The organism is Streptomyces sp. SID5643 (assembly GCF_009872555.1).
Classification (GTDB): domain Bacteria; phylum Actinomycetota; class Actinomycetes; order Streptomycetales; family Streptomycetaceae; genus Streptomyces; species Streptomyces iakyrus.
In genome coordinates this window covers 1-113,826 of the sequence record NZ_WWIC01000249.1, presented here as the reverse complement: position 1 = coordinate 113,826, position 113,826 = coordinate 1, and the positions used below count along the sequence as shown (strand labels likewise).

At 71.1% G+C, this 113,826-nt stretch carries 106 protein-coding genes and 3 pseudogenes; 67 read left to right on the top strand and 42 right to left on the bottom strand.

The window, feature by feature from the left end; translation table 11 throughout:
* From GTY56_RS27620 to GTY56_RS27610, 3 genes and pseudogenes are all read left to right on the top strand, one after another.
* Positions 1-279, top strand: a pseudogene (locus GTY56_RS27620) (MEDS domain-containing protein); the annotation flags it as partial.
* A 90-nt stretch (positions 280-369) separates the two neighbouring features.
* A complete protein-coding gene (locus tag GTY56_RS27615) occupies positions 370-855 on the top strand; it encodes an ATP-binding protein (RefSeq protein ID WP_161368013.1) in 486 nt (161 codons plus the stop codon).
* 103 nt (positions 856-958) lie between these two features.
* Complete coding sequence (locus GTY56_RS27610; protein WP_161368012.1) at positions 959-2,275, top strand: Nramp family divalent metal transporter; 1,317 nt, start codon at positions 959-961, stop codon at positions 2,273-2,275.
* A 16-nt stretch (positions 2,276-2,291) separates the two neighbouring features.
* Here the strand turns inward: GTY56_RS27610 and GTY56_RS27605 are convergent, their stop codons facing one another.
* A complete protein-coding gene (locus GTY56_RS27605; protein WP_161368011.1) occupies positions 2,292-3,980 on the bottom strand; it encodes a chitinase in 1,689 nt (562 codons plus the stop codon).
* A 378-nt stretch (positions 3,981-4,358) separates the two neighbouring features.
* Between GTY56_RS27605 and GTY56_RS27600 the strand changes: the two genes are divergently transcribed.
* The 17 genes and pseudogenes from GTY56_RS27600 to GTY56_RS40835 all read left to right on the top strand — a co-directional run.
* Positions 4,359-5,192, top strand: coding sequence for a hypothetical protein (locus GTY56_RS27600; RefSeq protein ID WP_161368023.1), 834 nt, complete (start codon positions 4,359-4,361; stop codon positions 5,190-5,192).
* A 74-nt stretch (positions 5,193-5,266) separates the two neighbouring features.
* Positions 5,267-5,974 carry a Flp pilus assembly protein CpaB gene (gene cpaB, locus GTY56_RS27595; RefSeq protein ID WP_161368010.1) on the top strand — a complete coding sequence of 236 codons (708 nt, stop codon included), beginning with the start codon at positions 5,267-5,269 and terminating at the stop codon, positions 5,972-5,974.
* 9 nt (positions 5,975-5,983) lie between these two features.
* Complete coding sequence (locus GTY56_RS27590; protein WP_161368009.1) at positions 5,984-7,216, top strand: CpaE/TadZ family protein; 1,233 nt, start codon at positions 5,984-5,986, stop codon at positions 7,214-7,216.
* A 2-nt stretch (positions 7,217-7,218) separates the two neighbouring features.
* Positions 7,219-7,608, top strand: a complete 390-nt coding sequence (locus tag GTY56_RS27585) for a pilus assembly protein (RefSeq protein WP_161368022.1) — start codon at positions 7,219-7,221, stop codon at positions 7,606-7,608.
* A gap of 1 nt (position 7,609) precedes the next feature.
* The gene (locus tag GTY56_RS27580; RefSeq protein WP_161368008.1) at positions 7,610-7,966 is read left to right on the top strand and encodes a TadE/TadG family type IV pilus assembly protein; all 357 of its coding nucleotides are present in this window, start codon (positions 7,610-7,612) and stop codon (positions 7,964-7,966) included.
* Positions 7,967-7,991: 25 nt separating this feature from the next.
* Positions 7,992-9,329: a TadA family conjugal transfer-associated ATPase gene (locus GTY56_RS27575; RefSeq protein WP_033311235.1), complete on the top strand. Its 1,338-nt coding sequence runs from the start codon at positions 7,992-7,994 to the stop codon at positions 9,327-9,329.
* A 9-nt stretch (positions 9,330-9,338) separates the two neighbouring features.
* Positions 9,339-10,283 carry a type II secretion system F family protein gene (locus tag GTY56_RS27570; protein WP_161368007.1) on the top strand — a complete coding sequence of 315 codons (945 nt, stop codon included), beginning with the start codon at positions 9,339-9,341 and terminating at the stop codon, positions 10,281-10,283.
* Positions 10,284-10,298: 15 nt separating this feature from the next.
* Complete coding sequence (locus GTY56_RS27565) at positions 10,299-11,186, top strand: DUF5936 domain-containing protein (RefSeq protein WP_161368006.1); 888 nt, start codon at positions 10,299-10,301, stop codon at positions 11,184-11,186.
* A gap of 17 nt (positions 11,187-11,203) precedes the next feature.
* Entirely contained in the window at positions 11,204-12,874 is a 1,671-nt protein-coding gene (locus GTY56_RS27555) for a sensor histidine kinase (RefSeq protein ID WP_237525058.1), read from the top strand.
* Between the two features lie 26 nt (positions 12,875-12,900).
* A complete protein-coding gene (locus GTY56_RS27550; RefSeq protein WP_161368005.1) occupies positions 12,901-13,869 on the top strand; it encodes a response regulator transcription factor in 969 nt (322 codons plus the stop codon).
* 148 nt (positions 13,870-14,017) lie between these two features.
* Positions 14,018-14,251, top strand: coding sequence for a Flp family type IVb pilin (locus GTY56_RS27545; protein ID WP_161368004.1), 234 nt, complete (start codon positions 14,018-14,020; stop codon positions 14,249-14,251).
* Complete coding sequence (locus GTY56_RS27540) at positions 14,248-14,850, top strand: pilus assembly protein TadG-related protein (RefSeq protein WP_161368003.1); 603 nt, start codon at positions 14,248-14,250, stop codon at positions 14,848-14,850. The genes GTY56_RS27545 and GTY56_RS27540 overlap by 4 nt, the downstream gene beginning before the upstream one ends.
* A 34-nt stretch (positions 14,851-14,884) precedes the next feature.
* On the top strand, positions 14,885-15,466 hold the full coding sequence (locus GTY56_RS27535) for a hypothetical protein (protein WP_161368002.1): 582 nt from the start codon (positions 14,885-14,887) through the stop codon (positions 15,464-15,466).
* Positions 15,467-15,474: 8 nt separating this feature from the next.
* Entirely contained in the window at positions 15,475-16,125 is a 651-nt protein-coding gene (locus tag GTY56_RS27530) for an OmpA family protein (RefSeq protein WP_161368001.1), read from the top strand.
* Between the two features lie 201 nt (positions 16,126-16,326).
* A complete protein-coding gene (locus tag GTY56_RS27525) occupies positions 16,327-18,750 on the top strand; it encodes a hypothetical protein (protein WP_161368000.1) in 2,424 nt (807 codons plus the stop codon).
* A gap of 46 nt (positions 18,751-18,796) precedes the next feature.
* The gene (locus GTY56_RS27520) at positions 18,797-19,522 is read left to right on the top strand and encodes a hypothetical protein (RefSeq protein ID WP_161367999.1); all 726 of its coding nucleotides are present in this window, start codon (positions 18,797-18,799) and stop codon (positions 19,520-19,522) included.
* 147 nt (positions 19,523-19,669) lie between these two features.
* Positions 19,670-19,891 (top strand): annotated as a pseudogene (locus GTY56_RS40835) (ATP-binding protein); the annotation flags it as partial.
* A gap of 136 nt (positions 19,892-20,027) precedes the next feature.
* Here GTY56_RS40835 and GTY56_RS27515 read toward each other — a convergent pair.
* On the bottom strand, positions 20,028-20,402 hold the full coding sequence (locus GTY56_RS27515) for a DUF192 domain-containing protein (protein ID WP_161367998.1): 375 nt from the start codon (positions 20,400-20,402) through the stop codon (positions 20,028-20,030).
* A gap of 310 nt (positions 20,403-20,712) precedes the next feature.
* On the opposite strand from GTY56_RS27515, the gene GTY56_RS27510 reads away from it, so the two are divergent.
* The 5 genes from GTY56_RS27510 to GTY56_RS27490 all read left to right on the top strand — a co-directional run bounded on the left by GTY56_RS27510 (position 20,713) and on the right by GTY56_RS27490 (position 24,763).
* Positions 20,713-21,372 carry a hypothetical protein gene (locus GTY56_RS27510; RefSeq protein ID WP_346345600.1) on the top strand — a complete coding sequence of 220 codons (660 nt, stop codon included), beginning with the start codon at positions 20,713-20,715 and terminating at the stop codon, positions 21,370-21,372.
* A gap of 71 nt (positions 21,373-21,443) precedes the next feature.
* Positions 21,444-22,397, top strand: a complete 954-nt coding sequence (locus GTY56_RS27505) for a hypothetical protein (protein WP_161368020.1) — start codon at positions 21,444-21,446, stop codon at positions 22,395-22,397.
* 109 nt (positions 22,398-22,506) lie between these two features.
* On the top strand, positions 22,507-23,385 hold the full coding sequence (locus GTY56_RS27500) for an LLM class flavin-dependent oxidoreductase (protein ID WP_161367997.1): 879 nt from the start codon (positions 22,507-22,509) through the stop codon (positions 23,383-23,385).
* A gap of 36 nt (positions 23,386-23,421) precedes the next feature.
* A complete protein-coding gene (locus tag GTY56_RS27495; protein WP_161367996.1) occupies positions 23,422-23,883 on the top strand; it encodes a GNAT family N-acetyltransferase in 462 nt (153 codons plus the stop codon).
* Between the two features lie 10 nt (positions 23,884-23,893).
* Complete coding sequence (locus tag GTY56_RS27490) at positions 23,894-24,763, top strand: methyltransferase domain-containing protein (RefSeq protein ID WP_161367995.1); 870 nt, start codon at positions 23,894-23,896, stop codon at positions 24,761-24,763.
* A gap of 18 nt (positions 24,764-24,781) precedes the next feature.
* Here the strand turns inward: GTY56_RS27490 and GTY56_RS27485 are convergent, their stop codons facing one another.
* Positions 24,782-25,948: a winged helix DNA-binding domain-containing protein gene (locus tag GTY56_RS27485; protein ID WP_161367994.1), complete on the bottom strand. Its 1,167-nt coding sequence runs from the start codon at positions 25,946-25,948 to the stop codon at positions 24,782-24,784.
* 808 nt (positions 25,949-26,756) lie between these two features.
* Here GTY56_RS27485 and GTY56_RS27480 point away from each other — a divergent pair.
* The 4 genes from GTY56_RS27480 to GTY56_RS27465 all read left to right on the top strand — a co-directional run bounded on the left by GTY56_RS27480 (position 26,757) and on the right by GTY56_RS27465 (position 31,774).
* Positions 26,757-27,530, top strand: a complete 774-nt coding sequence (locus GTY56_RS27480; protein ID WP_107455663.1) for an isoprenyl transferase — start codon at positions 26,757-26,759, stop codon at positions 27,528-27,530.
* Between the two features lie 354 nt (positions 27,531-27,884).
* On the top strand, positions 27,885-29,210 hold the full coding sequence (phoH2, locus tag GTY56_RS27475) for an RNA 5'-3' helicase PhoH2 (protein ID WP_062928844.1): 1,326 nt from the start codon (positions 27,885-27,887) through the stop codon (positions 29,208-29,210).
* 419 nt (positions 29,211-29,629) lie between these two features.
* Complete coding sequence (locus tag GTY56_RS27470; protein WP_452837872.1) at positions 29,630-30,322, top strand: aggregation-promoting factor C-terminal-like domain-containing protein; 693 nt, start codon at positions 29,630-29,632, stop codon at positions 30,320-30,322.
* Between the two features lie 138 nt (positions 30,323-30,460).
* Positions 30,461-31,774: an AI-2E family transporter gene (locus tag GTY56_RS27465; RefSeq protein WP_161367993.1), complete on the top strand. Its 1,314-nt coding sequence runs from the start codon at positions 30,461-30,463 to the stop codon at positions 31,772-31,774.
* Between the two features lie 80 nt (positions 31,775-31,854).
* Here the strand turns inward: GTY56_RS27465 and GTY56_RS27460 are convergent, their stop codons facing one another.
* Both GTY56_RS27460 and GTY56_RS27455 read right to left on the bottom strand, forming a co-directional pair.
* Positions 31,855-32,388, bottom strand: coding sequence for an alkyl hydroperoxide reductase (locus tag GTY56_RS27460; RefSeq protein ID WP_031103031.1), 534 nt, complete (start codon positions 32,386-32,388; stop codon positions 31,855-31,857).
* Between the two features lie 6 nt (positions 32,389-32,394).
* On the bottom strand, positions 32,395-32,949 hold the full coding sequence (locus tag GTY56_RS27455) for a peroxiredoxin (RefSeq protein WP_031132607.1): 555 nt from the start codon (positions 32,947-32,949) through the stop codon (positions 32,395-32,397).
* Between the two features lie 133 nt (positions 32,950-33,082).
* Here GTY56_RS27455 and GTY56_RS27450 point away from each other — a divergent pair, with 133 nt between their 5' ends.
* Entirely contained in the window at positions 33,083-34,033 is a 951-nt protein-coding gene (locus GTY56_RS27450; RefSeq protein WP_161367992.1) for a LysR substrate-binding domain-containing protein, read from the top strand.
* Between the two features lie 14 nt (positions 34,034-34,047).
* Here the strand turns inward: GTY56_RS27450 and GTY56_RS27445 are convergent, their stop codons facing one another.
* The 5 genes from GTY56_RS27445 to GTY56_RS27425 all read right to left on the bottom strand — a co-directional run bounded on the left by GTY56_RS27445 (position 34,048) and on the right by GTY56_RS27425 (position 38,911).
* Positions 34,048-36,384, bottom strand: a complete 2,337-nt coding sequence (locus GTY56_RS27445) for an ABC transporter permease (protein ID WP_161367991.1) — start codon at positions 36,382-36,384, stop codon at positions 34,048-34,050.
* On the bottom strand, positions 36,381-37,070 hold the full coding sequence (locus GTY56_RS27440) for an ATP-binding cassette domain-containing protein (protein WP_161367990.1): 690 nt from the start codon (positions 37,068-37,070) through the stop codon (positions 36,381-36,383). The genes GTY56_RS27445 and GTY56_RS27440 overlap by 4 nt, the downstream gene beginning before the upstream one ends.
* Positions 37,067-37,591, bottom strand: a complete 525-nt coding sequence (locus GTY56_RS27435) for a PadR family transcriptional regulator (protein WP_033311201.1) — start codon at positions 37,589-37,591, stop codon at positions 37,067-37,069. The genes GTY56_RS27440 and GTY56_RS27435 overlap by 4 nt, the downstream gene beginning before the upstream one ends.
* Before the next feature lie 127 nt (positions 37,592-37,718).
* Positions 37,719-37,979: a hypothetical protein gene (locus tag GTY56_RS27430; protein ID WP_161367989.1), complete on the bottom strand. Its 261-nt coding sequence runs from the start codon at positions 37,977-37,979 to the stop codon at positions 37,719-37,721.
* Positions 37,976-38,911 carry an SPFH domain-containing protein gene (locus tag GTY56_RS27425; RefSeq protein WP_161367988.1) on the bottom strand — a complete coding sequence of 312 codons (936 nt, stop codon included), beginning with the start codon at positions 38,909-38,911 and terminating at the stop codon, positions 37,976-37,978. The genes GTY56_RS27430 and GTY56_RS27425 overlap by 4 nt, the downstream gene beginning before the upstream one ends.
* A gap of 261 nt (positions 38,912-39,172) precedes the next feature.
* Here GTY56_RS27425 and GTY56_RS27420 point away from each other — a divergent pair, with 261 nt between their 5' ends.
* Positions 39,173-41,461, top strand: coding sequence for a transglycosylase domain-containing protein (locus GTY56_RS27420; protein WP_161367987.1), 2,289 nt, complete (start codon positions 39,173-39,175; stop codon positions 41,459-41,461).
* 67 nt (positions 41,462-41,528) lie between these two features.
* On the opposite strand, the gene GTY56_RS27415 is transcribed toward GTY56_RS27420, so the two are convergent.
* Entirely contained in the window at positions 41,529-41,909 is a 381-nt protein-coding gene (locus tag GTY56_RS27415; protein ID WP_161367986.1) for a hypothetical protein, read from the bottom strand.
* A gap of 291 nt (positions 41,910-42,200) precedes the next feature.
* Here GTY56_RS27415 and GTY56_RS27410 point away from each other — a divergent pair, with 291 nt between their 5' ends.
* Entirely contained in the window at positions 42,201-42,638 is a 438-nt protein-coding gene (locus GTY56_RS27410; protein WP_161367985.1) for a hypothetical protein, read from the top strand.
* 82 nt (positions 42,639-42,720) lie between these two features.
* On the opposite strand, the gene GTY56_RS27405 is transcribed toward GTY56_RS27410, so the two are convergent.
* Complete coding sequence (locus GTY56_RS27405; RefSeq protein WP_161367984.1) at positions 42,721-43,263, bottom strand: hypothetical protein; 543 nt, start codon at positions 43,261-43,263, stop codon at positions 42,721-42,723.
* A gap of 822 nt (positions 43,264-44,085) precedes the next feature.
* On the opposite strand from GTY56_RS27405, the gene GTY56_RS27400 reads away from it, so the two are divergent.
* From GTY56_RS27400 to GTY56_RS27390, 3 genes are read left to right on the top strand one after another with little or no spacing between them, the layout of a single operon-like run.
* Complete coding sequence (locus GTY56_RS27400; RefSeq protein WP_161367983.1) at positions 44,086-46,308, top strand: glycoside hydrolase domain-containing protein; 2,223 nt, start codon at positions 44,086-44,088, stop codon at positions 46,306-46,308.
* Positions 46,309-46,320: 12 nt separating this feature from the next.
* Positions 46,321-46,800: a hypothetical protein gene (locus GTY56_RS27395; protein ID WP_161367982.1), complete on the top strand. Its 480-nt coding sequence runs from the start codon at positions 46,321-46,323 to the stop codon at positions 46,798-46,800.
* On the top strand, positions 46,797-47,540 hold the full coding sequence (locus GTY56_RS27390) for a hypothetical protein (protein WP_161367981.1): 744 nt from the start codon (positions 46,797-46,799) through the stop codon (positions 47,538-47,540). The genes GTY56_RS27395 and GTY56_RS27390 overlap by 4 nt, the downstream gene beginning before the upstream one ends.
* Before the next feature lie 88 nt (positions 47,541-47,628).
* Here GTY56_RS27390 and GTY56_RS27385 read toward each other — a convergent pair whose 3' ends face one another.
* The 4 genes from GTY56_RS27385 to GTY56_RS27370 form a co-directional block, all read right to left on the bottom strand.
* The gene (locus tag GTY56_RS27385) at positions 47,629-49,773 is read right to left on the bottom strand and encodes a SpoIIE family protein phosphatase (RefSeq protein ID WP_161367980.1); all 2,145 of its coding nucleotides are present in this window, start codon (positions 49,771-49,773) and stop codon (positions 47,629-47,631) included.
* 322 nt (positions 49,774-50,095) lie between these two features.
* A complete protein-coding gene (gene fomD / locus GTY56_RS27380; RefSeq protein ID WP_161367979.1) occupies positions 50,096-50,788 on the bottom strand; it encodes a cytidylyl-2-hydroxypropylphosphonate hydrolase in 693 nt (230 codons plus the stop codon).
* Between the two features lie 83 nt (positions 50,789-50,871).
* Positions 50,872-52,275, bottom strand: coding sequence for a class II fumarate hydratase (locus tag GTY56_RS27375; protein ID WP_161367978.1), 1,404 nt, complete (start codon positions 52,273-52,275; stop codon positions 50,872-50,874).
* A 77-nt stretch (positions 52,276-52,352) separates the two neighbouring features.
* A complete protein-coding gene (locus GTY56_RS27370) occupies positions 52,353-54,023 on the bottom strand; it encodes a fumarate hydratase (protein WP_161367977.1) in 1,671 nt (556 codons plus the stop codon).
* Between the two features lie 180 nt (positions 54,024-54,203).
* Here GTY56_RS27370 and GTY56_RS27365 point away from each other — a divergent pair, with 180 nt between their 5' ends.
* Positions 54,204-54,905: a DUF1707 domain-containing protein gene (locus GTY56_RS27365; protein ID WP_161367976.1), complete on the top strand. Its 702-nt coding sequence runs from the start codon at positions 54,204-54,206 to the stop codon at positions 54,903-54,905.
* 114 nt (positions 54,906-55,019) lie between these two features.
* Positions 55,020-55,397, top strand: coding sequence for a WhiB family transcriptional regulator (locus tag GTY56_RS27360; RefSeq protein ID WP_078625439.1), 378 nt, complete (start codon positions 55,020-55,022; stop codon positions 55,395-55,397).
* Positions 55,398-55,499: 102 nt separating this feature from the next.
* Here the strand turns inward: GTY56_RS27360 and glpX are convergent, their stop codons facing one another.
* Positions 55,500-56,534: a class II fructose-bisphosphatase gene (glpX, locus tag GTY56_RS27355; RefSeq protein WP_161367975.1), complete on the bottom strand. Its 1,035-nt coding sequence runs from the start codon at positions 56,532-56,534 to the stop codon at positions 55,500-55,502.
* A 127-nt stretch (positions 56,535-56,661) separates the two neighbouring features.
* On the opposite strand from glpX, the gene GTY56_RS27350 reads away from it, so the two are divergent.
* Positions 56,662-57,186, top strand: a complete 525-nt coding sequence (locus tag GTY56_RS27350) for a DUF4245 family protein (protein WP_161367974.1) — start codon at positions 56,662-56,664, stop codon at positions 57,184-57,186.
* 64 nt (positions 57,187-57,250) lie between these two features.
* On the opposite strand, the gene GTY56_RS27345 is transcribed toward GTY56_RS27350, so the two are convergent.
* The 3 genes from GTY56_RS27345 to xseA form a co-directional block, all read right to left on the bottom strand.
* Positions 57,251-57,841 carry a malonic semialdehyde reductase gene (locus GTY56_RS27345; protein WP_033311178.1) on the bottom strand — a complete coding sequence of 197 codons (591 nt, stop codon included), beginning with the start codon at positions 57,839-57,841 and terminating at the stop codon, positions 57,251-57,253.
* Between the two features lie 131 nt (positions 57,842-57,972).
* On the bottom strand, positions 57,973-58,218 hold the full coding sequence (locus GTY56_RS27340; protein WP_161367973.1) for an exodeoxyribonuclease VII small subunit: 246 nt from the start codon (positions 58,216-58,218) through the stop codon (positions 57,973-57,975).
* A 9-nt stretch (positions 58,219-58,227) separates the two neighbouring features.
* A complete protein-coding gene (gene xseA / locus GTY56_RS27335) occupies positions 58,228-59,436 on the bottom strand; it encodes an exodeoxyribonuclease VII large subunit (RefSeq protein WP_161367972.1) in 1,209 nt (402 codons plus the stop codon).
* A gap of 121 nt (positions 59,437-59,557) precedes the next feature.
* On the opposite strand from xseA, the gene GTY56_RS27330 reads away from it, so the two are divergent.
* Entirely contained in the window at positions 59,558-60,583 is a 1,026-nt protein-coding gene (locus GTY56_RS27330; RefSeq protein WP_202510800.1) for a 4-hydroxy-3-methylbut-2-enyl diphosphate reductase, read from the top strand.
* 69 nt (positions 60,584-60,652) lie between these two features.
* Entirely contained in the window at positions 60,653-61,399 is a 747-nt protein-coding gene (gene ppgK, locus GTY56_RS27325) for a polyphosphate--glucose phosphotransferase (RefSeq protein WP_161367970.1), read from the top strand.
* Positions 61,400-61,441: 42 nt separating this feature from the next.
* Here ppgK and GTY56_RS27320 read toward each other — a convergent pair whose 3' ends face one another.
* The gene (locus GTY56_RS27320) at positions 61,442-62,059 is read right to left on the bottom strand and encodes a DUF6542 domain-containing protein (protein WP_161367969.1); all 618 of its coding nucleotides are present in this window, start codon (positions 62,057-62,059) and stop codon (positions 61,442-61,444) included.
* Positions 62,060-62,227: 168 nt separating this feature from the next.
* On the opposite strand from GTY56_RS27320, the gene ychF reads away from it, so the two are divergent.
* The gene (gene ychF / locus GTY56_RS27315; RefSeq protein WP_161367968.1) at positions 62,228-63,316 is read left to right on the top strand and encodes a redox-regulated ATPase YchF; all 1,089 of its coding nucleotides are present in this window, start codon (positions 62,228-62,230) and stop codon (positions 63,314-63,316) included.
* Positions 63,317-63,413: 97 nt separating this feature from the next.
* Here ychF and GTY56_RS27310 read toward each other — a convergent pair whose 3' ends face one another.
* From GTY56_RS27310 to GTY56_RS27285, 6 genes are all read right to left on the bottom strand, one after another.
* Entirely contained in the window at positions 63,414-63,677 is a 264-nt protein-coding gene (locus tag GTY56_RS27310) for a type II toxin-antitoxin system mRNA interferase toxin, RelE/StbE family (protein WP_161367967.1), read from the bottom strand.
* Positions 63,670-63,939 (bottom strand): type II toxin-antitoxin system Phd/YefM family antitoxin, encoded by a 270-nt coding sequence (locus GTY56_RS27305; RefSeq protein WP_161367966.1) that lies wholly within the window; start codon positions 63,937-63,939, stop codon positions 63,670-63,672. Before GTY56_RS27305 ends, GTY56_RS27310 begins: the two co-directional genes overlap by 8 nt.
* 40 nt (positions 63,940-63,979) lie before the next feature.
* Positions 63,980-64,387: a hypothetical protein gene (locus tag GTY56_RS27300; protein ID WP_161367965.1), complete on the bottom strand. Its 408-nt coding sequence runs from the start codon at positions 64,385-64,387 to the stop codon at positions 63,980-63,982.
* On the bottom strand, positions 64,375-65,067 hold the full coding sequence (locus tag GTY56_RS27295) for a class F sortase (protein WP_346345598.1): 693 nt from the start codon (positions 65,065-65,067) through the stop codon (positions 64,375-64,377). The genes GTY56_RS27300 and GTY56_RS27295 overlap by 13 nt, the downstream gene beginning before the upstream one ends.
* Positions 65,060-65,890 carry a DUF4397 domain-containing protein gene (locus GTY56_RS27290; RefSeq protein WP_161367964.1) on the bottom strand — a complete coding sequence of 277 codons (831 nt, stop codon included), beginning with the start codon at positions 65,888-65,890 and terminating at the stop codon, positions 65,060-65,062. Before GTY56_RS27290 ends, GTY56_RS27295 begins: the two co-directional genes overlap by 8 nt.
* A gap of 95 nt (positions 65,891-65,985) precedes the next feature.
* Positions 65,986-66,591 (bottom strand): RNA polymerase sigma factor, encoded by a 606-nt coding sequence (locus tag GTY56_RS27285; RefSeq protein ID WP_161367963.1) that lies wholly within the window; start codon positions 66,589-66,591, stop codon positions 65,986-65,988.
* A gap of 162 nt (positions 66,592-66,753) precedes the next feature.
* Between GTY56_RS27285 and GTY56_RS27280 the strand changes: the two genes are divergently transcribed.
* The 4 genes from GTY56_RS27280 (at position 66,754) to GTY56_RS27265 (ending at position 71,498) form a co-directional block, all read left to right on the top strand.
* Positions 66,754-67,893 (top strand): MerR family transcriptional regulator, encoded by a 1,140-nt coding sequence (locus GTY56_RS27280; protein ID WP_161367962.1) that lies wholly within the window; start codon positions 66,754-66,756, stop codon positions 67,891-67,893.
* Between the two features lie 82 nt (positions 67,894-67,975).
* On the top strand, positions 67,976-69,190 hold the full coding sequence (locus GTY56_RS27275; RefSeq protein ID WP_161367961.1) for a lycopene cyclase family protein: 1,215 nt from the start codon (positions 67,976-67,978) through the stop codon (positions 69,188-69,190).
* Complete coding sequence (locus GTY56_RS27270) at positions 69,187-69,903, top strand: class I SAM-dependent methyltransferase (protein WP_161367960.1); 717 nt, start codon at positions 69,187-69,189, stop codon at positions 69,901-69,903. Before GTY56_RS27275 ends, GTY56_RS27270 begins: the two co-directional genes overlap by 4 nt.
* Positions 69,904-69,911: 8 nt before the next feature.
* Positions 69,912-71,498, top strand: coding sequence for an FAD-dependent oxidoreductase (locus tag GTY56_RS27265; protein WP_161367959.1), 1,587 nt, complete (start codon positions 69,912-69,914; stop codon positions 71,496-71,498).
* Positions 71,499-71,556: 58 nt separating this feature from the next.
* Here GTY56_RS27265 and GTY56_RS27260 read toward each other — a convergent pair whose 3' ends face one another.
* The 7 genes from GTY56_RS27260 to GTY56_RS27230 all read right to left on the bottom strand — a co-directional run bounded on the left by GTY56_RS27260 (position 71,557) and on the right by GTY56_RS27230 (position 81,531).
* Entirely contained in the window at positions 71,557-72,573 is a 1,017-nt protein-coding gene (locus GTY56_RS27260) for a Rieske (2Fe-2S) protein (protein WP_346345597.1), read from the bottom strand.
* Entirely contained in the window at positions 72,566-73,549 is a 984-nt protein-coding gene (locus tag GTY56_RS27255) for a phytoene/squalene synthase family protein (RefSeq protein WP_161367958.1), read from the bottom strand. The genes GTY56_RS27260 and GTY56_RS27255 overlap by 8 nt, the downstream gene beginning before the upstream one ends.
* Positions 73,536-75,098, bottom strand: coding sequence for a phytoene desaturase family protein (crtI, locus tag GTY56_RS27250; RefSeq protein ID WP_161367957.1), 1,563 nt, complete (start codon positions 75,096-75,098; stop codon positions 73,536-73,538). The genes GTY56_RS27255 and crtI overlap by 14 nt, the downstream gene beginning before the upstream one ends.
* Entirely contained in the window at positions 75,095-76,237 is a 1,143-nt protein-coding gene (locus GTY56_RS27245; protein WP_161367956.1) for a polyprenyl synthetase family protein, read from the bottom strand. The genes crtI and GTY56_RS27245 overlap by 4 nt, the downstream gene beginning before the upstream one ends.
* Positions 76,238-76,341: 104 nt before the next feature.
* On the bottom strand, positions 76,342-77,715 hold the full coding sequence (locus tag GTY56_RS27240) for a cryptochrome/photolyase family protein (RefSeq protein ID WP_161367955.1): 1,374 nt from the start codon (positions 77,713-77,715) through the stop codon (positions 76,342-76,344).
* 4 nt (positions 77,716-77,719) lie between these two features.
* Positions 77,720-79,303 carry an SDR family oxidoreductase gene (locus GTY56_RS27235; protein WP_161367954.1) on the bottom strand — a complete coding sequence of 528 codons (1,584 nt, stop codon included), beginning with the start codon at positions 79,301-79,303 and terminating at the stop codon, positions 77,720-77,722.
* Positions 79,304-79,419: 116 nt separating this feature from the next.
* Positions 79,420-81,531, bottom strand: a complete 2,112-nt coding sequence (locus GTY56_RS27230; RefSeq protein ID WP_161367953.1) for an MMPL family transporter — start codon at positions 81,529-81,531, stop codon at positions 79,420-79,422.
* 88 nt (positions 81,532-81,619) lie between these two features.
* Between GTY56_RS27230 and GTY56_RS27225 the strand changes: the two genes are divergently transcribed.
* Positions 81,620-82,129, top strand: coding sequence for a MarR family winged helix-turn-helix transcriptional regulator (locus GTY56_RS27225; RefSeq protein ID WP_202510799.1), 510 nt, complete (start codon positions 81,620-81,622; stop codon positions 82,127-82,129).
* Between the two features lie 79 nt (positions 82,130-82,208).
* Here the strand turns inward: GTY56_RS27225 and GTY56_RS27220 are convergent, their stop codons facing one another.
* From GTY56_RS27220 to GTY56_RS27210, 3 genes are all read right to left on the bottom strand, one after another.
* A complete protein-coding gene (locus GTY56_RS27220) occupies positions 82,209-83,789 on the bottom strand; it encodes a S8 family peptidase (RefSeq protein WP_161367952.1) in 1,581 nt (526 codons plus the stop codon).
* Positions 83,790-84,161: 372 nt separating this feature from the next.
* Positions 84,162-84,383: a DUF2283 domain-containing protein gene (locus GTY56_RS27215; protein WP_161367951.1), complete on the bottom strand. Its 222-nt coding sequence runs from the start codon at positions 84,381-84,383 to the stop codon at positions 84,162-84,164.
* Between the two features lie 21 nt (positions 84,384-84,404).
* Positions 84,405-84,608 carry a hypothetical protein gene (locus GTY56_RS27210; RefSeq protein WP_524540150.1) on the bottom strand — a complete coding sequence of 68 codons (204 nt, stop codon included), beginning with the start codon at positions 84,606-84,608 and terminating at the stop codon, positions 84,405-84,407.
* Between the two features lie 122 nt (positions 84,609-84,730).
* Here GTY56_RS27210 and GTY56_RS27205 point away from each other — a divergent pair, with 122 nt between their 5' ends.
* The 8 genes from GTY56_RS27205 (at position 84,731) to GTY56_RS27170 (ending at position 92,575) form a co-directional block, all read left to right on the top strand.
* The gene (locus GTY56_RS27205; RefSeq protein ID WP_161367950.1) at positions 84,731-85,855 is read left to right on the top strand and encodes a DUF4190 domain-containing protein; all 1,125 of its coding nucleotides are present in this window, start codon (positions 84,731-84,733) and stop codon (positions 85,853-85,855) included.
* Between the two features lie 147 nt (positions 85,856-86,002).
* Positions 86,003-86,755: a GntR family transcriptional regulator gene (locus GTY56_RS27200; RefSeq protein ID WP_161367949.1), complete on the top strand. Its 753-nt coding sequence runs from the start codon at positions 86,003-86,005 to the stop codon at positions 86,753-86,755.
* A 341-nt stretch (positions 86,756-87,096) separates the two neighbouring features.
* Positions 87,097-87,291: an SPOR domain-containing protein gene (locus GTY56_RS27195; RefSeq protein ID WP_033311135.1), complete on the top strand. Its 195-nt coding sequence runs from the start codon at positions 87,097-87,099 to the stop codon at positions 87,289-87,291.
* Positions 87,292-87,352: 61 nt separating this feature from the next.
* The gene (locus GTY56_RS27190) at positions 87,353-87,799 is read left to right on the top strand and encodes a (deoxy)nucleoside triphosphate pyrophosphohydrolase (protein WP_161367948.1); all 447 of its coding nucleotides are present in this window, start codon (positions 87,353-87,355) and stop codon (positions 87,797-87,799) included.
* A 124-nt stretch (positions 87,800-87,923) separates the two neighbouring features.
* On the top strand, positions 87,924-88,367 hold the full coding sequence (locus GTY56_RS27185; protein ID WP_161367947.1) for an ATP-binding protein: 444 nt from the start codon (positions 87,924-87,926) through the stop codon (positions 88,365-88,367).
* 252 nt (positions 88,368-88,619) lie between these two features.
* Positions 88,620-91,256 carry a SpoIIE family protein phosphatase gene (locus GTY56_RS27180; protein ID WP_161367946.1) on the top strand — a complete coding sequence of 879 codons (2,637 nt, stop codon included), beginning with the start codon at positions 88,620-88,622 and terminating at the stop codon, positions 91,254-91,256.
* Positions 91,257-91,322: 66 nt separating this feature from the next.
* On the top strand, positions 91,323-92,414 hold the full coding sequence (locus tag GTY56_RS27175; protein ID WP_161367945.1) for a glycoside hydrolase family 18 protein: 1,092 nt from the start codon (positions 91,323-91,325) through the stop codon (positions 92,412-92,414).
* Positions 92,411-92,575 (top strand): hypothetical protein, encoded by a 165-nt coding sequence (locus GTY56_RS27170; protein WP_161367944.1) that lies wholly within the window; start codon positions 92,411-92,413, stop codon positions 92,573-92,575. The genes GTY56_RS27175 and GTY56_RS27170 overlap by 4 nt, the downstream gene beginning before the upstream one ends.
* Here GTY56_RS27170 and GTY56_RS27165 read toward each other — a convergent pair.
* From GTY56_RS27165 to GTY56_RS27150, 4 genes are read right to left on the bottom strand one after another with little or no spacing between them, the layout of a single operon-like run.
* Positions 92,550-93,326, bottom strand: coding sequence for a succinate dehydrogenase/fumarate reductase iron-sulfur subunit (locus GTY56_RS27165; RefSeq protein ID WP_161367943.1), 777 nt, complete (start codon positions 93,324-93,326; stop codon positions 92,550-92,552). The two genes, GTY56_RS27170 and GTY56_RS27165, sit on opposite strands and share 26 nt — an antisense overlap.
* The gene (locus GTY56_RS27160) at positions 93,323-95,263 is read right to left on the bottom strand and encodes a fumarate reductase/succinate dehydrogenase flavoprotein subunit (RefSeq protein ID WP_161367942.1); all 1,941 of its coding nucleotides are present in this window, start codon (positions 95,261-95,263) and stop codon (positions 93,323-93,325) included. The genes GTY56_RS27165 and GTY56_RS27160 overlap by 4 nt, the downstream gene beginning before the upstream one ends.
* An 18-nt stretch (positions 95,264-95,281) precedes the next feature.
* Positions 95,282-96,118 carry a succinate dehydrogenase subunit SdhC gene (gene sdhC, locus GTY56_RS27155; RefSeq protein ID WP_161367941.1) on the bottom strand — a complete coding sequence of 279 codons (837 nt, stop codon included), beginning with the start codon at positions 96,116-96,118 and terminating at the stop codon, positions 95,282-95,284.
* 57 nt (positions 96,119-96,175) lie between these two features.
* Positions 96,176-96,466, bottom strand: a complete 291-nt coding sequence (locus GTY56_RS27150; RefSeq protein WP_161367940.1) for an Rv0250c family protein — start codon at positions 96,464-96,466, stop codon at positions 96,176-96,178.
* A 288-nt stretch (positions 96,467-96,754) separates the two neighbouring features.
* Here GTY56_RS27150 and GTY56_RS27145 point away from each other — a divergent pair, with 288 nt between their 5' ends.
* From GTY56_RS27145 to GTY56_RS27105, 9 genes are all read left to right on the top strand, one after another.
* On the top strand, positions 96,755-98,896 hold the full coding sequence (locus tag GTY56_RS27145) for an ABC transporter family substrate-binding protein (RefSeq protein ID WP_161367939.1): 2,142 nt from the start codon (positions 96,755-96,757) through the stop codon (positions 98,894-98,896).
* Positions 98,897-99,007: 111 nt separating this feature from the next.
* Positions 99,008-99,631, top strand: coding sequence for a hypothetical protein (locus GTY56_RS27140; RefSeq protein WP_161367938.1), 624 nt, complete (start codon positions 99,008-99,010; stop codon positions 99,629-99,631).
* Positions 99,632-99,915: 284 nt separating this feature from the next.
* Positions 99,916-100,551: a hypothetical protein gene (locus tag GTY56_RS27135; protein ID WP_161367937.1), complete on the top strand. Its 636-nt coding sequence runs from the start codon at positions 99,916-99,918 to the stop codon at positions 100,549-100,551.
* A 166-nt stretch (positions 100,552-100,717) separates the two neighbouring features.
* A complete protein-coding gene (typA, locus tag GTY56_RS27130; protein ID WP_033311120.1) occupies positions 100,718-102,625 on the top strand; it encodes a translational GTPase TypA in 1,908 nt (635 codons plus the stop codon).
* A gap of 611 nt (positions 102,626-103,236) precedes the next feature.
* On the top strand, positions 103,237-104,850 hold the full coding sequence (locus tag GTY56_RS27125; RefSeq protein WP_161367936.1) for a peptide ABC transporter substrate-binding protein: 1,614 nt from the start codon (positions 103,237-103,239) through the stop codon (positions 104,848-104,850).
* A gap of 132 nt (positions 104,851-104,982) precedes the next feature.
* Positions 104,983-105,912 carry an ABC transporter permease gene (locus GTY56_RS27120; protein WP_161367935.1) on the top strand — a complete coding sequence of 310 codons (930 nt, stop codon included), beginning with the start codon at positions 104,983-104,985 and terminating at the stop codon, positions 105,910-105,912.
* A complete protein-coding gene (locus GTY56_RS27115) occupies positions 105,905-106,864 on the top strand; it encodes an ABC transporter permease (RefSeq protein ID WP_161367934.1) in 960 nt (319 codons plus the stop codon). The genes GTY56_RS27120 and GTY56_RS27115 overlap by 8 nt, the downstream gene beginning before the upstream one ends.
* Positions 106,865-106,875: 11 nt before the next feature.
* Positions 106,876-107,934, top strand: a complete 1,059-nt coding sequence (locus tag GTY56_RS27110) for an ABC transporter ATP-binding protein (protein WP_161367933.1) — start codon at positions 106,876-106,878, stop codon at positions 107,932-107,934.
* A complete protein-coding gene (locus tag GTY56_RS27105) occupies positions 107,927-109,075 on the top strand; it encodes an ABC transporter ATP-binding protein (protein ID WP_161367932.1) in 1,149 nt (382 codons plus the stop codon). The genes GTY56_RS27110 and GTY56_RS27105 overlap by 8 nt, the downstream gene beginning before the upstream one ends.
* A gap of 229 nt (positions 109,076-109,304) precedes the next feature.
* Here GTY56_RS27105 and GTY56_RS27100 read toward each other — a convergent pair whose 3' ends face one another.
* Positions 109,305-111,431, bottom strand: coding sequence for a S9 family peptidase (locus tag GTY56_RS27100; protein ID WP_161367931.1), 2,127 nt, complete (start codon positions 111,429-111,431; stop codon positions 109,305-109,307).
* Positions 111,432-111,608: 177 nt separating this feature from the next.
* On the opposite strand from GTY56_RS27100, the gene GTY56_RS27095 reads away from it, so the two are divergent.
* The 4 genes and pseudogenes from GTY56_RS27095 to GTY56_RS40085 all read left to right on the top strand — a co-directional run.
* Positions 111,609-111,803, top strand: a complete 195-nt coding sequence (locus GTY56_RS27095) for a hypothetical protein (RefSeq protein ID WP_030842840.1) — start codon at positions 111,609-111,611, stop codon at positions 111,801-111,803.
* A 28-nt stretch (positions 111,804-111,831) separates the two neighbouring features.
* Positions 111,832-112,734, top strand: coding sequence for an N-acetyl-1-D-myo-inositol-2-amino-2-deoxy-alpha-D-glucopyranoside deacetylase (gene mshB / locus GTY56_RS27090; protein WP_161367930.1), 903 nt, complete (start codon positions 111,832-111,834; stop codon positions 112,732-112,734).
* Entirely contained in the window at positions 112,731-113,141 is a 411-nt protein-coding gene (locus tag GTY56_RS27085; protein WP_161367929.1) for a DUF6113 family protein, read from the top strand. Before mshB ends, GTY56_RS27085 begins: the two co-directional genes overlap by 4 nt.
* A gap of 156 nt (positions 113,142-113,297) precedes the next feature.
* A pseudogene (locus GTY56_RS40085) lies at positions 113,298-113,826 on the top strand (hypothetical protein); the annotation flags it as partial.

Below are 113,826 nucleotides of genomic sequence, written 5' to 3'. Positions count from 1 at the left end.
CTGCCCGCCGCCGACGCCGAGCTGTTCGCCGCCGCCGTGGCGGAGACCGCGGCGGCCCTCGCGCCCCTCGGCGGTGCCGCCCTGCTGTGGGGCGAGGCCCCCGCCTGCGTCTGCGAACTGCGCTCGGCCCGGCGCCTCGACGACCCGCTCGCCGGCTTCGTCCCGCCGGCCGCCGGCCCCGAACCGGGGCCGGGGCTGTGGTACGCGCGTCAGGTCTGCGCCTATGTCGACATCCGCGACGACGCCGGGGGAGCCACCGTCCGCCTCCAGTACGCATAGCCTCCGGGGGGCTTCCACCTGCACAAGCAGGTAGGGGATCGGGTAGTCCTCCCCCTGCGCAGGACCGCCCCCGGGGACCACCCTGGACCCATGCTGCAACTCTCCGGGCGGCACCTCCCCGACCCCGACGCCCGCTACGGCCCGTTTCCGCAACCACCGCTGGGAGCAGGCCACCTGCGGGTCGAGTACGCACCCCGGCCCGCCGCCGTGCGCGAGGCACGCGCGGAGGTCCGCAGGCAGTTGGAGGGGTGGGGGCTCGCCGAGCGCGGTGAGGTCGCGGACGTGGCCGAACTGCTCGTCGGGGAACTGGCCACGAACGCCCTGGTGCACGCCGGGAGCCGCTTCCGGCTCACGCTCTTCGCCGCGCACGGCGTGCTGCGCTGCGAGGTCGCCGACGGCGAGCGCCGCGTGCCGCGGGTGCTGGACGCGGGCGCCGCCGGGGAGAGCGGCCGTGGAATGTTCCTGGTGGACGCACTCGCCCAGCGCTGGGGCTGCCACCGGGACGGGCCGGGCAAGACCGTGTGGTTCGAGCTCGGCACGTGCGGGGCGGACGGCTGTGGTCGGCGACAGCCGTGACGCCGCCGCTGGGCCTGACCGGGCAGGGTGTCCTACGGGCATCGGGTGAAGATCCGGTCAGGCCCTCTTGTCCCGCGGGCGCCTTTGGGCTTACTTGACCTGCATGGCGGACACCACGGGAAACACCACGGACCATGAGGCTCCCCAGCCACCCCCCATGCGCAAGGCGAGCTGGAAGTACATCGGCCCGGGCATCGTCGTCGCGGCGACCGGTGTCGGCGCCGGTGACCTGGTCGCGACGCTGATCGCGGGCAGCAACTTCGGCTACACCCTCCTGTGGGCAGCGGTCATCGGCTGCCTGGTGAAGATCTCCCTGGCCGAGGCTGCGGGCCGCTGGCATCTGTCCACGGGCCGCACCCTGTTCGACGGCTGGGCCAGCCTCGGCCGCTGGACGACGTGGTTCTTCGCGGTCTACGTCGTCGTCTGGGGCTTCGTCTACGGCGCGGCGGCGATGTCGTCGAGCGCGCTGCCGCTTCAGGCGCTGTTCCCCGACGTGATGGACCTCAAATGGTGGGGCATCGCCTGCGGTCTGGTCGGGCTGGTCTTCGTCTGGTTCAACAAGTACGCGGTGTTCGAGAAGGTCATGACGGTCCTGGTGGGCATCATGTTCGTGGTGACGGTCTACCTGGCGATCCGGGTCACGCCGAACATCCCCGACGCCTTCGCCGGACTGCTGCCGGTCCTGCCGGACGAGAAGGACTCGATCCTCAACACGCTGGGCCTGATCGGCGGCGTGGGCGGCACGATCACGCTCGCGGCGTACGGCTACTGGGTCAACGCCAAGGGCTGGACCGACACCGGCTGGATGAAGGTCATGCGGCTGGACAACCGCGTCGCCTACGCCACGACCGGCATCTTCGTCATCGCCATGCTGTTCGTCGGCGCGGAGCTGCTCCACTCGGCGAACATCGCCATCGCGAGCGGCGACAAGGGCCTCATCCAGCTGGGCGACATCCTGGAGGAGGAGTACGGCTCGGCCACGGCGAAGTTCTTCCTCATCGGCTTCTTCGCCACGTCCTTCACCTCGCTGATCGGTGTCTGGCACGGCGTGAGCCTGATGTTCGCCGACTTCGTGGCCCGCCTGACGGGCCGGGGCCAGGCCAAGGGCGAGGAGGTTGCCTCGGGGACGCGCGAGCGCTCCTGGCCGTTCCGCGCCTACCTGCTCTGGCTGACCTTCCCGCCGATGATCCTGCTCTTCGAGGGCCAGCCCTTCCGCCTGATCATCATCTACGGCGTCCTCGGCGCGGCCTTCCTGCCCTTCCTCGCCGGCACGCTGATCTGGCTCCTGAACTCCCCCCGCACGCCCCGCGAGTGGCGCAACGGCCCGGTGAGCAACGTGATGCTCGCCGTCGCGGGGCTGCTGTTCCTGATCCTGTGCGTCAAGCAGATCTGGGACCAGCCGTGGGGGGAGTTCCTCTAGGGCGACGGGACGCCGGCTACGGCAGCGCGTCCACGTGCGGTCCCACGGCGTCGGACCACGCGTTACCGGAGGTGGCGTCCCAGTTGGTCGACCAGGTCATCGCGCCCCGCAGGGCCGGGTACGTCCGCGGCGGCTTGAAGCTGCCGCAGTTGGTGGCCCTGGTCAGACAGTCCAGGGCGTTGTTGACCACGGCCGGCGACACGTAGCCGCCGCCCGCCGCCCGGGTGGAGGCGGGCAGGCCGAGCCCGACCTGGGAGGGGGCCAGGCCGTTCTCCAGCTGGATGCAGGCCAGGGCCGTCAGGAAGTCGACCGTGCCCTGGCTGTAGACCTTGCCGTCGCAGCCGAGCATGGAACCGCTGTTGTAGTACTGCATGTTGACGACGGTGAGGATGTCCTTGATGTTCAGCGCGGTCTGGAAGTAGGAGTTCGACGTCGACTGCATGTCGATGGTCTGCGGCGCCATCGTGATGATCAGCGACGGGCCCGCCTTCGCGGACAGGGCGCGCAGCGCCTGCGTCATGTACGTCGCGTTCAGGCCGTTCTCCAGGTCGATGTCGACGCCGTCGAAGCCGTACTCCTGCATCACGGACCAGACGCTGTCGGCGAAGTTGGCCGCCGAGGCGGCGTCGTTCACGCTCACCGTGCCGCGCTCGCCGCCGACCGAGATGATGACCTTCTTGCCGGCCGCCTGCTTGGCCTTCACGTCGGCCTTGAACCGGTCGACGGTGTAGCCGTTCAGCCCGGCCGAGTCGAGGGTGAACGACACCGCGCCCGGCGTGCTCGTGGCGTCCGCGAAGGACACCGCGATGATGTCGTAGTGGGCGGGCACGTCCGAGATCCGCTGCACGGCCGCGCCGTTGTTGAAGTTCTGCCAGTAGCCGGTCACCGCGTGCTTGGGGAGGGCGGGGCCGGGGCCGGAGGTGTTGTTCGTGGTCCCCGTGACGGCCGCCGACTTCGGCGACTCACCGGCCGCGTTCGTCGCCGTGACCTGGAAGGAGTACGAGGTGGAGGCGGTCAGCCCGGTCACCGTCGCCGAGGTGCCGGAGACCGCCGTGATCTTGGTGCCGTCGCGGTGGACGGTGTAGCCCGTGGCACCGGCGACGGTGTTCCAGGCGAGCGACACCGACGAGGACGTCGTGCCGGAGACGCGCAGTCCGCCCGGTGCGGCCGGGACCGTGGGACCCGGGTCGGTGCCGCCGCCCCCGTCGGGGCCGAAGACCGACACGTCGTCGGCGTAGTAGGCGGCCTGCCCGTACCAGCCGTGCGTGTAGACGGTCACCGAGGTCGTCGAGGCGCCCGTGGTGAAGCTCGTCGACAGCTGCTTCCAGGAGGCGGAGTCCGGGGTCCAGGTGGACACGTCCGTCGTGCCGGTGCCCGTGACGCCCAGGTAGGCGTAACCGCCCCGCACCCAGGCGCCCAGGCTGTACGTCGAGTCGGGCTTCACCCGCACGGTCTGGCTGCACCGGGCGTTGTCCTGACCGGCGGGGGTCGCCCGCAGCGCGGCCGTGCCGGTGCGCACCGGCGAGGAGACCGTCGAGCCGCTGCCCGCCGAGCAGGTCCAGTCGCTCAGGCCCGCCTCGAAGCCGGCGTTCCTGGCGTTGTTGACGTCGGCGGCGTTCGCCTGGCCGACGGTCGTGAGAGTGAGGGCCAGGGCAGCCGTGACGGCACCCGACCAGAACCGCAGGGATCGTTTGTGTGGGGACATGACAAGAAAATGGTCCAGACCAAAGGGGCTGTCAAGAGGTCCAGACCAACCGGTCGGGCATCCGGCCGGTCGAGCGGGAGTCCGCCGTCAACACAGGGCCCGCCGGGTCCACCGCCCGGGACGGCCCAGAGCTCCCCTGGGCCGCCCTTGCGACCGGCAAGATGCTCAACCTGCCCCGTTTTGACGCATCTTGTGCAACGGCAGTTGCTCCCCAGCTACACAAACGCTGTTCTCCGGTCACAGAGCCGTGGTTACAGTGCTGAGGTAGTCACGCAGTGAAGTCGACACGGTGCGCCGGAGTGACACGCGGCGTTCCGACGGGCATGGGGAAACGGGGAGCTGCGCGTGCCAACTGCCATTGCCGTGACCAGCGCCGACATGGCGCTGCCACCACAGGACGAACGCACCCTGCCCGCCGTCGTGCTGCGGGACGTCGAACGACGCCCCCTGGAGCAGGTCCTGGCCGAGATGCAGGCCCTCGTCGAGCACCACGGCCATGTGATCGTGGTCTGCTCGCAGGCCGCGCCCACCGCGGTGCAGCGACGGCTGCACACCCTGCGCTCCCTCATGGAGAGCGACCGGATCGCCCTGTTCCGGCCGGACCTGCCGCCCCTCGGACTGGCCGTCCTGGCCCGCCAGTTACGGCAGCTCGCCTCCTGCGACATCAGCCCCGGCGTGCTCGCCTCCGCCGGCCGGCTGCTCGTCCACTACATCCACGCCGGCGCGCTGCTGGGCTCCGTGGCCCGCCTCGACCGCGTTCCCGTCGGCCTGAAGTCGCACGCCAAGTCCTGGATGCCCGGCAGCCAGTTCGGCGTCCTGGCCCATCCCGAACCGCACCTCGTCCGGATCACCCCCGAAGCCGCGCTCCCCGGCCCCGAGTTCGGTACCTGGATGCTTGTCGCCAAAGGCCAGCTCCCGTCCGACTGGGTCACCACCACCCTCGCCCCCTCCTGGAAGGTGCAGGGGCTGCGCGAGACCCGGTTGCCTGCCGAGTCACCCGGCTGGTGGGGCACCGGCAAGCTCGTCGAGTTCTGCAGCTACCTGCCGGACCTGTCCGTCCTCTACCAGCTGGTCACCTCCGTCCGGCGCAGCCAGTGCCACTGGTGCGGCATCGACGTCATCGGCGACCGGTGCGTGTTCTGCTCGGCCACGCCACCCGTCCACGACAGCCCGCCTCCCAAGCAGCTGGAGAACCGGACGGCCGTCGGGTGAGGCCTGACACCGCTCGTCAGCACTGTTCCGATCCCGCCCGACCGACCGATATTCCCAACGAGGTTGTCCGGTTCATGAACTCCCGTCAGCGCCGCGGCGTGATTCTCCTGCTCCTGTCGGTCGTCTGCGCCCTCGGCGCCTTCGCCGGCGTGCTCTCCGTCATCAGTGACGTGAAGTCGAAGGTCGGCCCCGAGGTCACCGCCTACCGGCTGAAATCCGACGTCCCGCCCTACACCACCCTCAGGACGGGGCAGTTCGAGAAGATCAAGATGCCCGAACGGTGGCTGTCCGGCAACGCGGTCACGGATCTGCGGGAGATCCAGGGCAAGATCGCCGTGACCACGCTGGAAGCGGGCTCCCTGCTCCAGTCGGACATGATCGTCCGCCGGCCGGCGCTCCAGCCCGGTCAGCAGGAGGTCGCCATCATGATCGACTCGGCGACCGGCGTCGCCGGCAAGATCACGCCCGGCGCCGCGGTCAACGTCTACGCCACCTTCGAGGGCGCGCGTGAGGGCGACCCCGATCAGTCGAAGATCATCGTCACCAACGCCAAGGTCCTCGACGTCGGCGAACTGACCGCGCTCAAGCCCGACGAGGGCAACCGTACCCAGCAGCCCACCGACGCCGTCCCGATCACTTTCGCGCTGTCCGCCCTCGACGCCCAGCGCATCACCTACGCCGAGTCGTTCGCCAAGCGGGTCCGGCTCGCCCTCGTCGCGCCCGGCAGCGACACCACCGTCCCCGAGCGGGACCGGACGTACGAACTCGCGAAGGACAAGTGAGAGGCTGCCATGCCCACGAGGATCCTCCCGGCAGTCGGTGACACGGACGCGGTCCGGTCCGTCACGACGCTGCTCAGCCAGCTCCCGGACGCCGAGCCCGTCGCCCCCGTGGTCGACTCCACCCAGCTCATCGACACCCTCGCGCGGCTGGCCGCCGAATCGGTCGACGAGCTGCCGGAGGTCGTGATCGTCCACGAGAGGATCGGCCCGGTCCCCGCGCTGGAACTGATCCGCGAAGTGGCCCTGCGCTTCCCGGCCGTCGGCGTCATCCTCGTCACCTCCGACGCGAGCCCCGGCCTCTTCCAGGCCGCCATGGACTACGGAGCCCGCGGTCTGGTCGCCCTGCCGCTCAGCTACGAGGAACTCGCCAGCCGCGTCCAGGCGGTCGCCCAGTGGTCCGTCGGCGTACGACGGCACCTGGGCGCCGGCGGCGACGTCTTCACCGGCGTCGGCGGCACCGTCGTCACGGTCAGCGGCGCCAAGGGCGGCGCCGGGACCACCCTGACCGCCATCCAGCTGGCCCTGGCCGCCCAGGCCTCCGGCCGCAGCACCGCCCTGGTCGACATGGACCTCCAGACCGGCGACATCGCCTCCTACCTGGACGTCCAGTTCCGCCGCTCGGTCGTCGACCTGGCCGCCATCACCGACATCTCCCCGCGCGTCCTGGCCGACGCCGTCTTCCGCCACGACTCCGGCCTCGCCCTGCTGCTCGCCCCCGCCGAAGGGGAACGCGGCGAGGACGTCACCGACCGCGCCGCCCGGCAGATCGTCAGCGCCCTGCGCTCGCGCTACGAGGTCGTCGTCATCGACTGCGGCGCCCAGCTCGGCGGCGCCGGGGCGGCGGCCGTGGAGATGGCCGACCGGGCCCTGCTGATCACCACGCCGGACGTGGTCGCCGTACGGGGCGCCAAACGGGCCTTGCGGATGTGGGACCGGCTCCAGATCCGCAAGGCCGAGGAGACGACCGTCGTCGTCAACCGGCACAGCCGCGCCACGGAGATCCAGCCGCCCCTCATCCAGAAGATCACCGGCACGGCCGTCGCGGCCACCGTCGTCCCCGCCAACTTCAAGGAGCTCCAGAGCGTCGTGGACGCGGGGCGGATCCACGAACTGGAGAACAAGAGCTCGGTCAAGCAGGCCCTGTGGGGCCTGGCGGGGGAGCTGGGGCTGGTCAAGGCCGTGGACGGCGGCCACAAGGGGGGCCGCGGGCCGGTAAGCTTCCGGCGCAGGAGGGAGTCGTGACCATGCGCTCGGTTCTCGCACCCCCGGCCTTACGGGACCGGGGCCAGGTCACCATCGAGTTCCTCGGCATGACCCCGACCATCATCGTGACGCTGATCGCGCTGTGGCAGGTCGTCCTCGTCGGCTACACCTTCACGCTCGCCGGCAACGCCGCGGACGAGGCGGTGCGGCAGGCGACGGCGGCGGAGCCGGGCGCGCGGCAGGGCGCGTGCGAGGCGGCGGGGCTCAAGCACCTGTCGGAGGCGTGGCGCTCGGGCGCCGAGGTGACCTGCGGCGGCTCCGGCTACGTCACGGCCGACGTGAACCTCCAGGTCCCGATTCTCTTCCCGGGCACGCTGTCCTTCCCGTTCACGGTCCACGGCCACGCCGGCGCGGTCGAGGAGGCGGACTGAGATGCCGTACGCACGCAAGGCCCGCGACCGCGGCCAGGTCGCCATCGAGTACATCGGCTTCCTGCCGATCCTGCTGATCGTCGCCCTGGGGGCCGTGCAGCTCGGCCTGATCGCCTACACGGCCCAGCAGGCGGGCACGGCGGCCAGGACGGGGGCGCGCAGTGCGTCGCTGGAGGGGCCGCACGAGGCGGACTGCCGGGCGGCTGTGAGCAGTTGGCTGGCCGACCGGACCAGCTGCCCCGCCTCCTTCGGCGCGGACGAGGTGACCGTGACGGCCACCGTGCAGATCCCGTCCCTCGTGCCGGGCTGGGACTTCGACCCGGCCGTCAAGACCGCGACGATGCCGCTCGACCACTGAGCACCGAGCTAGGAGCACCGCACTCATGAGCCTGCGAGCACGCATCAACACCCCCGAGGAGAACGGCAACCGGGGCGAGGACGGCCACATGGTCGCCTCCTACCGGGCCAAGCTCCTGGAGGAGATCGACCTCGCGGAGATGAGTTCCCTGGCCGCCGCCGAGCGCAGGGCACGGCTGGAGCGCGTGCTCGGGCACATCATCAGCCGTGAGGGCCCGGTCCTGTCAACGGTGGAGCGCTCGCAGCTGATCCGCAGGGTGGTCGACGAGGCGCTCGGCCTCGGCATCCTGGAGCCGCTCCTGGAGGACGCGTCCATCACCGAGATCATGGTCAACGGCCCGGACGCGATCTTCGTGGAGCGCGGCGGCCGGGTCGAGCAGCTGCCGTTGCGCTTCGCCTCCAACGACCAGCTGATGCAGACCATCGAGCGGATCGTCTCGACGGTCAACCGCCGCGTGGACGAGTCGAACCCGATGGTCGACGCCCGCCTGCCCTCCGGTGAGCGCGTCAACGTCATCATCCCGCCCCTGTCCCTGACGGGCGCCACCCTCACCATCCGGCGCTTCCCGCGCTCCTTCACGCTCCAGGAGCTGATCGGCCTCGGCTCGCTCGACGAGCCCATGCTGTACCTGCTGGCGGGCCTGGTGCAGGCGAAGTTCAACATCATCGTCTCGGGCGCGACCGGCACCGGGAAGACGACCCTGCTGAACGCCCTGTCGGGCCTCATCCCGCAGGGCGAGCGCATCATCACCATCGAGGACTCCGCCGAACTCCAGCTCCAGCAGCCCCACGTGATCCGCCTGGAGTCGAGGCCTCCGAACGTCGAGGGCAAGGGCCAGGTCACGATCCGCGACCTCGTCCGCAACTCCCTGCGCATGCGCCCCGACCGGATCGTCGTCGGTGAGGTCCGCGGCGGCGAGTCCCTCGACATGCTCCAGGCGATGTCCACCGGCCACGACGGCTCCCTCGCCACGGTCCACGCCAACAGCGCCGAGGACGCGCTGATGCGGCTTCAGACCCTGGCGTCGATGTCGGACGTGGAGATCCCGTTCGTGGCGCTGCACGACCAGATCAACAGCGCGGTCGACGTCATCGTGCAGCTGACCAGGTTCGCCGACGGGGCCCGCCGCATCACCGAGATCGCCCTGATGGACAGCCACGGCAGCGACCCCTACCGGCTGGTCAGCGTCGCCCGCTTCAACGCCCGGCCGATGACCTCCGACGGCCGTATCCACGGGGCCTTCGAGTACTACCCCCTCCCGCGCCGCACCGCAGACCGCCTCTACATGGCGAGCCAGCCCCTCCCGCAGGCGTTCGGCATCGCCCGGTCGGCGGACCAGCTAGCCACCCGAGAAGCCAGGTAGGACCGACCGATGGAACTGCAACAGCTCATCACGCTCACCACCGGCATCACCCTGCTGACCTGCGTCCTCGCGGTCGTCGGCCTGCACTCCTACGCCATGGGCAAGGCACAGCGGCAGGCGCTGGTCGACCGCCTGTCCGCCACCGGCCAGATCCCGGCGGGTGGCAGGCGCCGCAACTTCCGCGGGATCGACCGCCGTCTGCGGCGCACCAAGCTCGGCAAGAAGCTGGAACTGCGCCTGGCGGCGACCGGCCTGGACATCACCCCCGGCGAGTTCTTCGTCTACATGCTCGCCACGGTCGCGGGCCTGTGGCTGATCGGCCAGGCGGCCCTGGCCCCGTTCTTCGGCCCCCTGGCGGGCCTCCTGGGCATCGGGGTGGCGGTCCAGTTCCTCAACTGGCAGCGGCAGAAGCGCATCGAGAAGTTCATCAACCAGCTTCCCGAGATGGCCCGCATCCTCGCCAACGCCACCCAGGCCGGCCTCGCCCTGCGCACGGCCATCGGCATGGCCGCGGAGGAGATGGAGGCTCCGGCGGGCGAGGAACTCGGCAAGGTCTCCGCCCAGCTGGCGGTCGGCGCCTCGATGGACGACGCGCTGGGCGAACTGGCCGACCGTCTGCCCTCCCGCGAACTGGTCGTCCTCGTCACCACACTGGTCCTGTCCAACCGGGCCGGCGGACAGGTGGTCAGTGCCCTGCGCAACCTGACGGAGACGCTGGAGGAACGCAAGGAGACCCGGCGTGAGGTCCGCACCCAGCTCTCCCAGGTCAGCATGACCTCCTACGCCGTGCCGGTGCTGGGCGTCGGCTCCCTGTTCCTCATGAACGGGGTCAAGGACGGCGCCCTGGACCGCATGACCGGCTCCGCCTTCGGGCAAGGGGCGGTCGTCATCGCCTTCTCGCTCTACGCCGTCGGCTTCGTCCTCATCCGCCGCCTGTCCCGCATCGACGTCTGAAGTCCGGAGGCAACCATGGGACTGCTCCTCGCCCTGCTGATGGGCCTCAGCGTCTGGGGCGTCTTCGCCGGCATCCGCATGTACCGGGCGGAGGCCAAACTGCCCGGCGACCTCGCCCTGGCCCTGGAGGTCGGCTCCACCCGCACCGGCGCGGTCGACTCGGTCATCGACCGCCTGGGCATGCGCTACGCGCCCGCGGTCCTGCGGCTGATGGGCCCCAAACAGGTGGCCAGGTACCGCCGCAAGATCGACCTCGCGGGCAACCCCGGCGGCCTGACGATCGACCGGTACGCGGCGCGGCGGGCGGTCTACGGCTTCCTGGGCGCCGTGGGGTTCCTGGTCTTCCTCATGCGGGGCCAGCTGCTGGTCGCCCTGCTCCTGCTGGCCTTCGGAGCGTTCTGGACGGAGGTCGGCATCTGGTCGGCGATCCGCATCCGCAAGGACGTCATCGAACGGACCCTGCCGGACTTCCTGGACGTCCTGGCGGTCGTGGTGAGCGCCGGCCTCGGATTCCGCCAGGCGCTGGACCGGGTCGCCTCCCGCTACGAGGGTCCCTGGGCCGACGAACTGCGCATCACCCTGCGCCAGATGGACCTCGGCATGAGCCGCCGTCAGGCCTTCGCGGAACTGCGCCGGCGCAACGACTCCGAGCAGGTGGCGATGTTCGTGACGGCGTTGCAACAGGGCGAGGAACTGGGCGCGCCGATCGTCGACACGCTGGTGTCCCTCGCCAAGGACATGCGCCGCACGGACGCGCAGAACGCCCGCCGCAAGGCGGCCCGGGCCGTCCCCAAGGCCACGATGATGATCACGACCTTCATGGTCCCGGCCACGATGCTGCTGCTCGGCGCGGGCCTGATCCTCGGCTCGGGCACGGACTTCGGCTCCGTGACGGGCAAGTAGGGGGAGGAGGCGACGTCATGCCGATGACAGGGGAGCGGACGGGGGAGCGGACCGCGCTGCTGGGGCGTCGCCGTCGCCGTGCCGAGCGGACACCGGAGATCACGACGCCTCCGGCGGGGACGGTGCTGCCGGCGCATGTCCGCACGGGCGCGCCGGACGTACCGGTGACGTCCGTGACGCCCGCGCTGCCACCGGGATGGGAGGCGGCCGGAGGGCCGACGGCGCAGATGAACGGGGGCGGGCGTCGAGAGGCGGAGGCGGACCGGGGCTCTGCGGCGGAGGCCCCTGTGCGGGGGCCGATGCCGACGGCTGACGGCCCACGGCAGCATGCTCACGGTCGCTCTGCCCCCGATGCCGCCGCGCCCCCGCAGGAGCCGCCCGCGCCCGGCGACGACGGCCGCGCGAGCGGCCCGGCCGAAGGCCCGATCCCTGCCACCGGCCCGGCCGGTGCCACGAGCCCCGCGATCGACATCCAGGTCAACGCCCTGCAAGCCATGTGCCGCCAGGTCTTCGGCTTCCGCCTTGCGATGATCGCTCTCGCCACCCCCACCGCCCTCGTCAACGCGAACGACGGCCTCCCCACCCGCCTCGTCGGCGCGGCCGTGGTCGTCACGTTCATGACCTCCTACGTCCTCTTCAGGGACTGGGAACGCTTCGGCCCGCTCCTGTTGCGCCATCCCTCCCTCCTCGCCGCGGACACCCTCTTCGGCGCCCTGCTCCTCATCGCGGCCGGCCCCGACAGCACCCTCGCCTACGTCAGCGTCTGCACCCCCCTCCTGGCGGGCCTGGTCTACGACTGGCGCGGGGCGGCCGTCTTCGCCTCGCTCCAGGCGCTCCTGCTGCTCCTCATCCACGCGGCACAGGAGGACCCGGCCCCCGGCATCACCGAGTCCGCCCTCCTGCCCGGCCTCTGCGTCATCGCCGGAGCCGTCGGTTCCAGCCTGCGCAACCTCATGCTCCGCTTCGGTGCGGCCACCCAGGCCCTCACCACCGTCCAGGCCCGGCTCGCCGTGACGGAGGCCGTCAGCGCCGAACGCGCCCGACTGGCCCGTGAGATGCACGACTCGGTCGCCAAGACCCTGCACGGCGTGGCCCTGGCAGCGGACGGCCTGACCACCTCGGCGAACGCCGACCGCATGGACCCGGCCCTGGTGCGACAGCAGGCGGCTCTGGTCGCCCGCTCGGCCCGCCGGGCCGCCGCCGAATCCCGGGAACTCCTGGCCGACCTGCGCCGCGAATCGGACCCGTCCCAGGCCACGGACGTCCTGGTCGAACTGGCGGCCCGCACCCGTGACTTCAGCACCCGCACCGGCCTGACGGCGGTCTACCGCCCCACCGGCGCCCACACCGTGCCGCCCGTCCCCCCGGCGGTGGCCCGCCAACTCCTCACGATCGCCTCGGAAGCCATGGAGAACGCCCACCGCCACGCCCGCCCCACCCGAGTCGACGTCAGCGCGGGCGTCCACGGCGACCTGCTCCGCATCAGCGTCTACGACGACGGCCGCGGCCTCCCGCCGGGCACCACCCTCGAACAACTGCGCAGAGCGGGCCACTTCGGCCTGGTCGGCATGGTCGAACGCGCGGCCTCCGTGGGCGCCCGCATCCGCATAGGCCGCGGCGGCCACCCCCAGGGCACGGAGGTCCGCGTAGAACTCCCCCTGGCCGCCCTGACCACCCCCACCGCATGACCCCACGACCCGAGAGGAGGCCCCCGATGCCGGACCGGACGCCCCACCCCACCGGCGCCCCGCAGCCGCCACCGCACCATCCGTTCGCCGACCTCCCGCTACCGCCGCCGGCCCAGCCGGCCCGCCGCCTGAGGGTCGTCGTGGCGGACGACAACCCGGTGGTCCGTGCCGGTCTCACCGCCCTGCTCTCCGGCCGCCCGGACATCGAGGTCGTGGCGGAGGCCGCCGACGGCCGTCAGGCCTACGAGGCCGCCCGCCGGCACCGCCCGGACGTCGTCCTGCTCGACGTCCGCATGCCCGGCGTGGACGGCATCTCGGCGCTGCCGTACCTGGTGCAGATCGCTCCCGTGCTGATGCTGACCTACAGCAGGGAGTCGGAGATCGTCCAGGAGGCCCTGCGCCGGGGGGCGGGCGGCTACCTCGTCCACGGCGAGTTCACGGCCGATCAGCTGGTCGATGCCGTACGGGACATCAAGGAGGGCCGGGCCCACTTCACCCCCACGGCGGCGGGCGCCCTGCTGGCCCGACTCCGCCAGGACCGGGCACCGGCTCCGCCTCTGCCGGAGGGTCTTGGCCAGTCGTCGAGTGCGACTGCATACGGAATTTCCACCTCCGCGCAGGCGTATGGGCAGTCTCAAGAAGCCGTACGAACAGGGGGTTTCGATTCCCCTGCCCGCTCGGCCTCGCCCACTTCTTCAGAAAACCTTTCGCAAGTGCAACCGCATGTGGGACAGTCTTCGTCTGGGTGGACGAGTGGCCGCCCGGCCGCTCCCGACAGGGCGCGGTTCCAACTGAGCACGAGGGAGGCGGAGATCATGGACCTCATCGCGTCCGGCATGAACAACCAGCAGATCGCCGCCACGTGCTTCATCAGCGAGAAGACCGTCAAGAACCACATCAACCGCATCTTCGCCAAGCTCCACAGCACCAGCCGCTCCGAAGCCGCCGCGAAGTGGATCGGCACGGCGCCCGACGCACACCGGGGACGGGGGTGACCTCCGGTGACGCGATGGGGGGAGAACCGACGGCTGGGCCCCGGCGATTGGGCCCGGAATTGGGCCCACGGGCCCTCTGGCGGACGGGGCGTTCCGCCGTACGTTCCTCATGTCGAAGGCGACACAGCCGCAACCGGAGGGGAACACCATGAGCGACCTGATGCTGAAGACCGCCGTCGCGACCAAGGTCCGCGTGAACGGCTGGAAGAACACGACGGCCGAGGCGATGCGCCGCCGCGCGGGCGACAGGGGGCAGACGGCGGTCGAGTACCTGGGCATCATCGCGGTGGTGGTGGCGATCGTGTTGGCGATCACGGGTACCAGCATCGGCACGACGATCCTCGACAAGATCACGAATCTGATCAATCGGGTCGGGAATTGACGCGACCTCGCCGGTACGGCGACGCAGGGCAGGCCTTCCCCATCTACATCACGGTGGTGGGGGGCCTGCTCTTTCTTGCGCTCGCCTACTTCGCGGTCGGCCAGGCCACGGTGAATCGAGGAGGCGCTCAGACGGCGGCTGACGCCGCGGCGCTCGCTGCCGCACAGGAAGCCCGGGATCAGCTTGCAGGCGAGTGGATCGAGGCCGTTCTCGACCCCGATCAGTGGCAGGACATCTTCGACGGCGACGTACAACTGGTGGGCGACCCGTGCTCGCGTGCGTATCAGCTCGCCGGACAGAACGACGCAGATGTCCAGGGGTGTTCGGGTACCGGGGTGCCGCTGGGCTACGAGGTCGTCGTGCAGACGCGGAAGACCATGGGAGAGTCCATAGTCCCCGTAACAGCACAGAAGAAGTCGAGCGCCACTGCGACGGCCGTCATCGAGCCTCTCTGCGAGTTCAAGCCGCTTCCCGAGGATGCGGGGGACGACGTGCTCCCTCGCCTCACCTGCGACGGTAAGAACTGGGACCTTAAACCGGACGATCTCACCGAGCTTCCGGAACCCGAGGATCTTTTCGGCGTCCACCTGGCTGACTGAGAAGCGAACGACGAGTGATGAAGGAAGCGGAGAGATGAGCATGCGGTTCACTGAGAGGGCCCGCAGGAGGGTGGTCGCCTTGACCATGGCGGGCGGACTGGCCCTGGGCGCGGTCGGCTGCGGCGGTGGCGGTGGCGACGACAAGAAGCCGGAGACCTCGGCCTCCGCTTCGAAGGGCCGTGGGTCCGCACCGAGCGCTCAGGAGGGCAAGTCCGAGGCGCCGATGACCGAACTCAAGGGCAAAGACGGCTTGCTCCTTCAGATCACGTCCGCACAGCGGGATGCGGGCGGATTCCTCACCGTGGACGGCCAGTTCAAGAACGACGGATCCGGTTCACTGGTGATCCCCTCAGCACTTCGCGGTGACGAGACGGAGATCCTCAAGCACGGCACGTCACTCGGTGGCGCTACGCTCGTGGACTCGAAGGGTAAGAAGCGCTACTACGTGCTGCGCGACACCGACGGACGACCGCTGACCACCACGGGTCTCACCACGATCGAGTCCGGGCAGACCATCCCCGTTTTCATCCAGTTCCCCGCACCGCCCGCGAGCGCAACCGACGTCACCCTCCAGGTGCCGACATTCTCCAGCGGCACCATCAAGATCTCCGGGTGAGGCCGGCCATGAAGACCCCCACGCGCAACCGAACGGCGACTCCACGCCTCGCCCTCGTCCTCACCGCCGCCGGCCTCATGGTCGCTACGAACATCTACGGCGCCGTGTCGGCCCACGCCGACGAAACCCCCGGCGTCCCGCCCGGCACCGAGGCCTCCGCCTCCGCCCCCGTCGAGGTCGACGCCAACGACCCCGACCTCAAGCTGCCCGAGGGCGGCACCCTCGCCGAACCCAAAGTCCTCGACATCAAGCAGGTCGTCGAGGACCAGAGCGGCGACGAACGCCGAGAAGACACCAACGCCGACGTCAAGTTCGCCCTCCAGGCCGAGGTCCTCTTCGGCAAGGACAGCGCGAAACTCGGCGCCGAGGCGAAGGCCCGGATCTCCGCGATCGCCGAGGAGATCAAGACGCAGAACGCGACGAAGATCCGCGTCTTCGGCTTCACCGACAACCTCGGTTCGTCCGCCCACGGCGACGTCCTGTCCCGCAAACGCGCCGACGCCGTACAGAACGTCCTCGACCAGGAACTGACCGACTCCAACGTCACCTACGAGGTCCGCGGCTACGGCGAGCAGTACCCCATCGCCGACAACTCCACGGAGACCGGCCGCAAGAAGAACCGCCGGGTCGAGGTCTCCTTCCCGCGCTCAGAGAGTTGAGTCACCGAAAGTGGGCCCGGGATTGGGACCACGGGCCCACGCGTGAGTGATCGACCTTCCTTACCCTCGGCTCGGTATCCGTCTTGAACAGCCGTTGATCGAGCTGAGCCGAGGTCGCGCATGTCCCCTGCCGGTGACCGGATACCCCCGTTCGGAACAGGGGGTGCACAGAACGGCCCGTCCTGGGAGCGGCGTTCGCCGTTGCCGGAAGAACTGGGCTGGGCGCAGGTACTGCTCTGGGTGCAGTTCGCGCTGACGGCGCTGTACGTGATCACCGTGCTGTCGGTGGTGACGTACTACTCCGGGGAGATCTTCGGGATCCTGGTGTACGACTCGCTGCCCAGCGTGGCCGGGATCTACCTGGCCCGGCGCCTGTGGCGGGGCGGGGTGTGGACGAGTCGAGCACTGATCGCCGTCCAGGCGTGGATCGTGTGGCTGTCGTTCGGCACCCTGATGCACGGTGATCTGCGAGGCATCACGCAGGCGGCGATGCCGGTGGCCGTCATCGTGCTGTTGCGCCGGGCCCGCTCGCGTGAGTGGTTCGACAGCGCTCCCCAGGACAGGGAGGAACGGCGGCCGTTCAGCCTGCCGAGAATGATCCGCTGGCGGCGGGACGAGGGCCAGACCGCGGTGGAGTACGCGGGGCTCATCGCGGTGGTCGCGGCGATCATCGTCGCGCTGTCGGTGGGCGGCCTCGGCGGGCGTATCGCCGACGGCATCCAGTCGGCGGTCTGCTCGGTGACGGGCACGGCCTGCCCCGCACCGCAGGGCGACGGTACGGAGACGGGTGCGGCCGGGGACGACGACGGTGCGCGGCACGACGGTTCGGATACCGGCGCCGGCGGCGACGGCGCGAACGGCGAGACAGGCGCGGGAGGCGACTCGGGCACCCAGGCTGGGGCCGGCGGCCAGGAAGGCACGGGCGCCGACGGTGGTACCGGCGGCAACAACAGCGATGGTGGTCCGGCGTGGTCGACTCGAATCATCACCTATGACGGCGCGGGGACGAACGACACGGTTCCTCTCGCTCCGGGCCCGTTCGACGAGAGGTCGCTCTGGGACGACGTACATGACCAGGAACGCCACGACAGGACCTTCATGGATCATGTCCGGGGCTTCTTCGTGGCCCCGGCCAAGAGCTTTCTGGCCGGCACCATGGACGTCGTCAGCGACCCGGTCGGCTCGATCAAGGACACCTGGAACGGCCTGAAGGGCTACACCACGGACTGGTGGGGTGAAAAGGCCGACGAGCTGGGCGAGGAGTGGGACAAGGGGAACTACGTCTCCTCCGTATGGGGCTGGGTCAACTCGCCCGAGGACTTCGTGTCCGACCTGGCGGTCGATGTGTTCGTCGACAAGGAGAACTGGGAGAAGGGCAACTACGGCGCCTCCATCGGCAACACCGTGTTCGGCGTCATCGGCATCTTCAGCCCGAAGACCATCACGAAGTTCACCAAGCTCAAGAAGCCGGCCGAGGTCGGTGAGTCCCTCGACAAGGCGGCCGACGCAGCCGTCGAGGCGCGCAAGGCAGCCAGGGCGGGCGACTTCGACGGCGCGAAGAAGGCCGCGGACGAGGCGCAGAAGCACGCAGACGAGGCGAAGAAGAAGGCCGAGAAGAACGGCAGCTGCACCATCGCGATCGGGCGCGTCCCCTACCCCTTCGGCGGTGGCGCCAGCCTGCGCGGAGCCCCCGGCACCGGCACAGGCGTTCTGGCGGGCCCGCAGGCCGACCGGATCGTCGTCGCTGCAGGAGGCGGCAAGGAATGCACGGGCGACGACGCCGACGACGCGCGCCAGGCCCAGCAGGAGGCGCTCGACGCCAGGGCCGAAGCAGCGAAGGCCGCGCTGCGGGAGCGGGGCTCTTCGGTGCCTGACGACCAGATCGACGGCCTCGTCAACCGCGCAAAGGACCCTCCGGCACCCGGGGAGATCAGCACGAACGACGCGGCCGACTCGCTCGACGAGATCACCGACCTCGCACGCCGCGGAAACGTCAACGGCGATGCCGCCGCGGCGCTGGAAGGCAAGGTCGCCAATGCCTCCGACGCCAACAAGCTCGCCGAGGCACGCGCGGAGGTGAACGCCGTGCGCCGTGCTGCCGACGACGCGGCACCCGGAACCCACGTGGACGCCGGAGTCGGCGGCAAGATGAACCGCAAGGAGGCTGACCTGGGCAACGGGGAGAAGGTGAGTCTCGACGAGATCCCGGACGCGGACGTGGTCTACAAGGACAGAAACGGCACCGTGCACGTCAAGGAGGTCAAGAACGCCGGTTCGGCCACACGCAAGGCGGACTTCGCCAATCAGGTCGAGAGGCTCAAGAAGTGGGCGAGCAAGGAGCCGGGCCGCAAGGCCACCGTGGAGATCGAGACGGCGGACCGCTGGACGTCGGTCTTCAGCGAGTTCAAGCCCGCCCGGAATGGCAAGCCGGCGAAGGACACCAGAACGGCCGCTGGTGAGATGGCCAAGAACGGAGTGGACGTGAAGGTGGCGGGCCAGGGACTGTCCGCCGACCAGCTCGGCAGGATGCAGCGCGCCATCGACGAGCGGACGGCGGACGGCACGATGGACTGGTCGAAGATGAAGGACCCGGACAGCGCAAAGGCGTACCTGGGCATCGAATGAGACGAACGAGTGGACGACAGCCACGGGACGTGACAGGACGGCGAAGATGAGCGAGTCGGACACGGAGCTGAGTGCCGAGGAGATGTGGGATCCGCAGGTCGCGCGATGGCGGGATCCAGAGGGCGACTACGTCCTGCCCCGCGCCCTTCGCTCCTTGCCACAGCCTTGGGACGAGGGCGACTGGGACCGGATCGGGGACCTGCCGCGCACCGGTGAGCGCGTGGCGGAGGCTCGGCAGGTGGTCACCGAGCTACTGGAGGACCCCGAGTTGGCGCCGGATGTGCCTCAGCCGCCGTCTCCGGGCCTGTTGCGGCACGTGTGGGAGGAGTTCCACCAGGCGGTGGGAGAGAGGATGCCCCGCATGAGCCAGGTGACGTGGGCCGGTGTGGACGAGCTGGTGCGCGAGTGGCGGGGACGGGAGAGGCTGTACCCGCTTCAGCGGCATGTCGCTGATCACGTCGAAGTGGCGATACTCGCCATGATCCCGCGGCTGCGGGACGACACCGCCGACTCAGTGTTCCGCTGGCTGACCCTGGACTCCGACCCCGGCCGTTTCGCCGACTGGGCGGTGGATACGGCCGAGCGCTGCGTGATCGAGGACATCGGCGCGGACGCCGCCATCGAGCTGCTGGGCGCGCTGGGGAGTCCGGAGGCCAGGGCGGCTCTGGAACGCCTGTCGGTGAAGCCGGGCGGTCCGGCGAGTTGGGACAACGCTGAGGCGGCACAGGGGAGGCTCTTCGATCTGGGGAACGGAGAGGCGGAGCGGTCGTAGGCGCGGAAGCTGAAGGAGAAGCTGAAGGAAAGGGCGAGTAGCCTGCTGCTCCAGTTGTTCCGCGTTGCCTCGGAGTCTCCGTTTGGGATGCGCAGCGCGGCCTCGTGGAGGTAGGCGACATAAGGAAGCGGTTCGGCGCCATCGAACGACGGCCACCCTCGCCACACCGGCCCCCGCCTCGCCGCAGCCTGCGAAACCCGCCGCCGCGCGGCCCTGCGGGTCCTGTCCTGCGTGGTGAAGTCCTGCAACGGCGACTGGGGCTTCGGAGACGCCCGCGAACCGGGCGGCGGCACGCGCATGTGGGCGGTGTTGCCCGGGCACGGCGCTCGCGCGTACGCACCCGCATGTGAACCGCACACCACCGAGTGACCGGAAACGGGGGATACCGAGCACCCGCCTCCACCCTCGGCCTGCCCGGCACCCACTCGCCTCCAGCGCCCGCCGGAACCTCCTCCGTGGTGACATGTCACCAAAGGTCGGCGACGCGCCGCGTGCACCGACGCCCTTACACCGGCCCGACTACCTCCACCCGGGCTCCGTTCCGCACCCCCCACTCACTCATCGCCCCGGCCCCGGCCTCCAGCACGTGCCGGGCCCGCAGCCGAGGCATCCCCAGCCGGCCCGGTTGCATGGTCCGCACGGCGACGACCCGCAGGTGACGGTCCAGATAGGCGACATCGATCGGGATACGCATACGGAAGGTGTGCACGCTGTTGGCGGGGGAGAGCAGGATCGCCCCGTCGACGGAGTCCCGCCCCAACAGCCCCTTCGTACGGGCCCGATAGGAGGTGGCGATCTCCAGCCGTACCCGGACGGACGGCCCTTCGCCGTCCCCCCGCACGACCAACTCCCCCCGCCCGTCCCGCCAACGCCGCCCCATCCGGACCCCCTCCGACCGCTCCACTGCCTCTGCCGGCTCTCGGCCCGAACGTATCCGCAGAGCGCAGGCCCCGCATGGGCCCACGACCCATGCCCTTTGCTCGTTCCTGACTGAAACGCCTCCGGCGGCAGGGACGTTGATGCCCGGCCTTGACGCGTTATGCAACCGTTACGACCCGAAGGTGACGGCGAATCGCCGATTTCTCCCCATACACCCCGCGAGTTGACAACCTTCGCCCTGGTGCCGCCGCACCCCGCTGTATAGCTTTGGTTCGCTCAAGAGAAGCCTCGTCACCTCCCGGGAGCCGACCGTGAACCGCCGCCCCACCCTCCTCGCAGCGCTCACGCTGACCGCCGCTGCGGCCCTGACGCTGTCCGCGTGCGGGAGCGACGACCCTTCCAAGGGCAAGGACAACGACAAGATCGCGGGCGCGGACACAGGAAGCGAGGCGTCGGCATCGCCGACCGCTTCCGCCCCGGCGTCAGCGGGCCGACCGAAGATCGAACTGCCGTCGGACCTCTCCTACACCTTCGACTGGCCCAAGACAGGGGACAAGGAGAAGGACGCGATCCTGGCTGACAGTGAGCAGTCCATCAAGGCGGTGGACCTGGCGATCGTCAACCAGAACGCGCTCGACAAGCCGTACCTCTACTACTACGAGGGCGAGGCGGCCGCCGGCACGCAGAAGTTCGTTCAGAACTACGTCGATCACAAAGCGGCCATCACCGGCGCATACCGCTTCTACGCTCCGCAGGTGGCTGTCGGCAAAGACGGCTCGGGGTCCCTCAGCTACTGCGAGGACCAGGGCAAGGCATATGTGAAGGACCTCAAGACCAACAAGGCCAAGAAGACCGCGGTCACGGCCAAGAGCTACGTCATCTACCACACGTCGCTCAAGAAGAACGACAAGGGCGTCTGGGTGATCCAGAAGATCGTCTCGCAGAGTGGGAGCCCCAAGTGCCAGCCGTGAAACACCCGTTGAGGACGATCTCCGCGGTGGTCGTAGCCGGTACGTGCTGGTCGCTCCTCGCCCTTCCTGGAGTGGCGACCGCTGACGACACCCTGGGCGGCGACACACAGGGCACCAACCAGGATGCCAACGCTGGCAAAGACGGCACCGTCTCCGTAACCGTAGGCGGCGTCGTCTTCGACCGTTCGAAGAACGGCAGAGGAAACGCCGCCGGCGCGCTCACCTCGTCCACGTCCTGGACCCCGCCCCCCTGCTGGTACGCCCCGAAGTACACGCCCGAGCAGCTCCAGAAGGCCATGGAGCCGGTCTGGGAGGCCGGTTCCACGGGTTACGAGTGGGACGCGAAGCAGCGTGACCGCTACGTCAACGGGAAGCCGTACAAGGACTTCAACAAGGACAAGACCGGCAAGGGCTACTTCTGGGACTCGTTCGTCGACGAGGACTTCCCCCCGGGGTGGGACGCCTGCACGGAGCAGCCGTTCTGGGTGGACGAGGGCGACCCGCCGCCGGCCGACATCCAGAACGCCGTCACGCCCGAGATCCTCGCCGAACTCGCCTACGCCGAGATCCGGGTTCCCAGCACCAAGGTCACCCTGGCGCCCGCCGCACAGACCAAGGTCAACCTGCCGACCTGGGCCTGGCTGGACGCCGCCGACTTCAAGCCGGTGTCGGTCACCGCCTCCGTACCCGTCATCGGCATCACGGCGACGGCGACCGCGCGACCGAAGTCGCTCAGGATCGAACCGGGCACCAAGGATGCCGTGACCTACCCCGCGTCCGGTGTCTGCGAACTCGACGGCGACCGCATCGGCGAGCCCTACGCGAAGGGCAAGGCCGACCGGACGCCGCCCTGCGGAGTGAGGTACCTGCGCTCCTCGGGCGACGGCACCTACCCCCTTCAGGCCACCGTCACCTGGGAGATCGACTGGACCGGCTCCGGCGGCGCGGGCGGCGACCTCCCCGACGGCACGTTCGGCGCCACCCAGGACGTGGTCGTGCAGGAGATCCAGGCCGTCAACCGCTGAGCGAGGACAGGGCCCGGCCGGGCGGGACGACCACCCTGCGGGGGATCGCCCGCCCGGCCGACGAGAATTGCGTTGTCCGTCGCGGCCCGGCCCGGGTAAGAACAGCACCATGACTTCCCTAGGCGCAGTCTTCCGCCCCCAACTGGCCCCCGAGCGACTCCGATCCGTGGCCCGGCTGGCCGATGACGCCGGGCTCGAAGAGCTGTGGCTCTGGGAGGACTGTTTCAGGGAGGGCGGGATCTCGACCGCCGCAGCCGCCCTCGCGTGGACGGAGCGCGTGCGGGTCGGGGTCGGGCTGTTGCCCGTGCCGCTGCGGAACGTCGCCATCACGGCCATGGAGGCCGCCTCGCTGCACCGGATGTTCCCGGGGCGGGCGGTGCTCGGCGTCGGACACGGCGTTCAGGACTGGATGGGGCAGGTCGGTGCCCGGGTCGAGTCGCCGGTCACCCTGCTGCGGGAACACCTCCTCGCGCTCAGGGCTCTGCTGGGCGGCGAGCGGGTCACCGTCGACGGGCGGTACGTCAAACTCGACGACGTCGCCCTGGACTGGCCGCCCGAGGGTCCGCACGGCGGGGTGCTGGCCGGGGCCACCGGGCCGCGGTCCCTGCGGCTCACGGGAGAGGCCGCCGACGGGACCATCCTCACCGCCTCCACGAACGCCGAGGGCGTGCGCACGGCGCGGCGGCTCGTCGAGGAGGGGCGCGCGGCGGCCGGCCGTGAGGCAGGGCCCCATCGTCTGGTCGTGTACCTCCTCACCGCCACCGGGCCCGACGCCGCCGCCCGGCTGCGCGCGGAGCTCACGGCCGAGGGGGACGAAGCCGTTCCGGACCTCGGGGTCGCCGGGGATGCCGGGGCCGTCGCCGAGGCCGTCGAGCGACTGGTCGAGGCCGGGGCCGACAGCGTCGTACTGCAACCGACGGCGGACGAGCCCGACCCGGAGGGCTTCGTGCGGTTCGCCGCCGAGGAAGTGCGGCCCCTGGTTCCCTGAGGACCCGGTGTCAGCGGCGGCTGCCACACTCCGGGCATGAGCGATGACAGCGAGGACGTGCGTCTGCGGGACGTGGTGGAAGACGACCTGGAGTGCCTCCTGGCGTACGAGCACGACCCGGAAGCCGTGCGGCGGTCGAGGTTCACCCCCCGGCCGCGCGACGCGTTCCTGCGGCACTGGAAGAGCAGGGTCCTCGGTGACGACACCGTCTTCGTGCAGGCCGTGACCGTCGGCGGCGAGGTCGCCGGCAGCGTCGTCGCCTGGTGGGAGGGGGACCGCCGCTTCCTCGGCTACTGGCTGGGACGCCCGTACTGGGGCCGCGGCATCGGCAGCCGCGCCCTGACCCTGTTCCTGGAGCGGGAGCACAACCGTCCGCTGTACGCCGACCCCGCCGACGGAAACACCGGCTCCGTACGCCTGCTGGAGAAGCACGGCTTCCGACGGACCGGCACCGTACGCCACGGTGAGAACGAGCACGTCGTATTCGTACTGTCGTAAGGAGCCCCACATGACGTCCCTGCCCGACCCCGGGCCCCCGCGCCCCACCGCCTTCGAAGACCTCGTCGCCGAAGGCGCCTCCGTCCCCACGGACGGCTGGGACTTCTCGTGGTTCGAGGGGCGGGCGACGGAGGCACGCCCCTCCTGGGGGTACGCCGTCTCGCTGGCCGGGCGGCTGGGCAGGGCGAGTGCCGTGCTCGATGCGCAGACCGGGGGCGGCGAGGTGCTGGACTTCGCCCTCTCCCGGGTCGCCGACGCGACGACGGGCCGGTCCACCACCCAGTCCACCACCGGGGCCACCGCCCCTGCCCCCGCCCCGAAGCCGCCCCTCCTCACCGTCGCCACCGAAGGCTGGCCGCCCAACGTCGCCAAGGCGACCGCCCTGCTCCGTCCACGCGGCGTCGCGGTGATCGCCGCTGCCGAGGACGACCCGCTGCCCTTCGCCGACGGCGCCTTCGACCTGGTCGTCAGCCGTCATCCCGTCCGCCCGCACTGGGGGGAGATCGCCCGCGTCCTCCAGCCCGGCGGGACGTACTTCGCCCAGCACGTCGGCCCGAACAGCGTCTTCGAACTCGTCGAGTACTTCCTCGGGCCCCAGCCGGAGGGGGTGCGCAGTGCCCGCCACCCCGACCGTGAACGGGCCGACGCCGAGGCCGCCGGGCTGGAGATCGTCGATCTGCGGGCGGAGCGGCTGCGCGTGGAGTTCCACGACATCGGCGCGGTCGTGCACTTCCTGCGCAAGGTGGTCTGGATGGTCCCCGGCTTCACCGTCGAGGCGTACGAGCCGAAGCTGCGGGAGCTGCACGAGCGCATCCGGGCCGAGGGCCCCTTCGTCGCCCACAGCACCCGCCACCTCTTCGACGCGCGCAAGCCGGGCTGACGCACGCCGGGTCCGTGCTCACGCGTGCGGACCCACCGTCACCTCTCCCACCACCAGCTCGGGTGTCGCCTCCAGCACTTCACCCACCCGCTCCACCTGCTCGCCCAGCTCCCGTTCCTGCCGGGCCGTCAGCGGGACGAGCGGCTCGACCGTGACGGTCGTACGACGGCCCCGGCGCCGCTGGTGCCACACCCCCGCCACCACACCGTCGACGAGCAGCACCGGGTAGTTGCCCGCCTGGCCGCCCCCGAGGGCGCGCTGGTACGCCGCCCCGGGGAACAGCCGCTCGCGGGGCCGGCCGGCGACGACGGAGGCGTCGAAGTAGGTGAGCAGGCGGACACCCCGCGCCGGGCCGTCCGGGAAGCCGGTGTCGCCCGCCACCACCCATGCCGGCGTCCCCTCGAAGCGGACCTCCTCGATATGGCCGGCCGCAGCCAGTTCGCCGAACAGGGCCGTGGCCCAGCCGGGCGGGGCCGCCAGCCACCGCGCGAAGTGCGCCGGGGTCGCCGGGCCGTACGCGTGCAGATAGCGGCGGACGAAAGCGGACAACGCGCCGCCCTCCCCGTCGCCCACGGTCCGGTCCCCCGGGGCGGGGCGCGTGTACGTGGCCTTGCGGCCGCGGTTGGGGCCGAAGCACAGCGTGCCCGCCCAGCCGGCCCGGTGCATCACCTGGCGCCAGCGGGGCCACAGGTCCTGGAACGCCGGCATCACCCGGTCACCGGCCCAGGCCCCCGTGCGGGCGACGACCTCCTCGGACAGCTCGTCGAGGGTCAGGAACCTGCCGTCGAGCGCTTCGCCGATCGCCGTCACGACCTGTGCGGCCTGCTCCTCGGTGAGCCGCACGTCGGGCGGGAACGGGCTCGGGCCGGTCGGCACCGCCGTCAATGCGGCGGAGAAGAGGGGGAGTTCACGGGCCGGGAGGAGATGGACCGTGCCGCGCGGACCGTACGTCTTGACCAGGGACCGGTCGTCCCAGAGCGCGGCCCGCACGTCCGCCCGTGTCACGCCGTCCGCCCGCATCCCCAGCGACAGCTCTGCCGCGGAGAGCACCTGGGCGTGCACGCCCAGCATCGCACCGGCCACCTCGGCGAGCGGCGTGCCGGTCCCGGCCGCCCCGGCCAGGAACTGCCGTTCCGCCCGGCGCGCGCTCGCCGCGTCCCAGGTGATGCTCACGATCGTCGTCATGGGAACGACGCTAGACGGCAATGAGGTCAGTTCCTGTCCTCTACGCCGTCCGAGGTGGGCCGGTCGTGGGTCACCCCCGTCGCTCACTGCACTTGCGCATCTTCCGCCGAGAGTTTTCACATCGTTATCGCCTGCGGCTCGCCTCCGCGCGTCCACTCGCGTAGATTCGAGGCCAGGCAATTCGCGTGAGCAAAGCTGCGCGGGCGGTACCGCGCAGTGGAGGGGGCTGCGCGGTACCAGGCCTCCCGCCGGGCTTGTGCAGCGGCGATGTCGGAACGGCAAAGCGGCGAATCGCGACGAGCCGGGGGCGGTTCCGGGTCAAGCGGCCGTTCGTGGTCGGGTCACCCGTCGGGGGGATGCCGGGATATTTCACCCGAGCGGGCCCCAAGGTCCGGCAGATCCTCCGGATCCTGCCCCGCGGCGCCCGATTCCCCTGCGTATGCGGCCCGTTTCGGCCGCGAGCGGGCCCTGAACGAGTGCCTCCGCGGTCATCGCCGCGTCGCCGGGCGGCTCCGGAGAGTAGTTGTGGCACGCCGATGCACGCAGCATCACTTACGAAGGGTTATGGTGGAAACCCCCCCTCGGGCCGGTCCGTCTCCCCCCCACGGACCGGCCCGTTTTTCTTGGGTCCGCCGGGCGGCTGGAACCACCGGCCGGAACCTGTCGTTCCGCCCCGGTTGGCGGCCCACCGCCGCAGCGGGGGTAGGCTTCGCCCCCGGGGACTGCCACACGGGCAGGGACCGCCCGCGGCCACGACCGGGCCGCACACCGCGGCCTGTCCGATCCTTACGGAGGGGCTGACGATCACGTGAACCTGCGCGACAAGCTGCGCGGCCTGCTGGTCAGGCTGTACGCACGCCGGGTGGAAGGTCACCTGGACCACGCTCAGGTGCCCAAGCACATCGGCGTCATCATGGACGGCAACCGGCGCTGGGCGAAGGCCGCCGGATCCAGCACCGTCGACGGCCACCGGGCCGGTGCCGGGAAGATCGAGGAGTTCCTCGGCTGGTGCACCGAGACCGATGTCGAGGTCGTCACGCTCTGGCTGCTGTCCACGGACAACTTCGACCGGCCGCAGGAGGAACTCGTCCCCCTGCTCGGCATCATCGAGGACGTCGTGCGCACCCTGGCTGCCGACGGCCGCTGGCGCGTGCACCACGTGGGCACGCCCGACCTGCTGCCCTCGGGGATGCAGACGGTCCTCAAGGAGGCCGAGGAGACCACCGCGCACGTCGACGGCATAGTGGTCAACGTCGCCATCGGTTACGGCGGGCGGCAGGAGATCGCCGACGCCGTCCGCTCGATGCTGCTCGACGCCAAGGACCGGGGCACCTCCATGGAGGAGCTCGCCGACGCCGTCGACACCGACATGATCGGGCGTCACCTCTACACCAGCGACCAGCCCGACCCCGACCTGGTGATCCGCACCAGCGGCGAGCAGCGGCTGTCCGGATTCATGCTCTGGCAGACCGCCCATTCCGAGTACTACTTCTGTGACGTGTTCTGGCCGGCGTTCCGCAAGGTCGACTTCCTGCGGGCCATGCGCGACTACGCCGTCCGTCACCGGCGCTACGGCGGCTGACGTACCGCCGCCGGGCATCGCCGACGCAGGACGTCCCACGTCACGGCCCCTCCCGGTGCCCCCTTGAGGACACACGTAACACGGAGTTCACCGGCTCGCCGTCATATGCCGTGGCATGGCGACGCTCGTTCGAGGGCATAACCCAGACAGGTCGACGCCCGAACCACGGGTGTCGGATCTCAGCGGACGGCACGGGGCCGTCCGCCCGGGAGGCCCTTTGCACCAGCCCGATCGTGCGGTCACAGCACGGACGAAGAGGCGGAGGGCCGGTTCTCGGCCCGCGCAGGGCGGCCGACGACCGGTCCAGCTCCATACCGTCGCTCCCCGACCTCATCCGAGGGGGTACGTCCTTCCGTGGTGACCAGCACAAAGCGCCACAAGCCCGACCGGCGCACCTATGTTCTCGACACCAGCGTCCTGCTGGCCGACCCGAACGCCCTGAACCGCTTCGACGAGCACGAGGTCGTGCTCCCCATCGTCGTGGTCACGGAGCTGGAGGCCAAGCGGCACCATCCCGAACTCGGCTACTTCGCCCGGCAGGCCCTGCGCCTGCTCGACGAGTTCCGGGTGAGGCACGGCCGCCTCGACGCCCCCATCCCGATCGGGGATCTGGGCGGGACCGTCCGTGTCGAGCTCAACCACTCGGACCCCAGCGTGCTGCCCAGCGGCTACCGCCTGGGGGACAACGACTCCCGCATCCTCGCGGTCGCCCGCAACCTGCAGGCCGAGGGTTTCGACGTCACCGTCGTCTCCAAGGACCTCCCGCTCAGGATCAAGGCGTCCTCGGTCGGGCTCCTCGCCGAGGAGTACCGCGCGGAGCTCGCCATCACGGACTCCTCCGGCTGGACCGGAATGTCCGAACTGACCCTGCCCGGCGAGCAGGTGGACATCCTCTTCGAGGAGGGGCACGTCTACGTCCCCGAGGCCGCCGAACTGCCGGTCCACACGGGCCTGATGATCCAGTCGGAGCGCGGCAAGGCCCTCGGGCGGGTCACCCCCGAGGGCAACATCCGTGTCGTGCGCGGGGATCGCGAGGCATTCGGCATCAAGGGCCGCAGCGCCGAGCAGCGCATCGCGCTCGACCTGCTGCTCGACCCGGACGTGGGCATCGTGTCGATGGGCGGCCGGGCCGGCACCGGCAAGTCGGCGCTGGCGCTGTGCGCCGGGCTGGAGGCGGTCCTGGAGCGCCGGCAGCACCAGAAGGTGATGGTCTTCCGTCCGCTGTACGCGGTGGGCGGGCAGGAACTGGGCTATCTGCCGGGTTCCGAGGCCGAGAAGATGAGCCCCTGGGCGCAGGCGGTGTTCGACACGCTGTCGGCGGTCACCTCCCGCGAGGTCATCGAGGAGGTCACCGCGCGCGGGATGCTGGAGGTCCTGCCGCTCACCCACATCCGCGGACGCTCGCTGCACGACGCGTTCGTGATCGTGGACGAGGCCCAGTCGCTGGAACGGAACGTGCTTCTCACCGTTCTGTCCCGGATCGGGGCCAATTCACGGGTGGTTCTCACCCATGACGTGGCCCAGCGGGACAACCTCAGGGTCGGCCGGTACGACGGTGTCGTCGCCGTCGTGGAGAAGCTGAAGGGGCATCCGCTCTTCGCGCACGTGACCCTGACGCGGTCCGAGAGGTCCCAGATCGCGGCCCTTGTGACCGAAATGCTCGAAGACGGGCACATCTGACCGCTCCGAGCCAAGTAATGTCACTTATGCGATAGTTGGCGCCGCCCGGAAAAGGCCAAGAGCCTAGCCGGGCGGCGCCTTCGCGTGTGGCCGTTCCGTGGAATTTCCTGCGTCAAACGGGATGTGAGCTTTCACACGCAACTCGGAATTGCCTTGCCCCGTCCGGTTACGGCAGAGTCTCACTCCTGTCAGGCCCCGCATACGACACACCTGTACCCCCAGCGGTACGGCACCACAAAGCATCAGCACCAACTGCATAGCGATGTCGTATGCCGCCCGAGCTACACGCGGCGCTCCCCTCCGGGGAGTTGCCCACCGGGCCCGCGCCTCCCGTGACCCCGCAGTTGGGGAGGCCAGTGCCAGGGGCACGATTGCGTCCGCGAGGGTCACCGAAGCGGGCGATGCTGGAAGGAAACCGTGTGAGCCGGATCTCGGTCCGGGGATTCGCAGTGGCTTCGGCCACGGCGGTCACCGCTGTCGGAAGCGTCGTCGGCGTTGCCTCGGGCAGCACCGCGCAGAACAACGACGCCGAAGCGACGGCAAGCGGCGCGACGCTGCTCGCGGACATCCCCGCGGGCCAGCAGGCCCAGGTACAGACCGCGTCGCTGACGCAGCAGGCCGACGCACAGGCCATCCAGGCGGACGCGAGCGCGAAGAAGGACGCCGAGGAGGCCGCCCGCAAGGCCGCCGCCGAGACGGCCATCGCGAAGAAGGAAGCCGCCGAGAAGGCGGCCAAGGAGGCCAAGGAGCGCGCGGAGGCCAAGGAAGCCGCCGCCAGCCGCTCCAAGGACATCTCCGACTTCCCCGTCGCGACCTCCTACAGCATCGCGCAGCTCCAGGCGATGGCACGGCAGATGGTGCCGGCCGGTCAGTTCCAGTGCTTCAGCAACATCGTGGACCACGAGTCCGACTGGAACTACAAGGCGGTCAACCCCTCCTCCGGGGCCTACGGCATGTTCCAGGCGCTGCCCGGTTCCAAGATGTCGTCCGTGGGCGCCGACTGGCGGACCAACCCGGCCACCCAGATCAAGTGGGGCCTGAACTACATGAACGACCGCTACGGCAGCCCCTGTGAGGCCTGGTCGTTCTGGCAGGCCAACAACTGGTACTGAGCCGGCCGGCCCGCAGGCCGATCCCGTTCTCCGCGCGAGCCCCGCACCGTCGACCGGTGCGGGGCTCGCGGCATGTACGGTCGGACGGACGGCTCCCCGGGGGGAGTGGTGCGCCGAGACGGGGGAAAAGGACGGATCATGTCGCGAGTGCCAGGGTGGCTCGGCCGGCTCGGTGCCGGGCTGACCGAGATCAGCGAGCGGTACAACGAACGGCGCGCCGCGGCCGAACGGGAGCAGGACGACCCCGAGCCCGGGACGCTCGCCGGTGACCAGGTGCCGCCACCCCCGGACTACGCCCCCGACGTCCCCGCCCGCCCCGACCCCGCGCTGGCCGTGCCCTGGGGAATGCGGGTCGCGGCCGAGGCCGGCTGGCGGCTCCTCGTCCTCGCGGGCACCCTCTGGGTGCTGATGCGGGTCATCAGCGCCGTCCAGCTCGTGGTGCTCTCGTTCGTCATCGCGCTGCTCATCACCGCGATCCTGCAACCGACGGTGGCCCGGCTGCGGCGCCACGGCGTGCCGCGCGGGCCGGCGACCGCGCTGACGGCGATGTTCGGCTTCGTCGTCATCGGCCTCATCGGCTGGTTCGTGACCTGGCAGGTCATGGAGAACATCGACGACCTCTCGGGCCAGATCCAGGACGGTATCGACGAGTTGCGGAACTGGCTGCTGAACAGCCCCTTCCACGTCACGGACAAGCAGATCAACGAGATCGCCAAGAACCTGCGCGAGGCGGTCGGGGCGAACACCGACCAGATCACCTCCGCGGGTCTGGAGGGCGTGACGGTCGTCGTCGAGGCGCTCACCGGAATCCTGCTGGCGGTCTTCTCGACGCTGTTCCTGCTCTACGACGGCAAGCGGATCTGGGAGTGGACGCTGAAGCTGGTGCCGGCGGCGGCGCGGCCCGGGGTGGCCGGGGCCGGACCGGCGGCGTGGCGGACGCTGACGGCGTACGTGCGGGGCACGGTGATCGTCGCGCTGATCGACGCGATCTTCATCGGTCTCGGCATCTACTTCCTCGATGTGCCGATGGCCGTCCCGCTGGCGGTGTTCATCTTCCTGTTCGCCTTCATCCCGCTGGTGGGCGCGGTGGTGTCCGGGGCGCTGGCGGTGGTCGTCGCGCTGGTCACCCAGGGGGTGTTCACGGCCGTCATGACGCTGGTGGTGGTGCTCGCGGTGCAGCAGATCGAGGGCCACATCCTGCAACCGTTCATCCTGGGGCGGGCCGTGCGGGTGCATCCGCTGGCGGTGGTGCTGGCGGTGGCGTGCGGGGGAATGGTGGCCGGGATCGGCGGTGCGGTGGTCGCCGTGCCGCTGGTGGCGGTGACGAACACGGTCGCCGGGTATCTGCGGTCGTACTCGCAGAAGGCGGCGCTCCGGCACTCGGTGCGGCCGCGCGGGGCCACGGCGGTGAGCGCGGAGCCGGCCCCGCAGACACCCTCCGCCTCGGAGTAGTCCAGGAGCCCGGGACACCGGAAGGGCCCCGTCCACCGGTCAGGTGGACGGGGCCCTTCCGTGAGGCGTGCGGCCGCGGGTTACTCGGCCAGGACCGCCTCGGCGTCCAGCGTGACGCCGACCGCCTGGATCACGGAGGCGATCTTGAACGCCTCCTGGACGACCTCGCGGTCCAGGCCCGCCTTGCGCAGGACCTGCTCGTGCGAGTCCAGGCACATGCCGCAGCCGTTGATGGCCGAGACGGCGAAGGACCACAGCTCGAAGTCGACCTTGTCGACGCCCGGGTTGCCGATGACGTTCATCCGCAGGCCGGCGCGCAGGGTGCCGTACTCGTGGTCCGACAGCAGGTGACGGGTGCGGTAGAAGACGTTGTTCATCGCCATCACCGCGGCCGCGGCCTTGGCGGCCGTGTAGGCCTCCGGCGACAGGTTCGCCTTCGCCTCCGGCTCCAGCTCGCGCAGCACGATCGGGGAGCGCGAGGCGATCGCCGTCGACAGCACCGTGCCCCAGAGCTGCTGGGCCGGCAGGTCGGAGTTGCCGATGACCGAGCCCAGGTTGAGCTTCAGGTCCTTGGCGTAGTCCGGTATGGCGGACTTCAGGGCATCCAGCGACATGTCAGATCACTCCCCGGAGAGCAGTGCGACCGGGTCGAGGGTCTCGTCGCCCTTCGACCAGTTGCAGGGGCACAGTTCGTCCGTCTGGAGCGCGTCCAGGACCCGGAGGACCTCCTTCGGGTTACGGCCGACCGAGCCGGCGGTCACCATCGAGAACTGGATCTCGTTGTTCTGGTCCACGATGAACACCGCGCGCTTGGCGAAGCCGTCCTCGCCCTCGATGCCGAGGTCACGCATCAGCTCGTGCTTGGAGTCGGCCATCATCGGGAACGGCAGGTCGCGCAGGTCGTCGTGGTCCTTGCGCCAGGCGTGGTGGACGAACTCGGAGTCGCCGGAGAAGCCGAGGACCTGCGCGTCGCGGTCCGCGAACTCCTCGTTCAGCTTGCCGAAGGCGGCGATCTCGGTCGGGCACACGAAGGTGAAGTCCTTGGGCCACGCGAAGATGACCTTCCACTGACCCTCGTAGGTCTTGTGGTTGATCTGCTGGAACTCCTTGCCCTTCTCCAGCGAGACGCAGGCGGTCAGGTCGAACTCGGGGAACTTGTCACCGACGGTGAGCACACACACTCCTTGCAGCGAAGAAACCCCCGGATTGCGAGGGTTTCCCATGGGTTGGACTGTGTTGATGTTGGCACAGGCTCGATTGATTACGGAAATAGCTACACTCGGTCGAGTTGATCGGAGGTAGTTATCAGTGACAGTCGGTAATAAGCGCAGGCAGCCCAGCCTCGCCCAGCTCCGGGCCTTCGCGGCGGTCGCCGAGCACCTTCATTTCCGGGACGCGGCCGCCGCGATCGGCATGAGCCAGCCCGCCCTCTCCGGCGCCGTGTCGGCCCTGGAGGAGACACTCGGAGTGACGCTCCTGGAGCGTACGACGCGCAAGGTGCTGCTCTCACCCGAGGGCGAGCGGATCGCCGTACGCGCCAAGGCGGTGCTGGGGGAGGTGGGAACGCTCATGGAGGAGGCCGAGGCGGTCCGGGCGCCGTTCACCGGGGTGCTGCGGCTCGGGGTGATCCCGACGGTGGCGCCCTATCTGCTGCCGACGGTCCTGCGGCTCGTCCACGAGCGGTACCCGCACCTCGACCTCCAGGTGCACGAGGAGCAGACCGCCAACCTCCTCGACGGCCTGGCCGGCGGCCGGCTCGATCTCCTGCTGCTCGCCGTGCCCCTGGGCGTGCCTGGTGTGACCGAACTTCCGCTGTTCGACGAGGACTTCGTGCTGGTCACCCCGCTCGACCACTGGCTCGGTGGCCGGGAGGGCATCCCGCGTCGGGCTCTGCGCGAGCTGAACCTGCTCCTGCTGGACGAGGGCCACTGCCTGCGCGACCAGGCCCTCGACATCTGCCGGGAGGCCGGCCGCGACGACGTGCCGGTCACCACGACCGCCGCGGGGCTGTCCACGCTGGTGCAGCTCGTCGCGGGCGGGCTCGGCGTCACCCTGCTGCCGCGCACCGCCCTCAAGGTCGAGACCTCCCGCAGCAACCAGCTCCTCACCGGGTACTTCGCCGACCCGGCCCCCACCCGCAGGATCGCGCTGGCGATGCGGGCGGGGGCCGCACGCGGCGGGGAGTACGAGGAGCTGGCGGCCGCCCTGCGCCAGGCGCTGCGGCCGCTGCCCGTACGGGTCGTCGACCGCGACGCCTGACGCCCGTACGCGTCCTACTCCGTCCGCAGTCCGTCCGGCCGCACCAGCTTCAGCAGCGGCGGCAGGCTCAGCAGCGTCACCACGAGAACGACGCCCGCGCCGATGCCGGTCATCGACAGCACGCTCGGCCAGTCCACCCGGACCGACGTGTTGGTCATCCGCAGCAGGACCGCGCCCAGGGCCATGCCCACCGTCGCGGCGAGCAGCAGACCCAGCCCGATCGGGATCGCCGTCTGCCACAGCACCGACAGGCCGAGCGTGCGGCGCCGGGTGCCGAAAGCGACCAGGGACGACAGCAGTTTGCGGCGCTCGCGCAACTGCTCCAGCTGTGAGACCAGCAGGCTCGCCCCGATCAGGGCCAGTACACACGCGGCTCCGACGGACAGGCCGGTGCGGATGGCGGCGTAGCGGTCGTTGCTCTCGATGCTGTGCCAGGTCATCGGCTGGGACGTCGGGTCGAGCCGCACGGCCGTGTTGCGCACGTGGTCGTAGGCGTCCGGCACCGAGGGGTCCACGGTCAGGAAGAGCCGCGTGGAGATGAACGGCTTGAGCTTCCCGGGCAGCGCGCCGGGGGTGATCAGGATGCCGCCGCGTTCGTACCCGGTGGGGTCCTCGCGGGACTCGGCCTGCCGGATGTCCCGCGGCACGGTCCAGGTGACCGCGCGGGCGCCGTCCCGGCCTGCGTCGTCGGACACGGTCCTCAGGTTCGTGCCGGGCTCCGCCAGGCGCTCGCTGTCGCTGTCGAACTCCGAGCCCCTGGCCACGAAGACGTCACCGTCGCGGCAGCCGGGGAGCGTGGCCACCTCGCGCAGCGACGCGCAGTCGGCCACGGTGATCTGGATGAGGGAGTCCTCCTCACCGCGCGCGGCGAGATGGGCGTCCGACAGGGCGGTGACCTTGCGCATGCCCTCGGTGTCGCGGTACTGCGCGATGGTGGCCGCGGTGCCGGCGCCGGCCGGCAGGTCCACGCTCATCTGGGCCCGGGAGACGTCGTACTCCGACGCCCTGGTGTAGTTGCCCTCCACCCCGGCGAACAGCATCTGCAGCGCGATCGCCCCGGCCACCGCCACCGCGATGCCGTTGACCATGCGGGCCGCCACACCGCTGCTCAACTGGAGCCGTCGCACGGCCAGTTGCCAGGCGACCCCGCCCGAGCCGAGCCGGGCGACGACCGTCTCCACGACCCAGGGCAGCAGCGCCGTGACACCGATCAGGAGCAGCATCACGCCGCCGACGACCAGGTACTGGTTGAAGTTCCCGCTGTCGTCGCCCTGCCCGATCATCGGGAAGAGCAGTGCCAGCCCGCCCAGGGGCAGCAGCAGCCGCCACCACAGCCGGCGTCGCGCGGGCCTGGCGGTGCGCACCACGCCGAGGGGCTCGATGACCACGCCCCGCAGCGCGAGGATCGTCACCAGGACCGCGGCCGCCGGTACCGCCAGCGCGACCAGCACGGCCAGCACGGGAGAGGGGTTCAGATGGCTCGGGAACACGCTGACCCGGAACACCTCTACGGAAGCTGCCAGTTGGCGGCCGAGCAGGAAGAACACGGTGCCGAGCACGAGTCCGAGCACGGAACCGGCGAGCGCCTCTCCGGCGGCGATCCGCCGGGTCATCCGGCTGTCGGAGCCGACCAGCCGCAGCGCCGCGAGCCTGCGGTCGCGCCGCTCGCCGCCGAACCGCACGGCCGCGGCGATGAACACGGCCACCGGCATGAGCAGCACCACGAAGACGACCAGGACCAGCAGGAGCAGCACCGGGTCCCACGGGTCGGGCGACCTGAGGTCCGGGTTGCCGAAGCTGTTGATCCGGGCCCCGCTGGCGGGGCCCTCCAGCCGTTCCGCGAGCCCCTTGCCGCCCGCGTAGTAGGCGAGTTCCTGCGAGCCGACCAGCCCCTGCTCGCCGATGGTGCCCGTGATCCGGTAAGGCAGCCGCTCGCGCAGGAGCTTGCCGTCGCCGGTGGCGAGCAGCTCCTTCAGCGCGGGGGAGACGACCATCTCGCCGTCCGCGGGGAACGCCGGCACCCCCGGGGGCAGCGGAGCCTTCGGGCCTTCGGCCTCCAGCATGCGCCCGCGCACGTCCCGGTCCCGGAAAACGGTGTCCGAGTCCACGACGATCAGGGTGTTGTCGGCCTTCGGTATCTCCTGCTGGCCGAAGGTGTGGTCGCTGCGCGCCTCCTCGCGCCGGTCCCGTTCCGCCAGGGCGCCCGGGATGGCGGTGGTGAGCAGCAGCAGCGCCACACCGAGCCCGACGCCGACGGCCGTGAGCAGCGCCCGGGTCCACCCCTCGCGTCCGCCGGCGAGGGCGAACCGGGCCCCCATGCCCAGGTCCCGGCTCCACTGCCTGACGCTCATACGACGCGCTCCATGTCGCGGGACTTGCCGTCCCGCACGACGATCTCGCGGTCGGAGTACGCGGCCACCCGGGCCTCATGGGTGACGAGCACCACGGCCGTGTTGGCCGACCGGGCGGCGTCCGTGAGCAGCTCCATCACGCGCTCGCCGTTGAACGAGTCGAGCGCGCCGGTCGGTTCGTCGGCGAAGACCACCCGCGGGTTCGTCACCAGCGAGCGGGCCACGGCGACCCGCTGCCCCTGACCGCCGGAGACCTCGCCGGGCCGCTTCTTGCGGAGGTCGTCGACCTCCAGCCGTTCCATCCACGCCAGCGCGGTCCGCTCGGCCTCCTTGCGGGACGAGCCGTTCAGCCGCAGCGGCAGCGCGACGTTCTCCACGCAGGTCAGTTCCGGTACGAGCTGCCCGAACTGGAACACGAACCCGAACTCGGAGCGCCGCAGCGCACTGCGCTCGGTGTCGCTCATCGCGGTCACCTCGCGCCCGTTGTACGTGATCGAGCCCGAGTCGGGCATGACGATCCCGGCCAGGCAGTGCAGCAGGGTCGACTTGCCCGACCCGGACGGGCCCATCACGGCGACGACCTCGCCCGGGTGGATGGAGAACCCGGCGCCGTCGAGGGCGGTCGTCGGGCCGTACACCTTGCGCAAATCCTGTGCGGTGAGGAGCGAACCAGCGGGAATCGTCACCGGGTCACCGCCTCACGGAGCTTGTCCAGACGGGCCGCGGCCAGCTCCAGCCAGCGCAGGTCCGCCTCCAGGTGGAACAGGGCGTGGTCGCAGATGAGCTGGTCGGCCAGATCACCCTTGCGTTTGCGGTCGGTGAGGATGCGCATGCTGCGCAGGTGCTCCGAGCGCTGCGTGTCGAGGATGTCCCCGGCGTCGCGGTGGGTGAGCAGTGCGAGGACGACCTTCGTGTAGAGGGTCGACTGGAGGTACGGCTCCGGCTTCTCGGGCGTGGCGAGCCAGCGCGCGACGTCCGTGACGCCGGCCTCGGTGATCGCGTACCGCTTGCGCTCGGGCCCGTCGCCCGCCTCGATGCCGTCGACCTCGACGAGCCCGTTCTTCAGCAGGCGGGACATCGTCGAGTAGACCTGGCCGTAGTGCAGCGGCCGGTCGTGACCGAACTTCTCGTCGAAGGCCCGCTTCAGGTCGTAACCGTGACGCGGGCCGGACTCCAGGAGTCCCAGGAGAGTGTGACCGATGGACATGGCCAGGACTGTACACGGTGTGTATACGCGGCATGTATACGCCGCGTGTGCAGCTCCTGGCGCGGGGTGCGGCCGTGCAGGTCGGAGCGCGTTGTCACGGTTGCGCAACAGCCGCCCGCCCGGGCGTTCAGGCGGGCGGGGACCCGGGAGCGGACCCCCCGGGCGGCCGCCCCCGCCGGGGCAGCGGCCCGGTCTCCCGCGGCAGCCGTCCCGCCTCGGCCAGCGCCTTCCGCAACAGGAACTCGATCTGCGCGTTGGCCGACCGCAGCTCGTCCCCGGCCCACCGGGCGAGCGCCTCGTACACCGCAGGGTCCAGCCGCAGCAGCACCTGCTTGCGCTGCTGCTGCGGCCGGCGCTGCGGGCCCTGGCCTTCGGGAGGGACCGTCACTGGTAGAGGGATCCGGTGTTGAGGACCGGCTGCGCGGCCCGGTCACCGCACAGCACCACCATCAGGTTGGAGACCATCGCCGCCTTCCGTTCGGAGTCCAGCTCCACGATGTCGCGCTCGGTGATCCGGGCGATCGCCGCCTCCACCATGCCCACCGCGCCGTCCACGATCTGCCGCCGCGCCGCGACCACCGCTCCGGCCTGCTGTCGCTGGAGCATCGCCGAGGCGATCTCGGGGGCGTACGCGAGGTGGGTGAAGCGGGACTCGATGATCTGCACCCCGGCCGCCTCGACGCGCGCGTGGAGCTCGACCGCGAGCTTCTCGGTGATCTCCTCGGCGTTACCGCGCAGCGAGAGGCCGTCCTCCTCGTGGGCGTCGTAGGGGTACTCGATGGCGATGTGCCGCACGGCCGCCTCGGTCTGGGTGGAGACGAACTCGATGTAGTCGTCGACCTCGAAGGTGGCCTGGGCGGTGTCCTCGACGCGCCACACCACGACCGCGGCGAGTTCGATGGGGTTGCCGTAGGCGTCGTTGACCTTCAGGACGGCGGTCTCGTGGTTGCGCACGCGCGTCGAGATCTTCGTGCGGGAGGTGAAGGGGTTCACCCAGCGCAGACCGTCCTGACGGATCGTGCCGCGGTAGCGGCCGAAGAGCTGGACGACCCGGGCCTCGCCCGGCGCCACCATGTTCAGCCCGCACATGGCGAGGAACGCCGCGAGCGCGACCAGGATGCCGCCGATGATCAGCCCGGCCTTCGCGCCGCCCGCCGCCACCGAGGGGGCGAGCGCGATCAGTCCCGCGCCGGCCAGCAGCCCGAGCAGGCCGAGCAGCAGGGCCAGTCCGCCGCCGATGCTGTGCGCGGCGAACTCCCGCACGCGTGGCGCGGGCATCTCGGGCACGTCGGCCGTGACCTGCGTGTCGTGTGTGGACATGGGTGGTCCCCCGTTCTTCCGTCGAAGCCACTCCTGCATAGCTTCTGTCTAGCTAAGTGATATCACTTTATCGCATCCTGGCAACCCTTCGCGTGTCTCGTACGTCGGTTCCGTTGGGATGGGTGCTGATTGTCACGTCCGCAAAGGGCCGGATCGGCAGCCCTATCTCTTATCTCCCGGTGTTAGCTTTCTGAGCTGACCTGAGCGGCGAACCTGTGTGACGCGTGAGCACACATGAACGAAGCGGAGCGGATCGGACCCATGGGGCGAGCGGAAGAGAGACGCGCCAGACAGCGCGGTGGGCGCCGGGCGGCACCCAAGAGCCGCCGTTCATCGGCCACGGCCGGGAAGAGCGGCATACGCAGGCTCTTCACCTGGAAGAAGATCCTCGGCACCTTCCTCGGCCTGTGCCTGCTGGGCATGGGCGCCTTCATCGTGCTGTACATGGTGATCGACATCCCGAAGGGGAACGCCGACGCCCGGTTGCAGAGCAACGTCTACAAGTACAGTGACGGCTCGCTGCTGGCCCGCGCGGGTGACCGCAACCGCGAGATCGTGGGCCTGGCCGAGGTGCCCAAGCCCGTCCAGAAGACCTTCGTCGCCGCCGAGAACAAGACCTTCTACAAGGACGCCGGTGTCGACCTGAAGGGCACGGCCCGCGGTCTGCTCAACACCGTCGCCGGCAAGGGCGCGCAGGGCGGCTCCACGATCACCCAGCAGTACGTCAAGAACTACTACCTGACGCAGGAACAGACCGTCTCGCGCAAGCTGAAGGAACTGGTCATCTCGCTCAAGCTGGACCGGGAGAAGTCGAAGGACTACATCCTCGCCGGCTACATCAACACCAGTTTCTACGGCCGTGGCGCCTACGGCATCCAAGCCGCCGCGCAGGCCTACTACCGCGTGGACGCCAAGGACCTGACAGTCGAGCAGGGGGCCTACCTCGCCGCGCTCCTCCAGGCGCCGAACCAGTACGACTGGGCCATAGCCTCCGACACCGGTAAGAAGCTGGTGAAGGCCCGCTGGAACTACGTCCTGGACAACATGGTCAAGCAAGGCTGGCTCGGCAAGTCCGAGCGGGAGGCCATGACGTTCCCGACCCCCGAGAAGCCGAAGGCCGACCCGAGTCTGGGGGGCCAGACCGGCTACCTGGTGAAGGCCGCCAACGCCGTCCTGGAGAAGCAGCTGGTCGCCCAGGGCACCGCCGAGGACGCGAAGCAGGCGGAAGCACTGGTGGACCGGGGCGGCTGGACCGTCACGCTCAACATCGACAAGAAGAAGCAGGCGGCGCTGGAGAAGTCCGTCAAGCAGCAGCTGACCAGCAGGCTCGACCCCGGCAAGCGCAAGGTCGACGGGGACGTCCAGGCCGGTGCCGCGTCCGTGAACCCGAAGACGGGCGCCGTGGTCGCGATGTACGGCGGAGTGGACTACTTCAAGCACTACATGAACAACGCCACCCGCACCGACTACCAGCCGGCCTCCACCTTCAAGCCGGTCATCCTGGCCGCGGCCCTGGAGGAGCAGGCGAAGACGCAGGACGGCAAGCCGATCACCGCGAGCACCGTCTACGACGGCACGAGCAAGCGCCCGGTCGTGGAGGACGGCCGCAAGGTCGGCTTCGCCCCCGAGAACGAGGACGACAAGAACTACGGCCCCATCTCCGTCCAGACGGCGATGAACAGGTCCGTCAACTCCGTCTTCGCGCAGATGGGCGTCGACGTCGGCATGTCCGACGTGGTGGACGTCGCCGGCAAGCTCGGGATGGACACCAAGGACATGGAGGCCGTGCCCGCCCAGACGCTGGGCAGCATGGGCGCGAGCCCTCTGCAGATGGCCGGGGTCTACGCGACCCTCGACAACCACGGCAAGAAGGTCACCCCGGCCCTGGTGAAGTCGGCCGAGCACCTGAACCGGACGGTCACCCTGCCCGACCCGATCGGCGACCAGGTCATCAGCCGCGAGGCCGCCGACTCCGTGACCTCGGTGCTGACCGGCGTGGTCGACGACGGCACCGCCCAGAAGTCCGTGGCCAACAACCCCGGCCGCGACGGCCAGCCGGTCGCGGGCAAGACGGGTACCTCCGACAACAACAAGTCGGCCTGGTTCACCGGCTACACGCCGAACCTGGTCACCTCGGTGGGCCTGTTCGGCGAGGACGCCAAGACCCACGCCCAGGTCCCGATGTACAAGGCGGGCGGCGAGCCCCGCGTCAACGGTGGTGGCTTCCCCGCGGCGATCTGGGCGGCGTACACCTTCGGCGTGATGGGCGACGTCAGCAAGTTCGACCTGGAGACCCGGCAGGGCGCGGCCGTCGAGCCGACCTGGACGCCGACGCCCACGCAGGAGCCGACCAAGGAGCCCACGCAGGAGCCGACGACCGAGGAGCCGTCGTCGTCCCCGCCGCCGACGACCGAGAAGCCCTCGTCGTCCCCGCCGCCGAGTCCGTCGACGACACCGCCGGTCATCAGCCCGCCCGCGTCCCCGACGACGACACCGCCGGGCGACGGCCGTGACCCGTTCGATCCCGTCAGGCCGGGCGAGGACGAGTAGCAGACGCCGAAGGGCGCCCGGTGACCACCGGGCGCCCTTCTGGTCCGCGAGCGGAACCGCCTGCTGACTACGAGGTCGAGATGGTCTTCGTGCTGAGGGTGGACCAGATGATCCCGCCGGTGGGCGTCCCCGACCAGTCGCCGATGACGGCGCCGAGCGCAATGGCGCGGTTCTCCTCCAGGTCGAGGTTCACGTGCCGGGTGGTGCCCACTCCATCTCGGTTCCAGTAGTAGTACTGGGTGCCTCTCTCGATGATGCCGATCGCTGAATGCCCGTCCTTTCGCAGGTCCTTGATGTAAAGGTGGTCCCCGTTCGCCACGAACTCTGCTCTGGCGTCGAGACCGACGCTGCTGACGGTCGCGTTCTCGGCGAAGGCAGACGTGGACGTGGCGGCGGCGACGACCGCGGCGGCGGCGCCGACAACGGCTATACGGGCGAGTGACCTCACGTGATGATCCCCCTTGTTTATGTTGGGTGTTGAGACAGTAACAGAAGTGATCATGGAATCGAATATTCCATTTCTCGCCGGTGGGCCGAGGGTTGTTTTTCCCGCCTCTCGAATGTTTAGGTGAAAGGCATGATGAGAGTGCGGGGTGCGGTCTTGGCTGCCTTGGTTGCAGCGTCAACGATGCTGGTCACTGCCTGTGGAGGCAACGGTGGTCCTCACAGGGCCGACAGCACCCGGAAAGCGGAGCCGGTGACCGGGAGTGCGAATCCGGTGCCGGGGAGGGCGGATCTGATGGCTTTCATGAAAGAGACGGCCGATTCCGGAAAGGGTTTCTCCCTCAAGGACGCGACGACCCTCGGTCGGTACATTTACCCGGGTGCGGCCGACGGGTATGTCGTGTGTTTCGAAAAAGAGGTTCCCGACCTGGAGGCAGTGGACCTCTATGCCGTCCCGGACAAGGAGAACTGTCCAGCTCGACTGGGTGGCAAAGCCCCCGCCCCCCGTGTTCCTGACCTGAATGGGAAGCAGGTGGAGCAATCCCTGGTCGAGGTGCTGGTGACCGGATACAACCCGAAACGCGTCAAGGTGGTCGAGGCCGGCGATCCCAACCGGGTGATCGAGCCCAAGCCGGCCGCGAAGTGGCGGGTGTGTGCGCAGAAACCGCGGGCGGGAACGGTTTTCGACGCCTCCGATGAGCTGCGTTTGCAGGCGGCGAAGAAATGTCCGTGACCGGGGGCGCTGATCCAACCCCCCCGAAACCGCCTTCCGGAGGCCGGCCTGGCGCTTGGGAGGCGGTCGTCGTGATCCGCCGTCAGTCGCAGAGCGTGGCCGACCGGACCCGGTCGATGATCGCCTTGCCGTTGGAGTCCCACATGAGCGCCGTGACCTCGGAACACATGACGTGCGGGCCGTTGCTGCTCTCGTACTTCAGGGGACCCGCGTACTGACTGTAGGTGCCCTTGTCGACCTTGCAGGTCGCCCCCGTCAGGTTGGGGCAGAGCTTCAGCTTCATCTTCTTCGCGCTGCTCGTGTTGTTGTCGAACACGACACAGACTCCGTGCTTGTCCACAGTGGACTTGACGTAGGAGAAGAGGGTTCCGTGGCGCCTGGAGTCGGGAAGCCGCTCCGCGAACTCCAGCTCGTAGCCGCTGCCGCAGAGGGGCGCCGACGCGCTGACGGCAGCGGGGGCCGCAGCGGCGATCGCGCGCGTCTGCGCGTTCTGGGCGCCGGCGGCCGACAGCTGGACGCTGGTTCCGGCGCCTTCCTGCCCCGTGACGGCGGCGTCCCGGGCGACTGCCTGCGGGGCGACCAGCGCGGAGGCGACGAGCGTGGTGCCGAGGGCCAGGGTGCGCATGAGTTACGCATGGGGAGCGCTTCCTTTCGGAAAGGGTGGTCGGCGTCGAACGTCAGGCCCTACGGACGGTGCGTGAGGCGGGTCGCGCGGCAACAGGGCGAGCGAGCCGTGGCGAGCGGTGACGCGCTGCTGTGGAAAGGAGGCCCAGCGCACAAAGCGGTCCATACCTGTCGAGCGCGGCGATCACCATAGGCACGGAACGGCGAGGTGTGACAGCGGGGATGTGCGATCTGGCTGAAAGGTGATCCCCCGGGTTCGTCCGTCGGCAGGGCTGTTTGTGTGGTCGCAGCAGGGGTGATCTGCGCATATGGCGTGAACATTGCGTGGTGAGTTCGGCCCGGCAGGAGAAGGGCTGGCTCAAAAGCGCCGGGCGGGCTGTCCGGGCGGCCAGTTTCGGACGCCTATTCCTGCCCGGAATGTCCCTCCCGCCTGCCATTCCGCTTCACGGCTTCTTCGCTCGTGCGGTGCCGTCGAGGCGGCTCAACGACCGTTCCGGAACCGGGTACGGGATGGGTCGCAATCACGCCACAGCGCCGACTGCCCCAGGAGTTAAGCCCTTGCTCCTCCTGCTCACGCTGTGCCTATGGTGATCACTGAATCCGGCGCACTGACCATGCCGCCGGAACGGGGGAGGTTCCTGATGTCGCCGCGCCGTCTGTCATGCGCACATCTTCTTCGTGGTCGTGCCGTCGTGCCGCGCCTCTGAGCTGTCTCGCCTCCCGGTGAGGCCGCCCCTCGTCAACCCCTCCCGGTCCCGTGCCGGACGGGGGTGCCGTCACGCCCGGTCCGCGGACACGACCTTTGTGAAGGAGAGCCACGCCCATGGCCGATGCGATGGTGCTCAAAGCCCAGCAGTTCATCAACAGTACCTATGACAAGGGTGCGAAGCTGGGCATATCGCGGCTCGTCGAGGACGGCGAGACCGGATGGACCGTCATGTTCGCCCTCACCCGGGCGCTCCAGTACGAGCTGGGCATCGCCGGCCTGTCGGACAACTTCGGCCCCGGCACGCTCTCCACGCTCCAGTCGAAGTACCCGCGCATCGGTGCCTCGGGTGTCCCGGCGAACATCATCCGGATCGTCCAGGCCGGCCTGTACTGCAAGGGGTACGACGGCGGCGGCGAGATCGACGGCAAGTACAACGACCGTGTCCGCGACGCGGTGATCCAGCTCAAGAAGGACATGGGCGTCGACTTCGCCTACCCCGGCGGTGATGTGGTCCCGAAGGTGTTCAAGGGCCTTCTGAACATGGACCCGTACATCACCGTCAACAACGGCTCCGCCCAGATCCGCGCCGTGCAGCAGTGGATGAACGGCGCATTCGTCCACCGCCGGGACTTCTACATCATCTCCTGCGACGGCCATCACTCCCGTACCGTCGCCCAGGCGATGCTCTACGCGGTCCAGTACACCATCGGCATGGCCGACGGCGTCGCCAACGGGGTGTTCGGCCCGGGCACCCAGGCGGGTCTGAAGGAACACACCCTGTCGGTCGGATCGTCCGGGACCTGGGTGCAGTTGTTCACCGCCGGCATGCTGCTCAACCAGCGCTCCGTCTCCTTCGGCGGCACCTTCACCGCCGCCCACGCGGAAGCGGTCCGCTCGTTCCAGTCGTTCGTCAAGCTCCCGGTGACGGGGAAGGGCGACTTCTCCACCTGGGCCTCCCTCCTCGTCTCCTACGGTGACCAGAACCGCAAGGGCGCGGCCTGCGACGGCGTCACCAAAATCACGCCGGATCGCGCCAAGGCGCTCAAGGCCGAAGGCATCACCTACGTCGGACGCTATCTGACCAACCCGATCCCCGGTGGCGGCAAGGTCCCCGAGAAGGAGATCCAGCCCGGCGAGCTCCAGACGATCGCCGAGCAGGGACTGCGCTGTTTCCCGATCTACCAGACCTTCGGGCGAGGCGCGGACGACTTCAGCTACCCCCTGGGCCGTGCCGCGGGGCAGGCCGCGATCAACGCGGCACTCGACCACGGCTTCAAGGCGGGCACGAGAATCTTCTTCGCCGTCGACTTCGACGCGTACGACTACGAGGTCACCGACAACGTCCTGCCCCACTTCAAGGGCATCCAGGACGCCATGAGCGACGACGGCAACCGCTACGGCGTCGGCGTCTACGGTCCGCGCAACGTGTGCACGCGCGTGTCGGACGCGGGCCACGCATCGGCCTCGTTCGTCTCCGACATGTCCTCAGGATTCTCGGGGAACTTCGGCTACCCGCTCCCCGAGAACTGGGCCTACGACCAGATCGTCACCAAGACCGTCGGCTCCGGCAGCGGATCGATCAACATCGACGTGAACATCGCGTCCGGCCGTGACACCGGTCAGGGATCCTTCAACAAGCCCAGGGGCATCCTCGCCGACACCAGCCTGGACTCCGGTCTCGTCCAGGCCATGATGACGGACGTCGGCAAGTACATGGAGTCGATCGGCTTCCCCAACGACGGCGGCGTGCGGAAGTGGCAGCACTGGAAGTGCTTCACGACGACCGTGGTCGACTACGACTCCGACATCACCCTGTACGCCTACCGCTACAAGATGCGAAAGGCCCTCATCCAGACCTCCGCCTACTGGGAGATGCGACACGTCGACGCGGTCGACGAGAGCGCGGACCTGGCCGTCATCACGGCCTACGAGACCACCGGAAAATTCAAGGACACCTCCACCGGCATCTGCCAGATCTTCGGCATCACGGCGACACGGGCATGGAACCACGCCGTCAGCAAGGGCTACGTCACCGGCGCCGCCAAGGGCACCAACGACGACGCCCTCTACAGCATGTGGCGCAAGTGCCGGGACGACGACCAGTTCGCCCTGTCGATCGTCCCCCTGATCCACCTCTGGAACGCCGACGGAGCACCGGGCAGCGGGAACGACGAGACCACGCTGCGCCCCATGCGCCTGGACTACACGGAGAACGAGGTCTACGAGGTTCTGCGGCGGTACCAGGGCACGAACGACGAGGCGAAGGCGCACGCGAAGAAGCGTCTGGCGCTGTATCAGGTCATGGAGAAGTACAACGCCATCGCCCGTAACCCGTGACAGGCTGCACGCATGTCGGGAGACGAACCATACGCAGGCCACAACCCCGTCGTCGTGCTCCTGCTGTCGCTGGCCGGACTCCTCGCCACCCCGGGGCTCGCGATCTACGCGGTCGTGACGCTGATCCGGGCCGGCAGGAGACGGACGCGGGCAGGGCTGCTCAGGGGAGTGGCGATCCTCGCCTGGGTGACGACGGTCGGCATGTACACCTGGGGTGTCCTGCACCTGCTGTTGCTGGACGAACACGCGCAGGCCGCGGCCTGCACGAAGGTGCTGGGAGGCCCTGGCAAGAGGTCCGAGGTCGTCGTCGACCGCTATGAGACCTCGTTCGTCCCCCTGCGCTTCGGGTGCCACGTCAAGGGCGGGAAGACCTACGAAGCCGCCGTTCCGGGCTACCTGAACCCCGTGGCGGGGGTGTCGGCGGTGGGCGCTGTCGCTCTCACCGCATGCGCTGCGCGTTCCCGCACCCACCACAAGGAGAGAACTGCGTGACTGTGAACATCTCGCGTCGTACGGCCCTGCGCCGTGCCGTCTTCCTGGCCGCCGGCACCGCCGTCGCCGCGGGGACGCTGGCGTCTCCCGTCCACGCGGCGACGACGCAGCCCGAACCGGACAAGATCCGGGAAGCGATACGGAAGGCGCGGGAACGCAACAAGCGAGTCCTCAGCGGCACCCCGTCGACGAACGGGTGGGAGATGGAGAAAGTCGCGGACGACCACGGGCACGTCTACACCAGACCCGTCCCCGGCACTCCCGTCGACGGCGTCCAGATCCGCATGGGCGACGTCGAGACCGTCCTCGTCCATGTGATCCGCCGCTTCCACTACGAGATCGACGAACTGCGCCGGGGCGACGTCACCGGCTGGCGTCACCCCTCGACCGTCCGCAAGGGCCTGGCCGAGTCGAACCAGGCCTCCGGCACGGCGGTCCGGATCCGGCCGGGTCATTACCCCTCCGGCGTGCAGGGCGGTCTCTTCCCGCAGCAGACGGTGGTGATCCGGGACATCCTCGCCGAGTGCGACGGCGTGGTCCGGTGGGGTGGGGACGACAAGCACCCGGACGAGGCGCTGTTCTACCTCGACGTCCAGCCCGATGACGGCAGGCTGGCGGCGACCGCGGCGAAGATCCGGGGCTGGGAATGGGTTCCCGGCAAGGGGGCCGGATCGGGCGCAGACCCGCTCCAGCCGTCGCGGAAGCGGTCCGCCGAACGCCTCGCCCGACAGCAGTCCTGAACCGGACGGCAGCCCGCGGGAAGTGACGGGCTTTCGACGACGGGCCGGTCCCCGCACCGCGGGGACCGGCCCTTTGCCGTATGCGCGCTCAGCCCCGGTTCAGCTCGAACCAGACCACCTTGCCCGTGCTGAGCCGGGTCGCGCCCCAGCGCCGGGCCATCCGGTTCACCAGGTACAGCCCCCGGCCGCCCTCGTCGGTGGCCCGGGCCTGGCGCAGGCGCGGCAGTTGCGGCACGTCGTCGCCGACCTCGCAGCGCAGCACGTCCGTGCGCAGCAGGCGCAGTGTCACCGGCCGCGAGGCGTACCGCACCGCGTTGGTGACGACCTCGCTCACCAGCAGCTCCACGGAGTCGCTGAGCTCCTCCAGACCCCAGCGCGACAGCGCGCGCCGGGCCAGCCGGCGGGCGCGGCCCGGGGCGGCGTCCTCCGGCTCCAGGAACCAGTACGCCACGTCGCTGGGCGCGATCCCGTCGAAACGGGCGGCGAGCAGTGCGATGTCGTCGTCCCGGTCGCCCGGGCCGAGCATGTCGAGCACCTCGTCGCACAGGGCTTCCAGGGGCGGCGGGTGGTCCGGCCCGGTGAGCTGCGCGACCGCGGCGAGCTTCTCCCGCAGCTGCTCGATGCCCGTCCACACGTCGCGCAGGCGCGACTCGACCAGGCCGTCGGTGTAGAGCAGCAGGGTGGCCCCGGCGGGCGCGTCCAGCTCCACGGCCTCGAAGTCCACGCCGCCGACGCCGATCGGGGCACCGGCCGGCACGCGCAGCACCTCGGCACGGCCGCCCAGGTGGAGCAGGACGGGCGGCGGGTGACCGGCGTTGGCGATGGTGATGCGGTGCGATACCGGGTCGTACACGGCGTAGAGGCAGGTCGCCATGCGGTCCACGCCGAGGCGCTGGGCCTGTTCGTCGAGGTGGTGCAGGACCTCCTGCGGCGGCAGGTCCAGGCCGGCGAGGGTCTGGGCCGTGGTGCGCAGCTGGCCCATGATGGCGGCCGAGGTCATGGAGTGGCCCATGACGTCGCCGACGACCAGGGCGACCCGGCTGCCGGGCAGCGGGATCGCGTCGTACCAGTCGCCGCCGACCCGGGCCGTCTCCGCGGCCGGCAGGTAGCGGGAGGCCAGCCGCACACCCGTCGGGCGGGGCAGCGTCTCGGGCAGCATGGTGCGCTGCAACTCGTCCGCGATGTAGGCCTCGCGGCCGTACAGCACCGCCTTGTCGATGCCGAGGGCGCTGTGCGTGGCGAGCTGGGCGGCCACCAGGAGGTCGTCCGGCTCGAACGCCATGCGCTCGGGCCGGCGCAGGAACAGCGCCGCACCGATGACCCGGCGCCGGCCGCGCAGCGGGGCGAGGATCGCCCGCTGTCCGTCCGGGACACCGAACTCGCCGCCCTCGCCGAGCAGTTCCGGCAGGGCGGCCCGGGCGGCCGGAGCGTCCGTGAACACCGGGCGCACCCCCCGCAGGACCTCGGCGAGCGCGCTGCCGGGCCGCACCTCGCACAGCTCGGCGCCGACCGTGTCCAGCTCGTTCGGCTCGGGCTGCGCGGCCGGCAGGAAGCCGTTCTCCGTGTCGCGCTCCGCCGGTATCCGGTCGGTGCGGCGCAGCCGCAGCACCAGCGGGCCGGTGGGCCGCTCGTCGCCGACGGGCAGCGGGTCGCGCAGATAGACCAGGATCGCGTCGGAGAAGGTGGGCACGGTCGCCCGGCACAGCCCCATCACGATCTCGTCCAGGTCGATGCCGCGGGCGATCCGCCGGGTGGCGGCCCCCACGAACCTGAGCCGGTCGCCGTCCCGCCGCATGGGCGTGGGCCGGCCCGGCGGCAGGCTCTGGCCGCTGCGCCGCTCCTGCCCGTCGGTGTTCACCACCGGCCGGTCCTGTTCGTCGGCCGGCTGGACCGGGATGCCCTCGGGGGCGGGGCGCGGCCGAGGAGTCTCGCGCTCGGCGGTCTGCTCGGCACCCGGCTGGGAGTGCTCGGAGGCGGGGTCGCTCACAGTGTCCTTGCCCTTGCCGAACGGCGTGGAGGTGCCCGGCTCCGACGTGCCCGGCGTGCTGTGTGCCGTCGTGACCGGAACGCTGACGTCGCCGCCGGGGCGGCCCTGTACCGGTAAGGTGCCCGCGCCGGGCGCGCGCGCCGGTGTCGGGGTATGCGCGAACGCCCCGCGGGGATCCGCGGGGTCGACGCCCGTCTGGGGGCGTTCGAACGAGGTCGGCTGCTCCGTCACGCGTGTCGAATCCATCCGTCCGGGGCTGCGCGCCGCGCGCGCAGTTGGTCCCGCCGAAACTCCGATACCCGGAATACGTGCCCCAGGAACGGAATTCCCGCGTGGTCAGAGGTTGTTCCTGTGCCACCGGCGGACCGTCTGTGGCCCGCAGGGGCCGTCCGGCGGCCCCTGGGGCCCGTGGCGCAGGCCCTTCCGGTGTTGCCCTCGTACCCCTCGCTCACGTCCTGCCGCCCCTCGGTGACGATCGGTCAAGCCCAGCGCGTGCTCCGGTAGTTGTCGCCGCGCGCCCTTGCGGAGGACGATCCTACGTTTCTTGCCCGGGGGCGCATCAAGGGTCTCATGAGGACAGATGCGCGGGCGTACGATCCCAGTCCTCCGGCAGTGACGGTACAGCCCAGGAGGCGTCAGGGCGCCAGTGCTGCCAGCCTTCCGAGAACGGCGGGCCCCAGGCGCGGATCACCTCCACCGCGCTCTGCCCCGCCGCCTGTACCTTTTCCGCCTGTTGGTCGTCCATCAGCCCGTCCCGCCGGGCCTGGGCGAACTCGTCCTCGTCCCGCCAGTGCCAACTCCGGTCGGGATGGACGGAGATGTCCAGGAAATGGTCGACGGAGTCGACGCCGCCCGCCCAACGGGTGAGCGGCTCCTCCAGGTTCACGTACCAGTTCTTGAACCGCCAGCCGGGTTCCCAGAACAGCCACACCGACCAGGGTTCGCCGGGCCGGGCGAGCTTCAGCACGCCCGTGCCGAACCACCGGTCGCGCTGCACGGCCCGCGGCTTGGTGTAGCGCGACTCCAGTGGTTCCAGGTGCACGGGCGTGCCGTCGGCGAGCACGGGCTTCACACACTCGGTGCCGGGCGCCAGCCACACGGCGAGCAGGTCGGCGTCGTCCCGGACGACGGTGACGGGACGCGCGATGTGCACGTGCGTGCCGCCGTTCTCCCGGTACCGCCACAGGATCCGGCTCCCGGGCGCCCAGAAGCCTGCCGCACCACCCGTTTCCACGCGTCTCATCGCTCCACCGTCTGCCATGACCAGATATTAGGTGCCGTAGGCATACGACGCTGCGGCGCGTGTCACGGTTCACGCGCCGGGCACACGGACGCGACCCCTCGTCACGGGTGTGTCATCCGCAGGACATCCAGGGCCTCGTCGAGCTGCTCGGCGGTCAGGTCCCCGCGCTCCACGTAACCGCCGTCCAGCACGACCTGACGGATCGTCTTCCGTTCGGCCAGGGCCTTCTTGGCGACCTTGGCGGCCTCCTCGTAGCCGATGTACTTGTTGAGCGGCGTGACGACGGAGGGGGAGGACTCGGCGTACTCCCGCGCCCGCTCGCGGTTCGCGGTGATGCCGTCCACGGTGCGGTCGGCCAGCAGCCGGGTGACGTTGGCGAGCAGCCGGACCGACTCCAGCACGTTCTTCCCGATGACCGGCAGCATCACGTTCAGCTCGAAGTTCCCGGCGGCGCCGGCGGTCGCGACGGTGGCGTCGTTGCCGACGACCTGCGCGGCGACCATCAGCACGGCCTCGGGAATGACCGGATTCACCTTGCCGGGCATGATCGAGGACCCGGGCTGGAGGTCGGGCAGGGCGATCTCGGCGAGGCCGGTGCGCGGCCCGGAGGACATCCAGCGCAGGTCGTTGGCGATCTTCGTCAGCCCGACCGCGATGGTCCGCAGCTGTCCGCTGGTCTCGACGATGCCGTCCCGGGCGCCCTGCGCCTCGAAGTGGTTGCGGGCCTCGGTGAGGGGCAGCCCGGTGGTGCGGGCGACCTCCTCGATGACGGCGGCGGAGAAGCCGGGCGGGGTGTTGATGCCGGTGCCGACGGCGGTGCCGCCGAGGGGCAGTTCGGCGAGCCGGGGGAGGGAGGCCCGGAGCCGTTCGATGCCGTACCGCACCTGGGCCGCGTACCCGCCGAACTCCTGGCCCAGCGTCACGGGCGTGGCGTCCATCAGGTGCGTACGCCCCGACTTCACGACGTCGGCGAACTCCTCCGCCTTGCGCTCCAGGGAGGCGGCGAGGTGCTCCATGGCGGGGACCAGATCGCGCGTCACGGCGGCGGTGGCGGCGATGTGGATCGAGGAGGGGAAGACGTCGTTGGACGACTGGGAGGCGTTGACGTGGTCGTTCGGATGGACGGCGCTGCCCAGCCGCTCACTCGCGAGCGTGGCGATGACCTCGTTGGTGTTCATGTTGGACGAGGTCCCGGACCCGGTCTGGAACACGTCGACCGGGAAGTGGGCGTCCCACTTCCCCTCGGCGACCTCCCCGGCCGCCTCCTGGATCGCCCCGGCGATGTCCTTGTCCAGGACCCCCAGCTCGGCGTTGACCTTGGCCGCGGCCCCCTTGATCCGGGCCAGCGCCTCGATGTGCGCGCGTTCGATGCGCTGCCCGGAGACCGGGAAGTTCTCCACGGCCCGCTGGGTCTGCGCCCGCCACTTGGCGTGGGCGGGCACCCGCACCTCTCCCATGGAGTCGTGCTCGGTGCGGTACTCGGTCCTGTCCTGCTCGTCGGTCATCGACGATCACCTCCACGTGTCACAGCGTCAGCGCCGCGACCACTGTTCCCCGTGGAGGCGATCCGTCACCGTCCTCGTCAGGCGAGTCCGGGACCGCGTACCGGAATGGACGTGAACGTCGGCGCCGGGGCCGGGTCCTGGAAGAAGTCGTTGCCCTTGTCGTCGACGACGATGAACGCCGGGAAGTCCTCGACCTCGATCTTCCAGACGGCCTCCATGCCGAGCTCCTCGTACTCGACGACCTCGACCTTCTTGATGCAGTCCTGGGCGAGGCGCGCGGCCGGGCCGCCGATGGAGCCGAGGTAGAAGCCGCCGTGGGTGTCGCACGCGTCGGTGACCTGCTTGCTGCGGTTGCCCTTGGCCAGCATCACCTTGGAGCCGCCCGCGGCCTGGAACTGCTCCACGTAGGAGTCCATCCGGCCGGCCGTGGTCGGGCCGAAGGAGCCGGACGCGTAGCCCTCGGGCGTCTTGGCCGGACCGGCGTAGTAGACCGGGTGGTCCTTGAGGTACTGCGGCATCTCCTCGCCCGCGTCCAGCCGCTCCTTGATCTTGGCGTGCGCGATGTCGCGGGCCACGACCAGCGGGCCCGTCAGGGACAGACGGGTCTTCACCGGGTGCTTGGTGAGCTCGGCGAGGATCTGCTCCATCGGCTGGTTGAGGTCGATCTTCACGACGTCCGAGGACTCGTCGAGGTGCTCGTCCGTGGTCTCCGGCAGGAACCGCGCCGGGTCCGTCTCCAGCTGCTCCAGGAAGACGCCCTCGGCGGTGATCTTCGCGACGGCCTGGCGGTCGGCGGAGCAGGAGACCGCGATGGCGACGGGGCAGGAGGCGCCGTGCCGCGGCAGGCGCACCACGCGCACGTCGTGGCAGAAGTACTTGCCGCCGAACTGCGCGCCGATGCCGATCTTCTGCGTCAGCTCGAAGACCTTCTGCTCCAGCTCCTTGTCACGGAAGCCGTGCCCGAGCTCGGAGCCCTCGGCCGGGATCTCGTCCAGGTAGTGCGCGGAGGCGTACTTCGCGGTCTTCAGCGCGTACTCGGCGGACGTGCCGCCGACCACGATCGCCAGGTGGTACGGCGGGCAGGCCGCCGTGCCCAGTGAACGGATCTTCTCCTCCAGGAACTTCATCATGGAGGACTCGTTCAGGACGGCCTTCGTCTCCTGGTAGAGGAACGACTTGTTGGCCGAGCCGCCGCCCTTCGCCATGAAGAGGAACTTGTAGGCGCCGCCGTCCGCCGCGTACAGCTCGATCTGCGCGGGGAGGTTGGAGCCGGTGTTCTTCTCCTCCCACATGGTGAGCGGGGCCATCTGCGAGTACCGCAGGTTCAGGTTCTGGTACGCGTCGTAGATGCCGCGGCTCAGGGCCTCCTCGTCGCGGCCCCGCGTCAGCACGTTCTGTCCGCGCTTGCCCATCACGATCGCCGTGCCCGTGTCCTGGCACATCGGCAGTACACCCGCCGCCGCGATGTTCGCGTTCTTCAGCAGGTCCAGCGCCACGAACTTGTCGTTGCCCGACGCCTCGGGGTCGTCGATGATCCGGCGCAGCTGCGCGAGGTGGGCCGGGCGCAGGTAGTGCTGGATGTCGTGGATGGCCTCCTCGGCGAGCTTGCGCAGCGCCTCCGGCTCCACCTGGAGGAAGGTCCGCCCGTCCGGCCCCTCGACGGTGGAGACGCCCTCGGAGGTCACCAGCCGGTACGGGGTGGTGTCCTCTCCCTGGGGGAGCAGATCGGTGTACGCGAACTCAGGCATCTCGCCCATTCCTCACTCGACAGACGGCGGCCCGCCTCCCTTGGCGAGCGCCAACCAGCGTAGAACCTGCCGCTGACAGCGAGCTTGTGAGGTAAGGCTCAGTTCGTCACATCCGGCCGTGCCGCACGGGGCGCCATCGGGGGGTGTCGCGATCTATCGTGTTTCGGTACGCTGCTGTGCGTGGACCTTCAGAAGCAGGACCTTCAGCAGCAGAGCGCGCCCGCTGTCTCCGATCTCCGCGCCTCCGACGCCGAGCGCGACCGCATCGCCGACATCCTGCACGACGCCCTGGCCGAAGGCCGCCTGACCGCCGACGAGCACGCCGAGCGCGTCGAGGGGGTGCTGCGCGCCAAGACGGTAGGTGAGCTGGAGGTCTTCATACGGGACCTGCCCGCGGCCCACCGCCCGGGCGCCTCCTTCTCCCCGGCTCCCGCCCCGCACCGCCCCACCGCCGGCGCCCTCCCGATCGACCCGGACGACAACGTGGTCGCGGTCTTCAGCGGAGCCGTCCGCAAGGGCCGCCGGCGTGCGGGCCGCCGTATCCACGCGTACGCGATCTTCGGCAGTGTCGAGATCGACCTCAGCGAGGCCCTCTTCGACCACCAGCAGGTCGTCGTCAAGTCGTTCGCGATCTTCGGCAGCGTCGAGATCCGCGTCCCGGAGAACGTCTCGCTGCGCGGCACGGGCAGTGGCGTCCTCGGCAGCTTCGAGGTGGACACCCTCGACTCGGGTGACCCGCAGGCCCCCATCGTCTACGTCGACGGCTGGGCCGTCCTGGGCAGCGTCGAGGCGCGGCCCAAGCGCGGCAAGGTCGTCGCGGACATCCTGGACCGGGTGCAGCGCAAGGTCGACAGGAGTTTGCGCAAACACCTGGGGCATTGACAGGAGCGAATCTCCTGAATCCGGCGGTTCGGAACTCAGTGCATAGGCGCGCGTACAGCGGGTAGGCCTTGCTGCATCGTCTCTCGCTCGCGAAGCCGTCGTCAGGAGTAGACCGTGCTGCAACCGCCGCATTCGTCCGTGCAGGTAGCTGCCGTTCCGGCCCCGCGGGTGCCAGCGCGAGACAGGGACCAGGACGCCCCGTGGCACACCGAGGCGGTGTGCCGTCGTGACGAGGCCGGCCTGTTCTTCGCCCCCTCCAAGGAGCCGACCGCCGCGAGACTGTCCCGGGAGGAGGCGGCGAAGCGGGTCTGTGCCCGGTGTCCGGTGATGGTCGAGTGCCGCGAGCACGCCCTGCTCCAGCCCGAGCCCTACGGCGTCTGGGGCGGCCTCACCGCGGCGGAGCGCCGCGTGGTCCTGGCCCGGCGCCGCCGCCGCGAGATGGAGCTGAAGAAGGCGGCCCGCCCGGCGAACCAGATAGCGGCGGCCGGCTGACAGCCGAGGGCGCGAACAGAGCGTAGGACAGGGCGTACGAAAAGGGCGTCCCCACCGCACCGGGGACGCCCTTTCGCTGTGCCGTGCCGCTGCTCCTCGGGGCTACTTCCCCTTGTCGAAGTCGATCGCGCTGTAGGCCCGCAGCTTGCTCAGCCGGTGCTCGGAGGAGATCCGGCGGACCGTGCCCGACCGCGAGCGCATCACGATCGAGTCGGTCGTGGCGTTCTCCGCCCGGTAGCGAACCCCCCGCAGCAGCTCGCCGTCGGTGATGCCGGTGGCCACGAAGAAGACGTTCTCGCCGGTGACGAGGTCCTCGGTCGTCAGCACCCGGTCGAGGTCATGCCCGGCGTCGATCGCCCGCTGCCGCTCCTCGTCGTCCTTGGGCCACAGCTTGCCCTGGATCGTGCCGCCCAGGCACTTCACCGCACAGGCCGAGATGATGCCCTCGGGCGTACCGCCGATGCCGAGCAGCAGATCGACGCCCGTGCCCTCGCGGAGCGCCAGGATCGAGCCGGCCACGTCGCCGTCGGAGATCAGCTTGATGCGGGCCCCGGTCTCCCGGATCTCCTTGATGATGCCCTCGTGCCGCGGGCGGTCCAGGATCACCACCGTCACGTCCTCCGGCGCGGACCGCTTCGCCTTGGCGACCCGCCGGATGTTCACCGCCACCGGGGCGTTGATGTCGACGAAGTCGGCCGCCTCCGGCCCGGTGACGAGCTTGTCCATGTAGAAGACGGCGGACGGGTCGAACATGGACCCGCGCTCGGCGGCGGCCAGCACCGCGATCGCGTTCGTCATGCCCTTCGCGGTCAGCGTCGTGCCGTCGATCGGGTCGACGGCGATGTCGCATTCGGGCCCGGTCCCGTCGCCCACGCGCTCCCCGTTGAACAGCATGGGGGCTTCGTCCTTCTCGCCCTCGCCGATGACGACGACGCCGTTCATCGAGACGGTGGAGACGAGGGTGCGCATGGCGCGTACCGCGGCACCGTCGGCGCCGTTCTTGTCACCCCGCCCGACCCAGCGGCCCGCGGCCATCGCCGCGGCCTCGGTGACCCGGACCAGTTCCAGGGCGAGGTTGCGGTCGGGGGCCTCGGAGGGCACATCGAGTTCGGACGGCAAGTGATGATGCTCGGTCATCGGAGCGCACCTTTCTGTACGACGACGGCCGGATGAGGGCTTTGTTGCCCGACTCTATCGCCGAGGCCGCAAAATGAGCAGGGGCCCCCACGGATGAGCGCGGCAGGGACCTGCGACGATAGGGGGCGTGGCAGGCAAGAACGGCAAGCAGAAGACGGCACGGGACATGATCCTCTCCCTGGGAGTCATCGTCCTGGTGGCGGGCTTCGTGTACCTCTTCATCCCGCACGACGACAGCGCGCCCGACGTCAAGGCCGTCGACTACCGGGTCGAACTGCTCACGGCACGCCGCGCCGCCTCCTACCCGGTGGCCGCGCCCCAGGGTCTGCCCGGCACATGGAAGGCCACCTCCGTCCGCTTCCAGGGCGAGGAGTTCGACGCCTGGCACCTCGGCTTCCACGATCCCGAGGGGGAGTACGCGGCGGTCGAGCAGTCCACTCAGCGGCGCCCCGTCTTCCTCGACGAGGCGACCCAGGGCGCACGGGAGACCGGGAAGACCGAGAAGATCGCCGGCGAGACGTGGACCCGTTACGAGGGCGGCCGGTACGACGCGCTGGTCCTGGAGGGCACCAAGGGCTCGACGACGGTCGTGACGGGCACCGCCTCGTTCGCCCGGCTGACGCAGCTGGCCGAGGCGCTGCGGACGAAGTGAACACGTATGAGGAGGGCCCCGGCGTCATGACGCCGGGGCCCTCCTCATACGTGTCCTCGGTGGCTCAGACCGTCGTGACGACCTGGTCGAAGCCCAGGCGCGGGGAGCGCGGGTGCCAGGCGTCCGGGCCCGGGCGGCCGATGTTGACGACCATCAGCGGGGTGTGGTCGTCGTCCAGGAACTCCTTGCGCACACCCTCGAAGTCGAAGCCGGTCATCGGTCCGGCGGCCAGACCGGCGGCGCGGACGCCGACGATGAAGTACGCGGCCTGGAGGGCGGCGTTCAGCGCGGCGGCGTTCTCGCGGACCGGGCGCTCGGTGAAGAAGACGTCCTTGATCTGCGGGGCGGCCGGGAACAGGTGCGGCAGCTCCTCGTGGAACTCGTTGTCCGCGGAGAGGATCGCCACCAGCGGTGCGCTCGCGGTCTTGGGCCGGTTGCCCTCGGCCATGTGCGCCACCAGACGCTCGCGGGCCTCGGGGGAGCGGACCAGGGTGATGCGCAGCGGGGTCTGGTTGAAGGCGGTCGGACCGTACTTGACCAGGTCGTAGATCGCCTGCACCTGCTCATCGGTCACCGGCTCGTCGGTGAAGGTGTTGGCGCTGCGGGCCTCACGGAACAGAAGGTCCTGGGCTGCGGGGTCAAGAACGAGGGACATGAAGGCACTTTCTCGCGACGGTCGATCCGGAAGACCGGCTGACACGTTCGACCGTACGCGAATGAAGTTCAACGTTCAACCAATGTCGGGGTGTCGTGTATCACGACCCGAACACCCCTGGTCACCCCTGGTCACCCCGCGTCCTCGCCCTCCGCGGTCTCCTCCGCCAGCGCCGCGTCCAGCCGCGCCCGCGCACCCTCCAGCCACCGCCGGCACACCGTGGCCAGCTCCTCGCCCCGCTCCCAGAGCGCGAGGGACTCCTCCAGCGTCGTACCGCCCGCCTCCAGGCGCCGGACGACCTCGATGAGCTCGTCCCGCGCCTGCTCGTACCCGAGCGCCTCGCTCGTGCCCGGTGTCTCGTCAACCTCGCTGGTCATCCACCCACCCTATGTGTCCACTCGTACGGAGAACTCACCCTCGGAGACCCGCGCGCGCAGGGCCTCCCCGCTCGTCACCTCGCCCGGGTCGCGGACCGCGTGCCCGTCCGCCCTCTGCAACACGGCGTACCCGCGCTTCAGGGTCGCGGCGGGGGAGAGGGCCACCACGCGCGCGTGCGTGTGCGACAGCTCCGAGTCGGCGCGGTCGAGCTGGTGCCGCAGGCAGCGCCGGGCCCGGTCGAGCAGGTCCGCCACCTGGTCGGCACGCACGTCGATCATCCGGTGCGGATCCTGTATCGACGGCCGCGTCAGCGCGTGCGCCAGCCCCCGCTCCTCCCGGTCCAGCAGCGCCGCCACGCACCGCCGCGCCCGGTCCCGCAGCTGCCGCACGCGCTCGTACTCCTCGCCGACGTCCGGCACGACCTTCTTGGCGGCGTCGGTCGGGGTCGAGGCGCGCAGGTCGGCGACGTGGTCCAGCAGCGGGTTGTCCGGTTCGTGCCCGATGGCGGACACCACGGGCGTACGGCACTGCGCGACCGTGCGGATCAGCTGCTCGTCGGAGAACGGCAGCAGGTCCTCCACGCTGCCGCCGCCCCGGGCGACGATGATCACGTCGACGTCGTCGAGCGCGTCGAGCTCCTTCACGGCCTGCACGACCTGCGGCACGGCGTGCACGCCCTGCACGGCGACGTTGCGCACCTCGAAGCGCACGGCGGGCCAGCGGTGCCGCGCGTTCTCCAGGACGTCCCGCTCGGCGGCCGAGGCCCGGCCGCACACCAGCCCGACCAGCTGCGGTAGGAACGGCAGCGGCTTCTTGCGCTCCGGCGCGAACAGCCCCTCCCGGGCGAGGGCCTTCTTCAGCTGCTCCAGGCGCGCGAGCAGCTCACCGACCCCGACGGGCCGTATCTCGGCGGCCCGCAGCGACAACTGCCCGCGCGGGGCGTACCACTCGGGCTTGGCGAGGACGACGACCCGGGCGCCCTCGCTCACCACGTCCGCGACGGCGTCGAACACCTGCCGGTAGCAGGTGACGCTCACCGAGATGTCGTACGACGGGTCCCGCAGCGTCAGGAACACCACCCCCGCGCCCGGCCGCCGCGACAACTGCGTGATCTGTCCCTCGACCCACACCGCCCCGAGCCGGTCGATCCAGCCCCCGATGAGCCGCGACACCTCGCCGACGGGCAGCGGGGCTTCCGGAGTCGTGTTCACAGCCATGTCCGCGAGCGTAGTGGGCCCCGCCGACAACGCCGCTCACGTCTCTCGCGCGGGGCCCGTGCCGGTCTTCGCCGGAGCGTCACACGGACGGGATCTTCGAGCCGCCGGACGCGGCCTTACGATGGGACGCATGTCTGCTTCGCCTGGCCGCCGTGTCCTGCTCGCCGCCCCCCGTGGCTACTGCGCGGGTGTGGACCGCGCCGTGATCGCCGTCGAGAAAGCCCTGGAGCAGTACGGCGCTCCGGTGTACGTCCGGCACGAGATCGTCCACAACAAGTACGTCGTGCAGACCCTGGAGAAGAAGGGCGCGATCTTCGTCGAGCAGACGGAGGAAGTGCCCCCGGGGAACATCGTCATGTTCTCCGCGCACGGCGTGGCCCCCGTCGTCCACGAGGAGGCCGAGCGCGGCAAGCTCGCCACCATCGACGCCACCTGCCCCCTGGTCACCAAGGTCCACAAGGAAGCCGTCCGCTTCGCGAACGAGGACTACGACATCCTCCTGATCGGTCACGAGGGCCACGAGGAGGTCATCGGCACCTCCGGCGAGGCCCCCGACCACATCCAGCTCGTCGACGGGCCGGGCGACGTGGCGAAGGTCGAGGTCCGCGACCCGTCCAAGGTCGTCTGGCTCTCCCAGACCACGCTGTCCGTCGACGAGACCATGGAGACCGTCGACGCCCTGAAGGACAAGTTCCCGCAGCTCATCTCCCCGCCCAGCGACGACATCTGCTACGCCACGCAGAACCGCCAGCTGGCCGTGAAGCAGATGGGCGCCGAGTCCGACCTGGTCATCGTGGTCGGCTCGCGCAACTCCTCCAACTCCAAGCGGCTCGTCGAGGTCGCCAAGATCGCCGGTGCCCGTGAGGCCTACCTCGTGGACTTCGCCGACGAGATCGACGAGGCCTGGCTGGAGGGCGTGACCACGGTCGGCGTCACCTCGGGCGCCTCCGTCCCGGAGGTCCTGGTCGAGCAGGTCCTGGAGTGGCTGTCGCAGCGCGGTTTCGAGGACGTCGAGATCGTCAAGGCGGCCGAGGAGTCCATCACGTTCTCCCTGCCCAAGGAGCTGCGCCGCGACCTGCGCGAGGAGGCGGCTTCGCTGGTCGCCGGACGCGGTGGCGCCGGGACCGGTGAAGATTCCGCGAAGTGACCGGGTACGGGCCGGGCAGCGACCGCCGTCCGGCCTGTGACTGTCAGTCGTTCGTCGTAACGTAGGGCCATGCAGATCTTCGGAGTGGACATCGGCGGATCCGGGATCAAGGGTGCGCCGGTGGACCTGGACAAGGGCGACCTGGCGCAGGAGCGCCACAAGGTCCTCACCCCCCACCCGGCCACGCCCGACGCGGTGGCCGACGGCGTCAGGCAGGTGGTCGGCCACTTCGGCTGGACGGGCCCCGTCGGGGTCACGTTCCCGGGCGTGGTCACCGACGGAGCCACGATCCGCACGGCGGCGAACGTCGACGACAGCTGGATCGACACCGACGCCCGCGCGCTGCTCGGCGAGCGGCTGGGCGGTCTGCCGGTGACGGTGGTCAACGACGCGGACGCCGCGGGAGTCGCCGAGATGCACTTCGGCGCCGGCCGCGACCGCCGGGGCACGGTGATCCTGCTGACCCTCGGCACCGGCATCGGCAGCGCGGTCTTCGTCGACGGCGTCCTCGTCCCCAACACCGAGCTGGGCCACCTGGAGCTCGACGGGCACGACGCGGAGAAGCGGGCCTCCAGCAAGGCCCGCGAGGACCACGACATGACGTGGGAGCACTGGGCGGTGCACCGCGTGCGCAAGTACCTCGCCCATGTCGAGATGCTGTTCTCGCCGGAGCTGTTCATCATCGGCGGCGGCGTCAGCCGCAAGGCCCACAAGTTCCTGCCCCACATCGAGGGCATCAAGGCCGAGATCGTCCCGGCGCAGTTGCAGAACAACGCGGGGATCGTGGGCGCGGCGATGCGGGCGGCCGAGCGCTGAGGCCCGTCCGGAGAGGACCTCACGCCGTGCGAGCGGGGGAGGTCACACCGGCGGCCGGGCCCCTGCCGTCCGCCGCCGGTGCACCAGCCTGATCCGCCGGACGATCACGATCAGCCCGGCGATCAGCGTCCCTCCGTACAGCCAGCCGGCCTGCGTGGCGAGCGCCGTCAGTAGGCCCATCAGCCTGCTGCCGGTCCCCTGCTCGCCGTCGGCCAGCGGTAGCAGCCCCACGGCGAACGCGATCGGCACCACGATCGGCGCGGTCATCAGGTCCCCCGGGCGCACCCACAGCGCGGTCAGCGCGCACACCGGCAGGAACAGCACGCCGTACGCCGTCAGGGACGCCCCGAACAGCGCCGAGCAGAGCGTGCCCAGCAGGAGCATCACCACCGCGCAGAACAGCCCGCTGCCCAGGCCGGTCAGCCGGGGGTTCGGCAGCCGGCCCGCGGTGAGCGCCGGTGCGGGCGCCGGCCGTCGTACCGGTGCCGGGCGGCGCTGCGGTCCGGGCGGCCGGGCCGCGCGCACGGGCCCGCCCCCCGCTCCCCGCCCTGCCTGGGACGGCACGGGTTGCCGGGGCGGCCCGGGAGGCCGGGGCCGTTCCCGTCGCGGTCCGTGCTGTCGCGTTCCGTATTGAGGAGATCGCGTCCTGTATTGCTCCACCGCACCAACTTAGGTCGTTCAATATGCCGAATAGCCCTTCAGACACGCCGTCGGCCGCGGCTTAGCCAAGCGTTCGACAGTCCGCCCGGACGGTTCCGGACACGCCGTAGACTGGTGGATCGGCCGGTCCCCTGGCCTCCTGGCCCTCCACTCACGGGAAGTCGCAACGTGTCGCTCACGATCGGAATCGTCGGTCTGCCGAATGTCGGCAAGTCGACCCTGTTCAACGCCCTGACCAAGAACGACGTGCTGGCGGCCAACTACCCGTTCGCCACGATCGAGCCCAACGTCGGCGTCGTCGGTGTGCCCGACCCCCGTCTGACGAAACTGGCGGAGATCTTCTCCTCGCAGCGGGTCCTTCCGGCCACCGTCGACTTCGTCGACATCGCCGGCATCGTCCGCGGCGCCTCCGAGGGCGAGGGCCTGGGCAACAAGTTCCTCGCGAACATCCGCGAGTCGGACGCGATCTGCCAGGTCATCCGCGCCTTCAAGGACGAGAACGTCGTGCACGTGGACGGCAAGGTCTCCCCGAAGGACGACATCGAGACGATCAACACCGAGCTGATCCTCGCGGACCTCCAGACCATCGAGAAGGTCCTGCCGCGCCTCCAGAAGGAGTCGCGCATCAAGAAGGACATCGCGCCGAAGGTCAAGGCCGTCGAGGAGGCCAAGGAGATCCTGGAGAGGGGCGACACGCTGTTCTCCGCGGGCATCGTCCAGGGCTCCGGCAACGAGGAGCTGCTGCACGACCTGCACCTGCTCACCACCAAGCCGTTCCTCTACGTCTTCAACGTCGACGAGGACGAGCTGACCGACGAGGACTTCAAGAACGAGCAGCGCGCGCTGGTCGCCCCCGCCGAGGCGATCTTCCTCAACGCCAAGCTGGAGGCGGACCTCGCCGAGCTCGACGAGGACGAGGCGCTGGAACTCCTCCAGTCCGTCGGCCAGGAGGAGCCGGGCCTGGCGACCCTGGCCCACGTCGGCTTCCGCACCCTGGGCCTCCAGACCTACCTGACGGCCGGCCCCAAGGAATCCCGGGCCTGGACCATCAAGAAGGGCGCGACGGCCCCCGAGGCGGCCGGCGTCATCCACACCGACTTCCAGAAGGGCTTCATCAAGGCGGAGGTCATCTCCTTCGACGACCTGGTGGAGACGGGCTCGGTGGCGGAGGCCCGCGCGAAGGGGAAGGCGCGGATGGAGGGCAAGGAGTACGTGATGCAGGACGGGGATGTGGTGGAGTTCCGGTTCAACGTCTGATTCAGACGTGAACACACGGCCTGACCTGCGAGAAAGCAGGTCAGGCCGTGTGTCGTCCCGCATGTCGTCCCGTAGTGGTCCGCGGACCCTGGAGCGGCTACGTGTCGTAGACCGTGGAACGGTGTCCGACGTGTACGACCCACACCACCAGCTCCCCGTTGTCGATCGTGTAGACGACCCGGTAATCGCCGACCCGTAGGCGGCGGCGCTCGGGCTGGGATACGAGTGCGGTGGTGTTGAAGCCGAAGGGGTCGCTCTCCAGCTCTGTCAGTTTGGCCAGGATGCGAAGCGCCATGTCACGCGGGATCTTGCGCAGCTCCGCCTGGGCCTCGGGCCGGAAGACCGTGCGGTGCTCACTCACTGCGCGCCAGCGTCTCCCTCATGACGTCCTCGATCGGGATGCCGGGTGCCGGGTTCGCCATGCGCTCGTCGATGATCCGGTTGATCTCGCGCTCTTCCCATTCCTGGTACTTGCGCAGCACCTCGATGGACACGACGGCGGCGACCTGCTTGCCGCGTCGGGTGATCACGGTGGGTACGTCGTCCCGGTCGGCTCGCTCCACGACCTCGGCGAGGTGTGCCCGGACATCGCGAATGGACTCTATGGGCAGTGGCTGCGTCATGCGCCCAAGGGTACCGAGTGTCTCATGTGTACACAACGGCTCATGACTGCTCCGGGGTCCGGCCCTGGCGGACAACCCCGCGCCGCACCAGCTCCGCGCGCTCGTGCAGGTACCGGTGGGCGACCGCGATGCCCGCGGCGGCGGCGAGAGCCAGGAGGGCGAGGAGTAGTCGCCTTCCGGGGGCCGGGGCGGGTGCGGGCGGCCGGGGGGTGGCCGGGGTGCCGGAGACGTCCCGGCTGATCCGCTGCCAGACGCGGTCCGGGGGTGCCGTCGGCAGGTCCACGAGCTGTGCGGTGCGGGCCGCCGCGACCACGCGGGTCAGCATGCGGAGCTCGTCACGGCAGCGGTCGCACTGCTCGACGTGCCGCAGGGCCTCGGTGTCGGCGTCGGTCGGCGTGGCGTTGCGCAGCGCCAGTTCCACCAGGTGCGCGGACTCTACGTGGGCCACTTCGCCCTCCCGTTCCCCGCTGCGCGGGACTCGACGGGCTCCGCCGTGACGACCAGGTTGGACACGTAGCCGCCTCGCCCGGGGTCGTACGGAGGCGCACAGGTGATGAGGGTGAGGACGGGGGCACCGCTCCGGCGGAACGCCGAGGGCGGCAGGTCGTCCTTGGGCACGGTGACCCGTGAGACGACCCGGTAGTGCACCGGCCCGCCCCCCGTCCGGCGCACCTCGACGCGGTCTCCGCGCCGCACGTCGTACAGCGCCAGGAACTCACCGAGGTCGCCGGACTCGGAGTCGACGTGCCCGACGAGCACGGCCGAGCCCCGGGCACTGCCCGGCGCGGGGCCGTAGCGGTACCAGCCGGCGCGGGACGGGTCGTCGGGGACGGCCATGTCCCCCCGGTCCGTCACGCCCACCGGACCGACCTCGGCGTCGAGGTCGGCGCGGGGGACGAGCACGCGCCGGGGCGGTGGATCCTGCTCCGTGCCGGGCGCCGCCTCCGGGGCCGCCGCGCTCCCGCTTTCCGGCGGCGCTGCCGCCGCGCTCCCGCTTTCCGGCGGCGCTGCCGCCGCGTCGGGCGGGGACGCGGCCGGCTGCGACGGCGTGGCCGGAAAACCGAGGACGGCTGCCAGAGCGGCAGCCGCCACCATCGGTCCCGTCAGCCGTCGCGTGCCGTCAGCCACGCCGGCGGGCGACCCGGCGGGTCACCAGCAGGCCCGCCACCGCGACCGCTCCGGCCCCGACGGCCCAGGCCGGCCCCAGGTCGGAGGAGTTCGGCGCGACGGCGGCACCGCTGCCGCCCGCGGGGACGCCCTTGGGCGAGGACTCCATGCCGCTGAACGTCTGGGTCGCCAGCGCCAGGTTCTTGTCCTCGGCGCTGCCCCAGGCGTAGACGACGTTGCTGGTGCCTTCGCCGAGCTTCAGGTCGGCCGGGCCTATGGCCACGGTGTCCGTACCGGCGAGCACCACATCCGCGTTGACCGTGCCCGCGTCGACCTCGGCGGTGTCCTCCTTCGGGTTGGTCAGGTTGCTGAACACCGGCTGCCCGCCGGCCCGGACGTCGACGGCCGGCGCGGCCGCGACATGGCGGACCGTCAGGCGGGACTTGCCCGCCTCGACCTGGGAGACGTCGTTGGTGAAGGCCGTCAGCTGGGGATCGCCGCCGGCGGTGAGGTGGGCGGCGACCGTGGCGTTCGCGCCCTGAGACACCTCGATCTTCTTCTCCAGGGCCGGAGTTCCTTCCGGTCCCTTGCCCGCTTCGAAGACCTGGATGTCGTAGCTCCCGGCGTCGAGGGACAGCGGGTCCGTCACGGTGCCGGGCTTGAAGTCGCCGATCAGTTCATCGCCGTTGGCGTACACGTCCACGGTCATACCGGGGATGCCGTGGAAGACGGACACCATGGCCTTGTCCTGCTCCTGGGCGGCCAGGGCCGGCGCCGAGACGCCGAGGGCCAGGGCGCAGGCACCGGTCGAGGCGGCGATGGCGATGCGGGTGCGTGAAATCATGGGAATCATCCCTTCGAACGGAGCCCCGTACGGTGCGGGGTCTCAGTCCTGTTTCAGGTGTGGGGGCCGCCGCGGATGCGCGTACGGCCGCACCGCTAGAGGTCCGAGCCCTGGACCGGTGACTGCTCTATCGCCTGGCGGAGCCGGTGCAGGCCGCGTCGGGCGTGGCTCTTGACGGTCCCCAGGGGCATGCCGGTCCGCTCCGCGATCTGCGCCTGGGTCAGGTCCTCGTAGAAGGCCATGCACAGCACCTCCCTTTGCCGGCACGGCAGTTGTGCCAGGGCGTCGACGAGCAGCACCCGGTCCAGGACGCGGTCCGGTGCCGCCTCGTCGGGCCCGGTGGTGTCCGCCTCACGACCGGCCGAGTCGATGAGCGTCAGACGCTTCGTCCGGGCCGCCAGCGCGTCGACGATCTTGCGGCGGGTGATGCCGACCAGCCAGGCGCCGAGCGGACCCCGTTCGGGGCGGAATCCGGCCCGGCCGTGCCAGGCGCCGAGGAACACCTGCTGGGTCACGTCCTCCGCCTCGTAGGTGTCGCCGAGCAGTCGGGTGGCCATGGTGTGGACGAGCGAGCCCCATCGCCGGTAGATCGCGGCGAACGCCTCCTCGTCGGCGGCGACGAGGCCACGGGCCAGTTCCTCCTCGTACCGCGTCTCCTCCGCGGGTGCGGCGGGTGCGGTGATGCGCGTGTTGGTGATCATGGCCTGGTTCCTCCTGCAGTGCGTCGCGCGGGGACGGAAGGCCGTCTGCCGAACCGCACCGGTCGGGCTGTGCCCAGCCGCGACCATGCGCTCGAAACCAGTGTTCGGCGCACAAACGACGCGAGACAACGTGCGTCGTTTGTGCGTCGTACAGTCGGAGGTATGGGTGTACACGAACGGGACAGCCGGGGCCGCGGGCCCGGGAGCACGCCGGACGGCGTCGGACTGACCACCGGGGAGGTGGCCAGGAGGCTGGGGGTCGCCCCCACCACGGTCCGCACCTGGGACCGGCGCTACGGCCTCGGACCCGAGGTGCACACAGGCGGCCGGCACCGGCGGTGGACCCCCGTGGACGTGGCCCGGCTGGAGCGGATGTGCGCCCTGACGGCGACCGGGATACCGCCCGCCGAGGCGGCCCGCACGGTGCTCGGCGAAACGACGCAGGAGCCGGCCCCGGCGGCTCGGGCCGCCCCGGCGCCACCGGCACCCCCGGAAGCGGCCGGGGAAACGGCGGGGGAGGAGGCCCCCCCGGCCCGGAGGGACGAGAGCGTGGCACCGCGACCGTCCGTCCGCGGCCGCAGCCGGGCGGGCAGCGGGCTGCGCCTCGGTGACGTGCGTCAGGAGTGCAAGGGCATCGCACGTGCCGCGCTGCGCCTCGACGCCTCAGCGCTCGACGAACTGCTGGAGACCGCGATCGCCGAGCACGGCCTGGTCGCCGCCTGGACCGAGGTGATCATGCCGACCCTCCAGGCCGTCGGCCGCAAGTGGGAGAGCTCCGGCGAGAAGTACGTCGAGGTCGAGCACTTCCTGTCCTGGCACGTCTCCGGCGCGCTGCGGCGCTGCGCACCGCCGACGGCCGCCGACCGGCCGGGCGCCACCGTCGTGCTCGCCTGTGTGCCGGGGGAGAACCACACGCTGCCCCTGGAGGTGCTGGCCGCCGCGCTCGCCGAACGCGGCCTGCCGGTACGCATGTTCGGCGGCGCCCTGCCCGTGGAGTCCCTCGTCACGGCCGTCCGCAGAACCGGGCCGGCGGCGGTGGCGCTGTGGGCGCAGTCCCGGACGACCGCCAGCCGCCCGCTGGCCCAGCACGTGGCGGCGATGGAGTGGGGCGTGCGGGGCGCCCGCCGCAAGCCGGTCGTCCTGACGATCGGGCCCGGCTGGAGCGGCCGGACCGTTCCCGGCCTGCCGCGCCCCACGGGGCTGGCCGAGGCCGTCGCGGTTCTTGAGACGGTCGTCTCGCGCCAGGGGGCTGGATCTCCCCAGGGGGTGCATCCGGACACGGGCACCCGCCGGAAGCGGTGAACGGACAGCACACGACGGACAGGGAACAGCCGGCCGGTGGCCGGGAGCGGAGTGTGGAGATGAAGGGCGCGTGGTGGGCCCGGTGAGCCGGGAACCTGTCGGCACCTCGGACGTGGTGGTCGTCGGGGGCGGTGCCGCCGGGCTCAGCCTCGCGTACCGGCTGGTCGAGACCGGCGTCGCGACCGTGACCGTGGTCGAACCGCCGGACGGTCCCGCGCGTCCCGCGGAGCGGACCTGGTGCTACTGGGACCAGGGCGACGGCGACTTCGAGGAGGCGGTCACCGCCACCTGGCCCCTGCTGCGGGTGCACGGCCCGGACGGCGCCCCGCTCACCGTCGATCCGGCCCCCGCGCGCTACCGCATGGTGCGCTCCGCGGCCTTCGAACGACTCGTGCACGCCCGGCTGGCGCGCGCGCCCGGCGGGCGGCTGCTGCGCGCCACGGCCGGCACGGTGCGCGACGTGCCCGGGGGCGCGGAGGTCCGCTGCACGGCACAGGACGGCCGGGCACTGACGCTGCGCGCCCGCTACGTGTTCGACTCGCGGCCCCTGCGCGCCCTGCCCCCCGCCCGGACGCAGCTGCTCCAGCACTTCCGCGGCTGGTTCGTGCGCACCCGCGGCGACCGTTTCGACCCGGCGGTCGCCGACCTCATGGACTTCCGGGTGCCCCAGCCGCGGCACGGGCTCGCCTTCGGCTACGTCCTGCCGCTGGCCCCGGACCGGGCGCTCGTCGAGTACACCGAGTTCTCCCGCACCCCGCTGACCACCGGGGCCTACGAGGCGGCGCTCGGCCACTACGCCCGCGAGGTGCTGCGCCTGGGCGGGTTCGGCGTGGAGAGCGCCGAGCAGGGCGTCATCCCGATGACCGACGCCCGCTTCCCCCGGCGGGCCGGAACGGCCGTCTTCCGCATCGGCACGGCGGGCGGCGCGACCCGCCCCGCCACCGGCTACACCTTCGCCGCGGTCCAGCGGCACAGCCGGGCCATCGCCGCCACCCTGCGCGACGGCCGCGCCAGAGTGCCCGCACCGCACGGGAGGCGGGCCCTCGCCATGGACGCGGTGCTGCTGCGGGCCCTGGACACCGGGCGTATCGACGGTCCCGCGTTCTTCACCGGCCTGTTCCGCCGGACGCCGGCGCCGCGCCTGCTGCGCTTCCTCGACGGCGCCACCTCGCTCGGCGAGGAGTGGGGCATCGGACTGCGCACCCCGGTGGGCCCGATGCTCCGCACCGCGCTCGAAGTGCCCTTCCTCCCCCGCCGCACCCACCCTGCCTCAGGAACCGGAGAGAGCCACCGATGACCCTGCTGCGCGACCACGACCTGGCACGCGCCTTCGACCACGCGTCCCGCACCTACGACCGCCTCACCGGCCTCAACCCCGGTTACCGCGCCGACCTGCTGCGCTCGGCCCGCCGGCTGAAGCTCCCCGGGGACGGGGCCGGCCTGCACCTGCTCGATCTCGGCTGCGGCACCGGCGCCTCCACCCGGGCCCTGCTGCGGGCAGCGCCCCGGGCGCGGATCACCGCCGTGGACGCCTCCGCGGGCATGCTGCGCCGGGCGCTGGCCAAGCCGTGGCCCGACGGCGTGCGGTTCCTGCACCTGAGCGCCGAGGAACTCCACGCGGCCGGTGAAGGGCCCTTCGACGCGGTCTTCGCCGCCTACCTGTTCCGCAACGTCTCCGACCCGGACGCCGTCCTCGGCACGGTGCGCCGACTCCTGCGGCCGGGCGGGAGGCTCGCCGTCCACGAGTACAGCCTCACCGGCTCGCCCGCGCACCGGGCGCTGTGGACGGCCGTGTGCCGGGGGGTGATCATCCCGGCGGGCACGCTCACCGGAGACCGGGCCCTGTACCGGCACCTGTGGCACAGCGTGCTCGACTTCGACACCGCTTCCGCCTTCACCGGGCGGCTGACGCGCGCCGGATTCACGGGCGCGCGGGCCCTGCCCCTCGCCGGATGGCAGACCGGCATCACGCACACGTTCGTCGCCGCGGCGCGGGAGGCCGGCCGATGAGCCACCCGATGAGCCCCCCGACGAGCCACCTGACGACCCCCCGTAAGGCCGCCCGCCGCGGCCGGGACCGCAAGGCCGAGGTCCTGATGCCGGCGCCCGGCCGGGACCGGTTCACGCGCGAGGACGCGCCGTCCGTCGCCGTGGTGGGCGGGGGGATCGCCGGTCTCGCCGCCGCCACCGGACTGGCCGAACGCGGCGCCCGTGTGACCCTCTACGAACGCGAGGACGTCCTGGGCGGCCGCCTCGCCGGCCACCGCACCCGGCTGGCCGACGGCTCCGAGGTGACCATGAGCCGCGGCTTCCACGCCTTCTTCCGCCAGTACTACAACCTGCGCGGCCTGCTGCGGCGCACCGACCCCGCCCTCGCCCGCCTCACCCCGCTCCCCGACTACCCCCTGCGGCACAGCGGCGGGCTGACCGACAGCTTCGCCCGCGTCCCGCGCACCCCACCCCTCAGCGCCCTCGGCTTCGTCGCCCTCAGCCCCACCTTCGGCCTGCGCGACCTCGCCGCCCTGGACGCCCGGGCGGCGCTGCCGCTGATGGACGTGCGCGTGCCCGACGTGTACGCACGCTTCGACCGGGTCGGCGCGACCGCCTTCCTGGAAAGCGTCCGCTTCCCCGAGGCCGCGCACCACCTGGCGTTCGAGGTGTTCTCCCGCAGCTTCTTCGCCGACCCGCGCGAACTCTCCGCCGCCGAGTTGCTGCTGATGTTCCACATCTACTTCCTCGGCTCCTCGGAGGGGCTGCTCTTCGACGTGCCCGACGAGCCCTTCCCGCAGGCCCTGTGGGAGCCGCTCGCCGACTACCTCCGGCGCCTCGGCGCGACCGTCCGCACCGGCACCCCCGTCCTCGCCGTGGAGCCCGGCGCCGCAGGAGGAGCCGAGGTGAGCACCGGCAGCGGCACCGGCCGGCACGACGCGGTGGTGCTCGCCCTCGACACCGCGGGACTGCGCCGGGTCGTCGCCGGATCGCCCCGCCTCGGCACCGCCCCCTGGCGCGAGGACATCGCCGCCCTGCGCACCGCACCGCCGTTCCTCGTCTCGCGGCTCTGGCTCGACCGGCCGGTGCGCGCCGACCGCCCCGGCTTCCTCGGCACCAGCGGCTACGACGGCCTCGACAACATCAGCGTCCTGGAACGCTACGAGGGCGAAGCCGCCCGCTGGGCCGCGAAGCACGGGGGTTCCGTCGTCGAACTGCACGCCTACGCCGTCGACCCCGGCGCGGAGCGCGAGACCGTGCAGGACGAACTGCTCGGTCAGCTGCGGCGGGTGTACCCGGAGACCCGTCAGGCGCGCCTCGTCGACGCCCGGCACGAGTGGCGCTCGGACTGTCCGCTCTTCCCGGTCGGCACCCACCACCGGCGCCCCACCGTACGGACCCCGCACCCGTGGCTGACGCTGGCCGGTGACGGACTGCGCTGCGACCTGCCCGTGGCCCTGATGGAACGCGCCGCCACCACCGGCTTCCTGGCCTCCAACGCCCTGCTCGCCCGGTGGGGCGTCCGCGGCCAGGTGCTGTGGACCGTGCCACGGGCCGGCCGCTCCCCGGTGCTGCGGGCGCTCGGCGCGCTCGCGGAACGCGGGGCGCGCCGGTGACGCAGGACCGCCGGACGGGCCCGGGCCGCTCCGCGCAGGCCCGTCCGGCGGGGTCGTGTCAGCCGGGGAACCGCCCGGTGCTGCGCAACTCCCAGCGCCTCTCGGCGTAGGCCAGGTCGTCGCGCCACAGGCGCCCGGCCGTCCCCCGCATCAGGGGGCGCAGCACGGGGGCGGCGGCCCGGGCCAGGGCGAAGCCGCGCCGGTCCGAAGCGGCGACGACCGCCTCGATCACGGCCGTCCGCGGCCGGTCGGCGTCCGCGGCGGTCAGCGGCGTGGCATGGGTCTCCACCACGGACGTGGCGCCCTCGCCCTCGGTGATGCGCATGACGACGGTGCGCGGCTCCGGCGCCGTGAACTCGGCCCGCACGGGCACCACCAGACGGCCCGCCACCCGGAAGGACACGTCGACCACGAAGGCGTCGTCCTCCTCGCCCCGCTCGGCGCCCCGCGGTTCCCGCACGACCGTCAGATCGACGAAGGAGTACGGGTGGAACCAGGACCCGTGCCACGGGTCGAGCCGGTTGGCCACCACGTCCTGCGGCTCGCACCGCCCGGCCCCGGTGAACACCGCGTCCACCCCGGCGCCCGGTACGGGACGGGCCGGAACCACGGGCCGCTCCGACGGCTCCTCGCCCCCGACGGCGTCCAGCCGCACCCACACCAGCACCCCGTCGTCGTGGACGGGGTACGGCTGCCAGCCGGCGAACGGGGCACCGTCCAGGGCCAGTCCGTGCCAGTGGCAGACCAGCGTGCCGCACACCACCCGGCTGTCCCGCAGCGGAGCACCGAGGTGCGGGCAGGCACCGGGACCGGCCCGCAGGTCGCCCGCCTCCGAGCGCCACAGCACCACCTCGACGCCGCCGACGGTCCTGCCGTAGGGGCGGCCGGGGCGCACGGCGCGGGAGGCACCGACGACGAACCAGTTGCCCGAGGGCCGGGCGGACGCCCGTTTGAGCGTGTCGGCGATCAGCGCCGGGCGGGCCGCGCGCCAGGTCGGCGCCTGCTCCGCCCAGCCGGGGCCGCGGCGCCGCCGCAGCGGTGAGGTCCAGCCAGCCTTGTCCGCCCGGTCAGTCACGAGCCGGTCCTTTCCGTTCCAGCGCGGCGGGCTGCGCCGCGGGCGCCGCGCGCCACCGCGCGCCGGCCACCTTCAGGACACCGGCCGCGGCGGTGGCCGCCCGCCGGCGGCGGGACACCACCGCCCGGCGGTGCAGCACGGTGTAGTCGTGACGCGCGATCGCGTCGAGGATGCCGCCGTACAGCGTGAACGCGGTGCGGATGCACGGGCGTACCCGCGGGTCGAGCATCGCGATGCCCGGTTCCGCATCCCGGTACACGTCCCTGGTCAGGGCCTCGGCGGCGACGAGTGCCGCCCGGATGCGCGGGTCGCCGCGGCCGCTGCGCCTGCTCCACTCCAGCAGCGGCCGGTCCACGCCGTGGGCGGCGAGCAGGTCCGCCGGCAGGTAGACGCGACCGCGGTCCAGGTCCTCGCCCACGTCCCGCAGGAAGTTGGTCAGCTGGAACGCCACCCCGAGGGCCGCCGCGTGCGGTGCCGCCTCCTCGCGCGGGACGACCGTGCCGAGCACGGGCAGCATCTGCAACCCGATCACCGCGGCCGAGCCGTGCATGTAGGCCCGCAGGTCGGCGTAGGTCGGGTAGTCCGTGACGGTCAGGTCGGCGCGCATCGACGCGAGGAAGTCGGCGAACAGGTCCACCTCGATGCCGTAGCGGCCGGCGGTGTCGGCCACCGCCCGCACCACCGGCTCGGCCCCGCCGCCGCCCCGCAGCCCGTGCGCGAGATCGCCCTCCAGCCGCTTCAGCAGCAGGTCCCGCTCGTCGGGTGTCAGCCGCCGGTCCAGGTCGTCGACGATGTCGTCGGCCCAGCGGGCGAAGCCGTACAGCGCGTGCACCGCGGAACGGCGCTCCAGCGGCAGCAGGCGCGTGGCCAGGAAGTAGGTCCGGCCGTGCCGGGCGTTGAGCTGCCGGCACCGGCCGTAGGCGCTGCGCAGACCGGGGTCGGTGATCCCGGCGGCGTCCAGTTCACGACGGGTCATGGGCACCTGCTCCGGTCGGGGCGGACGGGCGGCGGTCGGGGGACCGGCCCGCCCGGGTCACCCGGGTGCGGCCCCCGGTGACGCGGGCGGCGGCGAGTTTCCCGCTGATGAGCACGGTCGGTACGCCGACCCCGGGGGTGGTCCCGCAGCCGGCGAGCACCACGTTGTCCAGCCCGCGCACGAGGTTGCGCGGCCGGAAGGGCCCGGTCTGGGCGAAGGTGTGGGACACGGAGAAGGGACTGCCGGCCGCGTGGCCCTGGGCCGTCCAGTCGAGGGGGGTCACCAGCAGCTCCTCCTCGACGCTGTCCGCGAAACCGTCCAGGCCACGGCGTTCCAGCTCGGCGACCAGGCTGTCGCGGTACCGCGGGCCCAGGTCCCGCCAGGCGGCGGCGGAGGGGCCGACGGCCGTGTTGGGGCAGGGCGCCAGGACGTAGTGCAGGTGGCGGCCCGGCGGTGCCAGGGAGGCGTCGTGCGTGGTCGGACGGGTGATCAGCAGCGACGGGTCGCTCATCAGCGCCCCCGTCCGGGTCAGTTCGTCGAAGGTGCGCTCCCACGCCGCGCCGAAGGACAGCGTGTGGTGGGCGAGGTGGGGCCAGGTGCGGTCGGTCCCCGCGTGCAGGACCACCGCGGACGGTGAGTGCCGCAGACGTACCGGACGCCGGGGCGCCCGGCCCAGGAGCCGGTGCGCGGCGGGCAGTTCGCAGGTCAGCACCACCGCGTCGCACGGGATGCGTTCACCCGAGGCGAGCCGGACCGCCCGCACCCGGCCCGCCGAGCGTTCCAGCGCGCTCACCTCGGCCGACCAGCGCAGCTCGGCACCGGCTCCGGCCGCCACGTCCGCCATCGCCCGGGGCAGGGCGTGCATGCCGCCCTTGGGGAACCAGACGCCGGCCACGGTGTCCATGTAGGCGATCACCGCGTAGGCCGCGAGCGCCCGGGCCGGGGCCACCCCGGCGTACAGGGCCTGGAAGGAGAAGACCCGGCGCAGCCGGGCGTCGGACAGGAAGCGGCCGATCCGGCCGTCGAGGCGCCCGAAGCCGCCGAGCGCCGCCAGCCGGGCCAGATCCGGGTGCGCCAGCTGGAACGGCGAGTCGAAGTTGGTGTCGATGAACCGGCGCATCTGCGCCCGGTACAGCCGCTCCAGCCACAGGCGCAGCCTGCGGTAGCCCGCCGCCTCCGCCGGTCCGGCGAAGCGCCGCACCTCCGCCTCCATGGCGTCGCCGTCGGTGTGCACGTCCAGCGAGGTCCCGTCCGCGAAACCGGCCCGGTAGGCGGGGTGCAGGGGCATCAGCTCGACGTGCCGGCCGAGGCTCTCGCCGACCGCCGCGAACGCCTCGTCGGCCAGGTGCGGCATCGTCAGCACGGTCGGCCCGGTGTCCACCAGGTAGCCGCCGAGCCGTGCCCGCCCGGCCCGGCCGCCCGGGCCGGCGTCCCGTTCGACGAGCGTCACCCGGCGGCCGGCGCCCAGCAGATGCAGGGCGCACGCCAGCCCGGACAGGCCGGCGCCCACCACGACGACATGGTCCGTCGGTCCCGTCACCGTCCTCATACGAGCTCCTCTGCGTGGCGCGGGGCGAGGCCCGAGGCCCGCTCGACCAGGGCGGCGAACTCCCGCCGCACACCCGTGGCGGCGCCGGTCGCCTCGAAATGCCGCAGCCCGGTGGCCGCCAGGTCCGCGATCCTCGCCTCCACCTCGGCCCGGGCGCCCGTCCGCTCCAGCGCCGCCCGCATCCGGTCGACGGTGTGCCCCGGCCGGGCCTCCGTCCCCGGGGCGAGCACGGCGACGGCGTCCCGGTCGCCGGTGGCCTCCGCGAGCCGGACGGCGGCGGCCAGGAGCGGGGTGAGCTTGCGGGAGCGCAGATCCTCGTCGGCCGGTTTGCCGGTGAGCGCCGGGTCGCCGAAGGCGCCGAGGAGGTCGTCGCGCAGCTGGAAGGCCAGCCCCGCGCACCGGCCGGCGGCCCGCAGCGCGCCCACCGTACGGGCGTCCGCGCCGGCCAGGGCCGCGCCCAGTGCCAGGGGCCGTGCGACCGTGTACCGGGCGCTCTTCAGGACGGCGATGGTCAGCGCCTCCTCGGCGCCGGAGGAGCCGCTCGCCTGCGCGCGCAGGTCGCGGTACTGCCCGGCGACCATCTCGGTGCGCATGGCCCGCCACTCCTCGTGCAGCCGCGCGCCGTACGGCGAGGCGAGCGCCGTCTCCGTCAGCAGGTCGTCCGCCCACGCCAGCGCCAGGTCACCCGCGAGCACCGCGGCCGACGTCCCGAACGAGTCGGTGGACCCGCCGGTCCGGCCGGCCGGGTGGTCCCGGGCGAAGGCCACGTGCAGGGCCGGGGCGCCCCGGCGCAGCGGTGACCCGTCCATCACGTCGTCGTGGATGAGGGCGCAGGCCTGGAGCAGTTCGAGGGCCGCGCCCGTGCGCAGGACCGCGCCCACGTCGCCCGAGCCGCCCGCGGCCCGCCAGCCGCACCACACGAACGCCGTACGCAGCCGCTTGCCGCCCCGCCCGACGAACGCGGCCACGCGCTCGGCCGTCTCGCGGGCGAACACCGCGTCGGTGTCGCGAGCCTGCCGCAGCCGGTCCTCCAGCACCCGCTCCAGCACCGCCTCCATGGCGCGCGTCGCCCCCGGAGCGGTGAGCGGGGCGTGATGCGTCTCCGCCGGTCCGGCCGCCTTCGGCCGCGGTCCAAGCATGCCCATCCCCTTCTCGCTTGCGGTCGTTCGCACTTCAGTGCGTCCGTGTGCTTCCGTGTGCTTCCGCCGGGAGTGGTGTTCCGGATGCGTCGGGTGCCCGGTTCTCAGTCGCGGCCACGGGCCTGCCGGAAGCGGGTCAGGCCCTCGCCGAGATCCAGGAGCGGCGCCGGGTAGCGGAGCCCGGCCCGTTCGCCCTCCGGCAATCGCCAGGGCTCGTGCACCGCGGCGCCGCCGACCCCGGCCAGTTCGGGCACCCAACGGCGTACGTACGTGCCGTCCGGGTCGTAGCGCTTGCCCTGGAGGACGGGGTTGAGGACCCGGTGGGGGCGGGTGTCGGTGCCGGTGCCGGCGACCCACTGCCAGTTCAGCTGGTTGTTGACGAGATCGCCGTCCACCAGGTACCGCAGGAAGTGCCGGGCGCCGATCCGCCAGTCCACGTACAGCGTCTTGGTCAGGAAGCTCGCCACCAGCAGCCGGGCCCGGTTGTGCATCCAGCCCTCGTGGCGCAGCTGGCGCATGCCCGCGTCGACCACCGGGTAGCCGGTGCGGCCCTCCCGCCACGCGGCGATGTCCTCGGCGGCCTCCTCCTCGCCGCGCCACCGGTCGCCCCGGGTGCGGTAGTCCTGGACGGACGCCTCGGGCCGGGCCGCGAGGACCTGGTGGTGGAAGTCGCGCCAGCACAGCTGACGGACGAAGGCGTCCGCCCCGGCACCGCCCTTCTCACGCGCCCGCCGGACGACGTCCACCGGCGAGAGCGCCCCGAAGTGGAGGTACGGCGACAGGCGTGAGGTCGCGTCACCGGCCAGGTCGTCGTGCCGTTCCTCGTACCGGGACAGGCCGGTGTCCGCCCACCGGGCGAACCGGTCGCGCCCCGCGCTCTCCCCGCCGGCCGGCAGATCCGGCGAGACGTCCGCCACCCCCGCCCGGGAGGGCGGCTCCTCGCCGCGCACCGCGCCGGGGACCCGCACCGCACGCGGCGCGGGCAGCAGATCGCGCAGCGGCTCCTTGGACCAGCGGCGCATGTAGGGGGTGAACACGGCGAAGTGGTCCGAGCCGACCGGTGTCACCTTCCCCGGCGCCACGGCGGTGACCACGCTGTCGTGCACCCGCAGCGCGACCCCGCCGGCGCCCAGTTCCGCGCGCAGCCGCTCCTCGCGGCGGTGGGCGTAGCCGGTCACCCCCGCGGCCATGTGCACCTCCGTCGCACCGCACTCGGCGGCGACCGCCCGGACCTCCCGGGTGACCGGCCCGGTGCGCACGACCAGCCGTCCGCCGCGCCGGCGCAGCGCGGAGTCGAGATCGGCCAGGCAGTCCGCGAGGAAGGCGACGCGGTTGGGCACGTCGAACCCGGCGGCGTGGACGGCGGGGTCGCGGACGAACAGGGGCACGACCTCGTCCGCCGCGTTCAGCGCGGCGCGCAGGGGCGGATGGTCGTGCAGGCGCAGGTCCGAGGTGAACAGGACGACCGCGACGGTCATGGTGTCACTCCTGGTGCGGTGGTGCGGGTTCCGTGTGTGGCTCCCGGACACTTCGCCGCCCGCGGGCCCGCCGGATGCGCGAGGCGTCGCGGCGTCCGCCGGTGCCCTCGGACGCGGCCCGCGCGATGTTGCGCGCCATGCCGCCGAACACGACGGAGTGGAACGGGGCGACGCTCCACCAGTAGGCGTGGCCCAGCAGGCCCCGCGGATGGAACAGGGCCCGCTGCCGGTAGCGGGTGCGGCCCTCGTCGTCGGTCTCGGCGTACATCTCCAGCCAGGCGAGCCCGGGCAGCCGCATCTCGGCCCGCAGCCGCAGCAGATGACCGGGTTCGATCTCCTCGACCCGCCAGAAGTCCAGCGAGTCGCCGACCCTGAGCCGCTCGGTGTCACGCCGTCCGCGGCGCAGCCCGACCCCGCCCGCGAACCGGTCCAGCCAGCCCCGTACGGCCCAGGCCAGCGGGGAGGAGTACCAGCCGTTGTCGCCGCCGATGCCCTCGACGACCCGCCACAGCGCCTCCCGGGACGCCTCGACGGGCCGTTGCCGTTCGTCCTGGTAGAGGCTGCCGCCCGCCCAGTCCGGGTCGGTGGGCAGCGGGTCGCTGGGCGCTCCGGGCACCGACGCCGAGGACCAGCGCGTGGAGACCTGCGCCTCGCGCACCCTGCGCAGCGCCAGGGCCAGCGCCTCGTCGAACGGCAGCGGCCGGCCCGGGGCGTCCGGCACGTACCGGGCGATGTCGTGCTCGCCGCAGACGACCTCGTGCCGCAGCGACTCGGTCAGCGGCCGGGCGAGGGAGGCGGGCACGGGGGTGACGAGTCCGACCCAGTGGCTGGACAGCCGCGGGGTGAGGACCGGGACCGGCACGATGAACCGCCGCGGCAGTCCGGCGACGGCGGCGTAGCGCAGCATCATGTCCCGGTAGGTGAGGACGTCCGGCCCGCCGATGTCGAAGGCCCGGTCGACGTCGTCCGGCATGGTGGCGGACCCGACGAGGTAGCGCAGCACGTCCCGCACCCCGATGGGCTGGGTGCGGGTGTGCACCCAGCTGGGAGTGACCATGACGGGCAGCCGCTCGGTGAGGTAGCGCAGCATCTCGAACGACGCCGAGCCCGAGCCGATGACGACGGCGGCCCGCAGCACCGTCGCGGGCACGGGCGAGTCGAGGAAGATCTTCCCCACCTCGGCCCGGGACCGCAGGTGCGGGGAGAGCGACTCCTCGGGGACGCCACGGGGCGTGAGCCCGCCGAGGTAGACGATCCGCCGTACGCCGGCGGCCCGGGCCTGCTCGGCGAAGGTCCGGGCCGCGGCGCGGTCGGTGTCCTCGAACCGGGAGCCGGAGCCGAGGGCGTGCACCAGGTAGTAGGCGACGTCGACCCCGCGCATCGCCGGGGCGAGCGACTCCGGGTCCGTGACGTCCCCCCGGACCGTCTCGGCGTGGGACGCCCAGGGGTGGTCGCGGAGTTTGCCGGGGGAGCGGGCCAGACACCGGACGCTGTGGCCCTCTTGCAGCAGTTCCGGCACCAGGCGCCCGCCGATGTATCCGGACGCCCCGGTGACCAGGCAGCGCAGCCGCCGCCGGTCCGTCGCCATGGTGTGCCTCCGTCCTCCGGAACCGTCGCCGCGCTGCCGGAGCGCGCCGGGCCCCGACGTGAACCTTTCCCGCTCGGGGCGCCCGGCGGATGCACGACACGGGTGACGCGGACGGTTCAGCCGGAGGGAGTACCGTCGCCGGGCGCCGGCGGCCTGTCGCGGGCGAGGGCGCTCGGCCACCAGGCCCGGGGCCCGATGTCGATCATCAGCGCGGGCACCAGCAGCGAGCGCACCACGAGCGTGTCGAGCAGCACCCCGAAGGCGACGATGAAGGCGATCTGCACCAGGAACGCCAGGGGGATCACCATCAGTGCCGCGAACGTGGCGGCGAGCACCACACCCGCCGAGGTGATCACCCCGCCGGTGGTGGTCAGCCCGCGCAGCACCCCCTGCCGGTTGCCGTGCGCGAGCGCCTCCTCCCGGACCCGGGACATCAGGAAGATGTTGTAGTCGACACCGAGCGCCACCAGGAACACGAAGCCGTACAGCGGCACCGAGGCGTCCGTCCCGCTGAACCCGAGGAGGTGCTGGAAGACCAGCGCCGAGACGCCCAGCGTCGCCAGGAAGTTGAGCCCCACGGTCGCGACCAGCAGCACCGGCACGAGGAGCGAACGCAGCAGCAGCATCAGGATCAGCAGGATGACGGCGAGCACGATCGGCACGATGACCGTCCGGTCCCGGGCGGCGGTCTGCTGGGTGTCGTACTGCTGCGCCGTGTACCCGCCGACCAGGGCGTCCGCCCCGGGCACCGCGTGCACCCGCGTGCGCAGCCGCTCGACGGTCTCCTTGGCCGCGTCGCTGTCCGCGGCGGCCTCCAGGGTGGCGTCGATGCGCACCCGCCCGTCGACGGCGAGCGGCTCGCCCGCCCCGGGCCGTCCGGAGGCGGAGACGGCGCCGGCGGCGGCCACGCCCTCGGTGCTGCGTGCGGCGGCCGTCACCTCGGCGGCCCGGCCGGCGTCGGCGATGATGACGGCCGGGTTGCCGGACCCGCCGGGGAAGTGCTCGCCGAGCGTCGCCTGCGCGGCCACCGAGGGCGCGTCGTTCACGAAGATCTCGTCGAGCGGCACGCCCTTGGAGGACAGGGACGGCGAGAAGGCCGCGAAGACGGCCAGCACGAGCGCCGTCACCGCCCAGGTCCGCCGCGGCCGGCCGTTCACCGTCCTCGCGACCCGGCGCCACACGCCGGTGCCCTCCCCGGACTCCTCCGGCGGCTTCGGCCGGGACGGCCAGTAGGCGGCGCGGCCCAGCAGGGCCAGCGTGGCCGGCAGGAAGGTGAGCGTGGTCAGCACGGCGCAGACGATGCCGATGGCGCCGACCGGCCCGAGGGCGCGGTTGTTGGTGAGGTCGCTGGCGAGCAGGGCCAGCAGCCCGAGCGCCACGGTCGCGGCGCTGGCGGTGATCGCCCCGAACGAACGGCGTACGGCGGCCACCGCGGCCCCGAAGCGGTCCCCGCGCAGGGCGAGTTCCTCGCGGAAGCGCGCGGCCAGCAGCAGGGCGTAGTCGGTGGCGGCACCGATCACCAGGATCGACAGGATGCCCTGCACCTGCCCGTCGACCCGGACCACGTCCCGTTCGGCCAGCGCATAGACCACCGCGCAGGCCAGGCCGAGCGCGAAGACGGACCCCAGGATGATCAGGAACGGCAGCAGGACGCTCCGGTACACCAGCAGCAGGATCAGCAGCACGGCGCCGAGGGCCACGCCCAGCAGCAGTCCGTCGATGCCGGCGAACGCGTCCGACAGGTCGGCCTGACTGGCCGCGGGGCCGGCGATCCGCGCCGTGGTGTCCGGCACCGCCCGGGCCGCCTCGCGCACCGCGTCGAGGACCGTGGGCAGTTCGTCGCCGAGGTCGGGCTCCAGCTGGACGACGGCCTGTATCGCCTCGCGGTCGTCGGAGAGCAGGGCGGGCGACGGGCGGCCCACGACGCCGGGCTTCCCGGCGAGCGCGGCGACGGCGCGGCCCGCCTCGGCCTGCCGCTCCTTCGTGATCCGCTCCCCGTCCGCCGTCCAGACCACGATGGCCGGCACGGTCTCGGACCGGTCGAAGGCCGCGCGGGCTTCGAGCACCCGGGTGGATTCGGCGCTGCGCGGCAGGAAGGCGGCCTGGTCGTTGGTGGCCACCTCGCCGAGCTTGCCCGCATAGGGACCGAGCGTTCCGCCCACCCCCAGCCAGACGAGCAGCAGAACGAGCGGTACGAGCCGCCGGGCCCAACGCTGTGCGGTACTCATGCGCATCCCAAGCCGTAGGAAGTGAGTCACCGGAGAAGTAACTCACTCATAAAGTATCTCAATCATTGAGAGATACTAGGCTGGGGGGATGAGCGGCTCCGGTGCACCCACGGCATCTCTTCCGGCGGACGACCCCACGGGGTTGCAGTCCTTCGCCGTTCTGTTGCGCCGGATGAACAGCGAGTTCAACCGCATCGCCCAGGAGTTCGCCCAGGCGCAGGGGCTGCACCTCACCGACATGCAGGCCCTGATCGCGATCCTCGACGCCGACTCCGACCCGGAGGCCGGGGGCGAGCCCATGACGCCGGGCCGTCTGCGGGGGCAGCTCAATCTCACGTCCGGCGCGGTGACCGCGTGCCTCGACCGGCTGGAGCGGGCCGGGCACATCCGCCGCGTCCGGGACGCCGGCGACCGCCGGGTGGTGCACCTGCACTACGCCGACGCGGCCAGGGGCCTGGCCCGGGACTACTTCCGCCCCCTGGCGCGGAGCACCGACGCGGCCCGGAGCCGTTTCAGCCCCGGGGAGCTGGAGGTGGTCGTCCGGTTCCTCGCCGAGATGAACGCGGAACTGGCCGTGCTCCGCCGGGAACCGGGCTGAGGGCTCGTCGCGTACCCGGAGGGGGCCGGACTCGTCACGAGCCCGGCCCCCTGCGCTCAGGTCACTGAGGTCACCGACGTCAGAACTGGAGCGCCCAGGCGTCGATCCGTCCGGTGTCGTAGCGGGCGTTGTCGCTCACGCGCAGCTTCCACGTGCCGTTCGCGGCCTCCGAGGAGGCGTTCACGGTGTACGTGGTGTCGATGTTGTCCGCACTGCCGCCGGTGCCGTACGCCTTCAGCGTGTACGCCGTGCCGTCGGGGGCGATCAGCTGGACCTGGAGGTCACCGATGTAGGTGTGGACGATGTGCACCTCGACGGCCAGGGCCGAGGGGGCGTTGCCGGAGACGCCGGAGACCGTCACCGGGGACTCGGCGGTGGCGTTGTCGGCGATGGCCTGGTCGGCGGTGTTCTCGAAGCGCGGGCCGGGCGGGGTGGTCGTGCCGCCGCCGACGTACAGGAGGCGGTTGGGTGAACCGGTGCCGGGGCTGGTGACGACGCCGGTGGTGGCGGCGGACGTCAGCGCGGCGGAGACCTGTGCGGGCGTGGCCGTGGGGTTGGCGGCCAGGTGCAGGGCGGCGGCGCCGGCGACGTGCGGGCTCGCCATCGACGTGCCGGAGATGGTGTTGGTCGCCGAGTCGCCCGTGCTCCAGGCCGAGGTGATGGACGAGCCGGGCGCGAAGAGGTCCAGGACGGTGCCGTAGTTGGAGTAGCTCGCCTTGGCGTCGCTCGACGTCGTGGCGCCGACCGTGACGGCTTCGGTGACGCGGGCGGGGGACCGGGTGGAGGCGTTGGTGGACTCGTTGCCGGCCGCGACCACGAAGGTGACGCCGGAGGTGATGGCGTTGCGCACGGCCGTGTCGATGGCCGTGTCGCCGGGGCCGCCGAGGGACATGTTGGCGACGGCGGGCTTGACCGCGTTCCGGGCGACCCAGTCGATGCCGGCGACGACCTGGGCGGTGGTGCCCTGGCCGGAGTTGTTCAGCACCCGCACGCCGACGACCTTGGCCTTCTTGGCCACGCCGTAGGCGCTTCCGGCGACCGTGCCGGCGACGTGCGTGCCGTGGCCGTGGCCGTCCTGGGCGGTGTTGTCGTTGTCGACGGCGTCGTAGCCGTAGGAGGCGCGGCCGCCGAAGTCGCCGTGCGTGATGCGGACGCCGGTGTCGATGACGTACGCGGTGACGCCCTCGCCGGCGGAGTCCGGGTAGGTGTACGAGCTGTTCAGCGGCAGGCTCTTCTGGTCGATGCGGTCCAGGCCCCAGGACGGCGGGCTGGGCTGCGTCCCGGTGATGGAGAACGTCCGGTTCTGCACGACGGAGGCGACGGCCGGATCGGCGGCGAGACGTTTCGCCTCGGACTCGGACGCCTCGACCTCGTAGCCGTTCAGGGCCTTGGTGTACGTCCGCTCGATGTCGGCGCCGTACCTGCGGGCGAGCGCGCGGCCTTCGGCGGAAGCGGCCTTCTCCGACTTCAGGGTGACGACGTAGCTGCCGGCGACGGCGTTCGCGGCGCCCTCGTACTGGATACGCCCTTCGGTGGCGGCCGGGGCGGCGCCGGCGGGGAGGGCGGAGACGAGGCTCGCGACGAGCGCCGCGGTGGCCGTCGCGCCGAGCGCGGCCAGTCTTCGCCGGGAGGCTCTGTGGGGAGTACGCATCACTGCCATCTGAGGGGTCCTCCTCAATCGGTGGTGCGCTGTGGGGTGTGGTGCACGCCCGTCGGTCGCCGCCGATGAGGCCAATGGGTCATGGCCATGTCAATCCAGCGGCTACTCCTGTGCGTCAGCGAAAGATTGAGGCCTCCACAGGAATTGCACAAGGGTCCTGCACGGACCGGCAGCCCCTGTGTGACACCCCGTCAGCCGCGAGGGGGCCCCGCGGGGGCGGGAGGCCGGGGCCGTCGCCCGGGGGCCGACAGGACGATGACGGTGTCACTCGGGCCGATCGGCCGGCCATGACGGGGCGTGCGCTCGCCGGCGAGCACGAGCGGTGGCATCTCGGGCCGGCCGTCCGGGGTACCGGCCCGGCGCCCCCGCGTCTCAGCCCGTGGCGGACTGCTCCAGTACCTCAACCGGCAGGGCCCCACCCGCACCGATTACCTCGATGCCGAGCAGCCGCCCCGACTCGTCCACGTCAAGCAACACTTCGGCGCCCGCCCCGAATCCCTCGACGGGGATCTGCCGGACGGCGGCGCCGCCCGCGATGTGTGCGACGAGAGAGACATACGCGGTGTCGTTCTCGCGGTCGTACTCGATGTGCATGCTTCGCCTCTCGGGACGGGCTCAGTTGCGGCCGACGGACACGATGATGCCGGTCCTGTCGATCACGACCCGCACCGCCTGACGGGCCGGCAGGCTCAGCGCCTCCTCCAGCTCCTCGCGGGCCGCGCCCGCCGCCCCGTCCGCGAGGAGCGCCAGCAGCGGCCGGAGCCCCGCCGCCGAGAAGACCGTGCCCGCGCGGACCTCCGAGGCCCACCGGGCCGTCAACCGGTTCGCCGCCCGTACCGCCGTGCCCGTCGACCGCGTTCCGGCGCCCGTCGTCCGCCCCCTACGATGCGCCCAGCCGTACGACGGACCCGCCCACCGTCACAGTCAGGAGCACCGTACCCGTGTCGATACCGCCGCCCCCCGGAAACCCGTACGGCCCGCCCTCCGTCAACCGGCCGCAGGCACACGGCCCGTACGGACCCGCCGGGCGTCCGTACGGCACCCCGGTCTCCGTCAACGCCCTGGCCGTCGCCTCCCTCGTGCTGGGCGTGCTCTGCTTCCTGCCCGCCGCCGGGCTCGTGCTGGGGCTGATCGCGCTGTGGCAGATCCGGCGGTCCGGGCAGAGCGGCCGGGGCATGGCGATCGCCGGGTCGGTGCTGTCGTCCGCAGGGATCGTGCTGTGGGCGGTCGTGCTGACCACGGGAGCCGCGTCCGAGGTCTGGGAGGGCTTCAAGGACGGCGCGCGGGGCGATGAGATCCTCTCGCTGGCCAAGGGCGACTGCTTCGACGCGCCCGGCGGGCTGGACGGCGACACCTACGACATCGACCGGGTGCCGTGTGAAGGGCGGCACGACGGCGAGGTGTTCGCGGTCGTCACGCTGCCGGGCGGCGCCTTCCCGGGCGACGCGAAGATCACCCGCATCGCCGGCGAGAAGTGCTACGCCCTCCAGGACCAGTACGCGATGGACACCTGGGCCATGCCGGCCGATGTCGACGTGTACTACCTGCTGCCCTCCCGGGTGAGCTGGCGCTTCGGCGACCGCGCGATCACCTGCCTCTTCGGCGACACCGAGGCCGGGATCAAGCTGACCGGCTCCCTGCGCGGCGACCCCACCACGCTCGGCACCGACCAGGTCGTCTTCCTGTCGACGGCCAACGCCCTCGACACGGCGCTCTACGAGGAGCCCGAGAAGACCCCCGACGACGACCTCGCCGCCCACAGGGCCTGGGCGGCCCAGGTCCACGACGTGCTCGGCGAGCAGGTCGAGGCGCTGCGCGGGCACGCCTGGCCGGCCGGTGCCCGCAAGCCCGTCGCCGGTCTGGTCGAGGACCTGGAGGACGCCCGGGGGGAGTGGCGGAAGGCGAGCACCGCCGGTGACGCCGACACGTACTACACGCACTACGACAAGGCGTACGGCTTCGTGGACGGCCCGGCGACCGTCACCGCGCGCAAGGCCCTCGGGCTGGCGACGACCCCGCCGGTTCCCGGGGAGGACGAGAACGGGGACCCCGAAGCGGAGGTGTGACGGCCGCCATAGCGGGGAGAAACCGCCTGCGTAAAGCCCTCAGGGCCACCATGTCATCACATCGAGTGATTCTCTGGCCTTTGCTTGCACCGCGGAACCTACGGTTGCCACGCTGTTGCTGTCTGTACAACCTGATGGGAGCGGCCAGTGACATTCGGTGAGCAGCCGGCGTACCTGCGCGTCGCGGGTGATCTCCGCCAGAAGATCGTCGACGGTCAGCTGCCACCGCACACCCGCCTGCCCTCCCAGGCCAGAATCCGCCAGGAGTACGGGGTCTCGGACACCGTCGCGCTGGAGGCCCGCAAGGTGCTCATGGCGGAAGGCCTGGTCGAGGGCCGCTCCGGCTCGGGGACGTATGTGCGCGAGCGGCCCGTGCCCCGGCGCATCTCCCGCTCCGGCTACCGCCCGACGGGCGGGGCCACCCCGTTCCGCCAGGAGCAGGCCGACGGCGAGGGCCGCGGCACCTGGGAGTCCAGCAGCGAGCAGTCCGAGGCGAGTGTCGCGGTCGCCGAGCGGCTGGGCATCGAGCCGGGTGAGCGGGTCATGTGCACGCGGTACCTCTACCGCGAGGGCGGTGAGGCGATGATGCTCTCCACGTCCTGGGAGCCCCTCGCCCTGACGGGCCGGACCCCCGTGATGCTGCCGGAGGAGGGGCCGGTCGGCGGCATGGGCGTCGTCGAGCGCATGCGCGCCATCGACGTGGTCGTGGACAACGTCACGGAGGAGGTCGGCGCCCGGCCCGGCCTCGCCGAGGAACTGCTCGTCCTGGGCGGCGTCCCGGGTCATGTGGTCCTGGTCGTCCAGCGCACGTTCTACGCCTCGGGCCGCCCGGTCGAGACGGCCGACGTGGTCATCCCCGCCGACCGGTACCGGGTCGCCTACCACCTTCCGGTCAAGTAGCCCGCGCTCACATCCGCCCCGCGGTGCGCTCCCCGCGCGCCCCGCTCACACCTTCGCCGGACGGACCGTCGCGGGGCGGGGTGGCGCAGGTCCCGCGGGCGTTCGTCATGTGTGCAGGTCGACGGGCGTGTATGCGGTATGCCTCCGGCCGGTTGCACCGAGGTGCACGCACGGCGCGTTCGTCGCCGTGCGCCCCCCGGGTTCTGGCTGGTTGCGTACCTCTTTGTGAAAAGCCGTATTCGCTCCGTGAAGGTTGGGCGTAGGGTCGGGCATATGCGCATTGCGGTTTCCTTAGCTGGTGGGGTACGGCACAGGCCGCGGGTGGGAAGTGGAGGGGCGCGATGAACGACAGCACGGTCACTCTTCCCTGGCTCGTGATACGAGAGGACGACAACGGCAACCGCTACCGAGTGGGCCGGTACGCGACCCGGGCCGAGGCCCAGAAGATCGCGGACAGCCTCGACGGTCGCGGCCACAAGCAGCTCTACTGGGTCGAGCGGCTCGGCCAGAACGGGCCGGCCGTGGCGCACGACTGACCCCGCGGGAGCACCCGGGGAGGTCCCCGGGGCGCCGGTGCGGCTCCCGTAGGCTCCCCGCATGAGTGAGCGGATCGTCGTAGGGGCCGCGCTGGTCGAGGACGGGCGGCTGCTGGCCGCCCGGCGCAGTGCGCCCGCCGAGCTGGCCGGGCGCTGGGAACTGCCCGGCGGCAAGGTCGAGCCCGGGGAGACGGCCGACGCGGCGCTCGCGCGGGAGTTGCGCGAGGAACTCGGCGTCGACGCCGAGGTGGACGGCCGCGTCCCGGGGGAGTGGCCCCTCAGGGCGCCCTACGTCCTGCACGTGTGGACCGCCCGGCTGCGACCCGGCTCCGCGCCCCCCGAGCCCTTGCAGGACCACGACGAACTGCGCTGGCTCGGCCCCGGCGAGATCTGGGACGTGCCCTGGCTCGACCAGGACGTTCCGGCAGTACAGCAGGCGCTCGCCCACCTGGGAGCCGTCGAGGGTCTCGGCCCGGGCGGTCCCGGGCCGGACGGGCCCGGCGCCTGAAGCCGGCCGGGGGCGTGCGACCCGATGGCGTGCTCCTGGAAGCGCTCCCTACGCCTTTCGTGCCACGGTGCGCTGTCCCGCGCGGTACTCCGCCCCGGATATCGGGTATGTGCCCATTAACCCCATGAATTCGGACATGGGCGGGGCTCCTGCCTGGGGAGTGATCGGCGTGATCGACACCGAAGGTGACTGCGCCGCGTGGGTTTTTCCCGCCGAACCGGGCGCCGTGCGCACCGCCCGCCAGGCCGTGCGCGGCCGGCTCCGCGACTGGGGCCTCGACAGCCTCACGGACCTCGCGGCACTGCTGGTCAGCGAGTTGGTCACCAACGCCCTGCGGCACGCCACGGGCCCCATCGGGGTCCGCCTGGTCCGCCCTTCCGGCCGGTGCGCCGTTCTCCTGGTCGAGGTCTCCGACCCGCTGCCGGACCCGCCCCGCGAACGGGCCGCCCGGCTCGACGACGAGAGCGGCCGCGGACTGCACCTGGTGGCCTCCTCCTCCCGCCGGTGGGGCACCCGGCCCGGCGTCTCGGGCAAGACCGTCTGGTTCGAACTCGCGGTGCCGGAGTGAAAATCCGGTGTACGTACGTCTTACCGCTGTAGAGCGAATGGTTCAGGCCAGTGGCGGTTGCCGACGCTCGGGATTCGACGACGTGTCCCCTGGTTAGAAGACTGGAAGTGTTGTCACGGTCCGGACCGAAAACCATCGGGACCGTGCTGTGATCGTGAACACCGTGTTGTGCGGCACCGTAGTGCTGGATACTGCGGGCAGCCGCCCCCGGTGACCGGTGCCGGACGCGGTGAGCTGGAGGGGACGGTTCGCGTGAGCGAGATACCAGCGAAGTCCACGGAGTCCGAGGACCCGTCGGAGGGCGCGAGGGCGAGGGCTGCCGACGGCCTGGCCTCCGCGGTGGGAGGTGCGCTCGCCGCCGACGGGGTCCCGCAGGGGGACGCCATGTGGCAGAGCAGTCCCCCGGGATCCATCTACGACTACATCAAGGTCGCGTCCTTCTCCATCGGGCCCGACGGGCTGGTCGAGCAGTGGAGCCTGCGTGCCGAGCACCTCTTCGGCATCCCCGCCGACCGCGCCGTCGGCATGGATCCCATCGAGGCGTTCATCGATCCGCGTCACCGCGAGCGCGGTATGCGCAAGATGGCCGAGATCCTCGACGGCCGCGAGTGGACCGGCGTGGTGCCCTTCCGGATGCCGCGGGGTGTCGAGGGCGAGTGCGGCCACGAGGGGCTCGCCGAGGTGTACGTCATGCCGACGCGCACCGAGGAGGGCGACAAGGCAGCCGTCTGCATCGTCGTCGACGTGCGCACGCTGCGCAGCATCGAGACCGACCTCGCCGCCTCGCAGGCCATTTTCAGTCAATCCCCGTTCGGCTTCCTGCTGATCGACCCCGACCTGCGGGTCCGCCGGGTCAACCAGCGGTTCGCCTCCATCTTCGGCGGCGCGCCCGACGACCACCGCGGCAAGGGCGTCCACGACTACCTCCAGCGCGGCGAGGCCGACCGGGTCGCCGCCACGCTGCGGCGGGTGCTGGAGACCGGCAGCTCCATCACCGACATGCACGTCACGGGCTTCGTGCCGGGCTCCGACGAACGCCGCCACTGGTCCGTCAACCTCTACCGCGTGCACAGCGGTTCGGGCCGCCCCATCGGGATCGCCTGGCTCGGCATCGACATCACCGCCCGCCGCGCCGCCGCCCGCGAGGCCGCCGCCGCCCGGCGCAACCTCGCCCTGCTGAACGAGGCGGGCGCCCGCATCGGCAACTCCCTGGACCTGGAGACGACGGCCCGCCAGCTCCTCGACGTCGTCGTCCCCGGCTTCTGCGACCTGGCCACGGTCGACCTCTACCAGGGCCTGCTGGCCGGCGACGAGACCCCGCCCGGGCTCGCCGACGGCAGCGCCGAACTGCGCCGGGTCGCCTTCGCCAGCGCCGTCTCCGACGCGCCCTTCGCCGGCACCGGTGTGCCCGTCGCGGTGGGCGCCGTCCACCACTACCCGTTCAACTCGCCCTGTGCGGACGCCCTGCGCACGGCCCGCCCGCAGACCGTCCCGGGCGAGGACGGCGGGCTCGTGCAGTCCACGCTCGCGGTGCCGATGGTCGCCCACGACACCGTCGTCGGGCTGGTGCAGTTCGCCCGCACCAAGGGCAGCGAGCCGTTCGGCGACCGGGACCGCGACCTCGCCGTGGAACTGGCCGCGCGGGCCGCCGTCTGCATCGACAACGCCCGCCTCTACCGCCGCGAGCACGAACGCGCGTTGATACTGCAACGGTCCCTGCTCCCACCCGGCGACCCGGAGGCATCCGGCCTCGACATCGCCTGCCGTTACCTGCCCGGCAGCGTCAACACCGGCCGGCCCAGCGAGGTCGGCGGCGACTGGTTCGACGTCATCGAACTGCCCGGGCACCGCACCGCGCTGGTCGTCGGCGACGTCATGGGCCGGGGCCTGCGCGCCGCCGTCGCCATGGGCGAACTCCGCACGGCGGTGCGCACCCTGGCCCAGCTCGACCTGGAACCGGCCGAGGTGCTCTCACAGTTGGACGAGATCGCCCGCGGCCTCGGAGCTCCCGGCGGGGTGCAGCAGGCGACCCGGGCGGCCCGCCGCCCCCGCGAGGCGGACCTGTCGGAGGTGTACCTCGCCACCTGCGTCTACGCCGTCTACGACTCCGTCACCCGGCGCTGCACGTTCGCCAACGCGGGCCATCTGCCGCCCGTGCTGGTCGAGCCGGGCGAGGCGGCACTGATGCTGGACGTGCCGCCGGGCATGCCGCTCGGCGTCGGCGGCGAGCCCTTCGAGGAGGTCGAGGTCGAACTGCCCGAAGGCGCCCTGCTCGCGCTCTACACGGATGGACTGGTCGAAAGCCGCGACCACCCCCTGGACGAGGGACTCCAGGCCTTCGTCAGCGCCCTCGCCGACCCCACCCAGCCGCTGGAGGACGTCTGCGACCACGTCCTCAACACCCTCGACACCCACCACGGCGAGGACGACATCGCGTTGTTGATGGCACGTGTACAGGGACTGCCCACGGATTCCGTCGGCGACTGGACCCTGCCGCGCGAGCCGCGCAGCGTGGGCCGGGCCCGCGAGTACGCCCGCGCCCAGCTGCTCGCCTGGGACATGGAACCCCTGGTCGACACCACGGAGCTCCTGGTCAGCGAGCTGGTCACCAACGCCCTGCGCTACGGCGAGGGCGAGATCCGTTTGCGTCTCCTGCTCGACCGCACGCTGGTCTGCGAGGTCTGGGACTCCGGCCTGGTCCAGCCCCGCCGGCGCCGCGCCCGTGACACCGACGAAGGCGGCCGCGGCCTCCAGCTGGTCGGCCTCCTCAGCGCCGCGTGGGGCTCCCGCCGCACGCCCCGGGGCAAGACGGTGTGGTTCGAACTGCCCCTGCCCGGCGGCGACACGAGCCTGACGGATCCGGCGGAGGCGCTGCTGAGCCTGTTCTGACGGCAACCGAACGTCCGTACTGATCGTCATCCCCGGCAACACCATCCGCAACACCGGGGAGACGGCATGGACCGCACGGAAGGCACCACCCCGGCCGAGGCGGCCGCCGAAGACGCCGCGCAGGACCCTCCCACACCCCAGGGAGAAGGCAAGCGGCGCCGCCGCTGGATCAGGCGCACGGCGCTCGCCGTGGTCCTGGTCCTGCTGGTCCCGCTCCTGGCCGCACTGACAGCCCTCCGCATCAACTACACGGGCGACCCGGCCGACGGCACCCGCACCCGCGACCGCGACGCCCTCTGGCTCGGCCACGCCTGGGTGGACGGCCGCAAGAAGGACGCCGACGTCACCGCCCTGGCCCGCCGCCTGCGGGACACCGGCATCCGCGACCTGTACGTCCACTCGGGCCCTCTGGAGCACGACGGCACCCTCCCCAAGTCGGTCTATCCGAGGGCCCGCTGGTTCATCGACGCCGTGCACGAGAAACTGCCCGGCGTCCGCGTGCAGGCCTTCCTCGGCGACGTCCTCGCGTCCGAGGACAGCGAGGGCATGCTCCTGAACGACCCGGACACCCGCGCGGCGGTCGTCCGCTCCGCCCGCCAGGTCCTGGACACCGGCTACGAGGGCATTCACCTCGACCTGGAACCCATGCCGTCCGGCGACCGCGACTTCCTCACCCTGCTCGACTCCCTGCGCCGCGAGACCCGCTCCCGGGACGCCCAGCTCTCCGTCGCCGCCCACCAGATCGACCCGCTCCCGGCCCTGCACACCGTGTTCGGCCTCTTCACCGAGCATCCCAAGTGGTGGTCGCAGAAGTTCTTCGGCCAGGTCGCCCGCCGCGTCGACCAGATCGCCCTGATGTCCTACGACACCGCCCAGCCCCTGGAGGGCACCTACGGCGGCTTCGTCGCCCAGCAGACCTCCCTCGCCCTGGAGGTCACCCCGCCCTCCACCGACCTGCTGATGGGGCTGCCCTTCTACTACGAGAGCAACTTCACCCACTGGGGCCACGCCGAGACCGTCCCCGCAGCGGTCCGGGGCGTCCGCCTCGGCCTGACCCGCACGGACGCGGACCGGGCCCGCTTCGGCGTCGCGCTGTACATCGACTTCGCCGCCACGGAGGCCGACTGGCGTGCCTACAAGGAAGACTGGGTCGGGTGACCCGGACCCGGCGCCCCCCGCCCCGCACCCGCACCTGCCCGCGGACGCGGCCGTCGTCGAGGACCCTCGTCGAGCGCGATCTCCCGCATCCGGGCCGGATGCGGGAGATCGCGGAACACAACTTCCAGCAGGCGCTCAGCCTGCCGAAGAGCGCCTCCTGATCTTCGAGCCCAGCCACACCAGCGGGTCGTACTTGCGGTCCGCCGCCCGCTCCTTCAGCGGGATCAGCGCGTTGTCCGTGATCTTGATGCCCTCGGGGCAGACCTCGGTGCAGCACTTGGTGATGTTGCAGTAGCCGAGGCCGTGCTCGTCCTGGGCGGTGGTCTTGCGGTCCAGGCCGGTTTCCGCCGCCGCGTCCAGCGGGTGCATGTCCAGCTCCGCCACCCGCATCAGGAACCGGGGTCCGGCGAACGCCTGCTTGTTCTCCTCGTGGTCGCGGACCACATGGCAGGTGTCCTGGCACAGGAAGCACTCGATGCACTTGCGGAACTCCTGCGAGCGGTCCACGTCCTCCTGCATCATCCGGTACTCGCCCGGAGCGACACCGGCCGGCGGCACGAAGGCCGGGACCTCCCTGGCCTTGGTGTAGTTGAAGCCGACGTCGGTGACCAGGTCGCGGACGACCGGGAACGCCCGCAGCGGCGTCACCGTGATGGTCTCCTCGCGGTCGAACACCGACATGCGCGTCATGCACATCAGCCGCGGCCGGCCGTTGATCTCCGCCGAGCAGGAACCGCACTTGCCCGCCTTGCAGTTCCAGCGCACGGCGAGGTCGGGCGTCCGGGTGGCCTGGAGGCGGTGGATGATGTCGAGCACCACCTCGCCCTCGTTGACCTCGACCTCGAAGTCCTCCAGGCCGCCGCCGCTCACGTCCCCGCGCCACACCTTGAAGTGGGCCGTATAGCCGCTCATTCGTAGAGCTCCTCTTCGGCGAGGTACTTGACCAGCTCCTCCTTGTCGAACAGGGCGAGCAGGTCGGCACGGACGGGTTCGGTGGTCTCCCGGGTGAGCTCGATCTGACCGCGGACCGGGTCCGTGGCCGCCAGGCCGCCCGTCGGGTCGGTGAGCGCGCACAGCAGGTTGATCCGCCGCCAGGCGCGGTCCATCCCCGGATGGTCCTCGCGCGTGTGGCCGCCGCGCGACTCGGTGCGCTCCAGCGCGGCCCGCGCCACACACTCACTGACCAGCAGCATGTTCCTGAGGTCCAGGGCGAGGTGCCAGCCCGGGTTGAACTGCCGGTGCCCCTCGACCCCGGCCCGGCGCGCCCGCACCCGCAGCTCGGCAAGCTTCTCCAGGGCCTGCTCCATCTCCGGCTCCCGGCGGATGATGCCGACCAGGTCGTTCATCGTCTGCTGGAGCTCCTGGTGCAGGGTGTACGGGTTCTCCGGCGGGCCCCCGGAGGGCTCCTCGGTCTCCGCCTCGGCCGAGAAGGGCCGCAGGGCCTCGGCGGCGGCCGCGTCGACCTGGACGTCGTCCACGACGGGCCGCGCCCCGGACAGCCCCGCCGCGTACTCGGCCGCGTGCCGGCCCGCCCGGCGGCCGAACACCAGCAGGTCGGACAGTGAGTTGCCGCCGAGCCGGTTGGAGCCGTGCATGCCGCCGGCCACCTCACCGGCCGCGTACAGCCCGGGCACCCCGCGCGCCGCCGCCGTGTCGGACTCGACGGCGACCCCGCCCATCACGTAGTGGCAGGTGGGCCCGACCTCCATCGCCTCCGCGGTGATGTCGACATCCGCCAGCTCCTTGAACTGGTGGTACATCGACGGCAGCCGGCGCCGGATGACCTCGGCGGGCATCCGCGTCGACACGTCCAGGAACACGCCCCCGTGCGGCGAGCCGCGCCCCTCCTTCACCTCGGCGTTGATCGCCCGCGCGACCTCGTCACGGGGGAGCAGCTCGGGCGGGCGCCGGTTGTGGTCCGGGTCGTCGTACCAGCGGTCGCCCTCCTCCTCCGTCTCGGCGTACTTGTCCTTGAAGACGTCGGGGATGTAGTCGAACATGAACCGCTTGCCGTCGGAGTTGCGCAGCACACCGCCGTCGCCGCGCACCGACTCGGTGACGAGGATGCCCTTCACCGACGGCGGCCAGACCATGCCGGTCGGGTGGAACTGCACGAACTCCATGTTCAGCAGGGGAGCGCCGGCGAGCAGGGCCAGGGCGTGGCCGTCGCCGGTGTACTCCCACGAGTTCGACGTCACCTTGAAGGACTTGCCGATGCCGCCGGTGGCGATCACCACGGCCGGTGCCTCCAGCACGAAGAAGCGGCCCGACTCGCGCTCGTAGGCGAAGACCCCGCAGACCCGTCCGCCCTCCTTCAGGACACGCGTGACCGTGCACTCCTGGAAGACCTTCAGCCGGGACTCGTAGTCGCCGGTCTCACGGAAGTCCTCCTGCTGGAGGGAGACGATCTTCTGCTGGAGGGTGCGGATCAGCTCCAGGCCCGTGCGGTCGCCGACGTGGGCCAGGCGCGGGTACTCGTGGCCGCCGAAGTTGCGCTGGGAGATCCGGCCGTCCTTGGTGCGGTCGAACAGCGCCCCCCAGGTCTCCAGCTCCCACACCCGCTGCGGCGCCTCCTGGGCGTGCAGCTCGGCCATCCGCCACTGGTTGAGGAACTTGCCGCCGCGCATGGTGTCGCGGAAGTGCACCTGCCAGTTGTCACCGCTGTTGACGTTGGCCATGGCCGCGGCGATGCCGCCCTCGGCCATCACCGTGTGCGCCTTGCCGAACAGCGACTTGCAGATCACGGCCGTACGGGCGCCGCGCTCACGGGCCTCGATGGCGGCGCGCAGGCCCGCGCCGCCCGCGCCCACCACGACGACGTCCCACTCCTGCCGGTCGACCACGGACATCGGTAAGGCCCCATCCCTCTAGAAGAAGCGCGGATCGTCGAAGACACCCGACGCGACCAGGTAGACGTAGAAGTCGGCGAGCGCCACGCTCACCAGCGACGCCCAGGCGAGCTGCATGTGCCGGGCGTTGAGCTTCCCCGCCCACTGCCACATGCGGTAGCGCACGGGATGCCGGGAGAAGTGCTTGAGCTTGCCGCCGACGATGTGCCGGCAGGAATGGCAGGAGATCGTGTACGCCCAGATCAGCACGATGTTGACCAGGAACACGAGGGTCCCGAGACCCATGTGGCCCCAGGCGTACGTCTCGTCGCGGAAGGCGAGCACCGTGTCGTAGGTCAGGATTCCGGCGACCACGATCGCGGCGTAGAAGAAGTACCGGTGGATGTTCTGCAGGACCAGCGGGAAGCGGGTCTCGCCGGTGTACTTCTTGTGCGGCTCGGCCACCGCGCAGGCCGGCGGGGAGGCCCAGAAGCCGCGGTAGTAGGCCTTGCGGTAGTAGTAGCAGGTCAGGCGGAAGCCGAGCGGGAAGATCAGGATGATGATCGCGGGCGAGATGCCCCACCAGCTCCCGAAGATCTCCCAGTTCGGGCCGGCCTTCATCGGCTCGCAGTTCTCCGCCAGGCACGGGGAGTAGAAGGGCGAGACGTACGGCGCCGCGTAGTAGTCGGCGTTCGCGAAGGCCCGCCAGGTCGAGTACACGATGAACGCGAGCAGACCGGCCGCGGTGCCGGCCGGGGCCAGCCACCAGCGGTCGGTCCGCAGATGCGGGGCGGCGATCGCGGCCCGCGCAGCGCCCCGCACACCGCCGCTCTCAGGTCTGGGTTCGGTGGCGGGGGGTTCCGTACCAGTGGCCACGTGACGACTCCGGTCGGGTTCGGGGGAGGTGCCGGTCGCGCTCGACTCCTCCCCGGGTCAGGGAGCGCGCCGGTCCCGGGCGCCGAGCCCCTCGTCGTCCGAGTCGCTCCACAGGGCGGAGTCGTACGGCGTGTCCGAGATGGTGACCAGCTCGGGGCGGATCGGTGCGGCGGGTGACGCGGCGGCGTCGCGCAGCAGGGCGACGCTCTCGCGCAGGTGGTTGGCGTCGGCACGGACGCGGCGCATCTCCAGGCCGCCGGTGCCGAGCTGCTTCTCCAGGCGTCCCAGCGAACGGAACACTTCGTCGAGACTGCGCTGGACTGACGTCAGTTCGTCGTGAACGGACATGACTTGCCCTCACTTCCACGGGTCCTTCGCGGCCCAAGGCGGCAACGTTCATGCGCCTGCGAGTGTTGCGCGTCACACCTTGTGCTGTGAAGGGATGTGCATCGATTGGCCGAGGCGCGTGGGTGCACTGTGCGGTGCGTTGCGCCGCACGGGTGGCTTCCCGCCCGTGCTCGCCGTGTCGCTCTGCGTTGCCGAACCCTTTCCTCTTCAGTGGCCGCATACATCAGATGAACTCCAAATACCGCCAAAAGTGATCATAACGCCCGCGGCTTCCCGGAGGTAGCACAGATGTCCCAGCACGGCGTCGGCCCGCGCGCGGTCACGCGTTCGGTCGCCTTCCTCACCGCGGGGGTGCTCGCGGTGCCCGCGCTCGCCGGATGCGGCTCCGAGGACCCGTCCGGCAAGCCGCTCGCCGGGCAGGACATCCAGCCCGCCCCCCGCGACCGGATCGCCGACGGCGGCAGCCTGCGCTGGGCCGTCGACTCCGTGCCCGACACGCTGAACACCTTCCAGTCGGACGCCGACGCCACCACCACCCGCGTCGCCCAGGCCGTCCTGCCGTCGATGTTCCGCATGGACGCCTCCGGGCGCCCGGAGCGCAACCCCGCCTATCTGGAGTCCGCCGAGGTCGTCGAGACCGAGCCCAAGCAGGTCGTCCTGTACAAGCTCAACCAGGAGGCCGTCTGGAGCGACGGCCGGGAGATCGGCGCCGCCGACTTCGCCGCCCAGTGGCGCGCCCTGTCCGGTAAGGACACCGCCTACTGGACCGCCCGCAACGCCGGCTACGACCGCATCCAGAAGATCGAGCGCGGCGACAGCGCCCTGGAGGTGCGGGTCACCTTCAGCCGCCCCTACGCCGACTGGCGCTCGCTGTTCTCGCCGCTGTACCCGAAGGACGTCATGGGCACCCCGGACTCCTTCAACGACGGAGCCCGCAAGAAGCTCAAGGTCACCGCCGGCCCCTTCCTGGTGGAGAAGGCCGACCGGGAGGACGGGGAGATCACCCTCACCCGCAACCCGCGCTGGTGGGGCGAGCCGGCCAGGCTCTCCGAGATCGTGCTGCGCACCGTCCCGCGCGACAAGCGGGCCGCGGAGCTGGCCGCCGGCACCCTCGACCTGGCCGAGATCGACCCGGCTGCGGCCCGCCGCATCACCCTCGCCGCCCGCCCCCGCAGTTCCGGCAGCCCGCTGATGGGCCCGGACGCCGACCGGTCCGCCGCGGACTCCCTGCGCTCCTGGGCCGTCGCCAACGGCTCCGACGAGGACGCCGCCGACGAGGAGACCGTCGCCCGCAAGAAGCTGCGCAAGGCGGCCGTGAAGTACGCCCGGCAGCAGCAGGCCCTCAGCGGCTTCGAGGTCCGCAAGTCCCTGGAGCCCGCCTACACCCAGCTCGCCCTGAACGGCGCCGAGGGTCCGCTCACCGACGAACGCGTCCGCAGGGCCGTCGCCCGCGCCCTGGACCGCAAGGAACTCGCCCAGGCCGTTCTCAAGCCCCTCGGCCTGCCCGCCGTCCCGGTCGGCAGCCACCTCGCCCTGTCCGGCCAGGCCCACTACGCCGACAACAGCGGCGCCCTCGGAGGCCAGGACACCAAGGAGGCCCAGGCGCTGCTCGCGGACGCCGGGTGGGTGCGCGGCGGCCCGGTCGAGGAGCAGAAGAAGGAGAAGGCCGCCGGACCCGAGGGCGAGGAGGCCGAGGACAGCGGCGAGGACAACAAGGCCCAGCACGGGCCGGACCCGGCCGGTCACCTCGCCCCCGACGGCAGGCAGTACAAGCAGCACCAGGGCGGCGCCCCCGGTGCGTACGCCCCCCGGGGCACCGCCGCCCCGGCGAACCAGGAGGCCGCCCGGCTCGCCAAGAACGGCAAGGCGCTCACCCTCCGCTTCGTGCTCCCCTCCGGGCCCGGTTCCCAGACACTGCGCACCGTCGCGGACCGCATCTCCCGCATGCTGGAGCGCGTCGGCATCGGCACGGAGATCTCCAAGGTCTCCGACGAGTCCTACTTCAAGGACCACATCGCCTCCGGCCAGTACGACCTCGCCCTGTACTCCTGGCCCGCCACGGCGTACCCGGCCACCGACGCCCGCCCCGTCTTCGCCAAGCCCGTCCCGGCCGCCGACGGCTCGCTGAACGTCGAGCAGAACTACACGCGCGTCGGCACCGACCAGGTCGACCAGCTCTTCGACGAAGCCGTGACCACCCTCGACGAGGGGGAGTCCCGGTCCCTGATCCGCAAGGCCGACTCCCGCATCTGGGCGGCGGCCGGCTCGATCCCCCTCTTCCAGCGCCCCCAGCTCCTCGCGGCCCGCAAGAACCTCGTGAACGCCGGCGCCTTCGGCTTCGGCACACCGGTCTACGAGGACATGGGCTTCCTGAAGAAGGGCGCGAAGCCGGCGTCGGGCCCCTCGGCGAAGGGCTCGGCCGCCCGGTAGCTCTGGGAACGCTCAAACGCCTTGCCGTCCCCGCCCGGCGTCCGCACCATGAGGAGCACTGATCATGGTGCGGGCGCCGGGCGTCCGTACTCGGGGGACGGGGGCCGGCGGATGCGCGGCACGGTGGGACGGGCCTGCGGGGCCGGACTGGTCATCGGGGTGCTGGTGACGGGGCTGACGGCCTGCACGGGGGACGCGGGCGGCGACGGCAAGGCCGAGGCCTGCACGAACGGCGGCTATGCCTGGTCCGGCGTGCAGCGGACGCAGAAGCTGACCGCGATGAGCGACCCGATCATGTTCGAGAAGCGGACCGCCTCCTACTCGGCCAAGCTCAAGCCCGTGGATGACAAGGTCTACCGGCCGTCCGTGACCGGCGCGCCCCGGGGCATCGGCGCGGCCGCCGTGATCATGGCGCTGGGCAGACACCTGAAGGCCGAGGAACCGCTCGCCGGTCCCTCCGAGAAGGAGGTCCCGGAGGAGGACCACTTCTTCGAGGTGGCGACCGGCGACCTCAAGGGCGCGTACTACTCCTGGGGCTACATCAGGCTGGTCACCGCAGACTTCACGTACACCTGCGGAAACGGCGAGCCCGTCAAGGGGCGGGTGCGGACGTGGGAGGGCACCGGCAGCGGCTTCATGCCCTGTTCCGAGGAACTGCCCGAAGGCGTGGGCGCCCGTGCGGCGGCCCGTGAACTGTGCCCGCCGGACTCCCGAGCCGCGAGGGCGGCGGACTGAGCCGAGCCGCCCCCAAGCGGCCCCGGCGGCCCGCCCGGGCCGCCGGGGGCTCTGGAACCCTCGACACCGGCGCCTTCGGCTTCGGCACACCGGTCTACGAGGACATGGGCTTCTCTGAAGAAGGGCGCGAAGCCGGCGTCGGGCCCCTCGGCGAAGGGCTCGGCCGCCCGGTAGCTCTGGGAACGCTCAAACGCCTTGCCGTCCCCGCCCGGCGTCCGCACCATGAGGAGACTGATCATGGTGCGGGCGCCGGGCGTCCGTACTCGGGGGACGGGGGCCGGCGGATGCGCGGCACGGTGGGACGGGCCTGCGGGGCCGGACTGGTCATCGGGGTTCTGGTGACGGGGCTGACGGCCTGCACGGGGGACGGGGACGGCAAGGGCGAGAAGACCGGCAAGGCCGTGGCGAAGACCTGCTCGGACGGCACGTTCGCCTGGTCCCACGTCACGAAGCGGGACCGGCTGACCGGCATCTCCGACCCCGAGCGGCTCGGCGAGGGCGGCGGCAGCCTGCAGAACCGCATCCGGCGGGTGTACACCCCCAGCCCCTCGGTACGCGCCGACGGACCGGCCCCGTCGCCTGCGGAGATCCTCTTCTCGCTCGGCAAGAAGATCGGCGCGATCGACTCCGACGCGCGCACCCTGGCGGAGGTGAGTGGCGAGACCTGGGCGTTCACCGACGTCCGGCTCCCGGCCCCCGAGCTCGACGACGGCCGCGTCTCGCCCCACGCGGCCGGCGAGTTCGTCCAGTACGCCGGGGTGCGGGAAGTGACGGCGGACTTCCGCTACACCTGCCCGGACGGCAGGACCGTCTCCGGCCACGCCCGGAACTGGACGGTCGACATCTCCGGCCTGACCGACTGCGACGAGCGCCCCGACTCGGCCCTCGCCCGGGAGGTCGCCCGGCGCTCCTGCGCCTGAACAGCTCCCTGAAACGTGGCCTGACCTGCACCGACGTAGCCCGGCTAACCCCCGCGGCCGCAGCCCCGTACCATGGGGTGAGGCCGTGGCATGTTGAGCCCGGCAGGGCCCGCGCACCACCGACGTACGCGCAGGGCATTTCCACCACTCCGGGAGTACGCCTTTTATGGCCACGCGCCACGACATCCGCAACGTCGCCATCGTCGCCCACGTCGACCACGGCAAGACCACCATCGTCGACGGCATGCTGAAGCAGGCCGGCGCCTTCGCCGCGCACCAGCTCGACTCGGTCGACGACCGCATGATGGACTCGAACGACCTGGAGCGTGAGAAGGGCATCACGATCCTGGCCAAGAACACGGCGGTGAAGTACCACCCGAAGGACGGGGGGGACGTCATCACCATCAACATCATCGACACCCCCGGTCACGCCGACTTCGGCGGCGAGGTCGAGCGCGGTCTGTCGATGGTCGACGGTGTCGTCCTGCTCGTGGACGCCTCCGAGGGTCCGCTCCCGCAGACCCGCTTCGTGCTGCGCAAGGCCCTCCAGGCCCGGCTGCCCGTCATCCTGTGCATCAACAAGACGGACCGCCCCGACGCCCGGATCGACGAGGTCGTCAACGAGACCTACGACCTCTTCCTCGACCTGGACGCCGACGAGGAGCAGATCGAGTTCCCGATCGTCTACGCCTGCGGCCGCGACGGCATCGCCTCGCTGACCAAGCCGGACAACGGCACGGTCCCGGCCGACTCCACCAGCCTGGAGCCGTTCTTCTCCACGATCCTGGAGCACATCCCGGCCCCCACCTACGACGAGGCCGCCCCGCTCCAGGCCCACGTCACCAACCTGGACGCCGACAACTTCCTCGGCCGTATCGCGCTGCTCCGCGTCGAGCAGGGCGAGCTGCGCAAGGGCCAGACGGTCGCGTGGATGAAGCGCGACGGGTCCGTCAGCAGCGTCCGCATCTCCGAGCTGATGATGACCGAGGCGCTCACCCGCAAGCCGGCCGAGATGGCCGGCCCCGGTGACATCTGCGCGGTCGCCGGTATCCCGGACATCATGATCGGCGAGACCCTGGCCGACCCGGAGAACCCGGTCGCGCTGCCGCTGATCACGGTCGACGAGCCCGCGATCTCCATGGTCATCGGCACCAACACCTCCCCGCTGGTAGGCCGCGGCGCCACCGGCAAGGGCGCCGACAACAAGGCGGCCGTCAAGGACCGCAAGGTCACCGCCCGCCAGGTCAAGGACCGCCTCGACCGCGAGCTGATCGGTAACGTCAGCCTCCGCGTGCTCGACACCGAGCGTCCCGACGCCTGGGAGGTACAGGGCCGCGGTGAGCTGGCGCTGGCCATCCTGGTCGAGACGATGCGCCGGGAAGGCTTCGAGCTGACCATCGGCAAGCCGCAGGTCGTCACCAAGGAGGTCGACGGCAAGACCTACGAGCCCGTCGAGCGCATGACGATCGACGTGCCCGAGGAGCACATGGGCGCCGTCACGCAGCTCATGGGCGTCCGCAAGGGCCGCATGGACAACATGTCCAACCACGGCTCCGGCTGGGTCCGCATGGAGTTCGTCGTGCCCTCGCGCGGTCTCATCGGCTTCCGCACCGAGTTCCTGACCCAGACCCGCGGCACGGGCATCGGCCACTCGATCCACGAGGGCTTCGAGCCCTGGTTCGGCACGCTCCAGACCCGTAACAACGGCTCCCTGGTCGCCGACCGCGCCGGTGCCGTCACCGCGTTCGCGATGACCAACCTCCAGGAGCGCGGCGTGCTCTTCGTGGAGCCGGGCACCGAGGTGTACGAGGGCATGATCGTCGGCGAGAACTCCCGCGCCGACGACATGGACGTCAACATCACCAAGGAGAAGAAGCTCACGAACATGCGGTCCTCCACGGCCGATGTGACCGAGTCGATCGTCCCGCCCCGCAAGCTGTCGCTGGAGCAGTCCCTGGAGTTCTGCCGGGACGACGAGTGCGTCGAGGTCACCCCGGAGGCCGTGCGCATCCGCAAGGTGAACCTGGACGCCCGCGAGCGCGCCCGCGCCGCGAGCCGCGCCAAGCACGGCTGACGCCTGCCGCAGTACGACAGCACCGGGCACTCCGCGTGAGCGGGGTGCCCGGTGGCGTTGTCTGAAGGGGAGGTAACGCAGGGGCAAGGGGTAGGGAAAACCCTCGACTTGCCGGTGACGGCCGTCAGGGGCGGTCTTCTCCCACTACCCTGCTGCGGAAGTGCCCTGCCTCCCCGGCCTCGGGGAACGCACAACGGCCTTGCCGCACAAGCCCCTTGAGCGCGCGACAGACTCCGGTGGAACCCTGCACGGGACCCACGGTACGTCGCAAGCGGTTTTTCTCACTCTCGCGTCCGGAATGCGGACAGTCTTTACCGATAGATGTGTAACAAGTCCGTTTCGCAGGGATCTCTCACCAAACCCTTTGTCCGGATTTTGGAAGATGTATACGCGAGCTGTGATCGAACCGAGACCTCGTGGGTGTGGTTCGGCCCTGGCGTTTGGCAGATAGTTAGGCGCGTAGAGCTCGGATGTACGGGTCACCCGCTGGCAGCGGCGCCGACTCACGAGCGCGGGGGCACCTGACGATTTCCGGCACCGGCGACGGGCGGTGGCGGTGGTCTGTCTGTGCTCCCTTCGCGGTGAACCAATGACTTCTTTAGGAGGAACCCATGCGCGGTGCCAAGAGCGCCAAGTGGGTCGCGGGGGCGATAGTCGTCGCCCTGGCCGCCACCGCCTGCGGCGGCAACGGTGATGACGAGGGTAAGAGCAAGGGTTCCGGACCTGCCGGTTACGTCTCGATCGACGTCGGCGAGCCCCAGAAGCCCCTGATCCCGGCTGACACCAACGAGTCCAACGGCTCGTACGTCATCCAGTCCCTCTTCACCCAGCTGCTGGACTTCGACGCCAAGGGCAACGTCGTCTACACGAACGCGGAGTCGGTCACCACCGACGACTCCAAGACGTGGACGGTCAAGCTCAAGAAGGGCTGGAAGTTCCACAACGGCGAAGAAGTCACCTCCAAGTCGTACATCGACGCTTGGAACTGGTACGCCAACATCAAGAACAACCAGCAGAACTCGTTCTGGTTCCAGGACATCAAGGGCTACGACGACGTCCACCCGGAGAAGGGTGACCCGAAGGCCGAGACCATGTCCGGTCTGAAGGCCGTGGACGACCACACCTTCACCATCGAGCTGAAGTACACGATGCCGTACTTCAACTACAAGCTCGGCTACACCACGTGGGCCCCGCTGCCCAAGGTCTTCTACGACGACCCGAAGGCCTTCGGCCAGAAGCCGGTCGGCAACGGTCCCTACAAGTTCGAGAAGTGGGACCACAAGAAGCTCATCCAGGTCAAGGCCTGGGACGAGTACCAGGGCCCGAACAAGGCGAAGAACAAGGGCGTCCAGTTCAAGGCCTACACGACGCTCGAGGCCGCCTACAAGGACGTCGTCTCCGGCAACCTGGACATGATCCGCCAGGTCGGCCCGACGGACCTGCCGAAGTACAAGCAGGACCTCGGCGACGGCGCCATCGAGCAGCCGTACGCGGCCCTCCAGTCGCTGACCCCGGCGTTCTACTCCAAGACCTTCAAGGACATCGACCCGAAGGTCCTGCAGGGTCTGTCGATGGCGATCGACCGCGACACGATCACCAAGACGGTTCTGAACAACACCCGCACGCCGGCGCAGTCCTTCACGCCGCCCGGTGTCAAGGGCAACCAGAACCTGGACACCGACGTGTTCACGTACAACCCGGCGAAGGCCAAGCAGCTCATCAAGGAGGGTGGCGGCGTCCCGGGCAACAAGTTCACCATCCAGTACAACACCGACGGTGGGCACAAGGAGTGGGTGACCGCGGTCTGCGAGTCCATCCGCAAGGCCACTGGTGTCGACTGCGCCGGCGACCCCAAGCCGGACTTCGCCACGGACCTGGAGGCCCGTGACAACGACCAGGTGAAGGGCATGTACCGCGGTGGCTGGGTCGCCGACTACCCGGTCAACGCCAACTTCATGAAGGAGCTGTACCACACCACCGCCGAGGCCAACAACGGCAGGTTCTCCAACAAGGAGATCGACGGGCTGATGGACAAGGCCGACAAGGCCAAGTCCCTCGACGAGTCGGTGAAGGCCTTCCAGGAGGTCGAGAAGAAGCTGGTCGACCACATGCCGGCCATCCCGCTCTGGTACTACCGCATCAACGGCGGCCACGGTAAGAACGTCGACAACGTCAACGTCGACTTCCACGGTGACCTCGAAGTGTGGGCCGTCACCACCAAGTAAGAGGAGCCCTCGGGCTTTTCCCACTCGGCCGTAAGCCCACCGCCGATTCAGGCGGCGGTGGGAGGTGCGGGGGGTCGTCTCGTCGCGAGGAGACGGCCCCCGCACCTGCGTTAACCCCTCACGGAGGCACCTATGGGGCGCTATGTCGCACGACGACTGCTCCAGATGATCCCGGTGTTCATCGGGTCAACCCTGCTCATCTTCTGCATGATGTACGCCCTGCCCGGCGACCCCGTCCGGGCGATGATGGGGGATCAGGCGTACGACCCGGCGGTGGTCGCGAGCATCAAGAAGGACCTCGGCCTTGATCAGCCGCTCCTTCAGCAGTACGTGAACTACATGGCCGGGCTGTTCCAGGGCGACTTCGGTACCCAGATCGCCAGCCAGCGGCCCATCGCGGACGTCATCGCCGACGCCTTCCCGGTGACGATCAGACTGACGCTCTTCGCCTTCACCTTCGTCACGCTCGTGGGCATCGGCCTCGGTGTCGTCGCCGGCCTGCGCCCCGACACGCTGCGGGACCGCGGTCTGCTGACGCTGACGCTGTTCCTCGTCTCGATGCCGTCCTTCGTGCTGGGCTTCCTGCTGCAGTACCAGTTCGCGTTCAAGTGGCAGGTCACCACACCCACCGTGACCGACTCGACGAACTGGTCCCAGCTCGCGCTTCCCGCCATCGTGCTGGCGTCGCTCTCCCTCGCGTACGTCGCCCGGTTGACCCGTACCTCGATCGCGGAGAACCTGCGGTCCGACTACATGCGCACCGCCGTGGCCAAGGGGCTGCCGCGCCGCCGTATCATCGGTGTCCACCTGATGCGCAACTCGCTGATTCCCGTGGTCACCTTCCTCGGTATCGAGATCGGCAGCCTGATGACCGGTGCCATCGTGACGGAGGGCATCTTCAACGTGCGGGGCATCGGCCTCGAGATCTACGAGGCGCTCACCCGGCGTGAGGGCGCCACCGTCGTGGGAATCGCTTCGCTGATGGTGCTCATCTACCTCGCCGCCAGCCTGATCGTCGACCTGCTTTACGCGGTCCTGGACCCGAGGATCCGGTATGCCTGACAAGACCGTCGAGAAGGTCGAAGCCCTTCCCGGTGACACCGCGAGCACCGCGGGCGTCATCGTCACCGACGCCGGCCCGGCTCCCGAAAAGGCCCGCAGCCTGTGGTCCGACGCCTGGCACGACCTGCGGCGCAACCCGCTGTTCCTGATATCGGCCGTGCTGATCGTGTTCCTGCTGGTGATGTCGTTCTGGCCGGGCCTGTTCACCAGCGCCTCGCCGCGCGACGCCGACCTGGCCAAGCACTACCTGGGCAAGCCGAACTGGGGCCACCTCTTCGCCCCGGACTGGCTCGGCTACGACGTCCAGGGCCGCTCGATCTACGCCCGTGTCGTCTACGGTGCCCGCGCCTCGATCACCGTCGGTGTGGGTGTCACCGTCGCCGTCACCGTGATCGGCACGGTCATCGGCATGATCGCCGGCTACTTCGGCGGCTGGACCGACACCCTGCTCTCGCGGGTCACCGACATCTTCCTCGGCATCCCGTTCCTGCTCGGTGCCCTGGTCGTGCTCAACTCCTTCGACGACCGCACCGTCTGGGTCGTCATCATGGCCCTCGCCTTCCTGGGCTGGACCCAGATCGCCCGAGTCGCCCGCGGTGCCGTGATCACCATCAAGCAGGCGGACTACGTGGTGGCCGCCAAGGCCCTCGGCGCCTCGACCTCCCGGATCCTGTTCCGTCACATCCTGCCCAACGCACTCGCGCCGATCATCGTCGTCGCGACCATCGCGCTCGGCGGCTACATCGCGGCCGAAGCCACCCTGTCCTTCCTGGGTGTGGGTCTCGGTGACGCGGCCGTGTCCTGGGGCGGCGACGTGGCGCGAGGACGCGAGCAGCTCCGTATCGCCCCGCACACCTTGATCATCCCCTCGGTGATGGTCTCGATCACGGTGCTCTCGTTCCTGATGTTCGGCGATGCGGTACGCAACGCCCTCGACCCCAAGCTGCGCTGAGGGAGGCGTACGTGACCATCATCGACGAAACGGCCGAGAGCCCCTCGGCCGACGGCTCGCAGGGCGCGGGTCGCCCGCTGCTCGAAGTCCGCGACCTGCACGTGGAGTTCCGCACCCGCGACGGAGTCGCCAAGGCCGTCAACGGCGTCAACTACTCCGTCGCCGCCGGCGAGACGCTCGCCGTCCTCGGCGAGTCCGGCTCCGGCAAGTCCGTCACCGCCCAGGCCATCATGGGCATCCTCGACATGCCGCCCGGCAGCATCCCCAAGGGAGAGATCCTCTTCCGCGGCCAGGACATGCTGAAGATGTCCGGCGAGGAGCGCCGGAAGATCCGCGGCAACAAGATCGCGATGATCTTCCAGGACGCGCTCTCCTCGCTGAACCCGGTGCTCTCGGTGGGCTACCAGCTCGGCGAGATGTTCCGCGTCCACGAGGGCATGTCCAAGAAGGACGCCAAGGCCAAGGCGATCGAGCTCATGGACCGGGTGAAGATCCCGGCCGCCAAGGAGCGCGTCAACGACTACCCGCACCAGTTCTCCGGCGGTATGCGCCAGCGCATCATGATCGCCATGGCGCTCGCGCTGGAGCCGGACCTGATCATCGCCGACGAGCCGACCACGGCCCTCGACGTGACGGTCCAGGCCCAGGTGATGGACCTGCTCGCGGAGTTGCAGCGCGAGTACAACATGGGCCTGATCCTGATCACGCACGACCTCGGCGTGGTCGCCGACGTCGCGGACAAGATCGCGGTGATGTACGCGGGCCGGATCGTGGAGACGGCCCCGGTGCACGAGCTGTACAAGCGGCCAGCGCACCCCTACACCAAGGGTCTGCTGGAGTCGATCCCGCGCCTGGACCAGAAGGGCCAGGACCTGTACGCGATCAAGGGCCTGCCGCCCAACCTGACGCGTATCCCGTCCGGCTGCGCGTTCAACCCGCGGTGCCCGCAGGCGCAGGACATCTGCCGTACGGACATCCCGCCGCTGCACCCCGTCACCGAGCGGGACGGCGGCGAGCTGACCGGCCGCGGCAGCGCGTGCCACTTCTGGAAGGAGACGATCCATGGCTGAGCTGGGCAAGAAGGACGAGTCCATGGACGCCACCCCCAACGTCACCGAGGTCGAGACGGTCGATGTCGCGACCGAGGAGGCGGCGGTGGCCGCGCTCGACGCGCCGGTGGAGCGCGGTGAGCCGATCCTCCAGGTGCGCAACCTGGTCAAGCACTTCCCGCTGACCCAGGGCATCCTGTTCAAGCGTCAGGTCGGCGCGGTCAAGGCCGTGGACGGGATCTCCTTCGACCTCTACCAGGGCGAGACGCTCGGCATCGTCGGCGAGTCCGGCTGTGGCAAGTCCACGGTCGCCAAGCTGCTGATGATGCTGGAGAAGGCGACCGCGGGCGAGATCTTCTACAAGGGCCAGGACATCACCAAGCTGTCCGGGCGTGCGCTGAAGGCGGTCCGCCGGAACATCCAGATGGTGTTCCAGGACCCGTACACCTCGCTCAACCCCCGTATGACGGTGGGCGACATCATCGGGGAGACCTTCGAGATCCACCCCGAGGTGGCGCCGAAGGGCGACCGCCGCCGCAAGGTCCAGGAACTCCTGGACGTGGTCGGCCTCAACCCCGAGTACATCAACCGCTACCCGCACCAGTTCTCGGGCGGTCAGCGCCAGCGCATCGGCATCGCCCGCGGCCTCGCCCTGAACCCCGAGATCATCGTCTGCGACGAGCCGGTCTCCGCGCTGGACGTGTCCGTCCAGGCGCAGGTCATCAACCTGATGGAGAAGCTGCAGAACGAGTTCAACCTCTCGTACCTCTTCATCGCGCACGACCTGTCGATCGTCCGGCACATCTCGGACCGCGTGGGCGTGATGTACCTCGGCAAGATGGCCGAGATCGGCACGGACACGGAGATCTACGACCACCCGACGCACCCCTACACCCAGGCGCTGCTGTCGGCCGTCCCGGTCCCCGACCCGGAGTCCCGCGAGGGCCGCGAGCGGATCATCCTCACCGGCGACGTCCCGTCCCCGGCCAACCCGCCCTCGGGCTGCCGCTTCCGCACCCGCTGCTGGAAGGCCGAGGACAAGTGCGCCCAGGAGGTGCCGCTCCTGGCGGTCCCCGAGCGTTTCAAGGGCGAGGACACCCCGGCGGCCCACGAGTCGGCCTGCCACTTCGCGGAGGAGAAGGACGTGGTCCACGCGGCCTGACCGGCTGCACCCGGTTCCCGGCACCCTCCAGGGTGCCGGGAACCGGCGTCTCCGGCCGTGCGGGCGGCCGTCGGGGCCACCGGCGCCGCTCAGCCCCAACTGGGTTAACACGCAGGCAACTTCGCCGACCCGGTTCCGATATACGGACACGTCAGGCTGGTCAGCGTACGGCCGTGCGGGTGCCGTAGACGGGCCGGGCGCCGGAAGGCGTCCCGGCCCGTTGCCGTGTTCAGGCGGCCGGCATGCCCAGGGAGCGCTTCAGGAAGTCGACCTGGAGCAGGAGCAGGTTCTCGGCGACCTGTTCCTGGGGGGTGATGTGGGTGACGCCGGACAGCGGCAGCACCTCGTGGGGGCGGCCGGCGGCCAGCAGGGCCGAGGACAGACGCAGGGCGTGGGCGACCACCACGTTGTCGTCGGCGAGCCCGTGCACGATCATCAGGGGCCTGTGCGGCTCGGCGGGGGAGGACAGCCCGTCGGCGGTCACCAGGGAGCTCTTGGCGTAGGACTCCGGGTGTTCCGCCGGCGTGCCCAGGTAGCGCTCCGTGTAGTGGGTGTCGTACAGGGCCCAGTCCGTCACCGGTGCGCCCGCGATGCCCGCGTGGAAGACGTCCGGGCGGCGCAGCACCGCCAGGCCCGCCAGCCAGCCGCCGTAGGACCAGCCGCGGATCGCCACCCGGGACAGGTCCAGGGGGTGGCGCTTGGCCAGGTCCTCCAGGGCGTCCACCTGGTCGTCCAGTGACAGCGTGAAGTCGTGGTGGACCGCCTTCTCCCATGCGGGGGAGCGGCCCGGGGTGCCGCGGCCGTCCGCGACCACGACCGCGAAGCCCTGGTCCGCGAACCACTGCGACGTGAGGTGGGCGTTGTGGGAGGCGAGCACTCGCTGACCGTGGGGGCCGCCGTAGGGGTCCATGAGCACCGGCAGGGGGGTGTCACCGTCGTAGTCCCGAGGCATAAGCACGGCGCACGGGACACGGCGTGCGCCCCCCTCGGTGAGCGTCACGCGGGGGGACATACCGGGATCTTCGGCGTACGAGGGGACAGTCCTGGTCGGTTTTCCGTCGCGCAGGACCTGGGCACGCGAACCTGGCCGGTTCAGCGTCGCCGACACCAGGACCGTCACCTCCCCGGCCCGCACCGCCGCGTGCACGCCCGGCTCCTGCGACACCCGCTCCACGCCCAGCTCGTTCACCCGGTACACGTGCACCTGGCCCGTCTCCGGCTCACCGGCGGCCTCCGCGCCCGCGGACGCCGAGATCAGCACGTCGTGCCCGGAGACGTCCAGCACGGCCCGGACGTGCAACTGTGCGCCGGTGAGCGGCCGGTCCCCGACCGCCAGCACCCGCGCGCCGCCCTCGTCGGCGATCCGCACCAGCTGCCCGGACGGGCTCCAGCAGGGCACTCCGGGGAAAAGATCAAGCCATGTTCGATCTTCGTCTGCGTGCACCATCCGCGTCGCGCCGGAATCCGGATCCACGGCCAGGATCAGCTGACTGCGCTGGTCGCGCGCCTGTACGAGCAGCAGCGGCGCGCCCGCCGCTGACCAGTGGACATGTGCCAGGTACGGGAAGCGGGTCCGGTCCCAGGCGACCTCCGTGCGCAGCCCGTCCAGACCGACCACGAACAGCCGCACCTCCGCGTTGCCGGTGCCCGCCGCCGGGTACGGCACCCGCTGCGGCTCCCGCCCCGGATGTGCCGGGTCGGCGATCCACCACCGCTGCACCGGCGTGTCGTCCACCCGCGCCATGAGCAGCCGGTCCGACTCCGGGGCCCACCAGAAGCCCCGGGAACGCCCCATCTCCTCGGCCGCGATGAACTCGGCCAGCCCGTAGGAGACGTTCTCCGCCTCCGGCTCGGCGAGCGCCCGGTCGCCCTCCCCTTCGGCGCCCACCACCCGCAGGGCGCCCCGCGCGACATAGGCGACATGCCGCCCGTCGGGCGACGGGCGCGGATCGATCACGGGCCCCGGCACGGGCAGCTCACGTGCCGTCCCGGCCCGCAGCTCGGCCGCGAAAAGCCGCCCTGACAAGGCGAAAGAGGCCAATTCGACGGCCGAGTCGGTGGCGTACCCGACGATGCCGGCGCCGCCCTCACGGCTGCGCTCGCGCCGGGCCCGTTCCTCGGGTGAGAGATCCTCCGTGGCGCCGCCCAGCAGGGCGCGCGGATCGGCGGCCACGCGCTCCCCGCCCTCCTCCACGTCGAGGACCCACAGCGAATTCGCCCGGTCCGTACCGGAACCGGAGCGCAGGAACACGACACGCGAACCGTCGGGCGCCACGGTGAACGAGCGCGGCGCGCCGAGCGTGAAGCGCTGGGTACGGGCGTGCCGTCGGGGGAAGGAGTGAGGCTCGGTCGTCATGCCCTGACCATATTGGCCATGCGCCCCCTTGTGCGGCCGTGCGCCGATCGATGCGCGCAGACGGATAGTTATGATCAATGTCGCATAGTGGGTATGAACCTGCTGGCTGCTGTACGGATTTGATGCCCCCATAGTCCGACCCCCCGCGTCCTCGTGGATCTTTGGAGGTGAGCCGCCGTGGCACTCTCGATTTCGGCGGTGGTGCTGCTGGCGATCATCGTCTTCCTGCTCATCAAGAAGTCGGGGCTGAAGGCGGGGCATGCGATCGTCTGCATGCTGCTCGGCTTCTACCTCGCCTCCTCGACCGTCGCTCCCACGATCAACGAGCTGACGACGAACATCGCGGGCATGATCGGCAGCATCAAGTTCTGACCGTCATGGGACCTCGTAGGCTGGTCCCATGACGGAACTGCCCTCCCCCGAGCTCTCCGAGCAGGGGGGACCCTCACCTCGCTCCGCGAGGCGTCTGCTGCTGGTGCACGCGCACCCGGACGACGAGTCGATCAACAACGGCGCGACCATGGCCCGGTACGCGGCCGAGGGTGCCCACGTCACCCTGGTCACCTGCACCCTCGGTGAACGCGGCGAGGTCATCCCGCCCGAGCTCGCGCACCTGACGGGCGCCGCCCTGGGGCAGCACCGCCGCCGTGAGCTCGCCGCCGCCATGGCCGAGCTCGGCGTCCAGGACGTCCGTCTGCTCGGCGGCGCCGGGCGCTACAGCGACTCCGGGATGATGGGCCTGCCCGACAACGACGACCCCGCCTGCTTCTGGCAGGCCGACGTCGACGAGGCCGCCGCGCACCTCGTCGAAGTGATCCGTGAGGTACGCCCCCAGGTCCTGGTGACCTACGACGACAACGGCGGCTACGGCCACCCCGACCACATCCAGGCCCATCGCGTCGCGATGCGCGCCGTGGAACTGTCCGCCGAAGCCGGTGTGCCCATCCCCAAGGTCTACTGGAACCGGGTCCCCCGGCCCGTTGTGGAGGAGTCCTTCGCGCGGCTCCGCGGGGACCTGCCCGGCACGCCCTTCACCAAGGCGGCCGAGGCCGACGACGTCCCGGGTGTCGTGTCCGAGGAGCGGATCACCACCGAGATCGACGGCACCGCCCACGCCGGGGCCAAGGCCGCCGCGATGCGCGCCCACGCCACCCAGATCACCGTGGCCGGGCCGTACTTCGTGCTCTCCAACGAACTCGCCCAGCCCGTCCTCACGACCGAGTACTACGAGCTGGTGCGCGGTGAGCGGGGCCCCGGCCCGCGCGAGACGGACCTGTTCGCCGGTCTGGAGGAGGCCTCATGAGCGACCGTACGTCGATGCTGGCCCAGCCGATGCGGCCGCCCACCGCTGGACGCGCCGCCGCCTGCCTGGGGTTCTTCGTGCTCGGCGCCGTGGTCGGCGTGGCCGGGGCGCTGGTACAGCCCGGCTGGTTCCCGGGCGGCCTGCTGCTCGCCCTGGTCGCCGAGGCCGGAGCCGTCCTGGGCGCCACCCGCGTCCTGCGCGGCCGGGCCGGGGGTGTCGCGGTCGCCGCGGGCTGGATGCTCGCGGTCGTCCTGCTCACCGCCAGCCGCACCGAGGGCGACTTCCTCTTCGCTGCGGGGAGCGGCTCCTATCTCTTCCTGCTCGGGGGCATCGCCGTAGCTGTGATCTGTGCCACCCTCTCCCCGGGGCGGCAACCGGACGGCGATCCCGTCCGACTTGCCAAGTGACGTACCACTTCGCCAGGACGTGGCCGTGGGGGTCCGGTGTGGGTTTCCCCGGCGGTCACGGGATACGGGCGAGAAGTGGCCAGTATGGTGGTGCGCGCCGCCGAGCTGCCCGCGTGAGGTCGTGTGGGGCGGCGGAGCCAACCGGGAGAACCTGCCTTGAGTCGTGAAACTGACACTCCGTCCTCCGGGCCCAACGGGCGCGGCGGAGCCGCCTACCCGTCGGGTACGCCGCCGTACGGGACCCCGACGGTCTCCGACGCCGGTGCGGACGCGGGCCGTTCCGCCACGCGGCCGGAGGAACGCAAGACCGAGACCACGCTGACGACCCGGATCCGGATCAACATCCCCGGGTCGCGGCCGATTCCACCCGTGGTGGTGCGCAAGCCCGTCGCCGAGGCGGAGGGCCAGGCCGACACCGAGCAGCGCGCTGACGAGCCGACGGCGCCGGGCGCCACCCCGTCCGCGGGCACGGTCGAGGCTCCCGCCGATCCGGCACAGCAGGGCGAGGACAAGCCGGCCAGCGACTGGTTCGCGCCGCGCAAGTCCGGCGGGGGCAAGGGCGGTCCGGGCGGCGGCTCCACCAACGGGGCCGGGCTGCCGGGCGGTTCGGGTCCGGCGGCGGGCGGTCCCGCTGCCGGGACGCCGGGTTCCGGTGCCGGTGCGTCCGGCGGCGCCCGGCCGGGTG

Coding starts and splice junctions, on each gene's coding strand:
- GTY56_RS27615 (WP_161368013.1), top strand. CDS start 370: ATGCTGCAACTCTCCGGGCGGCACCTCCCCGACCCCGACGCCCGCTAC.
- GTY56_RS27610 (WP_161368012.1), top strand. CDS start 959: ATGGCGGACACCACGGGAAACACCACGGACCATGAGGCTCCCCAGCCA.
- GTY56_RS27605 (WP_161368011.1), bottom strand. CDS start 3,980: ATGTCCCCACACAAACGATCCCTGCGGTTCTGGTCGGGTGCCGTCACG.
- GTY56_RS27600 (WP_161368023.1), top strand. CDS start 4,359: ATGGCGCTGCCACCACAGGACGAACGCACCCTGCCCGCCGTCGTGCTG.
- cpaB (WP_161368010.1), top strand. CDS start 5,267: ATGAACTCCCGTCAGCGCCGCGGCGTGATTCTCCTGCTCCTGTCGGTC.
- GTY56_RS27590 (WP_161368009.1), top strand. CDS start 5,984: ATGCCCACGAGGATCCTCCCGGCAGTCGGTGACACGGACGCGGTCCGG.
- GTY56_RS27585 (WP_161368022.1), top strand. CDS start 7,219: ATGCGCTCGGTTCTCGCACCCCCGGCCTTACGGGACCGGGGCCAGGTC.
- GTY56_RS27580 (WP_161368008.1), top strand. CDS start 7,610: ATGCCGTACGCACGCAAGGCCCGCGACCGCGGCCAGGTCGCCATCGAG.
- GTY56_RS27575 (WP_033311235.1), top strand. CDS start 7,992: ATGAGCCTGCGAGCACGCATCAACACCCCCGAGGAGAACGGCAACCGG.
- GTY56_RS27570 (WP_161368007.1), top strand. CDS start 9,339: ATGGAACTGCAACAGCTCATCACGCTCACCACCGGCATCACCCTGCTG.
- GTY56_RS27565 (WP_161368006.1), top strand. CDS start 10,299: ATGGGACTGCTCCTCGCCCTGCTGATGGGCCTCAGCGTCTGGGGCGTC.
- GTY56_RS27555 (WP_237525058.1), top strand. CDS start 11,204: ATGCCGATGACAGGGGAGCGGACGGGGGAGCGGACCGCGCTGCTGGGG.
- GTY56_RS27550 (WP_161368005.1), top strand. CDS start 12,901: ATGCCGGACCGGACGCCCCACCCCACCGGCGCCCCGCAGCCGCCACCG.
- GTY56_RS27545 (WP_161368004.1), top strand. CDS start 14,018: ATGAGCGACCTGATGCTGAAGACCGCCGTCGCGACCAAGGTCCGCGTG.
- GTY56_RS27535 (WP_161368002.1), top strand. CDS start 14,885: ATGAGCATGCGGTTCACTGAGAGGGCCCGCAGGAGGGTGGTCGCCTTG.
- GTY56_RS27530 (WP_161368001.1), top strand. CDS start 15,475: ATGAAGACCCCCACGCGCAACCGAACGGCGACTCCACGCCTCGCCCTC.
- GTY56_RS27520 (WP_161367999.1), top strand. CDS start 18,797: ATGAGCGAGTCGGACACGGAGCTGAGTGCCGAGGAGATGTGGGATCCG.
- GTY56_RS27515 (WP_161367998.1), bottom strand. CDS start 20,402: ATGGGGCGGCGTTGGCGGGACGGGCGGGGGGAGTTGGTCGTGCGGGGG.
- GTY56_RS27500 (WP_161367997.1), top strand. CDS start 22,507: ATGACTTCCCTAGGCGCAGTCTTCCGCCCCCAACTGGCCCCCGAGCGA.
- GTY56_RS27495 (WP_161367996.1), top strand. CDS start 23,422: ATGAGCGATGACAGCGAGGACGTGCGTCTGCGGGACGTGGTGGAAGAC.
- GTY56_RS27490 (WP_161367995.1), top strand. CDS start 23,894: ATGACGTCCCTGCCCGACCCCGGGCCCCCGCGCCCCACCGCCTTCGAA.
- GTY56_RS27485 (WP_161367994.1), bottom strand. CDS start 25,948: ATGACGACGATCGTGAGCATCACCTGGGACGCGGCGAGCGCGCGCCGG.
- GTY56_RS27465 (WP_161367993.1), top strand. CDS start 30,461: ATGTCGCGAGTGCCAGGGTGGCTCGGCCGGCTCGGTGCCGGGCTGACC.
- GTY56_RS27460 (WP_031103031.1), bottom strand. CDS start 32,388: ATGTCGCTGGATGCCCTGAAGTCCGCCATACCGGACTACGCCAAGGAC.
- GTY56_RS27445 (WP_161367991.1), bottom strand. CDS start 36,384: ATGAGCGTCAGGCAGTGGAGCCGGGACCTGGGCATGGGGGCCCGGTTC.
- GTY56_RS27435 (WP_033311201.1), bottom strand. CDS start 37,591: ATGTCCATCGGTCACACTCTCCTGGGACTCCTGGAGTCCGGCCCGCGT.
- GTY56_RS27425 (WP_161367988.1), bottom strand. CDS start 38,911: ATGTCCACACACGACACGCAGGTCACGGCCGACGTGCCCGAGATGCCC.
- GTY56_RS27420 (WP_161367987.1), top strand. CDS start 39,173: ATGGGGCGAGCGGAAGAGAGACGCGCCAGACAGCGCGGTGGGCGCCGG.
- GTY56_RS27410 (WP_161367985.1), top strand. CDS start 42,201: ATGGCTTTCATGAAAGAGACGGCCGATTCCGGAAAGGGTTTCTCCCTC.
- GTY56_RS27405 (WP_161367984.1), bottom strand. CDS start 43,263: ATGCGCACCCTGGCCCTCGGCACCACGCTCGTCGCCTCCGCGCTGGTC.
- GTY56_RS27400 (WP_161367983.1), top strand. CDS start 44,086: ATGGCCGATGCGATGGTGCTCAAAGCCCAGCAGTTCATCAACAGTACC.
- GTY56_RS27395 (WP_161367982.1), top strand. CDS start 46,321: ATGTCGGGAGACGAACCATACGCAGGCCACAACCCCGTCGTCGTGCTC.
- GTY56_RS27385 (WP_161367980.1), bottom strand. CDS start 49,773: ATGGATTCGACACGCGTGACGGAGCAGCCGACCTCGTTCGAACGCCCC.
- fomD (WP_161367979.1), bottom strand. CDS start 50,788: ATGGCAGACGGTGGAGCGATGAGACGCGTGGAAACGGGTGGTGCGGCA.
- GTY56_RS27375 (WP_161367978.1), bottom strand. CDS start 52,275: ATGACCGACGAGCAGGACAGGACCGAGTACCGCACCGAGCACGACTCC.
- GTY56_RS27370 (WP_161367977.1), bottom strand. CDS start 54,023: ATGCCTGAGTTCGCGTACACCGATCTGCTCCCCCAGGGAGAGGACACC.
- glpX (WP_161367975.1), bottom strand. CDS start 56,534: ATGACCGAGCATCATCACTTGCCGTCCGAACTCGATGTGCCCTCCGAG.
- GTY56_RS27345 (WP_033311178.1), bottom strand. CDS start 57,841: ATGTCCCTCGTTCTTGACCCCGCAGCCCAGGACCTTCTGTTCCGTGAG.
- GTY56_RS27340 (WP_161367973.1), bottom strand. CDS start 58,218: ATGACCAGCGAGGTTGACGAGACACCGGGCACGAGCGAGGCGCTCGGG.
- xseA (WP_161367972.1), bottom strand. CDS start 59,436: ATGGCTGTGAACACGACTCCGGAAGCCCCGCTGCCCGTCGGCGAGGTG.
- GTY56_RS27330 (WP_202510800.1), top strand. CDS start 59,558: ATGGGACGCATGTCTGCTTCGCCTGGCCGCCGTGTCCTGCTCGCCGCC.
- ppgK (WP_161367970.1), top strand. CDS start 60,653: ATGCAGATCTTCGGAGTGGACATCGGCGGATCCGGGATCAAGGGTGCG.
- GTY56_RS27305 (WP_161367966.1), bottom strand. CDS start 63,939: ATGACGCAGCCACTGCCCATAGAGTCCATTCGCGATGTCCGGGCACAC.
- GTY56_RS27290 (WP_161367964.1), bottom strand. CDS start 65,890: ATGATTTCACGCACCCGCATCGCCATCGCCGCCTCGACCGGTGCCTGC.
- GTY56_RS27285 (WP_161367963.1), bottom strand. CDS start 66,591: ATGATCACCAACACGCGCATCACCGCACCCGCCGCACCCGCGGAGGAG.
- GTY56_RS27280 (WP_161367962.1), top strand. CDS start 66,754: ATGGGTGTACACGAACGGGACAGCCGGGGCCGCGGGCCCGGGAGCACG.
- GTY56_RS27270 (WP_161367960.1), top strand. CDS start 69,187: ATGACCCTGCTGCGCGACCACGACCTGGCACGCGCCTTCGACCACGCG.
- GTY56_RS27265 (WP_161367959.1), top strand. CDS start 69,912: ATGAGCCCCCCGACGAGCCACCTGACGACCCCCCGTAAGGCCGCCCGC.
- GTY56_RS27255 (WP_161367958.1), bottom strand. CDS start 73,549: ATGACCCGTCGTGAACTGGACGCCGCCGGGATCACCGACCCCGGTCTG.
- crtI (WP_161367957.1), bottom strand. CDS start 75,098: ATGAGGACGGTGACGGGACCGACGGACCATGTCGTCGTGGTGGGCGCC.
- GTY56_RS27245 (WP_161367956.1), bottom strand. CDS start 76,237: ATGCTTGGACCGCGGCCGAAGGCGGCCGGACCGGCGGAGACGCATCAC.
- GTY56_RS27240 (WP_161367955.1), bottom strand. CDS start 77,715: ATGACCGTCGCGGTCGTCCTGTTCACCTCGGACCTGCGCCTGCACGAC.
- GTY56_RS27235 (WP_161367954.1), bottom strand. CDS start 79,303: ATGGCGACGGACCGGCGGCGGCTGCGCTGCCTGGTCACCGGGGCGTCC.
- GTY56_RS27230 (WP_161367953.1), bottom strand. CDS start 81,531: ATGAGTACCGCACAGCGTTGGGCCCGGCGGCTCGTACCGCTCGTTCTG.
- GTY56_RS27225 (WP_202510799.1), top strand. CDS start 81,620: ATGAGCGGCTCCGGTGCACCCACGGCATCTCTTCCGGCGGACGACCCC.
- GTY56_RS27220 (WP_161367952.1), bottom strand. CDS start 83,789: ATGGCAGTGATGCGTACTCCCCACAGAGCCTCCCGGCGAAGACTGGCC.
- GTY56_RS27215 (WP_161367951.1), bottom strand. CDS start 84,383: ATGCACATCGAGTACGACCGCGAGAACGACACCGCGTATGTCTCTCTC.
- GTY56_RS27195 (WP_033311135.1), top strand. CDS start 87,097: ATGAACGACAGCACGGTCACTCTTCCCTGGCTCGTGATACGAGAGGAC.
- GTY56_RS27190 (WP_161367948.1), top strand. CDS start 87,353: ATGAGTGAGCGGATCGTCGTAGGGGCCGCGCTGGTCGAGGACGGGCGG.
- GTY56_RS27185 (WP_161367947.1), top strand. CDS start 87,924: ATGAATTCGGACATGGGCGGGGCTCCTGCCTGGGGAGTGATCGGCGTG.
- GTY56_RS27175 (WP_161367945.1), top strand. CDS start 91,323: ATGGACCGCACGGAAGGCACCACCCCGGCCGAGGCGGCCGCCGAAGAC.
- GTY56_RS27165 (WP_161367943.1), bottom strand. CDS start 93,326: ATGAGCGGCTATACGGCCCACTTCAAGGTGTGGCGCGGGGACGTGAGC.
- GTY56_RS27160 (WP_161367942.1), bottom strand. CDS start 95,263: ATGTCCGTGGTCGACCGGCAGGAGTGGGACGTCGTCGTGGTGGGCGCG.
- GTY56_RS27150 (WP_161367940.1), bottom strand. CDS start 96,466: ATGTCCGTTCACGACGAACTGACGTCAGTCCAGCGCAGTCTCGACGAA.
- GTY56_RS27145 (WP_161367939.1), top strand. CDS start 96,755: ATGTCCCAGCACGGCGTCGGCCCGCGCGCGGTCACGCGTTCGGTCGCC.
- GTY56_RS27140 (WP_161367938.1), top strand. CDS start 99,008: ATGCGCGGCACGGTGGGACGGGCCTGCGGGGCCGGACTGGTCATCGGG.
- GTY56_RS27135 (WP_161367937.1), top strand. CDS start 99,916: ATGCGCGGCACGGTGGGACGGGCCTGCGGGGCCGGACTGGTCATCGGG.
- typA (WP_033311120.1), top strand. CDS start 100,718: ATGGCCACGCGCCACGACATCCGCAACGTCGCCATCGTCGCCCACGTC.
- GTY56_RS27125 (WP_161367936.1), top strand. CDS start 103,237: ATGCGCGGTGCCAAGAGCGCCAAGTGGGTCGCGGGGGCGATAGTCGTC.
- GTY56_RS27120 (WP_161367935.1), top strand. CDS start 104,983: ATGGGGCGCTATGTCGCACGACGACTGCTCCAGATGATCCCGGTGTTC.
- GTY56_RS27115 (WP_161367934.1), top strand. CDS start 105,905: ATGCCTGACAAGACCGTCGAGAAGGTCGAAGCCCTTCCCGGTGACACC.
- GTY56_RS27105 (WP_161367932.1), top strand. CDS start 107,927: ATGGCTGAGCTGGGCAAGAAGGACGAGTCCATGGACGCCACCCCCAAC.
- GTY56_RS27100 (WP_161367931.1), bottom strand. CDS start 111,431: ATGACGACCGAGCCTCACTCCTTCCCCCGACGGCACGCCCGTACCCAG.
- mshB (WP_161367930.1), top strand. CDS start 111,832: ATGACGGAACTGCCCTCCCCCGAGCTCTCCGAGCAGGGGGGACCCTCA.
- GTY56_RS27085 (WP_161367929.1), top strand. CDS start 112,731: ATGAGCGACCGTACGTCGATGCTGGCCCAGCCGATGCGGCCGCCCACC.